Origin of the sequence: Parabacteroides sp. ZJ-118, assembly GCF_011038785.1 — a bacterium.
Classification (GTDB): Bacteria; Bacteroidota; Bacteroidia; order Bacteroidales; family Tannerellaceae; genus Parabacteroides.
The window spans coordinates 1-98,626 of record NZ_JAAKDT010000004.1 but is presented as its reverse complement, the minus strand read 5'-3'; the positions used below and the strand labels follow the sequence as shown (position 1 = coordinate 98,626).

At 47.8% G+C, this 98,626-nt stretch carries 94 protein-coding genes, 8 tRNA genes and 3 pseudogenes; 64 read left to right on the top strand and 41 right to left on the bottom strand.

Annotation, left to right across the window (positions count from 1 at the left end; translation table 11 throughout):
* The 6 genes and pseudogenes from G7Y39_RS13490 to gltA all read left to right on the top strand — a co-directional run.
* Positions 1 to 183, top strand: a pseudogene (locus G7Y39_RS13490) (IS4 family transposase); the annotation flags it as partial.
* Complete coding sequence (locus G7Y39_RS02855) at positions 164 to 1,543, top strand: MATE family efflux transporter (RefSeq protein WP_165154880.1); 1,380 nt, start codon at positions 164 to 166, stop codon at positions 1,541 to 1,543. The pseudogene G7Y39_RS13490 and the gene G7Y39_RS02855, both read left to right, overlap by 20 nt.
* An 84-nt stretch (positions 1,544 to 1,627) precedes the next feature.
* Positions 1,628 to 2,221, top strand: a complete 594-nt coding sequence (locus G7Y39_RS02850; protein ID WP_165154870.1) for a DUF4251 domain-containing protein — start codon at positions 1,628 to 1,630, stop codon at positions 2,219 to 2,221.
* A 113-nt stretch (positions 2,222 to 2,334) separates the two neighbouring features.
* Positions 2,335 to 2,721 (top strand): co-chaperone GroES family protein, encoded by a 387-nt coding sequence (locus G7Y39_RS02845; RefSeq protein ID WP_165154868.1) that lies wholly within the window; start codon positions 2,335 to 2,337, stop codon positions 2,719 to 2,721.
* 91 nt (positions 2,722 to 2,812) lie between these two features.
* Positions 2,813 to 3,610: a sulfide/dihydroorotate dehydrogenase-like FAD/NAD-binding protein gene (locus G7Y39_RS02840; RefSeq protein ID WP_165154866.1), complete on the top strand. Its 798-nt coding sequence runs from the start codon at positions 2,813 to 2,815 to the stop codon at positions 3,608 to 3,610.
* A 20-nt stretch (positions 3,611 to 3,630) separates the two neighbouring features.
* Positions 3,631 to 5,106 carry an NADPH-dependent glutamate synthase gene (gene gltA, locus G7Y39_RS02835; protein WP_165154864.1) on the top strand — a complete coding sequence of 492 codons (1,476 nt, stop codon included), beginning with the start codon at positions 3,631 to 3,633 and terminating at the stop codon, positions 5,104 to 5,106.
* Positions 5,107 to 5,309: 203 nt separating this feature from the next.
* Here the strand turns inward: gltA and G7Y39_RS02825 are convergent.
* From G7Y39_RS02825 to prmC, 10 genes are all read right to left on the bottom strand, one after another.
* Positions 5,310 to 5,382 (bottom strand) — tRNA-Gly (locus tag G7Y39_RS02825).
* Between the two features lie 15 nt (positions 5,383 to 5,397).
* Positions 5,398 to 5,482, bottom strand: a tRNA-Leu gene (locus tag G7Y39_RS02820).
* 23 nt (positions 5,483 to 5,505) lie between these two features.
* Positions 5,506 to 5,578, bottom strand: a tRNA-Gly gene (locus G7Y39_RS02815).
* A gap of 72 nt (positions 5,579 to 5,650) precedes the next feature.
* Positions 5,651 to 6,124 (bottom strand): (2Fe-2S)-binding protein, encoded by a 474-nt coding sequence (locus G7Y39_RS02810; protein ID WP_165154862.1) that lies wholly within the window; start codon positions 6,122 to 6,124, stop codon positions 5,651 to 5,653.
* Positions 6,117 to 7,457 (bottom strand): argininosuccinate lyase, encoded by a 1,341-nt coding sequence (gene argH / locus G7Y39_RS02805; protein ID WP_165154860.1) that lies wholly within the window; start codon positions 7,455 to 7,457, stop codon positions 6,117 to 6,119. The genes G7Y39_RS02810 and argH overlap by 8 nt, the downstream gene beginning before the upstream one ends.
* A gap of 15 nt (positions 7,458 to 7,472) precedes the next feature.
* Positions 7,473 to 7,886, bottom strand: a complete 414-nt coding sequence (locus tag G7Y39_RS02800) for an SRPBCC family protein (protein ID WP_165154857.1) — start codon at positions 7,884 to 7,886, stop codon at positions 7,473 to 7,475.
* A 24-nt stretch (positions 7,887 to 7,910) separates the two neighbouring features.
* Entirely contained in the window at positions 7,911 to 8,546 is a 636-nt protein-coding gene (gene pyrE / locus G7Y39_RS02795) for an orotate phosphoribosyltransferase (RefSeq protein WP_165154855.1), read from the bottom strand.
* An 85-nt stretch (positions 8,547 to 8,631) separates the two neighbouring features.
* Positions 8,632 to 9,321 (bottom strand): ComF family protein, encoded by a 690-nt coding sequence (locus G7Y39_RS02790; RefSeq protein ID WP_165154853.1) that lies wholly within the window; start codon positions 9,319 to 9,321, stop codon positions 8,632 to 8,634.
* Positions 9,302 to 9,802 (bottom strand): regulatory protein RecX, encoded by a 501-nt coding sequence (locus G7Y39_RS02785; RefSeq protein ID WP_165154851.1) that lies wholly within the window; start codon positions 9,800 to 9,802, stop codon positions 9,302 to 9,304. The genes G7Y39_RS02790 and G7Y39_RS02785 overlap by 20 nt, the downstream gene beginning before the upstream one ends.
* A complete protein-coding gene (prmC, locus tag G7Y39_RS02780) occupies positions 9,799 to 10,689 on the bottom strand; it encodes a peptide chain release factor N(5)-glutamine methyltransferase (protein ID WP_165154849.1) in 891 nt (296 codons plus the stop codon). Before prmC ends, G7Y39_RS02785 begins: the two co-directional genes overlap by 4 nt.
* Before the next feature lie 54 nt (positions 10,690 to 10,743).
* Here prmC and ribD point away from each other — a divergent pair, with 54 nt between their 5' ends.
* The 8 genes from ribD to murI all read left to right on the top strand — a co-directional run bounded on the left by ribD (position 10,744) and on the right by murI (position 19,598).
* Positions 10,744 to 11,811: a bifunctional diaminohydroxyphosphoribosylaminopyrimidine deaminase/5-amino-6-(5-phosphoribosylamino)uracil reductase RibD gene (gene ribD, locus G7Y39_RS02775; protein WP_165154847.1), complete on the top strand. Its 1,068-nt coding sequence runs from the start codon at positions 10,744 to 10,746 to the stop codon at positions 11,809 to 11,811.
* Between the two features lie 78 nt (positions 11,812 to 11,889).
* Positions 11,890 to 13,275 (top strand): DUF6242 domain-containing protein, encoded by a 1,386-nt coding sequence (locus G7Y39_RS02770; protein WP_206225140.1) that lies wholly within the window; start codon positions 11,890 to 11,892, stop codon positions 13,273 to 13,275.
* Between the two features lie 16 nt (positions 13,276 to 13,291).
* Complete coding sequence (locus G7Y39_RS02765) at positions 13,292 to 13,984, top strand: DUF6089 family protein (protein WP_165154843.1); 693 nt, start codon at positions 13,292 to 13,294, stop codon at positions 13,982 to 13,984.
* Between the two features lie 11 nt (positions 13,985 to 13,995).
* Positions 13,996 to 14,739, top strand: a complete 744-nt coding sequence (locus G7Y39_RS02760) for an isoprenyl transferase (protein WP_165154841.1) — start codon at positions 13,996 to 13,998, stop codon at positions 14,737 to 14,739.
* 14 nt (positions 14,740 to 14,753) lie between these two features.
* Positions 14,754 to 17,444 carry an outer membrane protein assembly factor BamA gene (gene bamA / locus G7Y39_RS02755; protein ID WP_165154839.1) on the top strand — a complete coding sequence of 897 codons (2,691 nt, stop codon included), beginning with the start codon at positions 14,754 to 14,756 and terminating at the stop codon, positions 17,442 to 17,444.
* Between the two features lie 149 nt (positions 17,445 to 17,593).
* Positions 17,594 to 18,109, top strand: coding sequence for an OmpH family outer membrane protein (locus tag G7Y39_RS02750; RefSeq protein WP_165154837.1), 516 nt, complete (start codon positions 17,594 to 17,596; stop codon positions 18,107 to 18,109).
* Positions 18,110 to 18,183: 74 nt separating this feature from the next.
* The gene (locus G7Y39_RS02745; RefSeq protein WP_165154835.1) at positions 18,184 to 18,678 is read left to right on the top strand and encodes an OmpH family outer membrane protein; all 495 of its coding nucleotides are present in this window, start codon (positions 18,184 to 18,186) and stop codon (positions 18,676 to 18,678) included.
* 89 nt (positions 18,679 to 18,767) lie between these two features.
* A complete protein-coding gene (gene murI / locus G7Y39_RS02740; protein ID WP_165154833.1) occupies positions 18,768 to 19,598 on the top strand; it encodes a glutamate racemase in 831 nt (276 codons plus the stop codon).
* 98 nt (positions 19,599 to 19,696) lie between these two features.
* On the opposite strand, the gene G7Y39_RS02735 is transcribed toward murI, so the two are convergent.
* A complete protein-coding gene (locus tag G7Y39_RS02735) occupies positions 19,697 to 20,065 on the bottom strand; it encodes a YccF domain-containing protein (protein WP_165154831.1) in 369 nt (122 codons plus the stop codon).
* Positions 20,066 to 20,068: 3 nt separating this feature from the next.
* On the bottom strand, positions 20,069 to 21,385 hold the full coding sequence (locus G7Y39_RS02730; RefSeq protein WP_370520348.1) for a M23 family metallopeptidase: 1,317 nt from the start codon (positions 21,383 to 21,385) through the stop codon (positions 20,069 to 20,071).
* Between the two features lie 809 nt (positions 21,386 to 22,194).
* Between G7Y39_RS02730 and G7Y39_RS02725 the strand changes: the two genes are divergently transcribed.
* Positions 22,195 to 22,620 carry an META domain-containing protein gene (locus tag G7Y39_RS02725; protein ID WP_165154878.1) on the top strand — a complete coding sequence of 142 codons (426 nt, stop codon included), beginning with the start codon at positions 22,195 to 22,197 and terminating at the stop codon, positions 22,618 to 22,620.
* Between the two features lie 155 nt (positions 22,621 to 22,775).
* On the opposite strand, the gene G7Y39_RS02720 is transcribed toward G7Y39_RS02725, so the two are convergent.
* Positions 22,776 to 23,963, bottom strand: coding sequence for an exo-beta-N-acetylmuramidase NamZ domain-containing protein (locus G7Y39_RS02720; RefSeq protein WP_165154827.1), 1,188 nt, complete (start codon positions 23,961 to 23,963; stop codon positions 22,776 to 22,778).
* Positions 23,964 to 24,104: 141 nt separating this feature from the next.
* Between G7Y39_RS02720 and G7Y39_RS02715 the strand changes: the two genes are divergently transcribed.
* The 3 genes from G7Y39_RS02715 (at position 24,105) to G7Y39_RS02705 (ending at position 29,911) form a co-directional block, all read left to right on the top strand.
* Positions 24,105 to 26,519 carry a DPP IV N-terminal domain-containing protein gene (locus tag G7Y39_RS02715; RefSeq protein WP_165154825.1) on the top strand — a complete coding sequence of 805 codons (2,415 nt, stop codon included), beginning with the start codon at positions 24,105 to 24,107 and terminating at the stop codon, positions 26,517 to 26,519.
* Between the two features lie 39 nt (positions 26,520 to 26,558).
* Positions 26,559 to 27,101 carry an HDIG domain-containing metalloprotein gene (locus tag G7Y39_RS02710; protein ID WP_165154823.1) on the top strand — a complete coding sequence of 181 codons (543 nt, stop codon included), beginning with the start codon at positions 26,559 to 26,561 and terminating at the stop codon, positions 27,099 to 27,101.
* Positions 27,102 to 27,166: 65 nt separating this feature from the next.
* On the top strand, positions 27,167 to 29,911 hold the full coding sequence (locus G7Y39_RS02705) for a putative LPS assembly protein LptD (protein ID WP_165154821.1): 2,745 nt from the start codon (positions 27,167 to 27,169) through the stop codon (positions 29,909 to 29,911).
* Between the two features lie 47 nt (positions 29,912 to 29,958).
* Here G7Y39_RS02705 and ung read toward each other — a convergent pair whose 3' ends face one another.
* Together ung and asnA are read right to left on the bottom strand one after the other, a co-directional pair.
* Entirely contained in the window at positions 29,959 to 30,621 is a 663-nt protein-coding gene (ung, locus tag G7Y39_RS02700; protein WP_165154819.1) for a uracil-DNA glycosylase, read from the bottom strand.
* A gap of 21 nt (positions 30,622 to 30,642) precedes the next feature.
* Positions 30,643 to 31,680, bottom strand: coding sequence for an aspartate--ammonia ligase (asnA, locus tag G7Y39_RS02695; protein WP_165154817.1), 1,038 nt, complete (start codon positions 31,678 to 31,680; stop codon positions 30,643 to 30,645).
* 195 nt (positions 31,681 to 31,875) lie between these two features.
* Between asnA and G7Y39_RS02690 the strand changes: the two genes are divergently transcribed.
* A tRNA-Arg gene (locus tag G7Y39_RS02690) sits at positions 31,876 to 31,949 on the top strand.
* A 136-nt stretch (positions 31,950 to 32,085) separates the two neighbouring features.
* Here the strand turns inward: G7Y39_RS02690 and G7Y39_RS02685 are convergent.
* The 3 genes from G7Y39_RS02685 to G7Y39_RS02675 form a co-directional block, all read right to left on the bottom strand.
* Positions 32,086 to 32,160 (bottom strand) — tRNA-Val (locus tag G7Y39_RS02685).
* 34 nt (positions 32,161 to 32,194) lie between these two features.
* Positions 32,195 to 32,269 (bottom strand) — tRNA-Val (locus G7Y39_RS02680).
* 34 nt (positions 32,270 to 32,303) lie between these two features.
* Positions 32,304 to 32,378 (bottom strand) — tRNA-Val (locus G7Y39_RS02675).
* A gap of 273 nt (positions 32,379 to 32,651) precedes the next feature.
* On the opposite strand from G7Y39_RS02675, the gene purB reads away from it, so the two are divergent.
* The 3 genes from purB to asnS are packed head-to-tail and all read left to right on the top strand — an operon-like array spanning position 32,652 to position 36,942.
* On the top strand, positions 32,652 to 33,995 hold the full coding sequence (gene purB / locus G7Y39_RS02670) for an adenylosuccinate lyase (protein ID WP_165154815.1): 1,344 nt from the start codon (positions 32,652 to 32,654) through the stop codon (positions 33,993 to 33,995).
* Positions 33,996 to 34,054: 59 nt separating this feature from the next.
* Positions 34,055 to 35,521, top strand: coding sequence for a pseudouridine synthase (locus G7Y39_RS02665; RefSeq protein ID WP_165154813.1), 1,467 nt, complete (start codon positions 34,055 to 34,057; stop codon positions 35,519 to 35,521).
* 14 nt (positions 35,522 to 35,535) lie between these two features.
* A complete protein-coding gene (asnS, locus tag G7Y39_RS02660; RefSeq protein ID WP_165154811.1) occupies positions 35,536 to 36,942 on the top strand; it encodes an asparagine--tRNA ligase in 1,407 nt (468 codons plus the stop codon).
* A 90-nt stretch (positions 36,943 to 37,032) separates the two neighbouring features.
* On the opposite strand, the gene G7Y39_RS02655 is transcribed toward asnS, so the two are convergent.
* Positions 37,033 to 37,503 carry an Lrp/AsnC family transcriptional regulator gene (locus tag G7Y39_RS02655; protein WP_121734891.1) on the bottom strand — a complete coding sequence of 157 codons (471 nt, stop codon included), beginning with the start codon at positions 37,501 to 37,503 and terminating at the stop codon, positions 37,033 to 37,035.
* 144 nt (positions 37,504 to 37,647) lie between these two features.
* Between G7Y39_RS02655 and G7Y39_RS02650 the strand changes: the two genes are divergently transcribed.
* Entirely contained in the window at positions 37,648 to 38,196 is a 549-nt protein-coding gene (locus G7Y39_RS02650; protein WP_165154809.1) for a GNAT family N-acetyltransferase, read from the top strand.
* Between the two features lie 45 nt (positions 38,197 to 38,241).
* Here G7Y39_RS02650 and G7Y39_RS02645 read toward each other — a convergent pair whose 3' ends face one another.
* The 8 genes from G7Y39_RS02645 to G7Y39_RS02610 all read right to left on the bottom strand — a co-directional run bounded on the left by G7Y39_RS02645 (position 38,242) and on the right by G7Y39_RS02610 (position 43,401).
* Positions 38,242 to 38,709 (bottom strand): biopolymer transporter ExbD, encoded by a 468-nt coding sequence (locus tag G7Y39_RS02645; RefSeq protein WP_165154807.1) that lies wholly within the window; start codon positions 38,707 to 38,709, stop codon positions 38,242 to 38,244.
* Positions 38,709 to 39,299 (bottom strand): biopolymer transporter ExbD, encoded by a 591-nt coding sequence (locus G7Y39_RS02640; protein ID WP_165154805.1) that lies wholly within the window; start codon positions 39,297 to 39,299, stop codon positions 38,709 to 38,711. The genes G7Y39_RS02645 and G7Y39_RS02640 overlap by 1 nt, the downstream gene beginning before the upstream one ends.
* A gap of 32 nt (positions 39,300 to 39,331) precedes the next feature.
* Positions 39,332 to 39,805 carry a hypothetical protein gene (locus G7Y39_RS02635; protein ID WP_165154803.1) on the bottom strand — a complete coding sequence of 158 codons (474 nt, stop codon included), beginning with the start codon at positions 39,803 to 39,805 and terminating at the stop codon, positions 39,332 to 39,334.
* 9 nt (positions 39,806 to 39,814) lie between these two features.
* Complete coding sequence (locus G7Y39_RS02630; protein ID WP_165154801.1) at positions 39,815 to 40,549, bottom strand: MotA/TolQ/ExbB proton channel family protein; 735 nt, start codon at positions 40,547 to 40,549, stop codon at positions 39,815 to 39,817.
* An 80-nt stretch (positions 40,550 to 40,629) separates the two neighbouring features.
* Positions 40,630 to 40,717 (bottom strand) — tRNA-Ser (locus tag G7Y39_RS02625).
* A gap of 146 nt (positions 40,718 to 40,863) precedes the next feature.
* Positions 40,864 to 41,649, bottom strand: coding sequence for a TatD family hydrolase (locus G7Y39_RS02620; RefSeq protein ID WP_165154799.1), 786 nt, complete (start codon positions 41,647 to 41,649; stop codon positions 40,864 to 40,866).
* Positions 41,650 to 41,652: 3 nt separating this feature from the next.
* The gene (locus tag G7Y39_RS02615) at positions 41,653 to 42,627 is read right to left on the bottom strand and encodes a polyprenyl synthetase family protein (RefSeq protein WP_165154797.1); all 975 of its coding nucleotides are present in this window, start codon (positions 42,625 to 42,627) and stop codon (positions 41,653 to 41,655) included.
* A gap of 81 nt (positions 42,628 to 42,708) precedes the next feature.
* Positions 42,709 to 43,401, bottom strand: coding sequence for an energy transducer TonB (locus G7Y39_RS02610; RefSeq protein WP_165154795.1), 693 nt, complete (start codon positions 43,399 to 43,401; stop codon positions 42,709 to 42,711).
* Between the two features lie 207 nt (positions 43,402 to 43,608).
* Between G7Y39_RS02610 and porQ the strand changes: the two genes are divergently transcribed.
* The 4 genes from porQ (at position 43,609) to pfkA (ending at position 47,378) form a co-directional block, all read left to right on the top strand.
* The gene (porQ, locus tag G7Y39_RS02605) at positions 43,609 to 44,619 is read left to right on the top strand and encodes a type IX secretion system protein PorQ (RefSeq protein WP_165154793.1); all 1,011 of its coding nucleotides are present in this window, start codon (positions 43,609 to 43,611) and stop codon (positions 44,617 to 44,619) included.
* A gap of 31 nt (positions 44,620 to 44,650) precedes the next feature.
* Complete coding sequence (gene cmk, locus G7Y39_RS02600; protein WP_165154791.1) at positions 44,651 to 45,340, top strand: (d)CMP kinase; 690 nt, start codon at positions 44,651 to 44,653, stop codon at positions 45,338 to 45,340.
* 87 nt (positions 45,341 to 45,427) lie between these two features.
* A complete protein-coding gene (locus G7Y39_RS02595; protein WP_165154789.1) occupies positions 45,428 to 46,300 on the top strand; it encodes a 4-hydroxy-3-methylbut-2-enyl diphosphate reductase in 873 nt (290 codons plus the stop codon).
* Positions 46,301 to 46,397: 97 nt separating this feature from the next.
* The gene (gene pfkA / locus G7Y39_RS02590; protein WP_165154787.1) at positions 46,398 to 47,378 is read left to right on the top strand and encodes a 6-phosphofructokinase; all 981 of its coding nucleotides are present in this window, start codon (positions 46,398 to 46,400) and stop codon (positions 47,376 to 47,378) included.
* A gap of 99 nt (positions 47,379 to 47,477) precedes the next feature.
* Here the strand turns inward: pfkA and meaB are convergent, their stop codons facing one another.
* The 6 genes from meaB to G7Y39_RS02560 form a co-directional block, all read right to left on the bottom strand.
* A complete protein-coding gene (meaB, locus tag G7Y39_RS02585) occupies positions 47,478 to 48,575 on the bottom strand; it encodes a methylmalonyl Co-A mutase-associated GTPase MeaB (RefSeq protein ID WP_165154785.1) in 1,098 nt (365 codons plus the stop codon).
* A 9-nt stretch (positions 48,576 to 48,584) separates the two neighbouring features.
* A complete protein-coding gene (locus tag G7Y39_RS02580) occupies positions 48,585 to 49,694 on the bottom strand; it encodes a DUF1573 domain-containing protein (protein WP_165154783.1) in 1,110 nt (369 codons plus the stop codon).
* 28 nt (positions 49,695 to 49,722) lie between these two features.
* The gene (locus G7Y39_RS02575) at positions 49,723 to 50,100 is read right to left on the bottom strand and encodes a DUF1573 domain-containing protein (protein WP_165154781.1); all 378 of its coding nucleotides are present in this window, start codon (positions 50,098 to 50,100) and stop codon (positions 49,723 to 49,725) included.
* A gap of 238 nt (positions 50,101 to 50,338) precedes the next feature.
* Positions 50,339 to 56,020: an alpha-2-macroglobulin gene (locus G7Y39_RS02570; RefSeq protein ID WP_165154779.1), complete on the bottom strand. Its 5,682-nt coding sequence runs from the start codon at positions 56,018 to 56,020 to the stop codon at positions 50,339 to 50,341.
* A gap of 90 nt (positions 56,021 to 56,110) precedes the next feature.
* Positions 56,111 to 56,608 (bottom strand): dihydrofolate reductase, encoded by a 498-nt coding sequence (locus G7Y39_RS02565; RefSeq protein ID WP_165154777.1) that lies wholly within the window; start codon positions 56,606 to 56,608, stop codon positions 56,111 to 56,113.
* 28 nt (positions 56,609 to 56,636) lie between these two features.
* Complete coding sequence (locus G7Y39_RS02560) at positions 56,637 to 57,431, bottom strand: thymidylate synthase (protein WP_165154775.1); 795 nt, start codon at positions 57,429 to 57,431, stop codon at positions 56,637 to 56,639.
* Between the two features lie 130 nt (positions 57,432 to 57,561).
* Here G7Y39_RS02560 and G7Y39_RS02555 point away from each other — a divergent pair, with 130 nt between their 5' ends.
* Positions 57,562 to 58,713, top strand: a complete 1,152-nt coding sequence (locus G7Y39_RS02555) for an aldose epimerase family protein (RefSeq protein ID WP_165154773.1) — start codon at positions 57,562 to 57,564, stop codon at positions 58,711 to 58,713.
* A 37-nt stretch (positions 58,714 to 58,750) separates the two neighbouring features.
* Here the strand turns inward: G7Y39_RS02555 and G7Y39_RS02550 are convergent, their stop codons facing one another.
* Together G7Y39_RS02550 and G7Y39_RS02545 are read right to left on the bottom strand one after the other, a co-directional pair.
* On the bottom strand, positions 58,751 to 60,727 hold the full coding sequence (locus G7Y39_RS02550) for an OmpA family protein (protein ID WP_165154771.1): 1,977 nt from the start codon (positions 60,725 to 60,727) through the stop codon (positions 58,751 to 58,753).
* Between the two features lie 60 nt (positions 60,728 to 60,787).
* A complete protein-coding gene (locus tag G7Y39_RS02545) occupies positions 60,788 to 62,002 on the bottom strand; it encodes an S-adenosylmethionine:tRNA ribosyltransferase-isomerase (protein WP_165154769.1) in 1,215 nt (404 codons plus the stop codon).
* Between the two features lie 200 nt (positions 62,003 to 62,202).
* Here G7Y39_RS02545 and G7Y39_RS02540 point away from each other — a divergent pair, with 200 nt between their 5' ends.
* From G7Y39_RS02540 to G7Y39_RS02510, 7 genes are all read left to right on the top strand, one after another.
* Positions 62,203 to 63,279: a DUF2027 domain-containing protein gene (locus G7Y39_RS02540; RefSeq protein ID WP_165154767.1), complete on the top strand. Its 1,077-nt coding sequence runs from the start codon at positions 62,203 to 62,205 to the stop codon at positions 63,277 to 63,279.
* The gene (locus tag G7Y39_RS02535; RefSeq protein WP_165154765.1) at positions 63,269 to 63,742 is read left to right on the top strand and encodes a CYTH domain-containing protein; all 474 of its coding nucleotides are present in this window, start codon (positions 63,269 to 63,271) and stop codon (positions 63,740 to 63,742) included. Before G7Y39_RS02540 ends, G7Y39_RS02535 begins: the two co-directional genes overlap by 11 nt.
* A complete protein-coding gene (locus G7Y39_RS02530) occupies positions 63,739 to 65,898 on the top strand; it encodes a S46 family peptidase (RefSeq protein WP_165154763.1) in 2,160 nt (719 codons plus the stop codon). Before G7Y39_RS02535 ends, G7Y39_RS02530 begins: the two co-directional genes overlap by 4 nt.
* Before the next feature lie 142 nt (positions 65,899 to 66,040).
* A complete protein-coding gene (locus G7Y39_RS02525) occupies positions 66,041 to 66,973 on the top strand; it encodes a site-specific integrase (RefSeq protein ID WP_165154761.1) in 933 nt (310 codons plus the stop codon).
* 499 nt (positions 66,974 to 67,472) lie between these two features.
* Positions 67,473 to 68,582, top strand: a complete 1,110-nt coding sequence (locus G7Y39_RS02520) for a transcription termination/antitermination protein NusG (protein WP_165154759.1) — start codon at positions 67,473 to 67,475, stop codon at positions 68,580 to 68,582.
* A 43-nt stretch (positions 68,583 to 68,625) separates the two neighbouring features.
* Positions 68,626 to 69,006 carry a hypothetical protein gene (locus G7Y39_RS02515; RefSeq protein WP_165154876.1) on the top strand — a complete coding sequence of 127 codons (381 nt, stop codon included), beginning with the start codon at positions 68,626 to 68,628 and terminating at the stop codon, positions 69,004 to 69,006.
* A 20-nt stretch (positions 69,007 to 69,026) separates the two neighbouring features.
* Complete coding sequence (locus G7Y39_RS02510) at positions 69,027 to 70,943, top strand: nucleoside-diphosphate sugar epimerase/dehydratase (RefSeq protein ID WP_165154757.1); 1,917 nt, start codon at positions 69,027 to 69,029, stop codon at positions 70,941 to 70,943.
* 1 nt (position 70,944) lies between these two features.
* Here the strand turns inward: G7Y39_RS02510 and G7Y39_RS02505 are convergent, their stop codons facing one another.
* The 6 genes from G7Y39_RS02505 to G7Y39_RS02480 form a co-directional block, all read right to left on the bottom strand.
* Positions 70,945 to 71,391, bottom strand: a complete 447-nt coding sequence (locus G7Y39_RS02505) for an N-acetylmuramoyl-L-alanine amidase (protein ID WP_165154755.1) — start codon at positions 71,389 to 71,391, stop codon at positions 70,945 to 70,947.
* Complete coding sequence (locus tag G7Y39_RS02500; protein ID WP_165154753.1) at positions 71,388 to 71,483, bottom strand: smalltalk protein; 96 nt, start codon at positions 71,481 to 71,483, stop codon at positions 71,388 to 71,390. Before G7Y39_RS02500 ends, G7Y39_RS02505 begins: the two co-directional genes overlap by 4 nt.
* A 46-nt stretch (positions 71,484 to 71,529) precedes the next feature.
* Positions 71,530 to 71,997 carry an HU family DNA-binding protein gene (locus G7Y39_RS02495; protein ID WP_165154751.1) on the bottom strand — a complete coding sequence of 156 codons (468 nt, stop codon included), beginning with the start codon at positions 71,995 to 71,997 and terminating at the stop codon, positions 71,530 to 71,532.
* 242 nt (positions 71,998 to 72,239) lie between these two features.
* A complete protein-coding gene (locus tag G7Y39_RS02490; RefSeq protein ID WP_165154749.1) occupies positions 72,240 to 72,446 on the bottom strand; it encodes a DUF4248 domain-containing protein in 207 nt (68 codons plus the stop codon).
* Positions 72,447 to 72,515: 69 nt separating this feature from the next.
* On the bottom strand, positions 72,516 to 74,339 hold the full coding sequence (locus tag G7Y39_RS02485; protein WP_165154747.1) for a DUF3987 domain-containing protein: 1,824 nt from the start codon (positions 74,337 to 74,339) through the stop codon (positions 72,516 to 72,518).
* Positions 74,340 to 74,396: 57 nt separating this feature from the next.
* Positions 74,397 to 74,966, bottom strand: coding sequence for a BT4734/BF3469 family protein (locus tag G7Y39_RS02480; protein ID WP_165154745.1), 570 nt, complete (start codon positions 74,964 to 74,966; stop codon positions 74,397 to 74,399).
* Between the two features lie 19 nt (positions 74,967 to 74,985).
* Here G7Y39_RS02480 and G7Y39_RS02475 point away from each other — a divergent pair, with 19 nt between their 5' ends.
* The 29 genes and pseudogenes from G7Y39_RS02475 to G7Y39_RS02340 form a co-directional block, all read left to right on the top strand.
* A complete protein-coding gene (locus G7Y39_RS02475) occupies positions 74,986 to 75,159 on the top strand; it encodes a hypothetical protein (protein WP_165154743.1) in 174 nt (57 codons plus the stop codon).
* Between the two features lie 127 nt (positions 75,160 to 75,286).
* On the top strand, positions 75,287 to 76,867 hold the full coding sequence (locus G7Y39_RS02470) for an ATP-binding protein (protein ID WP_165154874.1): 1,581 nt from the start codon (positions 75,287 to 75,289) through the stop codon (positions 76,865 to 76,867).
* A gap of 273 nt (positions 76,868 to 77,140) precedes the next feature.
* Positions 77,141 to 77,632 carry a hypothetical protein gene (locus G7Y39_RS02465; RefSeq protein WP_165154741.1) on the top strand — a complete coding sequence of 164 codons (492 nt, stop codon included), beginning with the start codon at positions 77,141 to 77,143 and terminating at the stop codon, positions 77,630 to 77,632.
* 18 nt (positions 77,633 to 77,650) lie between these two features.
* A complete protein-coding gene (locus G7Y39_RS02460) occupies positions 77,651 to 77,809 on the top strand; it encodes a hypothetical protein (RefSeq protein ID WP_165154739.1) in 159 nt (52 codons plus the stop codon).
* Between the two features lie 53 nt (positions 77,810 to 77,862).
* Positions 77,863 to 78,606 carry a hypothetical protein gene (locus tag G7Y39_RS02455; RefSeq protein WP_206225138.1) on the top strand — a complete coding sequence of 248 codons (744 nt, stop codon included), beginning with the start codon at positions 77,863 to 77,865 and terminating at the stop codon, positions 78,604 to 78,606.
* Complete coding sequence (locus G7Y39_RS02450) at positions 78,603 to 79,184, top strand: hypothetical protein (RefSeq protein ID WP_165154735.1); 582 nt, start codon at positions 78,603 to 78,605, stop codon at positions 79,182 to 79,184. Before G7Y39_RS02455 ends, G7Y39_RS02450 begins: the two co-directional genes overlap by 4 nt.
* Entirely contained in the window at positions 79,177 to 79,638 is a 462-nt protein-coding gene (locus G7Y39_RS02445) for a hypothetical protein (protein WP_165154733.1), read from the top strand. Before G7Y39_RS02450 ends, G7Y39_RS02445 begins: the two co-directional genes overlap by 8 nt.
* A gap of 121 nt (positions 79,639 to 79,759) precedes the next feature.
* On the top strand, positions 79,760 to 79,939 hold the full coding sequence (locus tag G7Y39_RS02440) for a hypothetical protein (RefSeq protein ID WP_165154732.1): 180 nt from the start codon (positions 79,760 to 79,762) through the stop codon (positions 79,937 to 79,939).
* Entirely contained in the window at positions 79,926 to 80,270 is a 345-nt protein-coding gene (locus G7Y39_RS02435) for a hypothetical protein (RefSeq protein ID WP_165154872.1), read from the top strand. The genes G7Y39_RS02440 and G7Y39_RS02435 overlap by 14 nt, the downstream gene beginning before the upstream one ends.
* Positions 80,271 to 80,276: 6 nt before the next feature.
* Complete coding sequence (locus tag G7Y39_RS13795; RefSeq protein ID WP_255453002.1) at positions 80,277 to 80,405, top strand: hypothetical protein; 129 nt, start codon at positions 80,277 to 80,279, stop codon at positions 80,403 to 80,405.
* 323 nt (positions 80,406 to 80,728) lie between these two features.
* The gene (locus tag G7Y39_RS02430; protein WP_165154731.1) at positions 80,729 to 81,655 is read left to right on the top strand and encodes a hypothetical protein; all 927 of its coding nucleotides are present in this window, start codon (positions 80,729 to 80,731) and stop codon (positions 81,653 to 81,655) included.
* Complete coding sequence (locus G7Y39_RS02425; RefSeq protein WP_165154730.1) at positions 81,652 to 82,677, top strand: polysaccharide pyruvyl transferase family protein; 1,026 nt, start codon at positions 81,652 to 81,654, stop codon at positions 82,675 to 82,677. The genes G7Y39_RS02430 and G7Y39_RS02425 overlap by 4 nt, the downstream gene beginning before the upstream one ends.
* 58 nt (positions 82,678 to 82,735) lie before the next feature.
* Positions 82,736 to 83,995 (top strand): lipopolysaccharide biosynthesis protein, encoded by a 1,260-nt coding sequence (locus tag G7Y39_RS02420; protein ID WP_165154729.1) that lies wholly within the window; start codon positions 82,736 to 82,738, stop codon positions 83,993 to 83,995.
* The gene (locus G7Y39_RS02415; RefSeq protein WP_165154728.1) at positions 83,992 to 85,230 is read left to right on the top strand and encodes a glycosyltransferase family 4 protein; all 1,239 of its coding nucleotides are present in this window, start codon (positions 83,992 to 83,994) and stop codon (positions 85,228 to 85,230) included. The genes G7Y39_RS02420 and G7Y39_RS02415 overlap by 4 nt, the downstream gene beginning before the upstream one ends.
* The gene (locus G7Y39_RS02410; RefSeq protein WP_165154727.1) at positions 85,230 to 86,330 is read left to right on the top strand and encodes an EpsG family protein; all 1,101 of its coding nucleotides are present in this window, start codon (positions 85,230 to 85,232) and stop codon (positions 86,328 to 86,330) included. Before G7Y39_RS02415 ends, G7Y39_RS02410 begins: the two co-directional genes overlap by 1 nt.
* A gap of 18 nt (positions 86,331 to 86,348) precedes the next feature.
* The gene (locus G7Y39_RS02405) at positions 86,349 to 87,590 is read left to right on the top strand and encodes a glycosyltransferase (protein ID WP_165154726.1); all 1,242 of its coding nucleotides are present in this window, start codon (positions 86,349 to 86,351) and stop codon (positions 87,588 to 87,590) included.
* 103 nt (positions 87,591 to 87,693) lie between these two features.
* Positions 87,694 to 88,932, top strand: coding sequence for a glycosyltransferase (locus G7Y39_RS02400; protein ID WP_165154725.1), 1,239 nt, complete (start codon positions 87,694 to 87,696; stop codon positions 88,930 to 88,932).
* A gap of 66 nt (positions 88,933 to 88,998) precedes the next feature.
* Positions 88,999 to 90,165, top strand: coding sequence for a glycosyltransferase (locus tag G7Y39_RS02395; protein WP_165154723.1), 1,167 nt, complete (start codon positions 88,999 to 89,001; stop codon positions 90,163 to 90,165).
* Positions 90,166 to 90,179: 14 nt separating this feature from the next.
* Positions 90,180 to 91,253, top strand: coding sequence for a polysaccharide biosynthesis protein (locus tag G7Y39_RS02390; protein ID WP_165154721.1), 1,074 nt, complete (start codon positions 90,180 to 90,182; stop codon positions 91,251 to 91,253).
* 253 nt (positions 91,254 to 91,506) lie between these two features.
* Positions 91,507 to 92,460 (top strand): hypothetical protein, encoded by a 954-nt coding sequence (locus G7Y39_RS02385; RefSeq protein WP_165154719.1) that lies wholly within the window; start codon positions 91,507 to 91,509, stop codon positions 92,458 to 92,460.
* 76 nt (positions 92,461 to 92,536) lie between these two features.
* A pseudogene (locus tag G7Y39_RS02380) lies at positions 92,537 to 92,698 on the top strand (UDP-glucose 4-epimerase); the annotation flags it as partial.
* Positions 92,699 to 92,746: 48 nt separating this feature from the next.
* Complete coding sequence (locus G7Y39_RS02375) at positions 92,747 to 93,007, top strand: DUF6364 family protein (RefSeq protein WP_165154713.1); 261 nt, start codon at positions 92,747 to 92,749, stop codon at positions 93,005 to 93,007.
* Complete coding sequence (locus G7Y39_RS02370; protein WP_165154710.1) at positions 93,008 to 93,418, top strand: PIN domain-containing protein; 411 nt, start codon at positions 93,008 to 93,010, stop codon at positions 93,416 to 93,418.
* A 172-nt stretch (positions 93,419 to 93,590) separates the two neighbouring features.
* A complete protein-coding gene (locus G7Y39_RS02365; RefSeq protein WP_165154702.1) occupies positions 93,591 to 93,779 on the top strand; it encodes a hypothetical protein in 189 nt (62 codons plus the stop codon).
* Between the two features lie 229 nt (positions 93,780 to 94,008).
* The gene (locus tag G7Y39_RS13595) at positions 94,009 to 94,326 is read left to right on the top strand and encodes a hypothetical protein (protein ID WP_241159947.1); all 318 of its coding nucleotides are present in this window, start codon (positions 94,009 to 94,011) and stop codon (positions 94,324 to 94,326) included.
* A gap of 33 nt (positions 94,327 to 94,359) precedes the next feature.
* Positions 94,360 to 95,604, top strand: coding sequence for a capsular polysaccharide biosynthesis protein CapF (locus G7Y39_RS02355; protein WP_165154708.1), 1,245 nt, complete (start codon positions 94,360 to 94,362; stop codon positions 95,602 to 95,604).
* Positions 95,597 to 96,757 carry a non-hydrolyzing UDP-N-acetylglucosamine 2-epimerase gene (gene wecB / locus G7Y39_RS02350; protein WP_165154706.1) on the top strand — a complete coding sequence of 387 codons (1,161 nt, stop codon included), beginning with the start codon at positions 95,597 to 95,599 and terminating at the stop codon, positions 96,755 to 96,757. The genes G7Y39_RS02355 and wecB overlap by 8 nt, the downstream gene beginning before the upstream one ends.
* A 3-nt stretch (positions 96,758 to 96,760) precedes the next feature.
* Positions 96,761 to 97,978: a glycosyltransferase family 4 protein gene (locus G7Y39_RS02345; protein WP_165154704.1), complete on the top strand. Its 1,218-nt coding sequence runs from the start codon at positions 96,761 to 96,763 to the stop codon at positions 97,976 to 97,978.
* An 87-nt stretch (positions 97,979 to 98,065) separates the two neighbouring features.
* Positions 98,066 to 98,626, top strand: a pseudogene (locus G7Y39_RS02340) (hypothetical protein); the annotation flags it as partial.

Sequence of the window (98,626 nt, the reverse complement as noted above, 5' to 3'; positions counted from 1 at the left end):
ATCTCCAAAGAGACAGTCCAACTCTCCGTAGCCCAACAGATATGGGGCCTTCTTCAGGAACTGGTCACGGCAATAGCGAGAGCCTTCGGATTGCTGGACGAAGAAGTCTATGATGCGGTGATTAATCATTCTGATGAGATAGCTCATATCGCTAAATTCTACAATATGGAATCAGCAAGTTGAACTTGCGAAACTTGAATCAAATGAAATTACAGAACGGCTGGAAAATGAGAATATAGGCCGTTTGTTGGTACATTACGCGATTCCCGCCGTGATCGGGACTATGGTTAATGCTCTTTATAACATTGTAGACCGTATATTTATCGGACAAGGCGTCGGTGCGCTAGCTATCTCTGGATTGACATTGACTTTCCCGATACTTCTTTTTATGCAGGCATTTGGAATGTTGATCGGTGCGGGAGCCGCTACAAGGGTCTCCATTCATCTAGGCCGTAAGGCGAATGATCTGGCAGATAACGTACTAGGGAACGCTTTCACTTTGACATTCATTATCGGAGCCTTGACAATTATCCCCAGTATGACTTTCTTGGATGATTTATTAAGGTGGTTTGGAGGAAGCGAGCAGACGATACCTTATGCGAAAGACTATTTATATATTGCTATCCCGGGAAATTTGCTGGCGACGTTAAGCTTTAGTTTTAATGCCGTGATGCGTGCTTCCGGTTATCCTAAAAAGGCGATGTTCACGATGATGATAGGTGCCGTGTTGAACGTGATCCTTGATCCGATCTTTATCTTTTGGCTGGATATGGGAATACAGGGTGCCGCTATCGCGACGGTAATCTCCATGGCGGCCGGAACTGCTTTCGTGATGAGCCATTTTATCAGTAGGGATAGTATCGTACGTTTCCATACAAAATATTTCCGGTTGAAAGGTCCCATTATTTGGAATATATTTACGATCGGTATGTCTCCATTTTCCATGCAGTTAGCGGGCAGTGTGGTCGTGGTGATCATGAACCATGCGTTGAAGGAGAATGGAGGCGATTTGGCGATAGGTGCCAGCGGTATTATCTCCAGTATCGCCATGCTGCTGGTTATGTTGATTATCGGTATCGCCCAAGGGATGCAACCGATTGTCGGGTTTAACCATGGCGCCGGGCATCATGACCGGGTATTGGCTACCTTGCGGTTGTCTATTATAGTATCGACTTTGATTACAGGGGGAGGATGTATCGTCAGTTTATTATTCCCGAGATGTATCGTTAGCGTATTCTCAACGGATGCCGAATTGGTGTCGATTACGGACAACGGATTACGTCTGACGATGCTAGTCTTTTTCGTTGTCGGTTCCCAGATTATGATCAGCCAGTTTTTTCAAAGTATCGGTGTCGCATGGAAAGCGATGTTCCTGAGCCTAAGTCGGCAGGTCTTATTCTTGATACCGGCTATCTTGCTATTCCCTCCGATTTGGGGATTGGATGGCGTTTGGCTAGCGCAACCTTTCTCCGATTTCATCGCGGCGGTAACCGCATGGGGCTTTTTATGGTATCATGTTAAAAACGTAAAAAATAAGAGTTAAAGATGAACTTATATCGATGTTAATTGTACTTTTGTTGTATGTATAGAGATATTTTTATGGACAAACCTTTAAAAATGAGTTAATATGAAGAAGATTGTATTATTGCTCGCCGTTTTATTATTTGGTGCAGGGTCGATGATGGCACAGCAGGACAAGTCCGCTGAGAAAGCTGCGAAGCAGGCCGAGAAAGAAGCAAAGAAAGCTGCGAAGGCAGCCAAAAAAGCAGCGGAGGAAGCTGAGGCTAACGCATTGTTTGAACGAGCGCTGCAAGCTTTGAACAACAAGGATTTCGTGTTGGAAGCGGATCGTATAGAGTTTAAGCGCGGTAGTTTTGTTTATGTTACTCCGAACACGAACTTCGTTTCGGTGAAAGGTGAGAAAGCTTCCATTCAGTTAGCGTTTAATACTCCGGTGGCCGGTCCTAACGGAATAGGAGGTATAACGGTTGATGGAACAACTTCCGGTGTACAGATGAAGACGGACAAAAAAGGGAACGTTATGTACGAGATGAATGTGCAGGGTGTGGCGGTATCCGCCAGGGTTACGTTCCGTATGGCGAAAGGTACGAATAAATGTACAGCCACGGTATCGCCAAACTTTAATAGCAACCGTATATCCTTTACGGGAAGTCTCTATCCTTCGAACGAGTCGAATGTGTTCAAGGGACGTTCTATTTGATGTAGATAAATGTTCACCTATAGATAAGAGCGGGCTTTCATCAAGAAGGCTCGCTTTTATTTTCGGTAAACTTTCCGTAAGTTCGCGGAGTAAAAATGTAACATTTTATAATCATGCAACTATCCATAGATCAAAAAGACATCGATAAATTTCTGATGATAGGCGATAAAGTATTGATTAAGCCTAAGAATCCACAGAGTCAAACTAAGACCGGATTGTATCTGCCTCCCTCGGTCCAACAAGGGGAGAAGATACAAGCGGGTTATATCATAAAGACTGGACCCGGATATCCGTTGCCTTCTCAGTCCGAGGAGCATGAGGTCTGGGAGAAAAAGAAAGGGGAGGAGGTGCAATACTTGCCGCTTCAAGCCCGTGAAGGTGATTTGGCAGTCTATTTGCAGGACGCCGCTTATGAGATCAAATTTAATGACGAGAAGTTCTTGATTGTCTCTCATTCCGCTATTTTGATGTTGGTGCGTGATGAGGGTTTATTTGAGTGAAACCTTTTGTTAAGTGAAATAGGGTTATATTCACTTTTTTATTTTATTTTTGCCGGCAAAACAAGACAAACTATCTACAATATCGATTATAATGAATAAGATTGTAAGTAAAGAACATTTCTCAGCCAATGTGGTGAAGCTGGAGGTCGAGGCTCCTTTGATCGCTCGTTCCCGTAAGGCCGGTCACTTTGTGATCGTGAAAGTTGGCGAAAAAGGCGAACGTATACCTCTTACTATCGCCGGAGCGGATACCGGGAAGGGTACCATCACTTTGGTGATCCAAGCGGTAGGCGGTTCATCTCGTAAGATCTGTGAACTGAATGAGGGTGACTATATTACGGACGTAGTAGGCCCGTTAGGACAGGCTACCCATATCGAGAAGGTTGGAACGGTTGTTTGTGCCGGTGGTGGCGTAGGTGTCGCTCCGTTGTTGCCGATCGTGGAGGCTTTCCATAAGGCGGGAAACCGTGTGATCGTCGTATTGGCGGCTCGTACCAAGGATTTGGTTATCTTAGAGGAGCAAATGCGCCAAAATTCGGATGAGGTAATTATCATGACCGATGATGGTTCTTTGGGGACAAAAGGCTTGGTGACGAATGGCGTGGAGAGCGTAATCAACCGGGAGAAAGTGGATTTATGCGTTACGATCGGTCCGGCCATTATGATGAAATTTGTTTCCGCTCTTACAAAGAAATACGAGATTCCTACCGTAGCTTCCTTGAATACGATCATGGTGGATGGAACGGGTATGTGTGGCGCTTGTCGTATCACCGTAGGCGGGAAGACCAAGTTCGTTTGTGTGGATGGACCAGAGTTCGATGCTCATCAAGTGGATTTTGATGAGATGATCATGCGCCTCGGCGCTTATAAGGATATAGAGAAGAAATAACGAAACCGCGTAATTGAATCATGACAACAGACAAATTAATTACTGCTCGTCGTGCCGAACCTTGGCGGGAGGCACTTCGCAAAAGCAGGAAAAATAAAGAACGTGCGGATATCCCCCGCGTGAAGATGAACGAGTTGGATCCGGAATACCGGAGTCATACCCGCTTGGAGGAGGTTAATTTAGGCTTGACAAAAGAACAGGCCATGCAAGAGGCCCAGCGCTGTCTGGATTGCCCGAACCCTACTTGTATGCAGGGATGTCCGGTAAATATCAATATACCTACTTTTATTAAGAATATCGAGCGTGGGGACTTTTTGGAGGCCGCTAAGACCTTGAAGGAGACGAGTGCCCTACCCGCTGTTTGCGGTCGTGTATGTCCGCAGGAGAAACAATGCGAGAGTAAGTGTATCCATTTGAAAATGGGTAAGGAAGCGGTTGCTATTGGCTACTTGGAGCGTTTCGCCGCTGATTACGAACGTGAGAGCGGAAATATCTCGGTTCCGGAGATCGCTGAGAAGAATGGTATCAAGATTGCCGTGGTAGGCTCCGGTCCTGCCGGATTATCTTTTGCAGGAGATATGGCGAAGCGTGGATATGACGTGACTGTGTTCGAGGCATTACATGAGATCGGTGGTGTTTTGAAATATGGTATCCCGGAGTTCCGCTTACCGAATAAAATCGTCGACGTGGAGATTGATGGCCTTCGTAAGATGGGTGTACAGTTTGAGAAAGATTGTATCGTGGGGAAGACGATCAGTTATGATGATTTGCATGCGGATGGCTTTAAGGGCGTATTCGTGGCAAGTGGTGCCGGTCTGCCTAACTTTATGAACATTCCGGGTGAGAACTTCGTGGGCGTTATGTCGTCCAACGAGTACTTGACCCGTGTAAACTTGATGGATGCGGCGAATCCGGAAAGTGATACGCCGGTGCTACAAGGAAGGACGGTGGCCGTGATCGGTGGAGGCAATACCGCTATGGATTCTGTCCGTACCGCTCGTCGTCTGGGAGCTGAGCGTGCCATGATCGTCTACCGTCGTAGCGAGGAGGAGATGCCCGCTCGTTTGGAAGAGGTGAAACATGCGAAGGAAGAAGGTGTGGAGTTTCTGACACTTCATAATCCGATCGAATATATAGGAGATGAAAGAGGGCGTGTTAAGCAGATGCGTTTGCAGAAGATGGAGTTAGGTGAGCCGGATGCCTCAGGTCGCCGTCGTCCGGTACCTATCGAGGGGGCTATCGAAACAATCGATGTGGATGAGGTGATTGTTAGTGTCGGTGTATCTCCGAATCCATTAATACCCCGTGCCTTTGGTGGCTTGGAGGTGAGCAAGAAGGGCACGATCGTAGTGGAGGAAGACAACATGCGTTCCGCTTTAGACGATGTGTACGCCGGAGGGGACATCGTTCGAGGCGGAGCTACCGTGATTCTGGCGATGGGAGACGGTCGTAAGGCCGCCGCCGCTATGGATGCGGACTTAAGAGGAAAAGTATAACATTCATTAGCTCAATAGGAGAAGACGGGTTGTCTTGATGATTCGTCTTTTCCTATTAATCGTAAAATATGGAATTTATGTCGAAGTATCTATAAGACCAATTCTTGAAATAATCTCTCAAATGTCTGTTCTAGATCATTGGAAAAACCGGGATGTGGACGTGGAGTTGCACCTCTTTTGAACAGCGAGACCTTTTGGAAGCGAGCGGAAGACGGGACTCGAACCCGCGACCCTAACCTTGGCAAGGTTATGCTCTACCAACTGAGCTACTTCCGCAATTAAATCGGATCGTACTCGAAGCGGGACTTGAACCCGCACAGCCGCAATGGCCAAAGGATTTTAAGTCCTTCGTGTCTACCGATTCCACCATTCGAGCATCCACCTCTTCTTTAAGAGCCGAGCGGAAGACGGGACTCGAACCCGCGACCCTAACCTTGGCAAGGTTATGCTCTACCAACTGAGCTACTTCCGCATAGTTTGTCTCTCTTTTGCGAGTGCAAAGGTACTATAAATATTTATACCGCCAAACTTTCGGGTAGAAATTTTAATTATGGATATAAATTTTATTGCCGTTTGTATCGACGACATATTGCTTGAGGATTTGTTTTTCCTCAGCGCAAGGCCCTTCCACGGGATTGCCGATACCATTTAATAGTTCAAATTTACTACCACATTTTGGGCAAATGGCGTATACTGCGGATTCATCCACTTCTACGATGACATTAGCGGATGCCTCATGAGGACAAGCTGCATCGAACGCAAAGAATGCTCCGGTTCCGTTACTAGACAATCCATGATAAACCAATACGCCTCCAAATCCTGTTTGCTCGCCGGCTTGGTCTACATCTTTAGAGGTGTAGATCTTATAGGCCTGAATCGCGTTCAACGCTTTGTCTTGATAACTCAAATCTAGTTCCAGATAGACCGCACGATAGGGTATGCGAGTCTCTATCGTATCTGCACAAGATAATAGCGTAAACAAGATCAAAAGTGGAAATATCCGTCTTATCTTATCCATGGATCAATTTCTTTTCAGCTTCATTCATCCGTTCGAAAGAGAAAGAACCTATCACGCTGCGCATCATGGCGGCGATTGATTCATTACATAGATTACCGATACTGCCTTCGTGCGTATGGTTAACACTCTTCGAAGGAACGAATTTACCGGCCTCGATATCCAAACCTACTTGCTTATAAGCATCACGGAAAGGCATTCCGGCCAAGACACGGCGGTTCACTTCTTCCACGCTAAATAGCAGGGAATATTTGTCATCGTCCAATATATGCTCGTTCACTTTTACCTCACGCATCATATGAGTTACCATGCGTAAACAATCCTTCAGCTCATCGAAAGCCGGGAGGAAGACTTCTTTGATGATCTGGAGATCCCGGAAGTAGCCGGAAGGAAGGTTGTTGCTGATCAAGATGATTTGTTGAGGTAGGCCTTGAAGCTTATTACATTTGGCGCGTGTCAACTCGAATACATCCGGATTTTTCTTATGTGGCATGATGCTGGAACCGGTCGTGAACTGATCCGGCAGTTTGATGAAGCCAAAGTTTTGGCTATTGAACATACAAGCGTCGAACGCCAATTTGGAGAGCGTAGCGGCGATACTTGCCATGGCGAAGGCCACGACGCGCTCCACCTTGCCACGTCCCATCTGGGCATATACCACGTTGTAGTCCAGCGAGTCGAAACCTAATAAATCCGTAGTCATCTGGCGGTTTAGCGGGAAGGATGAACCATATCCGGCGGCGGAGCCCAGCGGGTTGCGGTTGCAAATACGGTATGCGGCTTGCATAAGCTGCAAATCATCTACTAAGCTCTCTGCGTAAGCGCCGAACCAAAGTCCGAATGAAGAGGGCATGGCTACCTGCAGATGGGTATATCCGGGAAGCAGTACATCCTTGTACCGGTCACTTTGGGAGATCAAAACGTCGAACAAGCCGGAAACCAGATCAACCAATTCCTGTATTCGCGAACGGGTGAAGAGCTTCAGGTCCAATAGAACCTGATCATTGCGGGAACGCCCGCTATGGATCTTCTTCCCCATATCGCCTAAACGGCGTGTGAGCATTAGTTCCACCTGTGAGTGCACATCCTCTATGCCCTCCTCGATGGTGAATTCACCACGATCCGCTACGGCGTATATATTCCGTAATTCAGCCAATAAGACGTTTAGTTCCTTCTTGGTCAGCAAACCGACACTTTCCAGCATCGTGATATGTGCCATGGAGCCTAATACGTCATATTTAGCGAGGTAAAGATCCATCTCGCGGTCCTTACCTACCGTGAAGATATCTACTTCATGATCTACCTGTACATTTTTTTCCCAAAGTTTCTGAGCCATAATGAAAAAAAAGAATTAATAAGGCAAAGAGGCGATAAAGGCTGAGACTTTATCGACAACCTCTTGCAAAGGTTTCGATACCATTAGTTTCAAGAACGGATTCATATCGGCGCGAACCGTGATTTTTAACCGTGTGTCGTCCTCGGCTACCTGTTTCAGCTGTATCCACAAGAAAAGGGGAAGAAGGGCGTTGGTCACCGTGAACTTGATTAAGTTATTCGGCTCTCTCTCTACGATCTGGAAGGTAATCTCACCAACGGGATCGACAGCGAAACTACAGGTATCGCTATCGAACTTAAAATTTCTTATTTTATCTTGCGGGATGAGATCCTTGATACGTCCTAAATTGGAAAAATCGGACAACATCGAGAAGATACGTTCATCATTGTGTGGGATCTGCTTGACCTCACTCACAAATTCTTCAGTCATTGAGTGTTCTTTTTTGTTTATTACTTATTTCGGGTTCCAGTTAGCCGGATCTTTACGCCATTCCTGAAGAATCGCGATCTCAGACTCATCGATGTAATGCGTACGGACAGCTTCTTCCAAGACAGCGTCGTAATTGCTTAATGTAGTCAATGTTACTTTAGCGTCCTTGAAAGCGGCTTTCGCCACAGGGAATCCATAGGTAAAGATAGCTACCATACCCGCTACATCGCAACCAAAGTTGCGTACGGCCTGTACGGCTTTCAAGCTGCTACCCCCGGTAGACACCAAATCCTCGATGATCACTACTTTAGAACCCGGTTTCAATTCTCCCTCGATAAGGTTTTCTAATCCATGATCTTTTGGCGTAGAGCGGATGTATACGAATGGCAATCCCAGTAAATCGGCGACTAAGGCACCTTGAGCGATTGCACCTGTAGCAACACCGGCAATGGCATCTACGTTCTCGAATTTTTCACTAATCACACGAGCCAGCTCCAATTTAATGAAGCTACGAACGACCGGATAAGAAAGAGTCTTTCGGTTGTCATTGTAGATCGGAGATTTCCAGCCGGATGCCCAAGTAAACGGATTGGCCGGTTGCAATTTTACGGCTTTAATCTTTAATAATTTTTCTGCTACTAAACTTTCCAGTGTTTTCATACAATCCTATTTTATATCAATCTGCAAAAGTAGATAAACGGAATGACATTACCTTGAATATCGTGCGTTAATTTTTTATTAATATTTATGCGATAGACAGGGCTAAGATACTGACGCGTATGCCCGGAATTCCGGATAAAGCTTTTGCGCAAGCGGAAATCGTGGCTCCGGTGGTGATCACGTCGTCTATGAGCAGGATGTGTTTGTCTTTTAAGTTTTCCGGATAGATGACATTAAAAATGGAACATACATTTAACCAGCGGTCATAAATGGCCTTACGGGTTTGGGTGCTTGTGTGGGTGATGCGGATCAGACTTTGCGTATCGATAGGGGTATCCCAGATGGAACGGATGCCGAAGGCGATCCATTCGGATTGGTTGTAGCCTCTTTGTCGTTTTTTGCGAGGATGCAGGGGGACGGGGAGGATGAGGTCTACGGTGCATATCGGGCTATGATCGGCTTTGAGCTCTCTAGCTATCTGCCTTCCCAGCAGATAACCCAGCTCTTTATTGTCATGGTATTTGAGTGAGTGGATCAGGCTTTGTACTTTCCCGCCTTTCTCGTATCGTAAATAAGCGGTGGCATGTTCGATCTGGTTCTTGCCGATGAAAAGTTGCTCTACGGGATTGTTCGCCTGTTGATGATATCCCGTGTGCGGTAAGTCGCATAGGCATTTCAGGCAAATTTGTTCTTCTCCCTCGACGAGTGGTCGTTTACACAGTTTACATAAGTTTGGGAAAAACAGGTTGAGCAGATTATTCCATACCGTCGGCATACTCCTCGCATTCAGTTCCTTTGAATAATTGACTTAAGCAATCCAACGTGATTCGGCTTTCGAAACCTCGTCCGGCGGCGAAACGGAGTAGCTTGTTGAACAGGTCTCGCTCGTCTTTCCCTTTTGTCGATTTCTTTTTACTTTTTAACAAATCGAGTAAGATGGAGCGGTATTCTCCCTCGTCGATAGCGGCGAGCGATTCTTCCCGGATTGGGGAGGGGATGTTTTTCTTATAAAGCTCGTAGCCTATTTTTACCCGTCCCCATTTGTTGAACCGCAGTTTATCGTTCACGAAGAAACGGGTGTAGCGGGATTCATCGATAAACCGCTCTTTCAGCAATCGGGCGATGATACGCTCGGCTGCGTCGGGTGGGAGTCTGGCGGCGTCAATCTTTTTCTGCACGTCTTGTATGCAGCGTTCGGCGGAGGAACAATAGGCGGCTGCCCGGTGCAACATTTCGGATTCGGTTATCTCTTTCATATTCTCGCTTTTATGATACGATCTTTCCCATATAGATCTTGTACTAATTCGACTTCGGAGTAATCCTCTTGACGCAGCATCGCTACGGCCTCTTTCCCGCAAAGGGCATTGATCTCGAAGTAAAGATGCCCGCCTTCCGCCAAATGCCTTTGTCCGAAGCGGGCGATGGCCCGGTAGAAAAGAAGTGGATCGTCATCGGGGACGAACAAGGCTAGATGAGGCTCGTTCTCCAAAACATTCGCATCCATGGTCGCTTTCTCCTTATTCATTATGTAAGGAGGATTACTGACGATACAGTTTAAGTTTCCTATAGGGGAAACGAAGGTCCCCTCCGTATGGGATTCCGGTTTCCTGCAAGAGAAACCGGAATAACCTTCGGAAAGGATATCCAATTCGAGGAACGATACGGCAACTTGATTCATACGGGCGTTCTCCTCGGCTACGGCAAGAGCCTCGGGCGATATATCCACTGCCGCTACCTCAGCCTTCGGAAGATGTTTCGCCAAGGAAATAGCGATACAGCCGCTTCCCGTACCGATATCCAATATACGAGGGGCTTGGCCTCGGTAGTCCGTGATGATCCGCTCGACTAACTCGGCAGTCTCCGGGCGGGGAATCAGTACGTCCGGTGTCACCTTAAACTCCATCCCGTAAAAATCCGCTATGCCTAATAAGTACTGTATGGGTTTGTATAAACGCAGCCCTTCTACAATCTCTTTGATTTTAAAGTTCTCCGTATCCGATAATTCTTTACCTTTGCCAAACAGGAGTTGATGGGTAGAAAGACCGCAAACATGTTCCATGATCAGTCGGACAAGCGCTTGGACCTCACCGGGCGGATAAATGTCTTTGAGGGAATTTCGAATGTAGGCGACGGTCTTAGTCATACTTTTCTTGTTTTATCGCGAAAATAGTGTAAAAACCGTTTATATGCAAAGATTATGGTAGAGGTTGAAGAGAAATACATGGCTCGTTGCATCGAGTTGGCTAAAGGAGGGAAAGGAAACACCAGCCCGAATCCGATGGTCGGCGCGGTCATCGTGCACAAGGGCCGTATCATTGGTGAGGGATTTCATAGGAAATGCGGGGGGGCGCACGCCGAGGTGAACGCTATCGCTTCCGTGAAAGACGAGTCTTTGTTGAAAGACAGTACGATTTATGTGAGTCTGGAGCCTTGCTCCCATTATGGCAAGACGCCTCCTTGCGCCGAGTTGATTATCCGGAAAGGGATTCCACGGGTGGTGGTTGGTTGCTTGGATCCTTTCCCTGAAGTGTCAGGGCGAGGCGTGCGGATGTTGCGTGAAGCTGGCATCGAGGTTGTCACAGGCGTGATGGAAGAAGAAGCCCGAGCGTTGAACAAGGCGTTTATGACGCTCCAAATGAAGGGCCGTCCTTATATTATCCTGAAATGGGCGCAGAGCGAGGATGGTTTTATCGACCGTTTGCGTACGGACGTGTCGGAGCCGCCTACGGTTTTGTCTTCTCCGGAGACTTCCCGCTTGGCGCATAAACTTCGCTCGGAGGTGGCGGCTATTATGGTCGGTACACGAACCGCTTTATTGGACAATCCTTCGTTGAACGTGCGCCATTGGTCCGGTAATGCTCCGGTCAGGGTCGTATTGGATCGCCGGCTCGTCCTTCCTGATTCTTATCGATTACTGGATGGTTCCTTGCGCACATTAATATTTACGGAGAGAGAGCTGGAAAGCCGGGAGAACGTGGAGTATATCCGGATTGATTTCGATGCCCCGGTGATCCGGCAAGTACTGGATCATCTTGCTGTCCGGAAGTTGGATTCCTTATTGGTGGAAGGTGGAACCCAGTTGATTAATTCTTTCGTGGAAGCGGATTTATGGGACGAGGCGAGGGTGGAAACAGCCCCGGTCTCCTTGTATCAAGGGGTACATGCGCCGATGCTTGGGAAGGAGGTTGTTAGCGGTATCTCCGGACGTTCTGTCATGCGCATAAGAAATCATAACCATGAATTTAAGGCGCATATAATCAACTAAAATATTATAAATATTAGCAGGTATTAGGGTGAAAGCGAAAAATGTTTCTACTTTTGTGCCTTTGTATGCGACAAACTTATGTTTTTGATGAAAAATAAATTAGTACTATTTATAACAGGTTGTTTTGCATTAGTGTTGTCTTCTTGTTTGAAATCAGAAGATGTCACTGATATAGAAATGGTTAAAAATTGCCAAATATCCTCCTTTAAACTAAGTAGTGATTCTATCTCGGGATTGGATGCCGTGAAGTTTACGATCGACCAGCTGACGGGACGGATTTTTAACATCGACTCGCTACCTTTTGGCACGAAGATCGAGAAGGTTGTCTGTACGATTACGGCAGCCAGCAGCTATGCGCTTAGTGGTATAGAGGTAAGCCCGTATGCTTATCCGGACTCTACTTATTACTTAGACGATTTATCGGACTCCATTAATTTCTCCGCTCCGGTAAAGTTCGTGGTTCATGCGTATGACCAAGTCACGACCAAGGTCTATATGGCACAGGTGAATATCCATCAAGTGGTTCCCGATTCTATGGTTTGGAGTATGTACGTGAATCCTATGATTGGCATTGCCGTGAAGGAACAGAAGGTAGTAACCTGCGATTATAATGGATCGGAGAATTACTTCATGTATGTGAAACCCGCTGAGTCTGGTAAATCTTACCAATTGTATCACGCTCCGGTAAGCGCGCCTAAGGGCTGGCAGTCATTATCTTTGACCGGCCTGCCTTCCGATGGGCTTTTGATCTCCCAAATTACCGAGTATGACAATGCTTTATATGTGCCGGCTACAAATGGTACTTTGTATAGATCCGGGGATGGTTTAACTTGGAGCGCCGTAGAGAATGCCCCTCCCGTGAAATACGTTTTGGGTAGCGTGAAGCAGGGTACGAAACAGCCCTCCGCTTTAGCGACAATCGTGGATCAGGAAGGAAAGCCCGTGTTCTATGCGATGAACGAATCCATGGAATGGATCGCCGGAGATGCGGTGCCCGGCGGATTCCCTGTTACCGGATTTGGCAATCTCCAATATGCTGCTATGTATCATGAGTATTTGATGACCGCCGGCGGACGTACCGCGGACAACCAAGTGGTTAATACGACTTGGGCGACCATGGATGGTATCTCTTGGGCGTTGATGGCTTCCGGCGACGCTAACTTCACGAAACGTGAGGGAGCGATGATCGCTAAGTATGACGATAAATTTTTCTTGATCGGAGGTATCGACGCTTCGAACAAGGCTTTGAAAGATATGTATCAATCGATAGATTGCGGTATATCATGGTCGTTGATCAACTCGATGGTGGTGCTACCGACTGACTATGCGGCGAGAGGCTTCTCCTCGATCTTTGTGGATAAAGAGAATTTCGTGAACATTTTCGGAGGAAAGACCGGTGCCGGCTCCAACGACTTGAATCAACTTTGGAGGGGCCGTATCAATCGTTTGATTCCGAAGGAATAGAAAAGTTGAATGGGAGATGTATAAGCGGCTTCTCATAATTATCCTATTGGTGGGTACGGTCTCTACGCTTTGGGCGCAGGAATATAAGTACGAGATCGGTGGTATGGCCGGTGGCGCCTTTTATATGGGCGATGCCAATAAAAATATGATATTTAAAGGAATGAATCCTGCGGCGGGAGCGGTGTTCCGGTATAACATCAACTTTCGTTGGGCCTTAAAAGCCAATTTGATGTGGGGACAGGTTTCCGGTAAAACCGAAGGTATGGAGAACGTTTTTCCGAACAGTGCCCAAACCTCTTTCAACCGTAGTATCATGGAGTTGGGAGGACAGGCAGAATTCAACTTTTTCCCGTATAGCGATAAGTTCGACTATGCGGGGGCGAAGCGTTTCTCTCCTTATGTCTTGGTGGGCATAGGGCTGACGGTGGCTCCGGGTGGCGGGAAGACTTTCGCCGGTCCGAATATTCCACTAGGCGCGGGATTGAAATATAAGATCAAGAACCGTCTCAATGTAGGGTGCGAGTTCTCGTTTCGTAAGTTATTTGGCGATGGCCTGGAGGGAAAGGATCTGCTGGATGATCCGTATGGTGTTAAGAGTAGCGCTCTTAAGAACAAAGATTGGTACTCTTTCTTGTTGTTGTCTGTTACATGGGATTTTGGCCCGAGGTGCCGCACCTGTAACAATGCGAAAAATATAAGTGAATATTAGTAAGATAAAAAATGTCGTTGATCGAGAAAATAGACAAGAATCGCTTGCCGCGGCACGTGGCAATTATTATGGACGGGAACGGACGCTGGGCCAAGGCGAAGGGGAAAGACCGTAGCTTCGGACATCAGGAAGGCGTCGTTTCGGTTCGTAAGATTATGGATGCGGTCACTCAACTCGGATTGAAATATCTGACGTTGTACACTTTCTCTACCGAGAACTGGAATCGCCCGGAAGAAGAGGTTCAAGCGTTGATGAGCTTGCTGGTCTCCGCCATTCACCGAGAGACTCCGGACATGATGGAGAAAAACGTTCGCCTTACCGCCATCGGCGATCTTTCTCGCTTGCCAGAGGATGCTTATGATACATTGCAAGAATGTATCGATACGACTTCGGCGAACACGGGAACCACACTTGTCCTGGCGCTAAGTTATTCTTCCCGATGGGAGATTACCACAGCGGCCAGGTCGCTCGCCCAAGAGGTATTGGAGCAGAAAATAAACCCCAATGATATAACCGAGGCCATGTTCTCGGATCACTTGACGACCAAGGGTATCCCCGATCCCGATCTTTTGATACGGACCGGAGGAGAGAAACGCATCAGTAACTTCTTGCTATGGCAGTTGTCATATGCTGAATTCTTCTTTACGGATGTGTTTTGGCCCGATTTCAGAGAAGAAGAGTTGTATGAGGCTATAGTGTATTACCAGCGACGCGAGCGCCGTTTCGGTAAGACAAGTGAGCAATTAATCTTATAAACAATAGCTGTTATATGTACAAAAGAATAGTGCTGTTTTTTATTTACTTGGGTTTCGCTTGCGGTGCGTTTGCCCAAGAAATAGACACTACCCAAGTTGAGGAGCCGGCAGAAGTGCCGGTCATTTCGTACTCGTTGGCCGCGAAGAAATACAAGATCGCGGATATAAAGATTACGGGTATCAAGAATTATGATGATTTTGTGCTGATCGGCTTCTCCGGTTTGTCGGTAGGTGATGCGATTACCGTACCGGGGGAAGAGATCACTACAGCAGTGAAACGTTTTTGGAAACATGGTTTGTTCTCGGACGTGAAGATCTTGGCGACGAAAATCGAGGGCGACCAGATTTGGCTGGAGATCCAGTTGAAGCAGCGTCCGCGTATCTCGCAAGTCAATTACCACGGTATCAAGAAAGGCGAGCGTGAGGACTTGGAGGCGAAGCTGGGCTTGAAGAAAGGTTTTCAAGTGACGCCGAACGTTATGGACCGTGCCAAGATCGTGATCCAGAAGTTCTTCGATGGCAAGGGCTTTAAGAACGTGGATGTCGAGATTGAGCAAAAGGACGATCCCGCGAATGAGGGCGAGGTGATCGTGGATATCAATATCGATAAGAATGAAAAGACCAAGATCCATCGCATCTATTTTGAGGGTAACGATAAATTGACCGCCCGGGAGTTGAAGAAGGCGATGAAGAAGACGAACGAGAAGTTCAGCTTGCCGAACGACTGGAAAACCAGTATCCTGGAGATGTTCAGCACGAAGAAGTTTACCACCGAGGAATATGAGAACGATAAGAAAAATATAATCGCCAAATACAACGAGCATGGTTATCGCGACGCCGTGTTGTTGTCCGATAGCGTAGCGAACTTTGACGAGAAGAAGGTGGATATCTTCTTGAAAGTGGATGAGGGTGAGAAATACTACTTGAAAGATATTCGCTTCGTGGGTAATACGCAATATTCTACGGACTATTTGATGGCCGTGCTGGGTATGAAACCGGGCGAGGTGTATAATCAAAAGAAGTTGAACGAACGTTTGAGTACGGATGAGGATGCCGTTTCGAATGTCTATTTTAATAACGGTTATTTGTTCTTCAACGCCGATCCGGTGGAGGTGGATGTGGCGAATGACTCTATCGCGTTAGAGATCCGTATCCAGGAGGGTCCGCAGGCGACGATCAACCGTATTATCATCAATGGTAATGACCGTCTGTATGAGGACATCGTTCGCCGTGAGTTGCGTACGAAGCCGGGTATGTTGTTCAGCCGTGACGACTTGATGCGTTCCGTCCGCGAGTTGGCCCAGATGGGACACTTCGACCCGGAGAATATGAACCCGGTGCCGCTGCCCGATCCTGAGAATGGAACCGTGGATATCGAGTATAACCTGGTTTCCAAGGCGAATGACCAGATCGAGTTCTCCGCGGGTTGGGGGCAGACGGGTGTGATCGGTAAATTAAGTTTGAAGTTTACGAACTTCTCTATGAAGAACTTCTTGAACCCGAAAACCTATAAGGGCATTATCCCGCAAGGTGAGGGACAGACATTGACCTTGAGCGGCCAGACAAACGGACGTTACTATCAGGCTTACAGCATTTCCTTTATGGATCCTTGGTTCGGCGGCAAACGACCGAACACATTGTCTGTCAGCGCTTATTTCTCAAAGCAAACCGATATCAACAGCAATTACTTCAGTTCCGGCTATGGCTATCCGGGCTACGGTTATCCGGGCTACGGTTATCCCGGTTATGGTTATCCCGGTTATGGCTATGGCAGCAATTATTATGGCAACTATGGTTACAGTAATAGTTATGAGTACGCTTACGACCCGGATAAGTCTATCATGATGTTCGGTTTGGCGGCCGGTTATGGTAAACGTTTGAATTGGCCGGACGACTACTTCCAGTTTATGGCGACGTTGAACTATCAGTTGTATATGATGCACGATTGGGACTATTTCTTGGTTAATAACGGGAATTGCCATAATATCAACCTGGAGTTGATGTTGCAACGTAACTCGATCGATAACCCGTTGTATACTCGTAGGGGGTCACAATTTATGTTGTCCGTGGCGGCTACGCCTCCTTACTCTTTATTCGATGGTAAGGATTATGCGTCGATGTCAAGCTCAGACCCGGATAAGTATAAATTCATCGAGTATCATAAATGGAAGTTCAAGGCGAAGATCTTCTCTCCGTTGGCTCCGTTGACGGTGAAACGTACGCCGGTGTTGATGACCCGTGTTGAGTATGGTTTCTTGGGTACGTACGACAAAAACAAGAAATCTCCGTTCGAGACCTTCTATATGGGAGGGGACGGTATGAGCGGTTACTCCAGTACCTACGCGCAGGAAACGATCGGATTGAGAGGCTATGAGAATGGCAGTATCGCCGGTAATGGCGGTTACAGCTCGTATGGATACGCCTATTCTCGCTTGGCGATGGAATTGAGGTATCCGTTCTTGCTGGAGCCTTCGTCTACGATCTACGGATTGGTATTTGTCGAGGCTGGTAACGCTTGGACCGATTTGAAGGATTTCAATCCGTTTAACTTGAAACGATCCGCCGGTGTCGGTGTCCGTATATTCTTGCCGATGATCGGTTTGATGGGACTTGACTGGGCTTATGGTTTCGACGAACCGAATTATGGTAATAATGGTAAACGTAGCGGTAGTAACCTGCACTTTATCATCGGACAGGAATTCTAAAAATACAGATCGGGTACAGCTTCGTATGCAGAGATGGGGGGCGTCCCGTCTCTGCATTTAAATAAATACTTTTAACGAATATTGATAGGCTGTAAGTAAACCCTCTGTTATATTTGCAGTCATAAAGTAGAACTATAAATAAAGAGAGTATGAAAAAGATTATCACATTGAGCTGTCTGATGCTGCTTTGTTCTTATGCCGGCATGGCACAGAAGTTCGCTTTAATCGACATGGAATATATATTGAAGAATATTCCGGCTTACGAAATGACCAATGAGCAGTTGAGCCAAGTTTCCAAGAAATGGCAAAATGAGGTGGAAGCGATTCAACAAGAAGCTCAGAATATGTATAAGAATTATCAGAGCGACCTGGTATTCCTCTCCGCCGAGATGAAAACGAAACGCGAGGAAGAGATCGTGAAGAAGGAGCAAGAGGCACAAGATCTGAAACGTAAATATTTCGGTCCTGAGGGTGAGTTATATAAGAAACGCGAGAGTTTGATGAAGCCGATTCAAGACGAGGTCTATAACGCGGTGAAAGAAATCTCGGAAGACAAGGGATATCAAGTAGTCTGGGATCGAGCCTCAGCCATGAGCATTATTTTCGCTTCTCCGAAGATCGATATCAGCAATGAAGTGCTGATTAAGTTAGGATATTCAAAATAAATGCTTACATTTGTGCGCTTTATGCATGAGAGGTGTGAAAGCTTGATTAATAACATAGTAATTAGATAGTAAAAATGAAGAAACTTATTGTTTTATTGTTGATGATTCTCCCGTTGGGAGCTTTCGCTCAGGAAGTTAAAATTGCGTTTGTAAAAACGCAAGAGGTGTTCATGGCTATGCCGGAGGTGTCTGGTATGGAAAAGCAAATGGCGGACTTGAATGAGAAATATAGAGTTGAGTTGAAGCAAATGCAAGATGAATACCAAAAGAAATATGCCGACTTCGTAGCGCAGCAAGATTCATTGACAGAAAATATCAAGTTGAGAAGAATGCAAGAGATTCAAGATATCCAAGGACGTATGGATAACTTTGTTCAGGTAGCTCAGCAAGACGTACAAAAGAAACAGCAGGAACTGCTGCAACCGATCCAGCAGAAGTTGCACGACGCGATCCAGAAGGTAGGCGAGGAGAAGGGATATACGTATATCATTGATCCGGCGGCGTTGCTTTATACGGGTACCAACGCTGTAGACGCTACTCCGTTTGTTCGTACGAAACTCGGTTTGTAATTGGCGGGAAAGTTTTTCTGTAGAATAAAAAGAGGGTGTTTTCCGAAAGGATTGCACCCTTTGTACGTTATAAAAGAAAGGTTTCTGATATGTTCCCGCAAACTCCCGGTCCGATCGGCCTTTTTGACTCCGGCTATGGCGGACTGACGATTTTCGATAAGATCCATCAGCTGATGCCCGGTTATGATTATATTTATCTGGGCGATAACGCACGTTCACCTTATGGTACTCGTTCGTTCGAGGTCGTTTATCAATTTACTCGTCAGGCGGTATCGCGCTTGTTTGAGTCGGGTTGTCAATTGGTGATCTTGGCTTGTAACACGGCATCCGCGAAAGCGCTGCGTACGATCCAACAAAAAGATTTGCCTGCATGGGATCCCAATCGCCGTGTGTTGGGAGTCATCCGTCCTACGGTTGAGCTGGTGGATACAATCAGCCGTACCAAACATATCGGCATCGTAGGTACGAGCGGTACGATTGCGTCCAATTCGTATACGATCGAGATCGGCAGGATGTACCCACATATCCAAGTGACAGGCGAGGCTTGCCCCATGTGGGTCCCTTTGGTGGAGAATAATGAGTTTAATTCCCCGGGGGCGGATTATTTCGTGAAAAAGCACATCGACCATCTATTATCCGCGGACCCGCAAATCGATACGCTTATCTTGGGATGCACTCATTATCCTCTTCTGATCGATAAGATCCGCGCTTTTCTTCCTCCCGGCATCACTCTATTCTCGCAAGGCGAGCATGTGGCGGAGAGTTTGCGGGATTATTTACGGCGTCACCCGGAAATGGATCGTAAACTCACGAAGAGAGGAAGTTGCCGTTTTCTCACCACGGAGTCGGCAGAGAAGTTTTCCGAGGCGGCCTCTCTCTTCATGAATACTCCGGTCTCGGTTTCCCGGATCGAGCTATAACACGCCTAAGCCCCATGGGGGGAGGTGTGGACGAATACCTTATCTTAGCCTAAATTCTTGCCGGATGTCTGTCTTCTACGGAAAAGTCGGGCGTTCTCTTATTGGATGTTCTTCCCGAAAGGAGCCAAGGCTAAGGCTGCCATCTTAAAATGTTGCATGCCGAAAGGGATGCCGACGACCGTGATACATAGCAAAAGGCCGAATCCCAGGTGCGTAAGGCAAATCCAAAAGCCCCCGATGAATATCCAGATCACATTCATGATAAGCGATAAGCAGCCGCCCGAGTTCCCCGCGTCTACGACATGGCTGCCGAAAGGCCATAAAGCCAGTAGCGCTAATTTTAAGGTCTGGAGGCCAAAGGGTATACCAATGATCGTTACCATTAGTATCAGGCTGGATACCAGATATTCTACACTTGTTATAATCCCTCCGAAGAGTAACCATGCTAGATTCCCCAAGAATTTCATACGCTAGTTATTTAAATGGTTGATACTATCTTTCTCATAGGTAACAGATGCTTTGCGGACCGTGGCTACATGAAAGCTGTCTATTTCCGCCAAGATTTGCCGCTTGACCCAAGCGAAGCTGTCTCTGTAGGCCGGTTTCACCGGTTCAGAGGGGGGAGCTTCCATCTTTAGCGGATCGATAGGCTGCCCGTTTTTGTGGACACGGAAGTCCAGATGCGGCCCGGTGGAGAGTCCGGTGGAACCCACATAAGCGATCTCTTGGCCTTGTTGCACGTGGCTGCCTACTTGGATTCCTTTGGCGAAGCGGCTTAGGTGCATATAAGTCGTGGTGTATACGGAGTTATGTTTCACCTTCAGGAAATTACCCCCGCCGTTTTGATATCCCTTGGCGATGACCGTGCCCGCCCCGATGCTGCGTACCGGTGTGCCGACGGGTGCCGCGTAATCAACCCCATGATGCGCTCGGTATCGTTTGAGGATCGGGTGGAAACGGGCGTTCGTAAAACGGGATGTGATCCGGAAAAAGTCTAATGGCGCTTTCAGGAACGCTTTGCGAAGGCTGTTTCCTTCCTCATCGAAGTATTCGAAGATGCGGTCTTGGGTGAAAGGAATCGCTACAAACGCTTTGCCTTGGTGCGTAAAGATCGCCCCCTCGATAGAGGCGATGCCCAAGGCGGTGGTGTCGTCGATGTAGGCCTCATTGTATAGAACCTTGAAAGAGTCTCCATCCTTGATGTCAAAGAAGTCGATTTGCCAAGCGTACACATCCGATAGCTTGATCGCCAGATACGGATCTCCTCCGTTGGCCTTGATCGCGTTCCATAGGGAAGAGTTCAATACGCCTTCCGTATATTTTTTCTTGAGGGTGATCGGCTTATTAAACGCATAAGCGTTGATCGTATCACCGGTCAAGTCGATTACGGCATAATCGGTCAGCGACTTGGCGAAGGCGATATATTGGATCGTCTCTAAGGTGTCTACTGTGGAAAATGTGTAATAATGCATGCCGGCCCGTAGTTTCGTGGGATCGAGGACAGGGGTGGATGCCTTGCAGATACTGTCTGCCCGCAAGGCCGTGAAGCCCAGCGCGGAGAAGATGGAGGCGGGATTGTCCCCGTTTTTTATCAAATACGCTCTTACGTCCAAGGAATCGATACAGATGCCGTATTGATACAGATGTCGTGAGCTATCCACCCACTGCGTATCCATGTCCGCGTCTTCCGCGGGCTGTTGGGGCTGTCCGCAGGAGAGACAACTCATCAACATGACGAATACGATACATATAGGTAGTTTCTTGTCCATTTGCCTTTGTTTGTTCATCAACAATTATTCAACCCGATTGCAAATGTATGGAAACTCTATGTAAAAACCGCAACCCTTTTCATACAATTCCCACAAATCCCTTACCCATTCCCGCGCCTTGTCGTTGATTCTTGCCGGTATGTTCCGTACGCGATTTGACATTTTGACATTTTGACATTTTGTCAACGGAAGTCCCGGAGAATCGATTCTTTCGGGCTAAGGGACAAGTCGCCTTCAATTCTGCGTTAAAATATATTTAATCGATTCATCTTTAGATGGATGCCGAAAAGTGCCCTTTCATTCTAGCGAAAATCATTCATCCGAAAGCGTATCCATTGACCTCTTTGGGCGATTTCATAGGCTTACGACTGGGTTCTAACGGGGTTACAATGCCTATTCATGGCGGTTTACAACCCTATTCTTGATGGTTTATAATGCCCAGCGGCAGTATTTGTGTCGCCCAACATGACTATACCTGTAGGCTTTCGTCCCCTTTCGTGCCTGAAAACAGGGATATGCTCACCTAAAAGCGCGTTTTGTGACTCCTCTTGGCTTCTGGTTTGACCGATCCCGGGAACGTAGCTGTCACGATTTGCCCATAAAAATAATCATAAAGAAATAAACAGGATGATTTTGGCATCTAAATGAAAGAACCGTGTGTTTAACGTAAAGCGCTGTACCTCCGCCGGCTCGTAAAAAAGCTGTTTGGGCAGAAAACCGGTTCTATTCTGTTAATAGAAGCTAAAACAGGGCGTTCCTGGGAACATTTTGCCCTCTATTTGCGTCTTACTACTACAATAGATATTTTATAAAAGCATATGATGAAGATGAAAAAGGTATTGTTTAACGCGTTTTTGTTTCCCGCTTTCGTTGGGATGATGTTTTCTTGTTCAGACATCAAGACAGATGTGAAGAAGTTGGAAGGTGAATGGAATGTGGTAGAAGTGAAAGGCGAGAAAGTTCCGGACGAAGCTCTGCCACAGATGGACTTCAATATGGCAGAGAAGAAATTACATGGAAATGCAGGCTGTAACATATTCAATACGACGATCACGCTGGATCCGGAAGATGTATCTTCTATTACGATCGCTCCGGGCGCTACGACTATGATGGCGTGTCCGAATATGGATTTGGAGACGAGCGTGCTTCAATCGATGGAGCAAGTCCGTTCCGTGAAGGCCGGAAAAAATGAGAATGAGATGCTGTTGGTAGACCAAGAGGGTAATGTATTATTCGTATTGGAGAGAAGTTAACGCGAGAAGGCCTTTCTCACATTTGCCTGCCTTGGGTAGGTGTCGGTTTGTTCGCACGGCGTGAATCCAAGGAAGCGGTGGTGGCTTCTTTCTCGGATCTGGCAGGGGTGAATGGGGTGTCGCGCGGAGATGAACGGCAAGAGGTTGAGCCGGTCTTATTTTTGAGTGGGATAGTCCGGATAAAGTAAATACTTTTTACGCATAGCCTTGTATTGATCCAACTCGGGTTTCCAACTTTCCCGGATCTCTTTCTCGGATAAGCCCCTTACGATCTGGTAGCGGAGTTGCTTCGTGCCTGCCAATAAATCGAACCAGTTCGGACGGGAGAAGAAAAAGGCCTGATCCTTCCCCGCCTTATTGTAGAAGTCGAGGAAGAACCGCAAGGTTAATCCTCCCTCGAATGGATATTCCCGCAGATCGATGCCGTAACATACGTTATCCTTCTGCAAGGGATTGGTATCGAATCCGGGCAGGGAGACCGGAGTGAAAGTGAAATCCCCGTATTTAGGATCCGGGAAGCCCAGTACTTGAAACGGATAATAGGTCCCTCTTCCTACGCTAACGTTTGTAGCCTCAAAAAAGCAAAGCGACGGATACAGGCGGATAGCCTGGTCGTTCGGGAGGTTCGGAGAGGGCTTGACCGGCAGCCAATAGGGATCTCCGTGTTTCCAATTCTCCATCTTCACGATCTTTAACCGACAGGTATCGGGCGTACTTTTCAGCCAGCCTTCCTCATTGATCATCCAAGCCAATTCCCCTACGGTCAAGCCGTGCAAGATCGGGAGCGGGTCAACGCCTACGAAAGACTCGAATCCCTTTTGGCGGATCGGCCCGTCTATGAAGTCATTCGGGTTCGGGCGGTCTAGCACGATAAACTCTTTGCCGTTTTCGGCGCAGGCTTCCATCACGTAATGCATCGTGCTGATATAGGTGTAGAAACGGGCGCCCACATCTTGTATGTCGAAAACGATCACGTCGAGGTCGTCCAGTCGCTCGGCGGACGGTTTCTTGTTTTTTCCATAAATAGAGATGATGGGGATGCCTGTTTTCAAGTCCCGGCTATCTTTGATCTCCTCCCCGGCGTCACCGGTTCCCCGGAATCCATGTTCCGGAGCGAACACTTTCCTGACGTCTACGCCTTCCGCTACTAGCGCATCTAACAAATGGACTTGCTGTTTCTCCAGAATGGAAGTCTGGTTGACCACTAATCCGACCCGCTTATCCTTCAGCAAACGAGTGACGACATCCATCCGCTCGGCACCTAGCTTTAACGGGGCGTTTTGTGCACCGGCCGTTGGTGTCAGGCTAAAAAGAATGACTAGAAATAGAAAGATCTGTTTCATACGCATTATGTAATATATCGCTGTATACCGATCGCGAAAGTACGAAATGTTCGTGAGAAATTTGAAGATTATGGAGGATAGGGCGATCTCTTTTACGGAAAGTTTATACTTTTGAGGCGAATAACAGACAATACTACGAATATGAATGTGAAAATACTTTTTGGAGCGGCGGTACTTTGGGGCTTATCCTTAGTTCCAGTCTCTTATGCGCAAGATGTCCTGCCGGAATATACGCGAGCACGCCGTTTCGCCCCGTCGAACGCGGAACAGTTACTTTTCTCTTATACCCTTACCCCCAATTATTTCAATAATAGCGACAAATTCTGGTACGCGTATAAGACAAGTGAGGGGACAAACTGGTATCTGGTGGACCCCGACGCGAGGAACAAGCGATTGTTATTCGATCGGGATGAGTTGGCGGCACAGATAAGCGAGATCGTGAGAGAACCTTTTACCGGACAACAACTTCCTATCGAAGATTTACGCTTAAAGGAAGATGATCGCACGTTTACCTTCTCGATAAAGGGTACGGGCGGAGACTATTTTTTCTCGTATGATTATCCATCCTCCCGGTTGACCCGGATTACGAAAGACAAGATTCCGGCTAAAATCCGTTGGGCGAATATATCGCCGGATAAAAAGCGGGTAGTCTTCGCGAAAGATTTGAACTTGTATGTCATGAGTTATGCGGATTATGAGAAAGCCGCGAAGAACCCGGAGGATAAGACGATATCCGAGATTGCCTTGACTACGGATGGCGAAAAAGATTTTGGCTTTGGCATGCCCCAGACCTTCTTGAATACCGATACTTTATGTGACCATAAGCGGAAATATGTAATGGGAAACTGGTCTCCCGACGGTCGTTATTTCGCCGCGACCTTGTCGGATCAACGTGCGGTGCAAGATTTATGGGTGATTAACTCGATCGCCAAACCTCGCCCCACACTTGAGACCTATAAATACCAGATGCCGGGAGAGGCGGGTTCTCCAATCGTTCATTTATATCTCTTTGATTTGGAGAATGCCGGAAAGCGGAAAGAGATCCGGGTAGATTGTTTTAAAGATCAAACCATCAATCTCGCCTCCAGGCCGGATAAAGAACGTACGGGACTCATCCGGAACTCGATCTGGTTGGGAGATAACCGGACCTTCTACCTGACCCGTGTCAGCCGGGATATGAAACGGGTGGATATCTGTTCGTATACGATTGGGGAGGATTCGGTAAAAGCAATCATTGAGGAACGTTTAAATACCTCGATGGAAACCCGCCCGCTAGCGATGACCGATAAGGGTAAGGAATTGATCCATTGGAGCGAGCGGGATGGTTGGGCGCATCTGTATCTATACGATGCGCAAGGGAACTTGAAAAACCGTATCACCAAAGGGCCTTGGCATGTGGACGCCATCGTGGATGTGGATAGCAAGAACCGTGTCGTTTACTTCAAGGCGAATGCCCGGGAAAAGGGAGATACGACTCCTTATTACGAGCACTTGTACCGGGTGAATCTGGATGGTTCGGGCTTAAGGCTGATTACTCCGGGCGATTATTTCCACCTGGTCTCCATGGATAAATCCATGCGATATATCGTGGATAACTATTCTCGTGTCAATACGATCCCGGCTACGGCATTGTATGATAACCAAGGCAACCGATTGATGACCCTGGAGGAGAGTGACTTCTCCCAATTACTCATGGCAGGTTATAAATTCCCCGAGCCTTTTTCGGTAAAGGCGGCCGACGGGGTGACCGATTTGTATGGCATCATGTATAAGCCTTTTGATTTTGATTCCGCGAAAGTCTATCCGGTCGTTAACTATGTATATCCCGGACCGCAACAGGAGGGGACTTTCTTTCGCTACATCCCGATGAATCCTCGTACGGATCGTTTGGCGCAAGCTGGATTTATCGTGGTTTGCATGGGACATAGAGGCGGGCACCCCAGTCGCTCTAAGTGGTATCACAATTATGGATATGGAAATTTGCGCGATTATCCGATGGCGGATCATAAAGTGGCTATCGAGCAGTTGTGCGCTCGATATAAATTCATGGATATCAACCGGGTCGGCATACACGGACACTCCGGTGGCGGTTTCATGTCTACAGCGGCTATGCTGCTTTATCCGGATTTCTTTAAGGTGGCGGTATCTTGTGCCGGTAATCATGACAATAACATTTATAACCGGTGGTGGGGAGAGAAACACCATGGGGTAAAGGAGATCACGGATGATATGGGAAATATCTCGTTCGATATTCGCATCCCGACCAATCAGGAATTGGCGAAGAACTTGAAAGGCCATCTGTTATTGATCCATGGAGATATCGATAATAACGTGCATCCGGCGAATACCATTGTTGTCGTGAACGAGTTGATCAAGGCAGGCAAGCGCTTTGATATGTTGATCGTACCGGGGAAACGTCATCATTTTGATGACTATAATGAGTATTATTACTGGCGGATGGTCGATTACTTCTCTGAGTATCTGAGAGGCGAACGGGAAACAGGCGCGGATATAAAAGATCTGGAACTGGGAAATTGGTTCCAAGGGTATCAATGAGGATTGTTTACTTTTGTCTCGCAAAAAAAAATAAATAGGATGAAACCCCTTGATATAATAAAGAAATATTATCCGGAAAGTTCGGATGCCTACCGGATCTTGGTGACTCATAGCCGCAGCGTGGCGGATAAGGCGTTGGCGTTGGCTCGTCTGCATCCGGAGATGAATCTGGATCTGACTTTTATTGAGGAAGCGGCGATGCTGCATGACATAGGGATCTTTTTGTGTAACGCTCCGGATATCGATTGTCATGGGAAGGCCGATTATATCTGCCATGGTTATCTGGGAGCCGATTTAATGCGGAAAGAGGGATATCCTCGCCACGCCTTAGTTTGCGAGAGGCATACGGGAACAGGTCTTTCGCTTGCCATGATCGAAGAACGGAACCTGCCTGTTCCGCGTCGGGATATGCGTCCCGTGTCATGGGAAGAACAATTGATCTGTTTCGCCGATAAGTTCTTTAGCAAGACTAAATTGACAAAAGAGAAACCGGCTGATAAAATAAAACAGGGCTTATCCAAGTATGGGAATGAGACCGTTGAGCGGTTCGAACATTGGTGTAAACTCTTTTTAGGGGAATAAAAGCATAGGGGCTCGTTTATTTATTATACATTTGCACGCTATAACACACTGCAAAGAACGAAGTAATGTTTTTGATATATAAAGTCCTAATCATTCTATTCGTTTTCCTCTTGGGAGGCTTGGGCGTGCAGGCGCAGGAGATTGTCGCTCCCGCCGATAGCGTGGCGCAGGCTGATTCTCTCTGGGTGGCTCCTACGGATAGTACAACGTTAGCGGGAGATTCGATTCCAGAAAAGCAGACCGGGCTAGATGCTCCGGTCAATTATCAAGCGGCCGATTCTATCGTGATGACAGCTGGCAACTGGGCATATCTTTACGGGGAAGGCGATGTCAAATACCAGAATATCGAGCTGCAATCCGAATTGATCGAGATGAATATGGATAGTAGCATCGTGTTCGCTAAGTTTGGGCTTGACTCTATCGGGCAGGAGTTTGGCTATCCCTTGTTTAAGGAGGGCGATCAGCAGTATGAGTCGAAGACGATGCGGTATAATTTCGGTACCAAGAAAGGATATATCACAGATGTGATTACCCAGCAGGGCGAAGGATATGTTACCGCTGGGCGAACGAAAAAGATGGAAGGGGATATCTTGAACATGGTGGGTGGTAAGTACACGACTTGCGACGAGCATGGGCATCCTCACTTTTACATCCAGATGACCAAGGCGAAGGTGCGCCCGAAAAAGAATATCGTAACGGGGCCGGTCTATCTGGTCTTGGAGGACGTGCCGTTGTATCCGATCGGATTACCTTTCTGCTTCTTCCCGTTCTCGAGTACATATTCATCCGGTATCATTATGCCGACTTTCGGAGACGAGTCTACTAGAGGTTTCTTCTTGCGTGATGGTGGATATTATTTCGCCTTGAGCGATTATATGGACTTGGCTTTATTGGGAGAGATTTACACGAAAGGATCTTGGGGATTGTCGGCCAAGTCCGCCTACCGCAAACGCTATAAATTCTCGGGCAGTTTTAATGCTTCTTATTTGGTGACGAAATTGGGAGATAAGGGCTTGCCGGACTATAGTTTATCCAAGGACTTCAAGGTGAACTGGACGCATACGCAAGACCCTAAAGCGAATCCTTATCTGTCTTTCTCAGCGAGCGTAAACTTTTCGACCTCCTCGTATGACCGCAATAATCAAAACAGTTTATATCCGAACGCAAACGGGTATGCCGATGTGAACCAGAATACGAAGAGTTCATCCATCAACGTAACGAAACGTTTCCCGAACAACCCGTTCACGATCTCCGGTACGATGAGTATAAACCAGACGACCCGTGATTCTTCTATCGCCGTGACCTTGCCTAGCATGACGGTTACGATGAGCCGTATCTTCCCTTTCAAGCGGAAACATCCAGTAGGGAAGGAACGCTGGTATGAGAAGATCTCCATGAGTTATTCCGGTACGTTTAGTAATAGTATCACGACAAAAGAGAACTTATTATTCAAATCGAATTTGATCAAAGATTGGCAGAATGCGATGCAGCACTCGATTCCGATAAGCGCTACATTCTCCGTGCTCAAGTATTTGAACATTTCTCCCTCTTTCAATTATAGGGAACGTTGGTACACCAGTAAGATCGAACAGGAATATGATGCGCAGAAACAGGCTTTGGTAGCCCGTGACACTACGTATGGTTTTTATCGTATTTACGATTTTAACGCTTCTATCTCTGCTTCTACTACCTTGTATGGTTTTTACAAACCGTTGCCATTCTTGGGTAATAAGGTTGAGATGATCCGTCACCGTTTCGAACCGTCTATTACGGTAAGCGCCCAGCCAGACTTCGCTTCTTCTCGTTTTGGCTTTTATCAGACCTATGTATATCAAGACGCGAATGGCGAGGATCGTGAATATACGTATTCCCCGTTTGCTCATAATATGTACGGCGTCCCGGGAACGGGAAAACAAGGAAATATCAGTTTTGACGTAAATAACAATATCGAGATGAAGGTGCGTTCGGATAAGGACTCTACCGGATTCAAGAAAATTAGTCTGATTGATAAGTTATCGTTAGGTATGAGTTATAATATGGCGGCGGATTCATTTAAATGGAGCGACTTGAGTGTCGGTTTACGTTTGAAATTATCCAAGAGCTATACATTGAACTTAAATGGTCAGTTCGATACCTATACTTACGATGAGAATGGGCGGCGTGTCGATATTCCCCGTTGGAAAGCAGGAAAGGGTATTGGTCGTTTGCGAGGGACTAGTACTAGTTTTTCCTATACGTTTAACAATGATACGTTTAAGAAGTTGTTTGGAGAAGGTGATAGTTCATCGGATAAATCCGGAAATCAATCGGCTTCTACGGATCCGAGTGCGGATCCGGATGTCCTGAACCCGGATGGAGAAGGAGATGGCGAGAATAAGGAAAGTGATGGCCGTCTGTTAGGCAAAAAGAAAGAGACCGGTGAGACAGATGCCGATGGCTATTTAATTTCCAAGATTCCTTGGAGCCTCTCGTTTAGTTATGGTTTGAGCTTACGGTATGGTGATTTTAATCGTTCTAAACGGGAGTATGATTACGCCTTGACTCACTCTTTGAGCTTTAACGGGAATATCCAGCCGACAAAGAACTGGCGTTTTAACTTTAACGCTACTTATGATTTCGACGCAAAGAAGATCTCTTATATGACTTGTAACGTAACTCGTAACTTGCACTGTTGGCAAATGACGGCTAGTTTCGTTCCGGTCGGCCCTTATAAATCCTATACGTTCAGTATCGCTGTAAGCTCTGCTTTATTGAAAGACTTGAAGTATGATAAGAGAAGTAATTATAGGGATGGGCAGCAATGGTATTAATAGTTGACAGTTGACAACTGTCACTTGTCAACTGTTAACTCGTTTTATTACCATTCGATGGGAGTTTGCCCGGTCGCGATTAAATAATCATTGGCTTTGCTGAAATGCTTGTTTCCGAAGAATCCTCGGTAAGCGGAAAGTGGAGACGGATGGGCTGATTTAAGAACCAGATTACGGGATGGGTCGATGAAAGCACCTTTCTTTTGTGCGTAGGAACCCCATAATAGGTAAACGATATGGCTTCTTTCAGCGGTCAGACAATGAATAACAGCATCGGTAAAGGTCTCCCAGCCTCTATTTTGATGGGAACCGGCTTGATGCGCTCGTACCGTGAGCGTGGCGTTCAGCAATAATACGCCTTGATCTGCCCAACGAGTCAAGTTGCCGGTTGTCGGGATCGGATGCCCTAAGTCATCTTGTATTTCTTTGAATATATTGATGAGGGAAGGGGGGAACGGTACCCCATCCTGCACGGAGAAACAGAGTCCGTGCGCCTGTCCCGGCTCGTGATAAGGATCTTGGCCGAGGATAACGACCTTCACTTTATCGAACGGGCAGTGCTCAAAAGCGTTGAACATATAAGGACCGGGAGGATAAACAGTACCTTGGTGGTATTCTTGTTTAACGAAATCGGTCAATTGTTTGAAATAATCTTTTTCAAACTCGTCGGCTAACCGTTTTTTCCAGCTTTCTTCAATCTTTACATCCATAATATAATAGTTGGCTGTTAACTAAATAAGCATCATTCCTGCCGCACGTGCTTCCTTGCGCATCTCCTCCGGCCAGATACTTGCCTGTATCTCTCCGATATGGGCCTTGCGAAGATAGAACATACACAACCGGCTCTGTCCGATACCTCCGCCGATACTTTGCGGAAGTTCACCGTTCAAGAGGCGTTTGTGGAAATAGAGTTCCTTTTTCTCCTCGGCCTTGCGAATACTCAACTGGCGTAGCAAGGCTTCCTTATTGACGCGGATGCCCATAGAGGATAGTTCCATAGAACGGTTTAGTACATCATCCCAAACCAATAAATCCCCGTTCAACCCGATTTGTCCGTTCTCAGCGATCGTAGACCAATCATCGTAGTCCGGAGCACGTCCGTCATGCTTCTCTCCATTGCTTAGCGAGCATCCGATACCGATAATGAATACGGCCCCGTATTCCTTGGTAATAGCATCTTCCCGCTCTTTCGGCATAAAGGTAGGATATTTTTGTAACAAATCCTCGGAATGGATGAAATGAATCTTCTGGGGGAGCGTCGGGCGGATTTGAGGAAACATCTCGTAAACTAAGTATTCGGTACGAACCATAGCGGCATATATGCGGCGAACGATTTCCTTGAGGAAATCGATATTGCGTTCGCTTTCGCTCATCACAAGCTCCCAGTCCCATTGATCCACGTATAAAGAGTGTAAATTACCTAGCTCCTCGTCTGAGCGGATGGCGTTCATATCGGTATAAATGCCGTAACCTTCTTCAATGTGGTAATCGGCGAGAGTCAGTCTTTTCCATTTGGCGAGTGAGTGTACGATCTCCGCTTTAGAGTCGTTTAAATCCTTGATAGGGAAAGTGACGGCTCGCTCGATCCCGTTAAGATCATCATTGATACCCATGCCCTTAAGTACGAATAAAGGCGCGGTTATGCGTCTTAGGCGCAGCTCGGATGAGAGGTTTTGTTGGAAAAAGTCCTTGATCTTCTTGATTCCCATTTCAGTCTGGGATAAGTTAAGTAAGGCTTTATACCCTGCGGGTTTAATAAGATAGCTCATATACTTGTTGTGCTTTGAGTTTGTAAAATGTGTGCGGCAAAGATAATGATTAATGGAAAAATAACAAGAATATGATCATTTTTATTTGCAAAATGGCAGAATATGCCGAATATTTATATGCAAAATATCAAAAATAAAATATTCTCTCCTGTATTTGCTGAATTAAGATATTATGTGTACTTTTGCGCAGTATTTGGCTCGGTAGCTTAGTTGAATAGAGCGTCAGATTCCGGTTCTGAAGGTCGTGGGTTTGAGTCCCACCCGGGTCACAGAAAAATCCTTGGCAATCGTTAGATTACCAAGGATCTTTTGTTTATGCGATTTAAATGCGGATAATCCGTAACTTTAATCTTTCCAATCATGATTGTATATCGCAGAAAAGTCTTCAGGAGGAGTTAAGTTTCGTGGGCGTTGACGGATTCGAACCGCCGACCCTCTGCTTGTAAGGCAGATGCTCTGAACCAGCTGAGCTAAACGCCCGAAGTCCTTTCAGTAAAAATAATAAATTTAGAGGTGGGCGTTGACGGATTCGAACCGCCGACCCTCTGCTTGTAAGGCAGATGCTCTGAACCAGCTGAGCTAAACGCCCGAAGTTCTTTCGGTAAAAATAATAAATTTAGAGGTGGGCGTTGACGGATTCGAACCGCCGACCCTCTGCTTGTAAGGCAGATGCTCTGAACCAGCTGAGCTAAACGCCCTTAAATTTACATCTTCTCTATTCGCTTTATCTCTCTAAAGCGCTGCAAAGATACGGCTTTTTTCATTACCTCCAAACATTTCGGCAATAAAATGCGAAAAAATAAGAGACCGGTTTGCCAACCGGTTTGCCAAAATTCAAAGAAAGTCTCTCTGGTGAAATTGAGAAGGAGGGGGATTGTCCTAAAAAGGGGTATTTAGTTAAAAATAACGCTTGTCTACCTTATTATTCAATGGAAAAGGTTTAACTTTGCGACTCTATATTAATAATGTATATGGTATTATCGACACTGACTGCTATTTCGCCCGTGGATGGGCGATACAGGAATAAGGCTGAGAATCTGGCCGCTTATTTTTCAGAGTACGCACTTATTAAGTATAGAGTGCGAGTTGAGATCGAGTATTTTATTGCTCTGTCTGAGTTCCTTCCGCAATTGGGCGAGTTAAATACAGTGGAAGTGAAAGAGGAACTCCGTAAGATTTATCAGGAGTTCACGGAAGAAGACGCTCTGCGAGTAAAGGAGATCGAGAGCGTGACGAACCACGATGTGAAAGCGGTGGAGTATTTTATAAAGGAAAAAACAAATCATTTTCTTGCTGAGAAATACCACGAGTTTATTCATTTCGGATTGACTTCGCAGGATATCAACAACACGTCCGTTCCCTTGTCTATCAAAGACGCTTTGCAGGGAGTATATTTCCCCGGCTTGGAGGAGGTGATCGGCTCGTTGAAGAAATACGCCGAGGAATGGATGGATATCCCGATGTTAGCTAAAACACATGGGCAGCCGGCTTCTCCAACTCGTCTTGGTAAGGAGGTGATGGTATTTGTTTATCGTCTGGAGCAACAACTGTCATTGTTAAAGACTACTCCGGTTTCCGCTAAGTTTGGCGGAGCTACGGGTAATTTCAATGCGCATCATGTGGCTTATCCGGAATATGACTGGCGGGCTTTCGGTAATAAGTTTGTCAGCGAGGTCTTAGGGCTGAAGCGCGAGGAGTGGACCACACAGATATCAAACTATGATAATTTGGCCGCTATCTTTGATGGTTTGAGGCGTATCAATACAATCTTGATCGACTTGAACCGTGATTTTTGGCAGTATATCTCTATGGAGTATTTCAAGCAGAAGATCAAGGCTGGAGAGATTGGTTCGTCGGCAATGCCGCATAAGGTGAACCCGATCGACTTCGAGAACGCAGAGGGTAATCTAGGTATTGCGAACGCTATATTGGAGCATTTGGCGACTAAGTTGCCGGTATCCCGTTTGCAAAGAGATTTGACGGATTCTACCGTGTTGAGAAACGTAGGTGTGCCTTTGTCGCATATAGAAATCGCATTCAAAAGCTTAACAAAAGGCTTGGGTAAGTTGTTGTTGAACGAGAGCGCCTTATCCCGGGATTTGGATAATTGTTGGGCTGTGGTTGCCGAAGGTATTCAGACGGTATTGCGTCGTGAGGGATATCCCAAGCCTTACGAGGCTCTGAAAGCCCTGACCCGTACGAACCAGACGGTTACGGAGCAGTCTATCAAGGAATTTATCGAGACCTTGGATGTGAACGACCAGATTAAAGAGGAATTAAGGGCGATAACGCCTCATAATTATACAGGAATTTAGTGATAATATGGGTAGCCGTGAGGCTGCCAAGTTTTTAACCATTGTTTAATTTATAACAAATGAGTACAGAAGAAAGAGATGAATCTCAACCACGTCCAAAAAGAGTGATACCAAGTATCAGACGGGAAAACACGGACCAAGAAGGTGAAAGAAGACCTTACAATCAGGGTTATAATAAACCTGAGGGTAGCTACGAACGTAGACCGTACCGGTCTTACGGAGATAATAATCGCCCTTCCTACGGGGATCGTCCGAGTCGTCCGCGTTCTTACGATAACAATCGTGAAGGTGGTTATAGTAGCCGTGAAGGTGGATATGGCAACAGTCGCCCGTCTTATGGTAACAACAATCGTGGTGGTTATGGTAACAATCGTGTGGGTGGCTATAATAGCGGCCGTCCGTCTTATGGAAATAATCACCCGTCATACGGGAATGGCGGAGGGTCGTACAATCGCCCGTCTCGCCCGAATTATGATGGATCGTCAAAGGCTCATTCCGCTTCTCCTTCCGGAGAGGGAATGTCAGGTGATGGCATAAAGAAAAGGAGACCACGTGTAGGTGACACTCGTTTGGATTACAATGATTTGCGTTCGGGCGCTGGGAACGGTTACGCACCCAGACGTTCATATGGAAACGACAACTCCTATGGCGGTAATCGTCAAGGGGGAGGGGGTGGATATGGAAATAATCGCCGTCCTTCTTTCAATAGTAATCGCCGTCTGGGTGGAGGTGGTGGTTCCCAAAGGTCGCAGGGGTACAACGTACGTCAGAAACAGATCAAGTATAAGGAAGTCTTGGCGGACCCGAACGAACCGATTCGTTTGAACAAATTCTTATCTAACGCTGGTGTTTGCTCTCGTCGTGAGGCGGATGAATTTATCCAGAAAGGGGTTGTTAAGGTAAACGATGTAGTGGTAACGGAATTGGGTACTAAGATTACTCGCCAAGATGTTGTTACATTTAACGAGAAGCCGGTTCAGATCGAGAGTAAGGTGTATATCGTGTTAAACAAGCCGAAGAATTGCGTAACGACTTCTGATGATCCTCAAGAACGCCTGACGGTAATGGATTTGGTGAAGAACGCTTGCCAAGAGCGTATCTATCCGGTAGGCCGTTTGGATCGTAATACGACAGGTGTCTTGTTACTGACGAACGATGGTGATCTAGCCTCTAAATTGACTCATCCGTCTTTCAAGAAGAAAAAGATCTACCATGTGTGGTTGGATAAGAGTGTGGCTATCGAGGATATGGAGAAAATCGCTAATGGCCTTGATCTGGAGGATGGAGAAATCCATGCGGACGCTATCAGCTATGCTAGCGAGGACGATAAGAGCCAAGTGGGTATAGAGATCCATTCTGGCCGTAACCGTATCGTGCGCCGTATTTTCGAATCGTTGGGATATCATGTGACGAAATTGGACCGTGTTTATTTCGCCGGTTTGACTAAGAAGAACTTAGGCCGCGGTAAATGGCGTTACTTAAATGAAAGGGAAGTGAACGCTCTTAGGATGGGAGCTTTCGAATAACAAAAAACGTACAGATGGAAACAATTAAACGAACAAAGATTGTAGATGTGCTGAAAAGCGACGCTTTCGGTACTACCGTGAATGTGAAAGGATGGGTCCGTACCCGCCGTGGTAGCAAACAGGTGAGTTTTATCGCCTTGAATGACGGTTCTACAATCAATAATGTTCAGATCGTTGTGGATGTGGATAAATTGGGAGATGAGTTCTTGAAACCGATTACCACGGGAGCTAGTATCAGCGTAAATGGTATCTTGACACAATCTCAAGGTAAGGGACAGAATGTGGAGATACAGGCTACCGAGATTGAGATTCTTGGTACGGCTGATCCAGCTACTTATCCATTGCAGAAAAAAGGACACTCCATGGAGTTTTTACGTGAGATCGCTCATTTGCGTCCTCGTACGAATACATTTGGTGCGGTATTCCGTATTCGTCACAATGTGGCTTACGCTATCCATAAGTTTTTCCATGATAGAGGCTTTTTCTATTTTCATACGCCGATCATCACGGCTTCCGACTGTGAGGGTGCCGGACAGATGTTCCAAGTTACTACCAAGAATTTGTACGACTTGAAAAAGGATGAGAACGGCTCTATTATTTATGAGGACGATTTCTTCGGCAAGCAGGCTAGCTTGACGGTTTCCGGGCAGTTGGAGGGTGAGTTGGCCGCTACAGCGTTGGGACAGATTTATACGTTTGGCCCCACGTTCCGTGCGGAGAACTCAAATACGCCTCGTCATTTGGCGGAATTTTGGATGATTGAGCCGGAAGTCGCTTTCAATGATATCACGGATAATATGGAATTGGCCGAGGAGTTCATTAAATATTGCGTACAATGGGCGTTGGATAACTGTATGGAAGATATCAAGTTCTTGAACGATAGATTCGATAAGGAATTGATCGCTCGTCTGGAAGGGGTCTTGAAAGACTCATTCGTTCGCTTGTCGTACACTGAAGGTATCAAGATATTGGAAGAGGCAGTCGCTAAAGGACATAAATTTGAGTTCCCTGTTTATTGGGGTGTAGACTTAGCTTCCGAGCATGAACGTTTCTTGGTGGAGGATCACTTCAAGCGTCCGGTAATTTTAACGGATTACCCGAAAGAGATCAAGGCTTTCTATATGAAGCAAAACGAGGATGGAAAGACCGTACGTGCCATGGACGTATTATTCCCGAAGATTGGAGAGATCATCGGTGGTTCCGAGCGTGAGGCTGACTATGATAAGCTAATGACTCGTATTGAAGAATTGGGCATCCCGATGAAGGATATGTGGTGGTATCTAGATACTCGCCGTTTTGGTACGGTGCCTCACGCAGGTTTCGGTTTGGGCTTTGAGCGTCTTTTGTTGTTCGTTACGGGCATGGCAAATATACGTGACGTGATACCTTTCCCGCGTACACCGAATAACGCTGAGTTCTAATAGCGCCGTGCGCTTAGTGATCATGATAAAAAGGGTTCGTAACGGGTTGAAACCGGATTACGGACCCTTTTCCCTATATAGCTTCCTTGCTTAATCGTTGTCCAGATCAATAGGAATCTGTCTTTTGAATGCCTCCTTAAAGGATATAAGCGATTCAGTGCGAGCCAAGCCCAATGGTTGAAGCTTGTTGTGGATGATGCTTAGCAGGTGCTGGTTGTTCTTTGCGTATATTTTTATAAACAGGTCGTATTGCCCTGTTGTATAATGGCATTCCACGACTTCCGGTATCTGCAACAGCGCTTCGGTAACGCTTGGGAATTGTCCGGGAGACTTTAGGAATAGCCCCATATATGCGCAAGTCTCATACCCAACCTTTGTGTTATCCACGATGAATTCTGAGCCTTTGATAACCCCTAAATTAGTCAGCTTTTGTATGCGTTGATGGATAGCCGCTCCGGATACGTTACATTCCCTCGCTACCTCCAAAAATGGCATACGCGCATTGCCGATGATTAGTTTGAGTATCTTCTCGTCCAGTTCATCTAGTTGATGATGTGCCATATATTTATTATATTTGTATTACTGTTAGATTACATTCTTCATATTTAATACAAATGTAATGAAAAGCTTATAATAACCTAGAGATTATGGTCGATTATTTTGATTTTGTAAGCGGTCTTTATTCAATTATTAAGTATTTATTTTATGAGCGCAGATCTTGGAATAATTAGTAAACCTGTCCGGGAGATAGCCGATCCTTTTTTGGATCTGGTAGAGAAAACATATACTGCTTCTTTCCCTGAGGAAGAACGTCGTGATTTCTCTTTGGTGCGTAGGCTTTTGGAGGAAGATAACCGTTTCGAGATGTATGCCTTGCTGCGTGATGGTATTTACGTGGGTTTCATTACGGGATGGCAATTTGAGGATTTTGTTTATGTAGAGCATTTTGCGATTGAAGAGTCCGTTCGCGACAGTGGGATCGGAGCGAAAGCGATGACCGGGTTTTTAGCTCTTCGCAAAGATCCGGTTGTCTTAGAGGTAGAAATGCCAACAGAGGAGATGAGTAAACGTAGAATTCGTTTTTATGAGCGTCTTGGGTTTGTCTTGGATCACCATGTGTATTTCCAACCTCCCTATCGTGAGGGAGAGGCTTTTTTAGAAATGCGTTTAATGATGTATGGAGAGCTTGACTTGGGACAATCTTTTGAGCGGATTAAGACCGCCATACATCAAAATGTTTATAAAGTAACATAAAAAAGGCGGGAAATAAATCCCGCCTTTTTTATGTTATCGGAATAATTAATCTACCCGTTGTGCGGCGGAATAACTAATCTTCAATGCGTAAGCTTCACGGAGAGCCTGTTTTACATCGGTGATAACACCCATTCTAGTCTCTTTGTCAGCTTTGATAGAAACAGTCATAAACGGCTGATCCTCTTCTTTCATACTAGACTTTTCCTGTGCGATGTAATCCTGGATTTCAGAAACCTCGGCGAAAGCATCGTTTAATTGGATACGAGTTTCAGAACCCATCTTCGCCCTTAAATCCCGGGTCGGTTTACCTACATAGATAAATGTAACCAAAGATTTCTTCTCCAATTTTTGAAGCTCTGTAGCCTGTGGAGCATGGAACTCTACTTTTAGTGTTACCTCACGCATGGATGTTACCATCATGATGAAGAACAAAAAAGCGAACACCAAGTCGGGTAATGATGATGTATTCAATTCGGGCATTTCACGACCGCCCGCTTTACTAAACTTTCCCATTACTTTTTACCTCCATAATTTTTAGGTTCAGCTTCCGATATCTTTTGCGGATAAATCTGCTGTACGGCTTTTTGTTGCTCTTCGTCCAAGTCCGCGAAAACCTTGCCAAACTTCTTTTTGGAAACATCGTTTCTCAATTCGTTGTATGCGGCTGCGATCTCATTTTGAACGTTGATATAAGCTTGGTATTCAGTACCGCGGTCATTCTGCAATGAAATCACGTGGTTCTTTGTTACCATTTGCTTCCCAAAGAATGGAACATCAACCTCAACTCGTTCAGGCTTATGCTCATCGTTAAAAGGATTATCAATGAAGTCCTTAATCTTGTCTTTCAATTGCTTGATATCGACAAATTGATCACCACAAAGAATTTGGTTGTTACTGTTGATCAATACAACCAGCAAGTTTCTCTTTTTGATATCAACATCGGTATCGTTCTTCTGATCTTTAGGAACAGGGGGCGGCAAACGTCTTGCCAAACCTTTATCTGTATCCATTGATGTAGTAATAAGGAAGAAGATAAGCAACATGAAAGCGATGTCGGCCGAAGAAGAACCATTGATTCCCGGTGTCTTTCTTTTCTTACCCATTTCTTTCTTGTTTTATCAGTTCGTTATTACTTTTATTTTCCCAAGATTCTCTTGATAGATCCCCAAAAGATACAAGCGACAATCATTACAATCAATGCGATTGTTGACATAATCCACATGTCGGATATCTTCAACCAACCGGCAGTATTGTACTCTTGAGAGTCTGCGTTCAAACCTTCCAACGGAGTGGCATCACCCATTGTGTAAGTGATGAACAAAAGAGCAGCGAAACATACTAATGTAACCAGAGATGTGATCGCCGACTTCGTGTCTGTTTTCAACAAGCCGATAAATTGCCAAACAGCAAACAATACCGTACTGATGATTGTCACGAAGAACAATATTGAGGTCCAATCAATCAGGAGTCCTGTGTAAACAGGCTCTTTCATTTCAGCGGCGGGATCTACGACTCCACCTGCGAAAAACATACCCAAAACGACAATACTGACAACTGCGCTTATCAATAATGTCCAACTGGATATCTTTCTTATTTTAGTAACTGCCATAATTCGTACTTATTTTTTGAATTTGACGTTGTATTTGATAACCAAGTCGAGCAATGTGATAGAAGCATCCTCCATCTGGTTCAAGATAGCCTCCAATTTGCTTAACAAATAGTTATAGAATACCTGAAGGATCAAAGCAACGATCAAACCACCTACGGTAGTAATCAAGGCCACTTTCATACCACCTGCTACAACCGTCGGGCTGATATCACCAACTTGCTCGATTTTATCGAACGCCATGATCATACCTACTACAGTTCCCAAGAATCCCAAAGACGGAGCCATTGCGATGAACAATGTGATCCAAGACATGTTCTTTTCCAAAAGACCACCTTGAACACCACCGTAAGAAACAATAGATTTCTCTACTACATCGATACCTTGGTCTATTCTCATCAAGCCTTGGTAAGCGATGGAAGCGATAGGACCTCTTGTGTCGCGAGCGATTGCTTTAGCACCTTCTACATCACCCTTGTCTAAAGCATCCTCTATACCTTTCAATAATTTGCTGGAATTTGTCTCAGCTAAGTTTAAGTAGATAATTCTCTCCAAGCAGAATGCCAAACCGAAAATCAAAGCGATCGCAACCAAACTCATGAAGTCGGCACCACCTTCGATAAACTTTGTCTTTAATGCTTGATACATACCTCCTTCAACTGCAGGAGCCGCATCCTGCGCGAATGCTACGGTAGAAGTTCCAAGGGCACATACACCCAAGAGTGCTTTTGCAAATAACTTTTTCATTGTGTGTTTAATTTTTAAGATTAATAATTCTCTTATTTGTTTTTATTTTATTGTTAATTAATTCATGGTATCCTCCACCGCGGAGAGAGCGGGATTCGAACCCGCGAAACCCTTTAGGAGTTTACACGCTTTCCAGGCGTGCCTCTTCAACCACTCGAGCATCTCTCCAATATTCGCCCTGCTTCTTCTAAAACGACCGCAAAATACGAAAAAATTCCCATATGCAATCTTTTCAGTGCACAAATCTATAGTTTTTGCTTGACATATACACAATATCCGCGGGATAAATTTTAACTTCATTCGAAAAAAAGTGTCTATAGGGGTTTATTTACGCTATTAAATAATCCCAATGTGTTTTTTCGAGTAGCGTTTACGGTCCCCTCTAGTGTGAGGCCGAAAGTTTCTGCCACTTTCTCGGCCGTCTTCCATATATAAGTAGGCTCATTCCGTCTGCCTCTGTAGGGGACCGGTGAAAGATAGGGGGCGTCTGTTTCCAAGAGTATCTTTTCAATATCTGTTTGCCGGATGACTTCGGCCAGTTTTGAGTTCTTGAAGGTAACAACTCCGTTTATCCCAATCTTGAAGGTGGGCAGTTTCTTTATTTCTTCCAGTTCTTCCGTCGTGCCGGTAAAACTATGAAATACGCCCTTAAGTCTTTCCGCTCCGACTTTATGTATGCATTCCAGAACTTCCGGATATGCGTCGCGGGTATGGATGGCTACGGGCAGGTTCAGATCGACGCTCCAACGCAGTTGTTCCTCGAAAACGATACGTTGCTCCCTCAAATAGGTCTTATCCCAATATAGATCGATCCCGATTTCACCGATACCGCAATAGGTACGTTTAGACAGGTAGGATTCTGTTCGTTTCAGGATATCGATGTAATGGCTATTTACGCTGGTCGGGTGCAATCCCATCATGGGGAAAACAAACTCCGGGTATCGATCGCATAAATCGTGCATTCTGTCAATCGTCGTCAGGTCTACGTTTGGCAGAAGCAGGGCGTCGATACCCGATTCTTTCGCTCTTTGAGCCAGTTCGTCTTGTTCCGGATCGAAATCCTCCAGATATAAATGGCAATGTGTGTCTATTAACCTCATGGATTAAGATTGTCTATGCATTAAATGATCACAAACCTCTTTTAGGATCGTTAATTTCTCGGGGGCGACCCGTAGAGCGTTTAAGTTCTCCACGGATGCGTCGTAATAGGCTTGGATTTTATTTTCTGTCAATTGTTTTAGCTGTAATTCGTTGTAGATAGAGGTGAATGCCTGTATCTTTTGAGCCGGGTCGAATTGGTTTTTGCCCATCCAGCCACGGAGCGTTCCCGCTTGCTCTTTATTGGCCAGTCTGAGAGCGTTGATCAATAAGAATGTTTTCTTGTCGCAAAGGATATCGCCGCCAATGTTTTTCCCGAAAGTGGCGGTGTCACCATATACATCCAGTAAATCATCTTGCAGTTGAAACGCCAGACCGATATTGATTCCAAACGCGTATAAATTGTCCGCGTCTTCCTGTGAGGCACCTCCAAGTAAGGCTCCTGTCTTAAGGGCGCAGGCCAATAATACGGCTGTCTTTAGCCGGATCATCTCGATGTATTCTTCCTCACTCACATCCACGCGCGACTCGAATTCCATGTCGAATTGCTGGCCTCCACATATTTCCGCCGCCGTTTGTGTAAATAAATCCAACACTTGTTTGAGGTGGATGGGATCCGTTGATCCGATTAATTGGTAAGCCGCTATTAGCATCGCGTCTCCGGAAAGAATCGCCGTATTGGCATTCCATACCTTGTGTACGGTAGGTTTGTTCCTCCTTTTATCCGCTTCATCCATCAGGTCGTCGTGCAGCAAGGTAAAGTTATGGAAAACTTCCAGACCTAAAGCAGGCTTGATTGCGTTCTCTATACGATCATTGTATATATTACATGCCATCAACGTTAACGCCGGACGTATTCTTTTTCCTCCGAGAGACAAGATGTACTCTATCGGCTCGTATAAGCTTTTGGGCGGATTTGTGAATTGTAGTTGAGAGATCTCGCTTTCTATTCGTTGAAGTATATTCTCGAATGCTAACATAGCAGTATCAATTAATGGAGTTATGAAATAAAAAAAGGCTGCGAAAACGAAGCAGCCTTTTTGATAGGTTTAATGTCAATACTATTGCAATCTGAACGTGATAGGCACGGTATACTTGACACGTACCGGTTTGCCTCTCTGCTTACCCGGCGACCATTTCGGCATGGTCCCGATCACGCGAAGAGCCTCTTTGTCCAATGAGGGGTCTACACCGCGTAATACCTCGGCGTCCACTACGGACCCGTCTCGGTTAACCACGAACGCGCAAATTACACGACCTTGGATACCGTTTTCCTGCGCGATTACCGGATACCGGATTGATTTAGAGATAAACTTCAGCAATTCCGCGTCTCCACCGGGGAACTTCGGCATCTCCTCTACAACCGTAAAGATCTGCTGCGCGGACTCCTCTTCCTCCTCTACAACTGCGGGGGGCGTATAAACAGCCTCTTGCGCTGAGGTTTGGTCATCCTCCGATGATAAGATATCTTGCTGCTCCAATTCAACGTCATCTTCAACAACGTTCAAAACCTCGGTTACAACGGGCGCTGGAGGTGGGGGAGGTGGCGGAGGCGTGTTCTCCGGTCTCGTGATTTCCACTTCTTCCTCGGCGATGATGTCTGCTACACCCTCGCTGGCCTGAACGACCATTACATCGCGGGTGCTCCATTCGAAGCCCACGAACAAGACAGCTAAGCCCACTACGAATCCCATCAGGACGCTCAGAGTCTTACCTTTCTCAAGGTCCGCTTTCGGTGATTTTTTAATTTCCATACGTTTATAATAATTTATAAGTGTTTTTCACTTCTGCAAAAATACAAATTATTTCATATATCAAGCAAAAACGAGAGCGATAATATACCTTTTAGGCATTTTTCCCGTTTCTGTTTATGTGAAATCCGTATTCCCGAGATTTACGGGTGTAAAGTAAAAACATTTTTCCGAATTAATGTATCTTTGAACGATTTTTTACATGAAAATATGAGAAATAAACTATTTATACTGATTTTATTCGTTATTACAAGGTCTGTCTCAGCGCAAAACGGGAGCGAGGCGTACACTTTCTTGCGTCTTCCGACCTCGACCCGGGCTAACGCCTTGGGTGGGCATACCGTGGCGTTGGTAGAAAGAGACCCTTCGCTTATTTTCCATAATCCGGCGTTGTTGGGTGTGGAGATGGATGGGATGGTCAATTTGAATTATATGAATTACATCTCGGATATCAACGTAGGAAGTGCCTTGTTCGCGAAAGCGCATGGGGAAAAAGGAGCTTGGGGTGTAGGCGCTACGTTTATAAGCTATGGGGATATCAAGGAGGTGTTGCCGGATAATGGAGTGACCGGAGCGAGTCTTTCGGCGAAAGATATCAGTGTGAATGGTTTCTACGCTCGTGACTTGAGCGAGCGTTGGCGGGGTGGATTATCTTTGAAGTTCTTGTATTCGGGGCTGGCGGATTATACCTCGATCGGCTTATGCGTAGATGCGGGATTGAGTTATTATAATTCGGAGAAGGGTTTTTCTTTTGGCTTCGCCTTGAAGAATATCGGCGCGCAACTGAAAGCGTATGAGGATGAGCGACAAAAGATGCCTTGGGATATCCAGATGGGGATCACCCAGAAGATGGCGCATGCCCCGATTCGTTTCTCTTTGACGGCCCAATACTTGAACCGTTGGAAGTTTGATTATATCGATCATACGGATAAAGCGTATGACGGGGATTCTTTCATTAAGACGCTGGCGAAGCATTTTATCATGGGCGTGGATTTTATCCCGTCCGATAACTTTTGGGTGGGAGTAGGATTCAATCCGAAGGTCAATATGGATATGAAGTTGAAAGGCGGGGGGAGTTTCTCCGGCTTCTCGGCTGGCGCAGGCGTAAGGATCAAGATGTTTGACGTGGGCTTCTCGCTGGCGAAATATCATCCGTCTGCCCTGTCGATGATGATTAGCGTATCTACGACCTTGGCCGATTTTAAGAAAGTGGCAGAATAAACCTATACATTAATAATATATACATGCATATATGAAGAAAATAGTTATCGCTATAGACGGCCACTCTTCCAGTGGCAAAAGTACCATGGCAAAAGATCTTGCCAAGGAGATCGGATATACGTATCTCGATACGGGTGCCATGTATCGGGCCGTGACTTTGTATTGCATTCAGCATGGATTTTTTGAGGGAGAGAAGATCAAGGAAGACGCATTGAAAGCTGCGATTGACCATATCGATCTCTCATTTCGTTTGAACGCGGAGACCGGCCGACCGGATACCTACTTAAACGGCGTGAATGTAGAGAAAGAGATCCGTGGTATGGAAGTGGCGGATAAGGTGAGTCCGGTAGCTACGCTGGGTTTTGTACGCCGTGCGTTGGTCGCTAAGCAACAAGAGATGGGGAAGGCGAAAGGCATCGTGATGGATGGGCGTGATATCGGTACGGTCGTATTCCCGGACGCGGAGTTGAAGCTTTTCGTGACGGCTTCGCCGGAAGTACGAGCCAAGCGCCGGGTGGATGAGCTGGAGGCGAAGGGGATTCCTGCTTCTTACGAGGAGGTGCTGGAGAATGTGAAGAAACGGGATTATATAGATTCAACCCGGGAAGAAGGCCCTTTGAGACAGGCGGATGATGCCTTGGTGCTGGATAATTCCCACATGACTTTGGAAGAGCAAAAGGCGTGGTTGCTGGAACAATATCATAAAACGATCGGTTCATAAACAAGTACGTGGAGTATCCTATAAAGGGAACTTTTGATAGAAAATGAAGAAAACTGTAAGTATTTGTCTAGTAATGATAGTATAGATATGATAGAAGTCGAGATAGATAAAGATTCCGGGTTCTGTTTTGGAGTTGTCACCGCCATAGAAAGCGCGGAGCGGGAGCTGGGTAATACGGATACGCTGTATTGCCTGGGCGATATCGTTCATAACAGTTTGGAGGTAGAGCGGTTGGAGCATATGGGGCTGCATACGATCGACCATGAGGGCCTTTCAAGGCTGAGAGGCCGGAAGGTGTTGCTCCGGGCGCATGGCGAGCCGCCTTCTACCTATGCGTTGGCGAAGCGAAACAATATCACGATTATAGACGCTACTTGTCCGGTCGTCTTGCGTTTGCAGCGTAAGATCCATAAATGTTATCAAGAGACCCGGGCGGATAACACCCAATTGGTTATCTATGGCAAGAAAGGCCATGCGGAGGTGAATGGCTTGGTGGGCCAGACGGAAGGTACGGCGATTGTCATCGAGAAAATAGAAGACCTCGATCGTCTGGACTTTACCCGTGCGATCAGCCTGTTTTCCCAGACCACGAAATCCTTGGATGGGTTCAAGGCGGTAGTGGCGGAGATCAAGCGGCGGATGGCGGAAGGGGTAGAGTTCAACTATTACGATACGATTTGTCGTCAGGTGGCGAATCGTCTTCCGAATATAAAAGCTTTCGCCTCCAGCCACGATTGGGTCTATTTTGTGGCCGGTCGTAAAAGTTCCAACGGGAAGATGCTGTTCGAGGAGTGCCGGAAAGCGAATCCGAATACGCTTTTTATTTCCGAGGTATCGGAGATTACCGCACCTTTGCCCGAGGGCGTGCGCCGGGTCGGGGTTTGCGGCGCTACATCCACTCCCAAGTGGTTGATGGAGGAAGTGGCGATCCGGATCCGGGAACTGAATGCCTCGGAATGATGTTTTGATTAAGATTACGTGAACTTTCCGGGAGAAAGACAGAGGAATAACTAAATATTTACTACTTTTGCCGGAGAACATTAAAATCAATGACGCTATGTCTACAGTAAAGTGTGTTGGTATTTTAACGTCCGGAGGTGATGCCCCGGGAATGAACGCCGCTATTCGTGCGGTAACACGTTCCGCTATTTATAACGGAATGAGAGTGAAAGGTATTTACCGCGGTTACAAAGGGTTGATCCTAGATGAGATTGAAGAGTTCAAGACACAAAATGTCAGTAATATAATTCAACGCGGTGGAACAATCCTTAAGACCGCCCGTTGCGTGGAGTTCAAGACTTCCGAGGGACGTAAACAGGCCTATGATAAGTTGCAAGAGCATGGGATCGATGCTTTGATCGCTATCGGTGGAGACGGAACGTTGACGGGAGCGCGTATTTTCGCGCAGGAGTTTAATTTCCCGATCGTAGGATTGCCGGGTACGATTGATAACGACTTGTATGGCACGGATACGACGATCGGTTATGATACGGCCTTGAACACGATCATGGAATGCGTGGACAAGATCCGTGATACGGCTACCTCGCATGATCGTTTGTTCTTTGTGGAGGTTATGGGGCGCGACGCCGGTTTCCTGGCGTTGAACGGGGCGATCGCTTCCGGTGCCGAAGCCGCTATTATCCCGGAAATCTCCCTGGAGAAAGATCAATTGGCCGAGATGATCGAGACTGGATTCCGTAAGTCCAAGAACAGTAGTATCGTATTAGTTGCCGAGAGTGAGGTGACCGGTGGTGCTATGGGTGTCGCCGAGCGTGTGAAGAAGGAATATCCGCAGTTCGATGTACGTGTCTCTATTTTAGGTCACTTGCAGCGTGGTGGTTCTCCTACGGCACAAGATCGAATCTTGGCGACGCGTATGGGGGTAGCCGCTATCGATGCCTTGTTGGATGATCAGCGCAACGTGATGATGGGTATCCAGAACGACCAGATCGTCTATGTGCCATTCTCCAAAGCGATCAAGAATGATAAGCCTATTAACCGAGATTTGTTGAACACGCTCCGTGTTTCTTCCATCTAAATAAGGCCTCCCTTTATATGGACAGGAACCCGGATGTAGCCGATCGTATATACATCCGGGTGTCTGCTTAGGGTTGGATCATGCGGCGCTCTCATGCGTTTATTTCGCGGCGATCTGATCCAAGAACAGATCGATCATCCGTTTGGCAGCCACGAAAGAGCTGATCTGGTTGTTCAAGACCTGCTTCTCCGTTTGTTCCAGCATACCTTCTACCGCCGGGTTGTGGTAGAACTTATCCCGCAGCGTGTCGTTGATACTTTCGTACATCCAGTATTTCGCCTGCTCGTTACGTTTGTAGTTGAAGTAGCCATTTTTTTGGGTGAACTCCATATACTTTCCGATCATATCCCATATTTCCTGGATGCCTAGGTTATAATAACCGGAATAAGTCAACACTTTCGGGAACCAGCCCGATTCCGAAGGCGGGAAAAGATGTAAGGCATTCCTGAACTGAGCGGCGGCGAGATTCGCCTTATCGATATTGTCTCCATCCGCTTTATTGATAATAATGCCGTCCGCCATTTCCATGATGCCTCGCTTGATACCCTGCAATTCATCGCCGGTACCGGCAAGTTGGATCAACAAGAAGAAGTCTACCATAGAATGTACGGCTGTCTCGCTCTGCCCGACACCCACGGTCTCCACGAACACGGTGTCGAAACCGGCGGCCTCGCATAATACGATGGTCTCACGGGTCTTACGGGCGACACCTCCCAAGGAGCCGGCAGATGGAGAGGGGCGGATAAAGGCGTTTTTCTCTCTCGACAAAGCCTCCATACGGGTCTTATCTCCCAGGATACTGCCTTTCGAGCGTTCGCTACTCGGGTCGATCGCCAATACCGCAAGCTTACGTCCTTGGTTGATCAAGTGCATGCCGAAAGAGTCGATAGAGGTACTCTTTCCCGCTCCGGGAACGCCCGTAATACCGATACGGACCGATTCCCCGGCGAAAGGCAAACATTTCTCGATAATCTCCTGCGCTACCTGTTGGTGCTCATGCTTAGAGCTTTCCACCAAGGTAACCGCCTGACTGAGTATCGTGATATTCCCTTTTAAGATACCTTCCACGAATTCAGAAGGCGTATATACCTTGCGCTGGGCGCGTTTTTTAATATAAGGATTCACGATAGGGACATCCGCGATGCCCTTATTCACTTTCAATCCCTTGTACTGATCATCGTTTTCTGGATGTTCCATATCAATCTATTATTTGTATGCCGTCACCTTGATCAAGCGAATAGGCCCGTTCGGATCGTTGCATACGACATTAATAAGTGCTTCAAGTTTTGTCTTTATCTCTTTCGGTCGCAAGGTTACCTTGAAGGTAGCGGTCGCTCCCGGCTTAAGATCTTTCTTGCCGCCGGATAAATCGACACGCTCATCATCACAAGTGACGCTATAGATCGTGAGCGGAGTCTTTCCGGCATTCGTAATCTCAAACGTACTCGATACCTTGCCACCGATCAACGGAACGATATTTCTCTTGTCCGGTAGCTTGCCGAATTCCAGTAAAGTGCCGGATAATTCCGCTATCGGGGCTTGGGCTTTATCCGCCGCGGATAGTTTGCTGAAATTATCGATCACGTTGGCGGAGATCCGGATCTCACCGGACACTTCCTTCTTTCCGGCGCTCTGTATCACGACCGGCAAAAGCGTAGAGACTCGTCCCTTCCGCTTCAGGACCTTGGCGTCCATAAGGATCGTAATGGCACCGACCTCGTCCGGTTGAAGGGTCGCCGGGTTCACCTGTACGTTGAGGTAGTGAGGTGCTTTACCCAGATGAATCGTAGCCGAGGCCTTTCCCTCGTTCTTGATGTTGATCTTCTCGCCCAACGTTTCCTCCGGACGGATACTGCTGAACAGAACCGTCTTCGTATGCAGCTTCAGATCACCGATCGAATAGGGATACGTAAAGATGGGCTGCGAAGGTTTCGGAGTGACATTCCCCTTAATGGCTAGGCTGTAACTCCCTTTCTTCCCATTGCTGAATATCGATACGGTTTTATAAAACGGGCCGGGGCGTCCTTTCGGATTATACGTTACCTTAACCTCGCCCGTCTTACCGGGAGCGATCGGCGACTTGGTCCATTCCGGCCGTGTACAACCACAAGAGGCGGTAACACGGGTGATGACCAAAGGGGCGTCTCCCGTATTCTGTATCGTGAAAGTATGGCTGGCGAATCCATCGGCCTCGGCTATCGTCCCGAAATTATAAGTCAACTCATCCGACAAGATTTGGGCACCTTGTTGTGCCCAGACTGTCGTTATAGATAGAGTCGCTATAAGCGGAAGGATCAACTTTTTGATATTCAGCATTCCAATTGGGGATTTTCTTACGTGTTTCCTATTCAATCTCTCCCCGGATGTTCAGGATGAAGCTTCCGGTTTTCCCGTTACTGTATATGGAAATGGTCTTCGTGAAAGGACCCGGGCGTCCTGCCGGATCGAAAGTAACCTTGATCTGGGCTTTCTTGCCCGGTGCTATCGGCTCTTTCGGCCATTCCGAGGTCGTGCATCCGCAAGACGCGATTACACGTGTAATGACCAGTGGCATATCGCCCGTATTGGATAGTTCAAACGTATGGGATACTTTTCCGTCCGCTTCCTTGATGGTACCAAAGTCAAAACTGGTTGTTTCCGCGGAAATAACTGCTTTTTTCTGAGCCGAGGCCATTCCTGTCGCTAACAGGATCGCCATGAAAATAAAAACTATTTGTTTCATCTTATCGTTTAGTTTTAATGGATAACACAAAAGTAGTGATTTTGGTTGAAAAAAATGCGCAATGTTGGAAATTCAGAACTTTTTTGCTTATATTCACAAAGTGATAATGCAAGGTGTTTAACAACTCAGTCTCTGGTCGTTTCTCTACCGATAACCAATTCCTTGTTAGGGAAAAAGCGAGAAGCTTACGATGGGCATTGAAAGAAGCTTAGAATGCCCATCGTAAGAAAAGGCAGATTTAAGGCTCTACCTGTAGGCTTTCTCCGGCGGTGTGCGACACGAATTCCGGGGCGTACATGCATTGAATCGTACTGATACCTCCGGCGTATTCGCCACTACGGGATACGTAGACCGGATATTCCAAGACAAACGTACCTTCCGGCAGACGGTTGATGAAGAAATTCTCGGACACGTCTTTCGGGGATCTGTAATACCAGATACCGTCTCTTGATTCCGTACCGGAAAGTTGATCGGCCGGCTCGAAGCAGCCCGCGCGTAGATCTTTCAAGAATACGTAATCCATTTCACGGTCTGTCCGGATTGTTAGCCGAACGATTACCTTGTCTCCGATGCGGAGCGGCTGCTCCGGTGTCACCGGACGGATTTGGCGGTTGGTACCGTTATGGGTCTCGACGAATAATTTCTTCTCGACATTCAACACCCCTTTTTGTCCTTTTACCTTATGGATGTCTTGGAAGTATTGCTCGTAGACGGCTCCCCATGCCGGCGTGTTTCCTTCCTTGCGGATCGAGAGCACGGGGTTAGCGGAGCGATGAGCCGGCTCGTCCGGCAGTATCGTTTTGAGATAACCGGTAGCGATTTCCCCTTCCGCGGTGCTATAGGTCTTGCCGTCCCATGTCGCTACACAGGTATTCCGCGTGTTCAGCCAATCGCTACCCGTGAGTAGCAAGGCATAAATGGCGTTTACCGTGGCGGGTACGGATTCCCAGTCTTGTGTGCGTTTCCGGTTTAGCAACCATTGTTTCATCCGGTTTGTGTTCCGGGTATCCGGCGCGATCTCGTTGAAGACGGACATCAATAAGCAATGCGTGTCGACCGGTGAGGTGAAATAATCGTTCCCCCTGCGGTTGTTTGCCCAATACATCCCTTTCTCCTCGGAGATCGTAGCGGTCTTCTTTAGCCATGTAAGGATCGCTGTCGATACCTCCTTTTTACCGTTCCGATGCATCAACAAGGCGATTTCTCCCTTATTGATTAAAGCATATTGATTCCAGTGCTTCTCCGCTTGGTTCGTATAGAAACGGATCGCTTCCCGGGCATCTCCCAGTTCCGGGATATCCCGGTAGGAACTACGCACGAATAAGAACTCTACCTGCTCCGGCGAGGGGCCTCTGTTTTGCCATTTTTTATCGTGTTTCCGCAAGCTCTCGTAATCCGCTTGCATGCACTTGTCCAAGAACTTGATGGCTTTCAGTTGCATCTCTTTCTCCGTTTGCCCGTATTGGATCGCGTTCAGTTGTACAAGCTGTGACATACCTTTCAGGATGGAAAGCGTGATCGCACGGCTTGCGGGGAAACCTTTGAACCAGCTCCATCCCCCCTCTTCGTTTTGTTGTTGGATCAACTGTCGCAGGGCCGCTTCCCGTAATCCGTCCGCACGGCTCAGGTCGAACAACAAAGACAAGCGTTGCTTTTGCTCCGTCTCGTTATCGGCGGCCAGTACCCAAGGCGTCTCTTCCAAGAGTATGTTCTTAAGCGCTTGGTTCTTTTCCAGGTTTGAATAGAGCGTAGAGGCATTCCCTCCTTGAGCGGTCCATTGGCTGATCACCTCCCGTATGCGGGGATGGGCTTGGGCGATATAGGAAGCCAACGTATTGCTGTAATAAGCGGCAAACCAAGACAAGATATTATCATTGTTCGGCTGTGTGATCGTCGGTAATGCCTGTACCGCGTACCAAATCGGATTTCCGGTCATCTCCAGTGTGAGACGGAACGGTGTTTTACCCTCTGAGTTCCCGGAGATACGGAATGATTTCTCTCCCTCTTGGATCAGATAGAACGGGGTGCTTTCCGTGATAAGCAATTGATTGGAAAGGACCGGTACGATCTGTTGCTCCCCGTCGCTTCCCTTTTCAGAGTCGGCCAGGATACGTACGCCCAGCAGACTGATCTGTTGGGGAACCGGGATCAACCAGCTCACGGCGGCGATGCTATCCGGTTGCAACTCAAACGGGCGTTGTGACTTGCTCAAGCAGATAATCGGCTGGTCAGTATCCGGATCAAATAGCTCGATACGTATACGGCCGGATACCGCTTCCTTGGAATTGTTGATGACTTGCGTGCTGATGCTGACCGCATCCCCTTGACGGACGAAGCGAGGCAGATTCGGTAGAACCATCAAGGGTTTGCTACTAATAATCTCTTTCGTAAGCAGGCCGTATTTCAGGTCTTGGGTGTTGGCCAACAGCTGTAGTTTCCATGTCGTATTACTTTCCGGCAGGGTGAAATTTACGAACAGGTCTCCTGCCTCGTTCGTTTGTAAGGTCGGGTAGAAGAAGGCGGTTTCCGCGAAGTTCTGCCGGATTTGCTCCGGACTTATCGGCAGGCTGCTCCCCTTGGCGAAAAGATCGGATCGGCTGAATAAAGTCTCTGTAGACTCTACAGTCTCCTCCTCCAAAGTACTGCCCTCTGCGATTGCGCGATCTTCCGCTACCTCCACAGCCATGTTCGCCTGTGTAGCCATCGCCGATTTCATCAGGATACCTCCTGCCATGGATGACTGGCCGTATCTCCGCCCGCGCATCGTATTGAATAGACCGAACCAGTTCAAACGGTCATATTGATATTGAGGTACCTTTATATACCTAGCCTCCGTCTGGTCATATTGATAACTACGCTGGAATCCGGTTCCGGTTGAGAAACGGGGCGCTTGTAGCAGGATCGTTCTCCGCGGGGAGAAATACCAATTGAATGGTATGATTTTATCTAGCGAGGCGTCGTACATGCCGGCCAGAACCTCGGCGGATACGATCGCGGAGTCCGCGTCGGTGATACGGAATTTCCAATTCTCCTTACTTCCCGGAAGTAAACGATCCCGGAAGGTTATCGGCTTGATGGTCAATTGCCGGTCGGGTAGCTGAAGCGCTACGGGTACTTGGGTAATGTATAGTTCACCCGCCTTTACGAACGTGAAGGATACGGTGATTCCGTCTCCATATTCCGGCTTGAACGGGATCTTAAACCGACGGTTCGCGTCGCTTAGCCTGATCACCTCATGATGGATACGGTTGTTCCCGGCAAACCATTCATAGAGCACGTAGGCATCCTTGTCGGAAGTGCCGAACACGATCTCCGCGTCCTCTCCGGGCAAACAAGTTGTCTTCTCTTTCAGCAGCCAAGTATGGGTAAATACGGGAGGGCGCTTGTCGCTCTTTCCGTACAGGATGAAATCGGACTGGTTCTTACTCTGCCGTCCTTGGCTATCTTTGGCGTCTACCAAAATGCGGTAACGTCCGGAGGACAATGCGTTGAAAATAGCCGGACTGATCTCCTTGCCACTGGTAAAATTACCGGAAGCGACTTGCTTGCCCTCCCGATAGCCCTCCCCGCTATTTTTATCGGATCGGTTTGCGATCTGTTCTACGATCTTGAAAGTACCGGAGGTGGAAATCATCTCCCCATTGATCGTCCGGGCTTCGACCACGGCTTTTACCGAGTCTTTCTCGACTTGTGTCGGTAGGTTGGTGAATAATACGATACTGGATTCTCCGACCGAGAAGGTGTAATTCGCCTCTTGGCTCTCTCCCTTGCTATCGGTCACGGTAGCCGATACCTCATAGGTCTGGTATGCGGAAGCGTATGGATCCGTATTCTCCTCTTTTTGGGGACGGAAAGATACGCTGAATGTCCCATCGCCGGAAAGGGTGGTACTCCCTTCCGCGACTTGTGTCGGAGCGCTCGATCGGAAATACCTCCACGACAGGAAGGGCCTGCGTGTAATACGCCAAGCGACATCGCCACCGGGCAGTGACACGCCGGAGAATGTCGCCGCCTCGCCTTGTATGGTAACGGAATCGCCAAAAGCGATATCGCCTTTAATCGGAAGGAAGTGCGCTTGGAAAGTCGGACGTTTGTATTCCTCCACATTGACATATACGCTCATCTGTCCGGTACTTAACCGGAAGACACCGCTCAAGGTCTGTTTGGGGAGGGAGAACTCGCCGTTAAAAGAACCGAAGTCATTGGTCGTGACCTTTTTCCGGGCTATCTCTTTCCCGTTAGCGTCGTGTAAAGTCACCGTGAAAGGCTGTCCGGCCACGGCATGCGGGTCGTTCGAGTCTTTAACATAGGCGAGACCTTTGAAGAAAAGGGTTTGTCCCGGACGGTAAAGCCCGCGATCCGTAAAGACAGAGACTTCCACCGGGCTCTTTTCGGGTCTGTGACCGGAACCCGTCGGGTAGATGGTTGTCAACAGCGCGTTGGTATCTCCCGGTCTGCTGGCTTGGAACGCTAAAACCTGGCGGTCCGCCGGGAGCGTGGCCAAGCCTTCCCGGTCTGTCTTGACGCTACCTCGTTCCTGCAGGCTGCGACGCTGACCGCCGTAATAGGTAACGACCGCGCCATCAATAGGCTTCCCGCTGAGATAGTCGGTAACCATGACCTCCTGTTTATTACCGGGAAGATTGCGATGGATCGCGGCCAAGCGGGTTACGCTAACCGTATGGGTCGTCTTTAGCTGTTGTCCGGGTACGGTTACGACACATTCATACAATCCCGGTTGGTCCATGGCTATATGTAGGGTCGTATCTTGCCGCGAATAGGTGTCGGGCAGTAGTAAAGAGAAGGTCTTCTCATGTACGAGTTGCCCCAAGGTGTTGCTACTCGGTTTCCGGGCGGAAGTGTGGGCTGCCGCTTGTAAAGGTGTTTTCGAGCTTCGATAGATTTGCACGAGGGCTTTCCGTACATTCTTATATTCCAGCTTGATCGCCAATTGTTGTCCCGGATAAACCGTGTTGTCCGTAGATACGGATAAAGTCGGTTGTTCCAATTGCGCCAAGCGATTCTTTAGGATAGCCGTGCGAGGGTAACCGGAATACCGTTTGATACCCTCCTCGCATAGTTTTACCTCCTCCGCTTTGATAGAATCCCATTGGGTAGAGACCTGGCGAAACATACTGCCGCTAATCAAATCCAATTGGGCGATTAAGATCTCGGCGGCATAGTCTTGGGAAGCTAAGCTCCTGTAAAGCTCATCCAACGCGTTCCTGTAGGCCTCGAAAGAGGCTTTATCCCTTTTATCCCCGTAAAGAAACCGTAGGTAGTCCAATTCCGTAAGGAGAACCGCTTTCATATTCGGTTCCTTATTTTGGAAGGCGATCAAGTCTTTATAGATCTGTACGGTCGGTTGGATGTCCAGTGCCCGGAAGGCGAGGAACTCATAGAGCGTCGGACGCAGGGTTTGCGAGTCCTTTCCGGTCTCCAGGATATCCTTGAACCTGCTGACAGGCGTATTTTGCAACAAGGCCGCAGGTCGCAAGGATAAATCGATCTCTTCCTTGATCTTATCCGTGAATAAGTTGGAAGTCCATTCCCGCATATCCTCCGGAATATAACCGCTTAATTGGGTTCTTCGGTCGATGGTCCACTGGTTCCGTTGGTAGTAGTGCTGATACATCTCCGCCAGCATGGAATGCAATACCGCCACGGAAGCCGAGTCGGCGCGGCTGTTGGTGTAATTCTCCACGTCCCGTATCAGTTCCGGAAACCGATCGTCGTTTATCTCCATCTGTTCTTTCATCTTGAGGATAAGATTCTTGATCACCATCGGGGTATTCTTTTCGTTTATCGCTTGCGTGATAACAGAACTTCTTTGTTGAGGCCGGGCGGCCCGGCTATACATAATAACCGCCGAAATGCCGCAAAGTATCAGGGCAGATAAAACAATTGCTCTCATCTTCATATCGCTTGGTTTTTTTAAAGTTTTACAATAAACCTTTCCCAATTATAGATACAAAGAAAGAGCAAAAAGTTGTAAAACGCACGTTAATGTTTATTTTTTACGCACGTAAGTGATGTAGGTATAAGGATAAGGATTCTTCTCGTCCGCGGGATACTCCTCACGTTCAGTCTCTTCCCAAAGGTCCCAGTTTACGACGGGGAAGAACGAGGTCGCGTCGGGAAACTCATGATGGATGCGGGTAATGTACATTTTGTCGGCTATTCTCAAGGCTTGTCTGTAGACCAACGCGCCACCAATAATGAATATCTCGTCCTCTTTCTCACATAAATCCAGAGCGGCACCCATCGACTCGCAAGCGAAACAATTTACGAAACCGGCTTCGGGCATAGTCGTCAATACAACATTCTTCCGATGGGGCAGTGGCGCTACAGGGAGAGACTCGAATGTCTTACGTCCCATGATTACCGCATGTCCCGTGGTTAACTCCTTGAAACGCTTCATGTCTGAAGGCATGTGACATAATAATCGCTGATTCTTTCCGATCGCGCGTTTATCCGCGATTGCCGCGATGATAGAAATTGTACTCATAGACTGATTGATTTATGGTTTGTAATTCTCAGACGGCCACTTCTCCCTTGATGTGGGGATGCGGGTCGTATCCGGTCAAATTGAAATCCTCGAACTTAAAATCGAAGATGCTCTTCACGTCCGGGTTGATCTCCATACGGGGCAACGCACGCGGCTCACGTGTCAGTTGTAACTTGACTTGCTCCAAATGGTTGCTGTAGATATGGGCGTCTCCCAGCGTATGAACGAAATCGCCCGCTTTAAGTCCGGTAACTTGTGCCATCATTTGTAATAACAAGGCATAGGAGGCAATGTTGAACGGAACGCCGAGGAAAATATCCGCGCTGCGTTGATACAACTGCAGGCTCAACCGTCCGTTCGCCACGTAAAACTGGAAGAAAGCGTGGCAAGGAGGCAGGTTCATGTTGTCTAAGTCCGCCACGTTCCATGCGCTCACGATGATCCGTCGCGAATCCGGGTTATGCTTGATCGTCTCCACGGCCTCGGTGATCTGGTCGATAGATCCTCCTTTATAATCCGGCCACGACCGCCATTGGTAACCGTATATATGTCCAAGGCTGCCATCCGCGTCCGCCCATTCGTTCCAGATACGTACACCGTGATCTTGTAAATAGTTTACGTTGGTATCTCCATGCAAGAACCATAGCAACTCATAGATGATAGACTTCAGATGCAGCTTCTTGGTAGTGAGCAGCGGGAATCCCTCTTCCAGGTTGAATCGCATCTGATGGCCGAATATGCTGATCGTTCCCGTACCCGTCCGGTCTTCTTTCCATACTCCTCCGGTAAGCACTCTGTCGAGCAGATCTAAATATTGTTTCATTTCTCACGTATTACAATAGTACGCGAATGTACGAAAGTTCTGCGAAAATGCGTAAGGATGTTGGATCTCTTGTGGATAGAATGCGTATCTTTGTCCGAAGAATAACAGACATTAATTTTAAAGAGAAGCGATGAAAAAACTTTGTTTGGCGGTCATGGCAATGTGTATGTTGTTGTCATGCGTAGGTAAGAATGAGAAGGGAGCGGCTACGGAAGAGGCCACTCTCTCCGGTTTGATGAAGTCGGATTTTGTATCTGAGGTAGATGGTAAGCCGACTGCTTTGTATGTGTTGAAGAATCAGAAAGGGGCTGAGGCCTGCGTAACGAATTGGGGCGGACGTCTGGTTTCCGTGATGGTGCCCGATAAGAACGGCAAGATGACGGACGTGGTGCTGGGTTACGATAATATCGCGCGATACGTGGCGAACCCGGACATGAATTATGGCGCCTTGATCGGACGTTACGGCAACCGTATCGCGAATGGTAAGTTTACGCTGGAGGGGACGGAGTATCAACTTCCGCGGAATAATAATGGCCATTGCTTGCATGGCGGTCCGAAAGGATATCATGCGGTAGTTTGGGACGCGAAACAGATCGATGACCAGACCTTGGAGCTGACGTACCTGTCGAAAGACGGTGAGGCCGGTTTCCCCGGTAATTTGGATATCAAGGTGGTCTATAAGCTGACGGACGACAATGCCGTCGACATCCGGTACGAGGCGACAACCGACAAGACCACTGTCGTGAACCTGACAAACCATAGTTATTTCAATCTGTCCGGTGTCCCCGGCTCGCAAATCACGGATCATAGGATCATGATCGACGCAGATGCCTATAACCCGGTGGACGAGACCTTGATCCCGACCGGTATCGAACCCGTTGAAGGCACCCCGATGGATCTCCGCGAACCGGTAGTGGTAGGCGCTGATATCGACAATCCGTTTACGCAATTGGTTTACGGTGGTGGTTACGATCATAACTGGATCTTGAACGCCGCCGGCGATATCCATAAAGTAGCCGCGAGGGTGGTATCTCCGGTGAGCGGTATCGTTATGGAAGTTTACACCAACGAGCCGGGTCTTCAATTCTATGCCGGCAACGCGATGACGAAAGCCGGTGATAAAGGCAAGTCGGGGGTTGTTTACCCGCATCGCGGCGCTCTTTGCTTAGAGACCCAGCACTATCCCGACAGCCCGAATCAACCCGCTTTCCCGAGCGTAGTGCTTCGACCGGGTGAGAAATATTCGAGCGAGTGCATCTATAAGTTCTCTTTGATGGAGTAACCCGGGATTTATCCGAACTTCCGGACCTCCTCTCTCGTTAGAACAGGTTATAATTCGTCCGCAATACCTTGAATTCCGTTCTGCGGTTGATCTGGTCGGCGATCTCTTGCTGTTCCGGCGGCAGGGCGAGGATGAACTCCTCGGTAAGCAGATCGCCTTCCTTCAAGAAATCGAATTGTTTAGCCATCTTCTTGTTGATCGTCTTGGGAACGCTTTCTCCATATCCTTTCGCTTCCAGGCGAGCCGCCTCGATACCTCCCGCTATCAGGTAATCCACGACCGATTGCGCGCGGCGTTGAGCCAATCGCTCGTTATACGGGTCCGTACCCTTCCGGTCCGTGTGGGCACCCAGTTCGATCGTTACGTTCGGGTTATCATTCAGCATCCTGATCATCTCGTCCAAAGCCTTCTTGGATTCCGGGCGGAGGGTCGCTTTATCGAAATCATAGAAGATGTTATCGATAACAACCGGCTTGCTGATCGGAGAGAGGAAGAAATCCACGATATACGTCTCGTTTTTCTCCTCGGGGCCGGTATGCAATTCGTAATTCTGGTTGAGGTAACCGCGGGCGCTGGCCATCATGACATAACGGATGTCCCGTTCCAGCTCGACACGATAGGTGCCGTCTTTCTTGACCGGTACTTTCACGTTCAGCCCATCTTTCCCGACGATGCGTACGGTAGCCTCCTCGATCGGATATTCGTCAACATCGTTTACGATCCCTTCGATGAAAATGGTGATCGCGGGCAGTTCAAAGGAATATAGATGGTCATAGCCCCGCGCGTCGTTGCGGTTGGAGCAGAAGAAGCCCCGTTCTTCTTTCCCGGCGAAGGTGATACCGAAATCGTCTCCCATGGAATTGATGGGAGCTCCCAGGTTCTCGACATTCCACTTCCCCGTGCTGTCTTGCGTGGCCTTGAACAGGTCGAGGCCGCCCATTCCCGGATGTCCGTTGGACGCGAAATAGAGGGTGACGGAATCCCGGACATACGGGAACATCTCGTCTCCCGGGGTGTTGATCGTTTCTCCCAGGTTCTCCATCGGGCCGAAATCGTTCCCCGCTACCCGGGCCCGGAAAATATCCTTGCCACCGAAACCGCCTACAGCGTCGGATACGAAATACAAGTATTTGCCGTCCGGCGAGATGGAGGGATGGCCAAGGGCGGTAACCGAGTCTTTTACGATCGTCGCGCGGGTTCCCTTTCCCCATTTGGCGCTGCTTCGGGTAGACCGGTAAATCTCGGCGGTACGAGGGCCTTCCGGGTCTTGGGCGCAATAGGTGTAATACATCGTGTTTCCATCGGGTGAGAAAGAGGGAGTCCCCTCGTCGTATTCCGTATTCACCTCGTCCTCGAGCTCCGCGGGAGCCAGCCAAGCCCCTTTCTCGTCTTGCTTGACCAGGAAGAGGTTATTGTTGTTTTGGCCGGTGATGGCGCTGACTTTCGCGTCCTTATCTTTCGAGCGGGAAGAGGCGAAGTAGAGTTGGTCGTATTTATCTCCGGCCAGCATCGGACTGAATTCTCCCCGGCGGGAGTTGAATTTATCCATGCGTCTCACCTCGTAGCGGGTAGGGTTCTTTTTCCATCCGGGAGCCAACTCGCATCCTTGTATGCCGTTGATGGCTAATAAATTGCCGGGATCATTCTGTCTATAGATATCGTAGTTCTTGATCGCCTCCGGATAACGTCCGGTTTTCTGTAGCATCTGTCCCACGCGTAGGTAGACGGTGCTATCGGGGTAATCATAGCGGATGGCGTTCATGTAGGCGCTGGTCGCTTTCGCCGTATTATTGATCAACCGGTTACATTCGGCCATACGGTAGGCGATATAGCCGCGCAAATCCCTTTTCTTCGGGGATGTTTTCGTGTAAACCTTACGATAAATGGCGGCTGCCTCATAGTATTCCCCGATACGCTGCTTCTCCTCGGCATCGCTCAACTTCGCCGATTTGCAGGAATACAAGGAGGATACGATAAGCGAAAATAAAATAGATATAGTAAAACGCGCTTTCATTCAATCTGGAATATATTCGTGCAAATATAACGAATCGTATGGAATCTTATTGTATGTCTGTTACAATAACAATGAGCTGTCTCCATAACTCAAGAACCTGAAATCATGTGCCAAGGCATATGCGTAGATGGATTTCCAGTCTCCTTTTACGAAAGCGGAGATCAGCAAGAGCAAGGTGCTTTTGGGCTGGTGGAAGTTGGTGACGATTCCTCTCACGATCTTGAACGCATAGCCCGGGGCGATGATGATTTGCGTAGCCGTTACCAGCGTATCCGCGTGATGCTTGTCCAGATAGTCGAGGATGTTTTGAAGGGATCGCTCCGCTGTCAGCCGGTTGTTATTCGTGTCGTAAGGCATCCATTGTCCTACGACGAGATCTTCGGAGGTCGCTTCCGGGTTACGATCCAGGATCACGCCCATGTAATAGAGACTTTCCAAGGTCCGTACGGAAGTCGTTCCTACGGCGATGACATTTCCCAGGTTGTTTTTCACGCGTTCGATGGAGCTGCGGCGGACGGAGATAAATTCCGTGTGCATCTCGTGTCCTTCGATCGTTTCGCTTTTGACCGGTTTAAAGGTACCCGCTCCGACATGCAAGGTGACCTCTTCCCGTCCGATGCCCCGGGCATCTATATCGGCAAGTACCTCCGGCGTGAAATGAAGCCCGGCGGTCGGCGCGGCGACAGAGCCCTTTACCTTGGAATAAACGGTTTGATAGGTCTGTAGGTCGCTCTTCTCTGTCTCCCTGCGCAAATAGGGAGGAATCGGCAAGACTCCGGCGGCATCCAGGATATCGGCGAATGTATAAGCCTCATTATCCCAGGTGAACTCGATCCAATGGGTGTCACCCTGAGATTTTTTCTTATCCGCGGTCAGCACGACCGGTCGATCCTTGATGAAGATCGTTCTGGATAAAGTGCCCTCTTTCCATTTCCTAAGGTTGCCAACCAAGCACGTCCAGCTACAGCGTCGGGTCTCCTGAAAGATCAAGGCGTAATCGTGAGGCGCGAAAGGTTCCAGGCAGAAAATCTCGATACGTGCGCCGGTCTCTTTCCGGAAGAGCAGGCGGGCTTGTATGACCCGGGTATTATTGAATACCATCAAGGTGTTTGGGGGGAGATAATCCGTGATATGCTTGAAGATACTTTCGCTGATTTCTCCGTTACGGTAGAGCAAGAGTTTGGACTCATCCCGTTTCGGTAAGGGGAATTTGGCGATCCGCTCATCGGAGAGCGAATAGTCATATTGGTCAATACGTATGTCTCGTGGGTTCATTTGTTACTTGTTTGCGACTAATTCGCGGGCAAATATAGGTAACGGGGCAGGATTCCTCGCCGGATTGGATCGCTTTAACTTTTATTAGAGTTGATGGCATGGCTCCATTTGCCTGTTCATGATTTTTATTCAGCTCGCGTAAAAAAGCGGAGGTTTTTATATACCTTTGCCTTCTAAATGAATAAATAAAGGTGTATACGATGAATGTAGGTGATAAAGTTCGTTTCCTGAACAGTGTGGGAGGTGGAGTCGTACGTGGATTCTGCGGAAAGGATCAAGTGTTGGTTGAGGATGAGGATGGGTTTGAGGTTCCTGCCTTGATCAAGGAGTGTGTCGTGGTTGGGGGGAATGATATGCAAGTGCGTAGCTCGAACCGCCCGAAAGTACAGGCCCCGGTAGAGACTCCCTCCCCGAAAAAGCCCGAGCCGGAAGAGGAAGCGATCGAGGAGACACCGGAGGGAGAGCGTCTGAATGTGTATCTGGCTTATCTTCCGGTCGATCCGAAGGCGTTCCAGCGATGCGGCTATGAGACCTATTTCGTGAATGATAGCAATTACTATTTGTTCTTCAATTATATGAACCGGACGAATAGTAGCTGGACGAGCCGTTACAACGGGATGATCGAGCCGAACACGAAAATATTCCTGGAGGAGTTCGGTAAGCCGGAGTTGAATGAGCTGGAAAGGATCTGTGTGCAACTGATCGCTTTCAAGAAGGATAAACCCTATTCGTTGAAAAACGCCGTATCGGTGGAGTTGCGCTTGGATACGGTTAAGTTCTATAAGCTTCACTGCTTTATGGCGAATGATTTCTTTGAGGAGGATGCCCTGGTTTATCCGATTATCCGCGATGACTTGCCCGAGAGAGAATTACTGGTCTCCGCCACGGAGTTGCAAGAGGCCATGCAGCGGAAGGCGAGCGAGGAACGTAAGAATTCCCGGCAAACCGTGAAAAAGAAGCCGGCCAATAGCGCGATCCTCGAGGTGGACTTGCATATAACCGAGTTGTTGGATAATACGAATGGATTGAGCCCCGCGGATATGCTGGCATACCAGTTGGGAAAATTCCGCGAGGTGATGGATCAGTACGCTCTGGATAACGGACAGAAGATAGTCTTCATCCATGGAAAGGGTGAAGGTGTGTTGCGTAAGGCGATCGAGAAGGATTTGAAGACCCGTTACAAGCAACACTATTTTCAAGACGCTTCTTTCCGCGAATATGGTTTTGGCGCGACGATGGTAACGATTAAAGCGGATACCTCGAGACATGGCCATTGAGATTGAACGGAAATTCTTGGTCTCCGGCGATTTCTTGCCGGAGGCTGTCAGCTCCACCCGTATCGTGCAGGGATATATCTGCTCGCGGCCCGGGCGTACGGTTCGTATTCGTATCCGGGGAGGGGAGGGGTTCCTTACGATCAAAGGCGCTTCGGATGAGAAAGGCTTGAGCCGTTATGAGTTCGAGCAGAAGATTCCTCCGGAGGATGCCGAGCGGTTGCTGGAGCTTTGCGAGCCGGGCGCGATCGAAAAGGTTCGTTATCTGGTCCCCAAAGGCCGCCATACGTGGGAAGTCGATGTTTTCCACGGAGCGAATGAAGGGTTGATTCTCGCGGAGATCGAGCTATCGTCTGAGGACGAGCCTTTCGAGAAACCGGCTTGGCTGGGTAAGGAGGTAAGCGGAGATCGCCGTTATTACAATTCGATGTTGACAAAATATCCTTTTAATAGTTCAAATACATGAAGAAACTGTTTTTATCTGTGGCGGCCGCTATATTGGCGTTTCCGGCCTTGGCCGACGAGGGCATGTGGCTGCTCCCATTATTGAAGCAACAGAAGTTTGCGGAGATGCAGGCTCTGGGCCTGCGATTAAGCGATCAAGAAGTGTATAGTGCCGAGGCTCCTTCCCTGAAAGATGCCGTGGTTCGTTTTGGCGGAGGTTGTACGGGCGAGATGATCTCCCCGGACGGGTTGGTGCTGACGAATCATCACTGTGGTTATAGTAGCATCCAACGGCATAGTACCTTGGAACATGATTATCTGACGGACGGCTTTTGGGCGATGTCTCGGGATAAGGAGCTTCCGAATCCGGGATTGACGGTTGCCTTTATCGATAAGATCGACGACGTGACGGATTATGTGATGGCGGAACTGAAAAAGATCACGGATCCGAACAGCATGGAATTCATGTCCGCCAAGTACCTGAATGAGCTCGCTAAAGCGAAAGTAGGTGAGAAGTTCTTACAGGATCACCCCGGTACGGAAGTTGAGATCAAGGCCTTTTATGGAGGTAATAAATACTATATGTTTACCAAGAAGATCTATTCGGATGTCCGTTTAGTCGGCGCTCCCCCCTCTTCCATCGGTAAGTTCGGCGCGGATACGGATAACTGGATGTGGCCTCGCCACACCGGCGACTTCTCCCTTTTCCGTGTATATGCCGACGCGAACGGGAATCCGGCGCCTTATTCGGAGACCAATGTCCCCCTTCGCCCGAAACGTTGGTTGAAGCTTTCTTTGAAAGGTGTGGAGGAGAACGATTATGCCATGATCATGGGCTTCCCCGGTCGTACCAACAAATACTATACCTCATGGGAGGTAGCCGAGCGCCGGGATATCGATAACGCGGTACGTATCAATATCCGTAATCTCCGTCAAGAGGCGATGCTGGAAGAAATGCTGAAAGACCCGCGCGTCCGGATTCAATACGCCAGTAAGTACGCGGGTTCTACGAACGCTTATAAGAACGCGATCGGCAGTAACTGGGCGATCAACAAACGTAATTTTGAGCAGGTGAAAAACAAAGAGCAGGATCGTTTGATCGCTTGGTCGAAGGAGCGGTGTGAGCCGGCTTATCCGGAAGCGCTCCTGACCTTGGAGCAAATCGTTCGCGATCGAAAGGATTTGCGTTTCCGCAGTTGGATGTTGAATGAGGCATTGAGCCGCGGTATCGAGTTCTCAAAAGTGCCGACCGATATCGAGCCTGTTTGTGAGGCTTTGGAGGGGACAGATCGTTCCGAGCAACAAAAACAGCTCACCCAGTTGGAGCAGGCTTTCCATCGTTTCGCGGATAAGGATTACGCGCCGATGGTTGATAAGAAGATCGCGAAAGTCATGCTAAAGGAATATAGGCGTTTGGTCGCTCCGAAGTCACAGCCGGCCTATTTCTCTGTAATCGATAGTACGTTTAAGGGGGATGTGGATAAATTCGTGGAGTATCTGTTTGATAAATCGATCTATGGCAGCGAGAAGAACTTTAACGCGTTCAAGGAGCATCCGTCTGTCAAAGCGTTGAGAGAAGACCCGATGATCCGGTTCGCGCGATCTGTAAAGGATGAGAAAGATGCGTTAGATAAGGCCTTGGCCGATTTTGATGCCGGCTACGCGATCGCTCATCGTACGTATGTGAAAGGGCTTTTAGCGATGTATGGAGACTTGGCCAGCTTCCCGGACGCGAACGCTACGCTTCGCCTGACTTACGGGCAGGTGAAAGGTTACAGCCCTCGCGATTGCGATTATTACGGCCATCAAACCACTTTGGACGGCGTCATGGAGAAGGAGGATTCCACGAATTGGGAATTTGTGGTTCCCGCTCGTTTGAAGGAATTGTATCAAGCCGGAGACTTTGGCCCGTATAAGATGCCGAACGGTAAAATGCCGGTTGCCTTCTGTGCCACGACCCATACAACGGGAGGAAACTCCGGAAGTCCGGTATTGAATGGACAAGGAGAGTTAATCGGCATCAATTTCGACCGCAACTGGGAAGGCGTAGGAGGGGATATCCAATATCTGCCCGACTATCAACGCAGTATTATCGTAGATATCCGTTATGTCCTGTTCGTAATCGATAAATATGCCGGAGCCGGTTATCTATTGGACGAGATGGAATTGAGGAGATAGGAAGGAGCGCATTCTTTAGCACATACGGCTCAGTAATAGCCCATTTCTCCGGTATGCTTAGCGGAAGGATTTTTCCGAAAAGCGTACCGGAGATTTTTTTTTCTTTTGTATCCGAATTGTACTTAATTTAGAAAAACGAGATATGAAAGAAAAGAATTTTGTAGCGGGCACGTTGGCGTACATGTCCAAGTCGCGTGCGTGTGGGCGTCATTCCACGGCGAAGAGTTATCAAGACGCCCTGAACTCATTCAAGCGTTTCCGCGGATCGGATGAGATACCCTATACCAGTATCGATAACGCGACACTCAGGCTCTATCAGTCGTGGTTGCAGGGCAATGGATGCACCCCAAACACGGTGTCCACCTATATGCGTCGGATTCGTCACATCTACAACTTGGCGGTGGAGGCGGGCGAGGCTCCCTATATTCCTCTTTTGTTCAAGGGGATATTCACGGGCGTGGAGAGCAAGCGGAAGAGAGCGTTGCCGGCGGGAAGCTTGCGCTCGTTGATGGGAGCGCCGGAAGTCGGGCCGAAGATGCGGAGAACCCGGCTGGCCTTTAGCCTGATGTTCTCGTTCAGCGGTATGGCGTTCGCGGATTTCGCCCACCTGAAAAGGGAGAATATCAAGGACGGGGTCTTGTCATACCATCGGCGGAAGAGCGGGTCTTTCATCCAAGTGGAGATTCCCGCCGGGGTGCGGCTTTTGCTGGACGAATTAGCGGCCTGCACGGACAAAGAGTCGCCTTATTTATTCCCGTTTTTGAGCGGGAAGAAAACGGATGAGGCGGCCTACAAGGAATACAACGCGGCCTTGTTTCGCTTCAATCGAGACCTGAGGCGGTTGGCAAAGGCCTGCGGCGTGACCTGCCCGTTAACCTCGTACACGATCCGCCACTCGTTCGCCTCGCTCTTGAAGGAGCAGGACGTGCCGGTCGAGGTGATCAGCGAGTTATTGGGGCATAAGTCGATCAACACGACGCAGATCTATTTGAAGAACTTCTCGTTGGAACGTTTGTCGGCGGTGAACCAAGCTTGTTTCGAGAGCGTGTACAAACCGGTATCCGGGGCTGGGTAAGGGATTAAGCTACTCGGGAAGTAGCGTATTCTTTCACGGCGCAAATGTAGCAAAAAAAGATAATAGGCAAGCCTTCCAAGGAGAAAACTTTCTTTTTCGTAGGGGCGATCTGCCTAATTTCATAAAACACATGTGTGGTTCTGCCTTTTTTGTTGTCTTATGGACATGACAACCCGGGCAGAAGGGATTCCCCTTTTGCCTTTATTCATCCAAGAGCTTGAAGTGGCACGCAGATGATGCGTATGGACGTGGATTTTATAGATAAAAAAATAAATATCCGGTCCATCTGCCCGGTCTGCGCCATCTGTTCCCCCTAATACGAGCTTTTACGCTACTTCCCGAGTAGCTTAATATTCTCGGGCGATGGTAATTTTCAGAGATGCCATAATTGAATACGTAAAATGTTGTGTGTCAAGGATAAACAGGATTGCCTTGGCAGGGCTTTGAATTGCCGTTCGCCTTGGGAGGTCCTGGCATAATCAGGGAGGAAAAGAGAATCATGTCGATAAATGCTTTGAGGAACGATTGCCCGGACAGGGGCATGGCGCAGGTTCGTAAGCGTCAAGACCTGAGAACCGTTCGCTGGTACGTACTGACGCTCCCTACCGCAGCGGGTGGCAGGCGCGACAGGATCAGCCCCTCGAGGGGGCTGGACGTGGAGCTTTCCCGGCGCGAGCGTCGCGGGGAGACGTTGTTCGAGTATTTCGCCCCCTCGTACGTGGAGGTGAGGAAGGTGGGCGGCAAGCTGGTCAACACGAGGCGTCCCCTGCTGTTCAACTACGTGTTTATCCGCTCCTCCGTGGAGGAGATCTTCCGGATGAAGCGCACGCTTCCCCTGTACAATTTCCTGCCCCGGATCTCTTCCGGAGACGCGACCCGTTTCCCTTACCTGTCGGATAGCGAGATGGAGAATCTGCGTTGGGTGGCGAGATCGTATTCCAACGAGCTTCCGGTGTACGTCCCGGACAGCGGCCGCCTGCTGAAGGGGGACCGCGTACGCATCACGTCCGGCTATTTCGCCGGGATGGAGGCGGAGGTGGTGATCCAGCCGGGCGGCGGTCATAAGGATGTCATGGCGCGTATCCTCGATTGCATGTGGGTTCCCCTGTTCGAGGTGAAGCCGGGCGAGTATGAGCTGATCGAGCTGAACACCAAGGGCAAGCACGCCTATACCCACCTGGACAACGACCGCCTGCGGGAGGGCTTGCACGACGCCTTGGGGCGTTACCACGCCTCCGGCAGCGTAGCGGAGGGGGATACGCGCTTGGCGCGTGAGGTGTTGAGATCCTACGGTTCGCTCCGCGCGGAGACGGACGTGATGCGTTGCAAGATCTACTCGTCGCTCCTTTCCGCCTACAAGCTGTTGGGCGAGGAGGATGAGTTCGTGCGCTTGCTCGCCACGATGCGCGGCATGCTCCCTGCGGTGAAAGCGCCGCAATCCCGCGCCCTGTTGCTGGTGACGCTCTACGGCTGCACGGACAGCAGCATCTACCGGCAGATGGCGCACGATTTGGTGGACCCGTGGAGCCGGGAATCCTCCCCGAAGAAGAGTAAATCAGCCTTGATCCGTCGGTTGGCCGATTACGACCGGTGGCTGAGGCACGAATAACATTGACCGTTTAAATCCTAGATCGACAATCATGGTCCGAGACATCTCTTCCCTTCCTTCCGGCGTCCGTTTGGTGAGGTTGCTGAACGAGCGTTTGGCAGAGATCATGGATCGCGAGCGCGCGAACCGAAACGCGATACATCTGTATTGCACGGGACCCTATTGGGTGGCTTTCGAGCGTTCGGCCTACCAGTTACGCCGCATGTTCCCGGACAGCGAGATCACGCCGATGCGCCTGCTCGGCTACCCCTTCCCGGTGGTGATGGTCTCCGTGACGGATCGCTCGCTCCAAGTATATACCCGTGCGCACATCCTTAAAAAGGACGATAAGGATTACAAGCTATTGACCGTCCCCGGGCTTCCCATAGCGGCCTACCAAGAGTGGCACGCCGGTGAGGTGAAGGGCTTGCCCCGGCTTACATGAACCCCCCGAGTTTACTCAAGATGAACCTTTTTTCCAAGCTCTCAAGGTGGTATTTCTCAAGGAAAGCGCTGCCGTATTGGAGCATTATCCTGCTGGATTGCTGGGTGATCCTGTTCTCCGGCTTGCTGGTCTACGCGTTGAATAACGGCATCTCCGCCACGACGGGTATCCTCTGGCACCTGTCGCTCACGTGGGGGGTCTGCCTGTTGCCCTATCTGGCGGGCTTCCGGCTGTTCCGGACCTACTCGGGCATCCTTCGTTACTCCTCCTTCGTGGATTTGCAGCGGGTGGGGCTCGCCGTGCTGTTCGGCGCGGTCTGCGTGGTGGCCTTCCAGGAGCTCACGGACTTCTCGCCCTACCTGGTGTATATCCGAAAACGGGACCTCGTGCTATCCTCCCTGCTGGCGATGAGCCTGATGTGGGCGACGCGCGTGTCCGTGAAGTACCTCTACGTGACGACCTTCCGCCTCGCGAAAGCGGAGCGTGCCTTTATCCTCGGCGTGAAGCGGGGCGGTATCAGCCTGGCGAAGAGCATCCAGAACCAGGATCCCGCGCAGTACGTGCTGGCGGGTTTTGTCTCGGAGGCGGGGGACATGCAGAACCGCGTCCTGATGGGAGTACGGGTGTACCCTTTCGACGGGGACCTGATCGCCGCCATGCGCCGGGAACGGGCGACGATCCTTTTCGTCTCACCCCTGAAGGGCGACTCCATCCGGGAGCAGCCGGATATGGTGGCCCGCCTGGCGGAGGCGGGGATCAAGATCTACGTGACGCCGGCGGCGCGCGAGTGGGACGGGAAGAGCGACCTGACGCATACGCAACTCCGGAAGGTCGAGATCGAGGACCTGCTCCCGCGGGAAAAGATAGAGATAGACATGGAGGCGGTAGGCCGCCTGCTTCGCGGCCAACGCATCTTGATAACGGGGGCCGCCGGCAGCATCGGGGGCGAGATGGTGCGTCAGATCGCCCCGTTCGCCCCGGAGCGCTTGATCCTGGTGGACCAGGCGGAGACCCCCTTGCACGACATCCGCCTGATGATGGCGAGGGATTGGCGGGGCATCAACGCCTATACGTTGGTGGCGGACATCGCCAACAAGCCCCGCATGGAGGAGATCTTCTCGGAGCATCGCCCCGCCTACGTGTTCCACGCGGCGGCCTACAAGCACGTCCCGATGATGGAGGACAACCCTCGCGAGAGCGTGGGGAACAACGTGGGGGGGACCCGCGTGATCGCCGACCTGGCCGTGAGGTACGGCACGAGGAAGTTCGTGATGATCTCCACGGACAAGGCGGTGAATCCCACGAACGTGATGGGCTGCTCGAAACGGATCTGCGAGATCTACGTGCAGAGCCTCGACAAGGCGGTCAAGGAGGGCCGTGTGGGGGGCGTGACGCAGTTCGTCACGACCCGCTTCGGCAACGTGCTGGGCTCTAACGGCTCCGTGATCCCGTTGTTCCGCGACCAGATCGCCAGGGGCGGTCCCGTGACGGTGACGCACCCGGATATCATCCGTTACTTCATGCTGATCCCGGAGGCCTGCCGGCTGGTGCTGGAGGCGGGCACGATGGGGCACGGCGGGGAGATCTTCGTCTTCGACATGGGCAAGCCCGTGCGTATCCTCGACCTGGCGAAGCGCATGATCCAGCTGTCGGGCGCCAAGGGCGTGGAGATCCGGTTCACGGGTCTTCGTGCCGGCGAGAAGCTGTACGAGGAGGTACTGAACGACAAGGAGGTCACGCTGCCCACCTTCCATCCGAAGATCAAGATCGCCAAGGTGCGGGAGTACGACTACGACACGGTCCGCCGGGAGATATATGGGCTCATCGGCCTGGGCCGCTCGGGAGACGACATGGCCATCGTGGGCAAGATGAAGGCGATCGTGCCCGAGTTCAAGAGCCGGCACTCCAAGTACGAGGCGCTGGATAAACAGGCATGATTTATAAGGTTTCATACTCCTTCCTCGCGTCAAAGCAAGGGCAAGCCTTACGGATATAGGAGCTAAGCTGATAGTGTCCCAAGATACGTGCCTCGGGGTAATCCCTCCGCAGTTGCCGTAGCAGATCCATCAAGGTACAGCGCTGGGCGTAAGTCCGGGTATCGGCAGGACGACCCCGTTCATCGAGGCCACCCTCGTAGCAAATACCGATGCTCCGGTCGTTCCATCCGGCGGCGTGCGCCCCGATCCGGTTGACCGGTCGGCAGCGATGCAGAACCCCGTCTCGTGTGATGTAGAAATGATAGCCGATATCGGCGAACCCCCGGGCCCTGTGCGATGAACGGAGCGCCTCCACGGGAAAATCCCTGTCATATCGCGTCGCCGAGCAATGAATCACAAGGAGGCGAACCTCCCTGTAATTCTGGTAGAAGCAATAAGCCTTGCTCATAATCCGCAAGCCGTTATGCCGAGAGCCCCCGCGATAGCGGTAGCAACAGCGATGATCACTTTGAGAACAGTACTCCAAACAGACTTTTTCATGATAAATCTAATTTAATGAACAGTGAATAATGAATAGCAAGTAACACTAGACCTCGTTGGGCGAATCCAGGTCAGGACTCCCACCTTCCTCCACCGGCGTCCCGAGTATCGAGACCTTGAGCAGCGAAGTCTTCTCGCCCAGCAGCGAGTAGCGTCGTGCCCCGTTCAGTAGGGTATAGGAAGGCGAGAATCCCGGTACGATCGTCCGGATATGCGTAGCCTTGACCTCCTCGGCGGTCGGCACCCCCTTCTCCGTGACGAATCGGTTATAGACAGTTCCGAACCCCAGCAGCTCTACCTTGTAGCCCTTCTGCAAGTTCTTGATAACATAGCGCTGGTAGCGATCCAACACATTCAATACGTCACCCTTCGTGAGCGAAGACTCCTCAGCGATCTGGTCCGCCACGTCTTGAGTGGATAGGGTACCGAAATAGTAAGGCACCGGTTTGTACACCTCCTGCTTGGGATCCGTTTTTGGAACAAAAAACTTTCGTGCTTGAAATGCTTGTGGCATAATTTGATAATTAAAGATTGATACTCGAAGATTAATGATTGGTTGATCAACGTCACAAAGATAAGTGCCGCCGTAAGGAGCCGTGATGCCGGTTGATGCCCGGGGTAAGGAATAAGGATTCATTAACATAGGGCACGCTGATAACCGGCGTTTCCTTACGCTGCCCATCGTAAGCTCCTTTGAATAGGCATTGTAAGAGGCTTACGATGGGCATTCAAAGAAGCTTAGAATGGGCATTCGCCTCACGGTTCTCCCAGGTAACGGGCGATCAACCCCACCTGCCGAGGCGTGAGGATACGTTGCTCGGGGCGGTATCCCGTCTCCCGCAGCCTGTCGTGCAGCTCGGCGCATCGGACGATCCAGCGGCGCAGGCGGTTGCAGGCCTGGTGGGAGGCCAGCTCCGGGAAATAGCGTGCCGCCAGCTCGGACTTTCTTAATGGCAAAGACATTTTCAGTTATGATTTATGAGTTATGAATCCGGAATGACAGGATCGTGAAACTTTCATTCTTTCTTTCTTTCAAACCTCCTTTTCTCTCACACACGTGCGCACGCGCGAGGCGAACGCGTATTCGCCCCTCCCGTTCCTGACGAGCGTCCCTTTCTCCACCATCCTTCGCAGGCAGGAATCGAGGGTATTCGGCGAGATCCCGTTCTTCTCCGCCTCCTGGGCGGCCTGTTTCCTGCAGAACTCCAGGGGGAGGGCCTTGAACAGGGACTCCAAGGGGGTAGCCTGTTGCGGGACAAGCTCCACGGATGGGAGATACCCCAGGATATGGCAGGAATGGCGGTAAAGAGGCTCGACGAGCGACATCACGGACTCGAAGTCCTCGTCGGTGACCCGCAGGTCGAGCTTCGGGACAATGCCGTCGCGGACATTCTCCTCCGGGATCTCCTCCGAGGGGGAGAGACCGGGGATCTTGAGGATGGAGAATTGCGCGTTGGGAAGGGTTTGTTGGGGAGGGAGGAGCCTCTCCACCGCCCGCAGCAGGGCCACCACGCTCAGGATCCGGCAGGCGTTGATCGCTATGCGCACCACGGTGCTCCGCATGGATCCTCCGCTCAAGCATCCGGCGTGGCTGAATATTTGGGCGAAATGCCGGTCGAAGCGTTGTTCCTGCTCCTCCGAGAGTCTCAGCTGGATGAGGTTCACCTCCTTCGCGATCCGGTCTACGACCTGTTTCCACTGGCGGCCCCATTCGATGAAACGCTGGTCGTAATCCACCTCGTCCGCATGGAACTGGCTCGTCCACTCATTGATGGAAGGCATGAAATAGAACAGCTGGCGAGAGAACAAGCCGTTCTCGGCCGAAGGAATGAGAGGCTTGACCTGCGCGGGCGTTCCGCTCAGCAATACGCTCAGGTAGGCGGCGGCGCATTCCCGGTACTCCTTGTTCGTGCGTCGGTTGAACGACAGGCGCTCATGGTCGTGGCATTTGCGCAAGGTATCGCTCCAATGGCCGTGCTCGGTGTCGATCGCCGCGCTCACGGTATCGGCCTCGGTCTCGCAGATCAGCCCGATCCCCTCGGCCTCGATCAAGTTCTCCAGGATACCCGTCCCGGAGTTGTTTCCCGCGATGAGGAACATCCTCAAGGGGGGTTGTTTCGGTTCCGGTACCTTGGAGCGTTGCTTGCCCAGCGCGTCCCATTCCGCCTTTTCCGTGCGAAAGCGATCGTATTTCTCCCGGTAATCGGCCATCAACGCGTCATGGAAGGGTTCGGCCAGCCGGCGTACCCAGGTGAGCGCCCCCTTTCCGGAGGCGGGTGGCGCCACGATGAAAGTTTGCAGGCAGGGATACTGGAACTTCCTTCCGTAGAGGATCCTCAGTCGCTTGTTGAGCGTCGCTCCCAGCACGGTGACGGCTCCCAGCAGCAGGATGTCTCGTTGCGCGGGCGAGTTCCCGCAATCCAGCAGTCGCCTCAGGAAGGCGGGCCAGGGCCTCTCGGGGAAGCAAGCGGGGAGAGTTTCCGGGCTCTCTATGGTGTGCGCGTCATGCGCACGCTCAGGAGTGAGGGAATCGCATCCGGCGGTATAGGCTCGTGCGGTCTCGGCGAGCTGTTTGTCCGGCTTTACACCGGCGATCTCGGCCCAGTGGAATACGGATCCCAGCCCGTTCCGTCCGTTGCCCTCCTTGAGGGCGTGGTCGAAGAGCTTGTCCGCCTCGTCGGACACGTACTTTTCCGACAAGCGGCAGATGCGGTGGAAGAACGGCCGTCCCGCCTCTCCGCAATCGTTGGCGATGGCGAAGGCGATCGGCATATACGCTTGATAGGTGGGAGCGATGTTCGCCCCCTGTTTCTCGATGGCGGCCACGAGCCGCTCCAGATCAGATAAAGGATTCATAATGAATAATAAATGGTGAATATGGATTTATAAACGATAACTGTCACTTGTTCGCTATCAGCGATTCCGGTCTCGTAGCCTCGCCGAGGGATCGTGGCAAAGGAAGCAAGCCCGTGAGAGGTCGGCGTTCGAGGCATCGGCTTCCAAGCCGTATCTCCACTTGAGGTATTCCCATGCCGATCGTCGAGCCTCGTCGAAAGCCCACTCGATCGTGGCGGTAACGGACAGGCGGTAAGGCACGATGAGTTTTACGCCCGTGGTGCTGGGGCTGACGAAGGCGAGGTCGGGGCGCAGCCGCTCGTCGGCGAACAGCGTGTCTCGCCAACGGATCGCCTCCTCGGGCGAGGGGAGATGGTCGATGTCGATGACGAACTCGCCCGAGGGCACGAGCAGGAAGTCTTCCTTGCGGTAGGAGAAGACCCCGGCGGGGGTGACATAAGGTAGCAAACTTTGTTTCAGTCGCCTGAATCGCTTCTCGTCGCTTGATGCGGCACGTACCCGGTCGGTACGCTCGCGCAGCCACTCGTTGGCGGTGATATAGGCGTGCAATTGGCTGACACAGACAACCCCGTTCGGCACCTGATTGGTGACGGGGGCATTGAAAAAGGAAAAGATAGACTCTTTCATGATCGGATAAAATTAATTGATGATTTGGTTATCGCCGGTAAAGGAATGCGTTTCCGCCCGGTCCCGGAATAGCGATGGACGAGACGGGTACGAAAACGGACGTACGGTGGATGAGAAGAGGATAAAAATAAATATAAACCACCCCTGGGGCGTATGGCGGGCGGAGATGAAGTATGCGTTATTGCGTAAATAATTTCCGTTTTCGATATTTCTTCCTATCTTTGTGAAAAAAGTGGGATTATGCGCTTACAGTCAAAAGAAATACAGGCCATTCTTCGGGTCGATAAGATAAGTAAACAATGCGCGAGGGAGGGACATATATGACGCAGCAACGGCAACTTTACCCGATAGGAATACAAACTTTCTCGGAAATCCGCAGGAAGAACTATTTATATATTGACAAGACGGAATATGTGTATCGTATGACGCATTCCGATGCCAAATATCTGTTCCTGAGCCGTCCGCGACGTTTTGGCAAAAGTTTGCTCACCAGCACGTTACACGCTTATTTCGAGGGCTGCCGGGAACTGTTTGAAGGGCTTGCCATGGAGAAGCTGGAGACGGAATGGAACAAGTATCCGGTGCTTCACTTTGACATGAGCCTGGCGAAACATGTGGATGAGGAACGGCTGGAACAGATGCTGCGTGTCCAATTGTCCAGATATGAAGAGGTGTATGGGCATAAAGAGGAGGAGGTGACTCTGAATGACCGCTTTTCCGGACTTATCTTGCGTGCCTTTGGGCAGACCGGCAAGCAGGTGGTAGTCCTCATTGACGAATACGACGCCCCGCTCCTCGATGTGGTGCACGAAGAGAAGGACTTGCCTGCATTGCGCAATATGATGCGTAATTTTTACAGTCCACTGAAGGCTTGCGACCCTTATCTGCGTTACGTTTTCCTGACCGGCATCACGAAGTTCTCCCAGCTAAGCATCTTCAGCGAACTGAACAATATCAAGAATATCAGCATGGACGAACCTTATGCCGCTATCTGCGGTATAAGCGAAGAGGAAATGCAGACGCAGATGGACCGTGATTTGAATCTGCTGGCCATGCGCATGGGGTTGACCCGCGAGGAGGTGCTTGCCGAATTGAAAAAAAATTATGACGGTTATCATTTCACTTGGCCGTCGCCCGATATTTACAATCCTTTCAGCCTGCTGAACGCTTTTGCCGACGGCAAGATGAATTCTTACTGGTTTGGTAGCGGAACTCCCGTCTATCTGATAGAGATGCTGAACAAGTTCCATGTAAAACCGCAGCAGGTAGGCGAACGGAAAGCGCTTGCCGAATCGTTCGACGCCCCTACGGAACGGATGACCAATATCGCCCCGTTGCTTTATCAAAGCGGGTATGTGACGATAAAGGATTATTCTCCGCTTACACAGCTCTATACGTTGGATATCCCCAATAAAGAAGTGCGCATGGGGTTGATGAAGAGCTTGTTGCCCGGATATCTGCATCAATACACCATGGACGGGCTTACGACCGTGGCACTTTTGTTTGAAGCCATTTCCGAGGAACGGTTGGACGATGGCTTGCGCTTGCTGCAGACATTTCTTGCCACCGTGCCGCAGTGCGACAATACCGATTACGAGGGGCATTACCAATCGTTGCTCTACACCATCTTCAGTTTGCTGGGCATGTATGTGGATGTGGAGGTGCGCACTCCGCGCGGGCGTGTGGATATGGTGATGCGCACGCAGGCCACGCTCTATGTGATAGAGCTGAAACTGGATAAAACGGCGGATGCCGCCATGCGGCAGATTGACTTGAAAAACTATCCCGATCGCTTCGCGTTGTGCGGACTGCCGGTGGTGAAGGTAGGCATAAACTTTGACAGTGAGCGAAGAACCTTGGGAGATTGGAGGATAGAAGAATATCATCCGTCAACCACATGAAAGAAGGGAGTCTTTCACAGCCCCCTGTGCTATGTCAGCATATCTGATGTTTAAATCAAACTGCTTACGGACCCTTTATAATGTACGCGTCATGCGCGCTCGTGTGTGTGAGGAAATTGTCGCCTGCAAGATTTGCAAGATTGCAAGATTTGAAAGATTCCCCGTCCTTTTGTCGGTTTTGCGATCGTATCCGGGCGGTACAGGCTTGTGTGAGATAAATAGGCTCCCGTGAAAGGGGCGATTATTGTTAATACTTAATATTTTGAAACAGATATGACAGAAAATCAAGAGCGGGCGGAAAAGGCACGTTCTGGCTATACTATCAATGGAGGTAACGTGCAGATCCTGCCCAATGCCACCATCGCCATCCAGAACATCCATTGTGGTGACGGGACGGTGACGCGGACGGAACGCTGGATTACGCCCGCGGAGTCGGGACTTCATGAGTCACCCTCTCCTCCGGTAAAATCTCCCGCCCCTTCGGCGACGGCTGAACCCTCCTCGTTGGCCTTGTTCATCCCGGACGAGGCGGTCCGTCTTGCCTACGAGGCTCGCCTATGCGCCTGCCCGGACACGGTCGTCCTTTGCCAGACGGTATTGACGGACCTTTACAACGATATCCTGGCCGACTACTCGTCTCCCCGTAAGCTGGTCAAGAGCCGGGCCTTCATCAACGCCATCCTGCCCCACCTCACGTTCGTGAACGGGGCGAATGTACCGAGCATCCGGTATGGGATCAGGAAGTATGTGCTAGGGGAAGGATGAGACAAACCACCCCTAGAAATGGAAAGCAAAGATTACTTTGAGAAGGTCATGCAGGATTATTTGGCTCTATCCGTAAGCAGCCCCGCGCCATCATCGCCAACCGCTATGGCAGTCGCCTTAAAGGGCAGGTCTATGAGAGGGATATTTTTAGGAGGGGCTAAAGGACGAATCAAATAATGGGTTTCCTGTTGTTATGTGCCAAAAAAAATCTATCTTTGTGCCATAAAACGATGGTTTCGATACATAATCCATATCAAAATAGTGAGCATAAAGTCTACAATAGAACCTTTATGCGAAGTGCGTCTGCTGATGTAGAGTATGCGGATATATCGTTGTCATCCCAAACAGAAGCCCTTACAACGTTTTTCAAGGATAATTTTGGTGTCGATTTTAACCCGCATGATAATCCTGAACTTGCATCGATTAAATTAACAGCTGAGGGAAAGCCGTTGTCATTTGATTTTCACAACACTAATTCATCCGTTTTAGTTGGAGCAGAGGATTACAAGTCTTTTGCCGACACTATGCAGCCGAACATTGGCAAACTGGTCTCTTTCCTGCAAATAATGCGGATTAGCAACGTCAGTTCTCTCTCAATCAAGAAAAATAATCAATGGGATTTGAGTGCTGAAGATATTATGAATGCGTACAAATCGGCAATTCCGTATACTTTCGCTGATGAAAACATCCGAGAGGTCGCTAAACTCAATGTGCCGGATGACAGCCCAAAGCCTATAAAATTGAGCCGAGAGGCAAATGTCGATTTGGGTGATGGCCGTCTTGTTGTATATTTCTTCGTAGAGATTATCGATGAGCATAATCTGCGTTTGGTTTTGGAACTGAAGGCAACAGCTGCAAATGTAAAAACTTCGGACGTTCTCAGTGTTTCTTCAATGCTGAATGATGTTATATATGGGGCGTTCCATGATTTAATAACACCCGATATCATCGGACTAATGGATAGGTCAAAATGAACGAGATGAATTTCAAATTGGCGGATCCGATTTCGCATTCTCATAGTTTACACAGTACTTTCGTACTGACCGTTATGTCTGCGCTGTCCATTAGCATGGGGACCTATGAGGCTACGGCTGCATCTTCTGCTCCGGAATGTGTTGTGGAACAGAGTGGCTCTTCCTTTCATGATTATTCGTTAAAGGTAGGATTAGCAGCTGAATTATCAGATGATTTTGTTTCAAAAACACGGATGTTACAACGTCTTGAGTCACTATATTCAAACCTCCAATATGATAATTGGGATGGTTATGGGGCTTCACCGTTGGAAAAACAGGCATACGAGAACACGAAGAGGGTAATTGATTCTCTTTCCGGATTGGAACTTAAATGTTGGAATTTATTCCCCAGTCCTAATGGAACCCTGCTTCTGTCCATCAAAAATGGCGATGTCGCCTCTTTAAGCATTGGCAATAATGACTTTTCTTATGCCGCACTGAAAGGTGAGAGCAAAATGATGGGGCAAGAGTCATTTGAGGCAAATCGAGTAGTGAAAGTGATTGAGAATATACATTTGCTGCTCGATTACAATGGGTAATTCGCCGGAACTTCAAACATTGGTTGATGAGGAAATGATAGCTCGTATTCTCTTCTCACCGTCGATGATTCTGGACGGAGCGATTTCTCCATCCGCTTTTTTTCTTGCGATATTAAAGAGTGGTGATCCTGAAAGCTACCTTTCTGTTTGGAGAATTGCACTCAAGGTTCCGTCAAGGGAAAACGTAAAATTCAAGCCACGCAAAGAGGGAGATACGCTATATGGCTATGCTGAATTATCAGTTGGTTCATGTCATAGAGTGAAAACGCAAGGGTATCATTGCAAGGTCATGGTGAATCCACATTCCCCTAATCAGTATCATGCGGGGATATATTATTATCGTGACGAGAAGCCGATGATTGGTGCTTCGTACGCTCCGGAGTTTGTCATGATGGCATCCTATTTGGCATCTCAATCTCGTTTAATTACCATAGAGAGTAAGGCTGGGTCTTGACAATTGAAAGGTCTCAGAAATGCAAGGGTGAAAGTACGGACGAATCAAATAATGGGCTCCCTGTTGTTATGTGCCAAAAAAATCTATCTTTGTCTCAGAATCATTATAGAAATGAACGATTATGACTCAATTAAACGAACGTCACCTTTTGGATATAGAGGCAAAGAAGCGTTCCATAGCGTCTTGGCAGAGGCAGCCTCTATCTCTTACCGAACGTTTGAGTCAATTCAAGCGCTTGCGGGAACAACGTATTGCAAGGGAGTCCAAATTGAAGCCCTCCGGAAAGAATCAACGTTCATAATTACTATTTTCCTGATTGTGCATACGATCTAATTGGATTTTCATTGAATACCTCAGAAAATGTCTGTGCCGTATTGACGCAGCCTTTTGTTCGATCAGAGCGAGAGGCTACAGAGGAAGAGATTCGTACTTCACTATTGTCTTACGGTTTTACTGCCGAGTTGGATGGAGAATATTATACGAATGGGGTCTATGATATATTTGATGCGGTACCTAATAATGTCCTTTATGGCATAGATGGGAAATGCTATTTCATAGATACTATTATTTATCCGACCAATAAAGGGGGACTGAATGTCTATAAAAGTCTTTCTCCTCGTTGCTCTAAGTAATACGTGGTGCGATTAGGGATGAAGTATGCTACGCTCTGCGGTCTTCCGGTGGTGAAGGTGGAGATCAATTTCAGTACGGAGAAGCGTACGATCGAAGAGTGGAAGATAGAAGACAATGCAGCAAGGATTGGATAGAGTTGGTAAATCATTTTTACCTTATCGGGGAATAGTGTCTTCCCTTATCAGGGAAAGGTGGTTTCCCTGGTAAGGAAAACCATCTTTCCCAACCTGGCTCTGTCAAGCCTGTGAACAATAAATACGTTCCCCGTCCAAAACAGGGACAGGAGAAAGCTGCCTGACAGGGCAAAACATGAAATCAAAAAGTTTTTTACTTTATCATGGACGTAACTTGTTGATTGACAAGAGTACGCTGTAGTGGTGGTTTACGTATCGCTGACACCGAGGCTTATCAATGGCTGAATTTTGTGCTTGGACACTTACTAATATGAGAAAATAGAATGGATACTCCTGTATTGCTAATAACATTCAATCGTCCGGATTATACGGTACGTATGCTTGATGCTTTGAAAAGATGTAAAGTATCAAATTTGTATGTCTTTAAGGATGGACCTCGCCCCAACTCTCAATCAGACAAGGACGCATCTAAAGAAATTGAAAACTTGGTTAATGCAATTGATTGGGATTGTAATGTCAATAAACTGTTTCTTAATAATAATCTTGGCTGTGGATATGGACCATACACTGCAATCTCTTGGGCTTTTGGGCTGGTTGATGAGTTAATAATTCTTGAGGATGATTGCATCCCTACAGAAGCTTTTTTCCTATTCTGTGCGGAAATGCTACATAAGTATCGTGAAAATAAGAATGTTAGACATATAAGTGGACGTTCTCATTTGACCGGTCATAAGTGTTTTGAAAAAGCAGACTATATATTTACTCAATACGCACCGACTTGGGGTTGGGCTACTTGGAAACGAACATGGGATGGTTTTGATATGCAGATGAGGGAACTTAAAAACTTTTTTGAAACTGGAGGCTATTCAAATCAGTTTGCATCAGAAGAAGAGGTCAAGTTCTTCAACAAACGCTATAAAAACACCATCGCCGATACTTCTATGGTTTTCCATGTTTGGGATTTTCAATATGGACTACATTCACGGGCAAATAATTCATTGGCGATTGTACCTGCAAAAAATCTTATTCAGTATATCGGCGTAGAAGGCACACATCCAGCTACTGAAGAATCCTCGTATGTAACGCTAACTGTTGATGAAGGATTTAAGGCAAATAGACATCCGTCCAAAATAGAAATAGATCTGAGATACGAACGAGACCACTTTAAATCTTTTGTTTCTCCAAATGTGAATTTTTTGCAAAAGATAAAATTGATAGTTCTTCAAAGACTTCAAAGATACAAAAAATGAGATACGGGTTATTAGTCTATCCACACAACAAAAGTGGAATCTTCAATATCGGAGATTATATCCAAAGTATTGCGGCAGCACAGTTCCTACCGCAAGTTAATGCATATCTAAATAGAGAGCACCTTAATGATAATCCTGGCGATGACATCGCATTGATAGCAAATGGATGGTATATGCACAATCCGGAAAACTGGCCGCCACATAATAGAATTCATCCATTGTTTGTCGCCTTGCACATCAATAAGTTGGCAGAAAAGAGTATGCTTTCGCTTGAAAGTATTAATTACCTTAAATCTCATGAACCTATAGGTTGTCGAGACTATTATACAGTTGAGAATTTAAAAAAGCATGGCGTAAATGCATATTTCAGTGGATGTTTAACATTGACTTTAGGCGAAACCTACAAACGTGAATATGTGGATAAAGAAAAAATAATATTTACGGATGTAAATTCTCATCTTGCACGTACCCCAAGATTCATGGTAAAATGTATCATGAATCTTTTATTCAAAAGAAGAATTTTGAAGCAGATAGCCAATAGTATGCTTGAATTTGGTATTCAGCTACAAAGCAGTAGGCTTGCCGCTTTCTACACGACGTATTCTAAAATATTTAAGGATGAAGTACTAGTTCAGGCGCACTACAAACAGCATGAAATTTATGACAAATTCAAGTCGGATAAAGAGAAATTTGATTACGCAGATAGCTTGCTCAAAGAATATGCTACGGCAAAATATGTCGTGACCAGTAGAATCCATTGCGCCTTGCCATGCTTAGCCTTAAACACTCCGGTTCTTTTTGTCCACAACCAAAATTTAGGACTTGTTCACAATTGTCGCATGAACGGACTTGTTGAGTTGTTTCATGTAATTAGAATCGACGGCGATTCGATAAAGTGCGACATCACTAATGCAAAAATTGGATTAGATTTTAATTTCTGTAATAAATATGATTACAAGCCAATTGCAAAAAAAATGATTAAACGTTGTACGGACTTTATCGCTAAAGTCTCAAAACAGTAATCAATTCATTAAATATACCGCACTTCGATTTATGCTTATGGGATATAAGAGTAAGGTATTGGCATACGGACGTAATCTGACCACCTATTTTGGTGCATCGATAGTTCCGATGCTGTTGGGTTTGGTCTCAAATCCGTGGGTTGCTAAGAACATGAGTCCCGAAGACTACGCAACTTCGGGGTATTATGTATCCTTTTCATCGCTCATAAGTCCGGTCATTATCTTTTATATGATTCACTATTATATAAAAGAGTACTTCAGGCGCAATGAAGAAGAGCGCCGCCGGTTGTATGCCGTCATTGCAAAGGCTACCATCTGGTTTTCAGGTACAGTTTCGATAGTATGTTTCGTATTGCTGTATATCTATCTGGCTTATTTCGCAATCGACCTGTCATTTCCCATAATGCCATATCTGGCGCTTATGGTATTCGCTTTGCCCCTTACAGGACTTCTTAACCTTCAGCTGGCTCAATACCGCATGGAGAAAAAAGCCAAGGCTTATTTTTGGTTGTCCTCGGCCAATGGATTGCTGAACATTCTATGTACGCTCCTCTTTGTAGTTTGGCTGAAATGGGGAGCCTTTGGCAAATTACTTGGACCATTGGTGTGCAATGCCTCAGTTTTCTGCACAATGCTGTATTTCTTCCGGGATTCATGGCATGTACGGACAAATTTTTCAGATGTCCGCAAAGTTTTAATATTTTGTTTCCCTTTGGCTCTTAGTGCAATGCTTGGATATTTTACCAGCGGATTCACAACGACATACCTCGAATCGGTGGGAGAAACCTCTGAATATGGTTATTATATAGTCGGGGCATCTATAGCAGCGTACCTCACCACATTCTCTACCGCTGTCGGCAACACATTCCAGCCCGATTTATACGAAACTGTCATCAAAGGCCAATACCGCCGCTATGCCGGCATATGCGCTTTGGAAATATGTTGCTTTATCCTTATTGCAACGGCGTTTATAGCTTTGGCCCCCTATATAATCTCATTGCTCACCGCCGGACGATACCTCGCTTCGACGCCCTATGCGCGTATCATAGCACTGAGTACGGTGACGAGCGGCATCTATTATCTTATAAACAATTATTCGATAGTTACCGACCGGCCTCGGCTGTATCTTTACACTTCGATTATCGGCAGTCTCTTCATAGTGGCATGTCTGCCGATGCTTGTCGACAAATGGAGCTTTTACGGTGGTGCTTGGATGACGGTAATATCTTATATAGTGTTCGGTATAGTCAACATCATATTGCTCTTATTTACCCATCGGCCTCCAAAGGAACGACAGAAAATTGCCAAAATGTCATGAAAATATTGTGGATTACCAATATCATGTTGCCCCCGATTTGCAAAGCCATGCAGATGCCGGTTCCTGCGGTAGGAGGGTGGATGTATTCTTCTTTGAAGCGATTAGCGGCCGGTTCGAAGCACGAATTTGCAGTCGCTACCGTCTATAGTGGCAATGATTTTATTCGGCAGGAAGTCAATGGAATAACATGGTACAATCTTCCTCTCAGAGGTAAATCTTACATTAGCTACAATACCCATCTTGAAAGTTATTGGAAAACTGTCAAAGAAGAATTTAAACCTGATGTGGTGCATATACATGGTTCTGAATATCCGCATGGATTGGCTTATGTCAATGCTTGTGGATCATCCGGTGTTGTAGTATCAATACAGGGCATAATATCGCGCTATGCGCGATATTATGCCGCAGGTATTGATTCTACGAGCGTAAAGAAGTGTTTAACATTTCGGGATATTGTCAAATGCGACAATTTGCTGAAAGGACAGAAAAGCTTTGAAAAGCGGGGACAAGACGAAATCAGGCTTTTGCAAAGTGTCGGGCACATAATCGGACGTACTGATTGGGACAAGGCGCATGCATGGGCTATTAATCCGGATGCGCAATACCATTACTGTGGCGAAACGCTTCGCGATTCATTCTACAATCATAAATGGTCATACGATAAATGTGAACCGCATACGATATTTGTTTCGCAGGCGAGCTATCCGATAAAGGGACTGCATAAATTGCTTGAGGCAATGCCTTTGGTATTACGAGAGTATCCTGACACAAAAATATATGTAGCAGGAGACGACCCTACGGCGAAGCCATGGTGGCGCATAACCGGATATGGGAAGTATCTGCTTCATCTAATCAACAAGCTCGGTCTTAGACCTCATATAACTTTCACCGGGATGCTTTCGGAGGAGGATATGTGCAGCGCATACTTACGGGCTAACCTGTTTGTCTGCCCGTCAGCCATTGAGAATAGTCCAAATTCACTCGGCGAGGCTCAGATAATGGGAGTGCCTTGCATAGCTTCGTATGTAGGAGGAATACCGGGCATGATGAATGGATATGAACGAGGAGGAATGTATCGGTTTGAGGAAGTGGAAATGTTGGCTAAATTGATATGTGATTTTTTTAGTCGCAGTGAATATACGGGTAGTGGTGGAGGTGAAATAGCGCATAGAAGACATGAACCCATTGAGAATGCAGTACGGACAATCGAAATTTATAGAAAGATCGTAGGCTGATGACTTATACAATCTTTTTTGGTTTAATAGCTGTCCTTTTGGCATATTTGGCTCGTTATAAGTTCTTTAAAATTGGATTGGAGCTGTCTTTTTTTGTGTTGACTATTTTTATGGGTATCAGGTATGATTGGGGCAATGACTATCCGGCTTATTTAAAGATGTTTTATAAGAACACATTGACAAATGATTTTTCTAAAGATTATTTTGTAGATATATTTACTGATGAAAATTCTGAATTTGGTTGGAAAATTCTAAATATGTTATTTAAAGATTTTGGTTTTTTTGCAATGGTTTTTGTTCTGACCAGTTTGGAATATTATATACTTTATAAGGCGATAAAGAGATATGTCAGTCCCAAGTGGTATTGGTTGGCGGTATTTTTGTTTACATTTAATAGTGGATTTATGCTGACAGGCTGTTCTATGATGCGACAATATTTATCAATGAGCATTGTCGTGATGGCTATAAAGTATATTATTAATGGTAATGGATGGAAGTACTCAGCTTGTATTTTTCTTGCTTCTACTATCCATACATCAGCATTAATAATGTTACCTATTTATTTTATCAGATTACTTCCAAGTTTGTATTCACAAAAAGCAATATTCGGAGCTGTTTTGGGAAGCCTGTTCTATTTCATGTTAGCTTCTTTAATTGCTGCTGAATTTTTACCTGTGTTTTTGGAATTTGGTAATTTTGAACGCTATGAAACTTATTTGGAAACAGAATCAGTTACCGCTTCTATCGGATTAGGAGTTATGTATTATTGTGGTATATTCTTTGTAGCATTACGCTCTGGTAAATATGTGGAACATAGTATGTATGTAATAGCAGTACTTAGTTCTCTTTATATCTTGTTTGTCCCTTTTGTAACCGTTGCTCCCCTCGTAGGTCGTGTGGGGTATTATTTTAGTTATTTAAGTGTTTTGTCATTTCCTGTTATGTTTGAAAAAATGTATGGAAAATGGTGGATAAATGTATTCCTTGTTGTTACAATAGTTTTTACTCTTTATTTGTTTTTTACTTTTTTTTATTCAGAAATATGGTATGATTCAATGTTTGAATATAAGTCCATATTTAGCGCGCCAATGTGGATGTAATCTGTTTTTCCTGTTTTTATGAGAATTTTATTTATTTCGTCATTATATTCATCTGTTTCTAAGGCGTATTTTGCTGATAATTGTGCTCATGGTGCATCGTTGTTGAACCAAGTGGATGCTTTTCAATGGGCTATTTTAGAGGGGCTAATTAAAAATGATACGGATTTTAGCGTGGTATCTTTTCCTGCTTTGGGGACATTTCCTTTTCATTTTAAGAAATGTATTGTGCCGGAGTCAGATGTTGTATATGAAGATAAATCTTATGGTTTATCTTTGAAATACTCAGCACTGCCTGTTTATAAGGAATGGAATATACAAAAACGGTTGAAGAAATATGTAAAGAAATGGATTGCAGGAGTGAATTGTACTACCAATGAACCTTTAGTCGCTTTGGTCTATACGTCTGCTGCCATGTTTGTTGAGCCTTTGGTTCAATTGAAATGTGTGTATCCTAATTTGCATATCTGTTGTGTCATTACAGATTTGATTGATGATGCGATGAATTTTAATTCAAACAGATTCTTTTTAAAACACATTCAAATAGTAATAGAAAAAAGAAGGCAAAAGAAATTATATAAGAATATTGATTATTTTGTGTTGCTTTCAAAGGCGATGGAAGAAAAGATTCCGGAGGCAATAGGAAATAATATTGTAATTGAAGGTATTTATGGTCAACATGAATTATCTTTTGTAGAGAATAGACAGAAGGAAGAAAAATTGAAGCAGATTCTTTATGGCGGTACATTAGAGGAATTTTCAGGTATTAAGGACCTTGTTGATGCTTTCATGCTACTAAAGAATGTAAATTATCGATTGGTTATATGTGGTTCTGGTTTTTGCGAGACTTATATAAAAGAGTGTGCCCAAAAGGATAATCGGATAGATTATAGAGGAATGATTTTGCGAAGTGATTTTTTGCTTTTACAGAAGGAGGCTACGCTGTTGGTTAATCCACGTAAGCCGACAGAGGCTATCACCCGTTTTTCTTTTCCTTCAAAAACAATAGAATATCTTTCTTCGGGTACTCCTATGCTTGGGTATAAGTTAGAAGGGATTCCGTGTGAATATTATGATTATTTCTATACAGTTAATGATCTTACAATATGTGGCTTGGCTGATAGATTGCAGGAAGTACTTTCATTACCTGATGAAGATAGATCCTTGATGGCGGAACATGCTCGAACTTTTATCTACCAGCATAAAACTGCCGAACACCAGATTGGCAGGTTACTGAATTTTCTAAATTCAAGATTAGCTTAGTAAATGGATAGATATATCGTGTTTTTCTTCACGCAAATTTTTTTCTTTTCTTTATTATGACATTGATGCTATTCTCAAATACATCAAAGAAATATGTACTGCAATGAAGTTCTTGCAACTAAACGTAACCGCCAACTGGGGATCAACAGGAAAGATTGCCGAAGGTATCGGTCAGGCGGCTATGGCTCGCGGATGGGAGTCGACGATTGCTTACGGTCGGAATATGAATCCTTCGCAGTCGCAGCTTGTTAAGGTCGGTAATAAATACGATGTTTATGCGCATTATGCTCAACATCGCCTTTTTGACCGTGAGGGATTGGGTAGCAAAAGACCGACCAAGCGCTTGATAAAGTGGATTGATAGCTACTGTCCGGATATTATTCATCTACATAATATTCATGACCATTGGCTCAACTATCCAATACTATTTCAATATCTGTCGACGATCGACACGCCGATAGTTTGGACTTTTCATGATTGTTGGGCATTTACCGGCGGATGTGCTCACTTTAATGATGTGAATTGCAGTAAATGGCAAACCGAATGTGGTAGGGAGTGCAAGATTCCACGAGCTTTAATCGACAACACACATAATAACTTCCAGCTAAAAAAAAGACTGCTTCGAGACCTATCGCAGAATCTTACAATAGTTTCGGTATCGCATTGGCTTGATTCGCTTGTCGCCAAATCGATATTTAAAGATTTGGATCATCGGGTAATATACAACGGTATCGACACTTCAGTATTCTATCCACGAGCAGTTGACGAGATAAATCAAAAGTTTACACTTGAGGGAAAGTGCGTTTTGATAGGGGTTTCAAATGTCTGGACGGAAAGGAAAGGATTAAACGATTACGTGGCTCTTTGTCAAAGATTGCCTGAAAAATTTGTAATTATACTTGTGGGACTTTCTCCAAGACAGATAAAATCACTTCCTCCGAGAATAATTGGTATACCTCGCACCAATAGTGTTGGCGAACTTGCCACATTGTATAGTCGGGCTGATGCTGTTTTATGCCTGTCAAAAGCAGAAACATTTGGGTTGACTTTAGTTGAAGGTTTGGCTTGTGGCACTCCATCAATTGGCTATGCTGACACAGCTATTAAAGAATTGCTTTCTCCAAAAGTTGGGATACCCGTAAGACCAGGAGACATTGACGAATTGTCTAAAGCATTGTTTTCATTGGCTGAAAGTAAAATTTGTTTTGATTCGGGAGTCTGTCGCAAGCGTGCTGAACAGTTTTTCAATAAGGATATTCAATACGATAAATACGTTGATCTGTATTCTGAATTGTTAAGCGTTGACAATCAAATAATTACCCCCCCCCCATTGCGGCACTAGTCTAAGTTATTATAACTTAAAGTGTTACTCGCATCTCTTCTTCGCAAAAGAAAGGAGGTGTGCGTAATGCCAAGATTACTTCAACTGAATGTGACAGCGAACTGGGGATCGACAGGTCGGATTGCCGAGGGAATAGGTCAGGCGGCGATGGCTCGTGGTTGGGAATCGGCGATTGCTTACGGTCGAGAAATGAATCCTTCGCAGTCGCAACTTGTTAAGGTCGGTAATCGTTTCGATGTATATGCGCATTATGCGCAACATCGGCTTTTTGACCGTGAAGGATTGGGTAGCAAAAGACCGACCAAGCGTCTGATTAAGTGGATTGACAGTTACAAGCCGGATATTATTCATCTACATAACATTCATGACCATTGGCTCAACTATCCATTGTTGTTTCAATATCTCGCAACGATTGAAACATCTGTTGTATGGACTTTTCACGATTGTTGGGCGTTTACCGGTGGTTGCGCTTACTTTGATGATGTGAATTGTAATCAATGGCAAACCAAGTGTAATAGATGCCCACAAAAAACATTCGCAGATAGAAGCAGAGCTAATTTCATTCTCAGAAAGGATTTGTTTTCACGGATTCATGAAAGACTTACTATTGTGCCAGTATCTAATTGGCTTGGAAACTTCGTAAAACAGTCTATGAAGAACTGCTCGATACGGATGATACACAACGGTATAGATACCACGAAGTTCGAGCCTAAATACAAGAAAAAGAAAGTCGTTTTGGGAGTGGCGCTTCCATGGTCTCCTCGCAAGGGCTTGCCTGATATGGTTAAGTTAAGACAATTGCTTCCGCAAGACATTGAAATTAAGCTAATAGGTTTGAATGATGGACAATTGGAGAAATTACCCAAAGGCATTGTCGGAATAAAGCGTACCCAAAATATTGATGAGTTGGTTAAGCACTACAGTGAAGCAGCAGTGTTTGTAAATCCGACGTATGCTGACAACTTTCCCACGACTAATCTTGAAGCCCTTGCTTGCGGAACGCCTGTGGCTACTTATCGTACCGGAGGTAGCCCCGAGGCGGTTGATGAACATACCGGAATTGTCGTTGAGAAAGGGAATGTGAAGGCTCTTGCTAAAGCGATAATGAAGATATTGAATAATCCCGGCAACTTTAGCTCGGACACTTGTCGTAAGCGAGCAGAACAGTGCTTTAATAAAGATATCCAATTCGGTAAATATGTCGATTTGTATGAATCCTTACTTTCGAAATAATATAACAACATAATATGTCAGTATTCAAAGATAAAACTCTTTTGATAACCGGCGGAACCGGATCGTTCGGCAATGCCGTGTTGCGGCGGTTTCTTGACAGCGATATCCGTGAGATCCGCATTTTCAGTCGCGATGAAAAGAAGCAGGACGATATGCGGCACAAGCTGCAAAATCCGAAGGTGAAGTATTATATCGGCAACGTGCGCAACAAGGAGTCGGTCGACATCGCCATGCGCGGCGTGGATTATGTCTTCTCGGCTGCGGCATTGAAGCAGGTGCCGTCGTGCGAGTTTTTTCCGATGGAGGCCACTCGCACCAATGTGGAGGGAACTAACAATGTGCTGCTTTCAGCCATTGAGCATGGTGTGAAGAATGTTGTTGTGCTCTCGACCGACAAGGCCGCCTATCCTATTAATGCTATGGGTATTTCCAAGGCGTTGATGGAGAAGATTGCCATTGCCAAAGGGCGTGAGTTGGGCGAGGGGGCAACTACCACCATCTGCTGTACCCGCTACGGCAATGTGATGGCAAGTCGCGGTTCGGTGATTCCCTTGTGGGTCGACCAGATGATGAACGGCCAGCCGATTACGATCACCGACCCGGAGATGACGCGCTTTATGATGACGCTCGACGATGCTGTCGACCTCGTTGTCTACGCATTTACGCATGGTCATAACGGCGATCTGTTTGTGCAGAAAGCTCCGGCAGCGACGCTTGCCACTCTTGCGCAGGCACTGAAAGAAATCTATGCCAAGGTGGACCCGAAGTATGGCGAAACCGAGGTCAAGGTGATCGGCACACGCCATGGTGAGAAGCTGTACGAAACGCTCGTGACACGCGAGGAGATGGCGAAGGCTATCGACATGGGTAACTACTTCCGTATCCCTTGCGATACTCGCGACCTGAACTATGACAAGTTCTTCACGCAGGGCAACGAAGCGGTCAGCCGGATTGAGGATTACCACAGCCACAATACGCATCGCCTCGATGTGGAGGGAATGAAAGAGCAACTGATGCGCCTTCGCTTTATCCGCGAAGACCTCGGACTGATTGAAGCGGACACCAAGAGGGAGATACGTTCGGAATGAAAATTATAGTAACAGGAGCTAAAGGTTTTGTCGGCAAGAACCTTTGCGCTCAATTCAACGCCATTAAGGACGGCACGTGTCTTGTCCCTCCCCCTTGTGGGGGGAGCCGGAGGGGGGCTTTGAACTCTTCGAATACGGAGATCAGGAGCGAATAAGAAATAAGAATAATCATGTGGCCGAGAAAAAGGAAGAAAGATTAGGAAAAGCGGAAAGATATTCGTTTCTTTGTTCGGTAATCCCTAAAAATAAAGCCATGCTACTGATAGCAAATCCCATATATGACTCGGTGTTCAAGTTTCTGATGGAAGACAACCGTGTGGCGAAGATACTCCTTTCCGCCTTGTTGAAGCAGGAGATCACGGAGCTGGAGATGCGCCGCAACGAATACACCAACATGCAGCAGACGCGCATCTCGCTGTTCCGCATCGACTTCTCCGCCAAGGTGCGCGACGCCTCGGGCGCGGAGCGGTTGGTGCTCATCGAGATACAGAAGACGTGGCTCATCACGGAGACCTTGCGCTTCCGGCAATACTTAGGTGTGCAGTACCTGGACAAGGAGAACCTGCGTGAAGACGACTCTTCCAAAGGTTTCGGCCTTCCCATTATTTCCATTTACCTGCTGGGGCACAAGGTGGGTGACCTGCGTGAGCCGGTGGTGTATGTCCGCCGCCACTACTTTGACTATGACGACTGCCGGATAGAGGAGGGCGTTCCCGACCCATTCATCGAGAGCCTGACCCATGACAGCATCATCGTGCAGATACCCTACCTGAAAGGCCAAGCCCGCAACCACTTGGAGCGTATTCTCAGCGCGTTCGACCAAGAGTACCGCATCCCCACGGACGATCACCTGTTAGGAGTCAGCGATACTCACCTGCAAGGCGACGAACATCTGGTGTTCAACCGTTTGGCACAGGCGGCTGCCACCCCGGAAATACGTCGAGACATGGAGGTGGAAGATGAAATCCTTTCGGAGATAGAGAGGCGTGACACCGTCATCATGGCAAAAGACCATGAGATTGAGCAGAGAGATAAGGTAATAGAGCAAAAAGACAAGGAGCTTGAACGGCAGGCTCGTGAAATAGAGCAACAGAACAAGGCCTTGTCTGCCACGATACGTAGCCTGCACGAACGTGGAATGTCCGTCCGGGAAATAGCCGACCTCCTTTCCATGGAGGAGGGGAATGTCCGTCCGTTTCTGGAATAGGAGTGCCAAGACAAGGGCTCTTCCCCTTACAGGAAGCTTTTGAAGATTCACATTGGCAACCCCATAACAACGATTACAGGGCAACGAGGCGGTGAGCAGGATCGAAGACTATCACAGCCACAACACGCGCCGCCTCGATGTGGAGGGAATGAAAGAGCAACTGATGCGCTTGCGCTTTATCCGCGAAGACCTCGGATTGGACAAGCGGGTGAAAGCGATGGACATCAAGTCGGAGTGAGTTGCGATTCTTGTTTTTATTTCGTACGTTTGCAGAAAATGAATTTGTATGAAAGGAAACTCTGTTTTAAATATTGACGAACACACGTTGCGTGAGGCTTTTGACTATGCAAGGATAAAAGGGATCGATTTATCTGACATGGTCGAGAAATTCCTTTTGAAATTTATTTCGGGCAAAGAGGACAGAACGAGAAAAATACAGGTTTCTGACGAGGTGAGAGCGTTAGCGGGAATTTTGTCATCGGACAAAAATGACAAGAGCTGGAGGGAGCGTAAAAGTGATTGCTTGGAATCAAAATATAGAGAATAAATGAAACTTTTTCTTGACACGAACGTGATTGTCGATTTGCTTGAAGATCGGGAGCCTTGGGTTCAAGACGTGATGATTTTATTTCAGCTCGCTGTTGAGAAAAAAGTGGAATTGTTGGTTTCTGATTTGACAATTGTCAACCTTGCATATATTACACGTAAATCGTATTCTAAAGAGCGATTGTATGATGCGTTGGTCCGTTTGCGAAAATTTGTAACGATCGTGGAAATCGGATGTAACGCTATTGATAACGCGATAGATTGTCGGTATAATGATTTTGAAGATGCCGTGCAGTATTTCGCGGCTGCAAGGAAAAACGTGAATTATATTATCACTCGTAACGCGAGGGATTTTAGTTTTTCCAGTATCCAAGTGTTGACTCCCGGTGAATTTTTGAATTTAATTTTGTAGGTTGTTAATAATCTATTCCCCCTCCTTGTGGGGGGAGGGGGGCTGAACTCTTCGAACGCTGAGATCAAGAGCAAATAAGGAATAAAATAGTAATAATGAACGGAAAAAGGGAAAATCGTTTGCTTCTGTAGGAAAAGTGATTACTTTTGTGGCATCATCATATTATGAGATTATGGGAAAGAATAAAGTTGCAAGGCGTAAGTTCAAAACTCCTGAAGAATGGCAAACCATATTGGAGGAGCGTTTCTCTTATCTTCCTAAAAGCGAAAGAGATAAATTGATTTATGGGAATGAATTCGTAAAGGTGCCCTCCGAAGAGCTGGAACGTTTGCGTATTGATGTTTACCCTTACCTAATGTAGGCTTTGGGGGTTGGAATGAAAGTTTCGCATTATAACTATCGGTTTGTACAACGGTTTGATGAGGCTCGTGACGAAAATACCTTTTTTAAGGTACAAGTTGCTTTATGCATTTAGATCGCCAAAGTCACATCAATGGTATTGGGTGTGGGTGGAGGCGTATGAGCATGATATGTATGCGATAAAATTTCACTTGAAAGCCCATCGGGACAGTAAAGATAAATATAGTCTGATGACTGGATTGAATGAGGTGCGTCCGGTCATTAATACTTGTATAGCTATCATGCAGGAAATTGCCAATCAGAATCCTCGTGCTTCGTTTGGTTTTATAAGTGCGAACATGAGGGGCGAAAGCGAATATCTTACAAAACGTTTCAGAGTCTATTGTAGAATAATGGCTACCCGTTTCACTGAAGATGTATTTGAGCACTATCAAATTGTACAGAAGAGTGCTTATATTATGGTGAGAAAATCAGAATTAGAGAAGCAACCTCAGTTATTGCAACTTTTTACAGATAAGTTTATCCGACTTTACAATTACTTCGATTAGTTTCTTTCTGCTTAAAAGATAAGTACGAATATCATGAAAATCTTAGTGACCGGCGCCCGGGGGTTCGTCGGTCGAAACCTTGTGTCCCAATTGCACACTATCCGGGACGGCAAAGACCGCCGTGTCTTGACCCTCCCCCTTGTGGGGGAAGCCGGAGGGGGGCTTGAAGTCTTTGAGTACGACATCGACTCCACACCGGAAGAGCTTGACCGCTACTGTGCAGAGGCCGACTTCGTCTTCAATCTTGCCGGAGTCAATCGCCCGGAGAATCCCGAAGACTTCCGTAAGGGAAACTTCGGCTTCGCCTCGACATTGCTCGACACGCTGAAGAAGCACGGCAATCGCTGCCCGGTGATGCTGTCAAGTTCCATTCAAGCGACACTGATAGGCCGCTATGCCGGACATCCCTACGGCGAGAGCAAGAAGGCCGGCGAGGAGCTATTCTTCGAGTATGCCAAAGAGACCGGCACGAAGGTGCTGGTCTACCGCTTCCCGAACCTGTTCGGCAAGTGGTGCCGCCCGAACTACAATTCCGCTGTCGCCACCTTCTGCCACAACATCGCCAACGACCTGCCGATACAGGTCAACGACCCGGCGGTGGAGTTGGAGCTGCTCTATATCGACGACCTCGTTGATGAGATGATCGCCGCCCTGCAGGGTAAGGAGCACCATTGTGACTATGACGGCATAAATCCCTCTCCCTGTGGGGAGGGCAAGGGTGGGGCTGATGGACGTTACTGTTATGTGCCGCACACCCATAAGGTGACGCTCGGACAGATTGTCGACTTGCTGAACCAATTCAAGGCACAACCGCAGACGCTTGTTATCCCTGAGATACCCGACGGCTCGTTCGCCAAGGCGCTTTATTCCACCTATCTGAGCTATCTGCCAAAGGAGAAAGTGGCATTTCCGCTGAAGATGAATGTGGATCCTCGCGGTTCGTTTACCGAACTCGTTAAAAGTACCAATGTCGGGCAGGTCAGCATCAACATCTCCAAGCCGGGTATCACCAAAGGCGAACACTGGCACAACACCAAGTGGGAACAGTTCATCGTCGTGAAAGGCCATGGACTTATCCAACAGCGCAAACTCGGCACAGACGAGGTAATCGAGTTTGAGGTCAACGGCGACAAAATCGAGGCCGTCCACATGCTCCCCGGCTATACGCACAATATTATTAACCTGTCGGACACCGAAGAGCTCGTGACTGTCATGTACTGTAACGAGTGCTTCGACCCCAATCGTCCCGACACATTCTTCGAAAAAGTAAATGGCTGAATTTAAGAATAACGGCAAACTCAAACTGCTGATTATCGTCGGCACACGCCCCGAGATTATCCGCCTTGCGGCGGTAATCAACCGTTGCCGCGCGTATTTTGATGTGATCCTTGCCCATACGGGGCAGAATTACGACTACAACCTCAACGGCGTTTTCTTCAAGGACTTGAAGCTGAAAGACCCCGAAGTGTATATGGATGCCGTCGGCAAAGATCTTGGCGAGACAATGGGTAATATCATCGCCGCCTCTTATCGGCTGATGGTCGAGACCCAGCCCGATGCAGTGCTTGTCCTCGGTGATACCAACTCCTGCCTGAGCGTTATCGGTGCCAAGCGTCTCCACATTCCCATCTTCCACATGGAGGCCGGCAACCGCTGTTTCGACGAATGTCTGCCGGAGGAGACCAACCGCCGTATTGTCGATATCATCTCTGATGTGAACATCTGCTACTCCGAACACGCCCGCCGCTATCTGAACGCCTCGAACGTTGCGCCGCAGCGCACCTACGTTTGCGGTTCGCCTATGGCCGAGGTGTTGCACAACAACCTCACCGACATCGAAGCCTCCGATATCCTCACTCGTCTCGGTCTTGAAAAGGGCAAATACATTCTTTTGTCTGCCCACCGGGAAGAGAATATCGATACGGAGAAGAACTTCCTGTCGCTCTTCAACGCCATCAACGCCATGGCAGACAAGTACGATATGCCGATACTCTACAGTTGCCACCCGCGCAGCCGCAAACGCCTTGAAGCAAGCGGTTTCAAACTTGACCGCCGCGTGATTGCCCACGAGCCGCTCGGCTTCCATGACTACAACAATTTGCAGATGAACTCCTTCGCCGTAGTCAGCGATTCCGGTACATTGCCTGAAGAATCGAGCTTCTTCCTGAGTATCGGCAAACCTATTGCCGCCGTCTGCATCCGCACCTCAACCGAGCGCCCCGAGGCCCTCGACAAAGGCGACTTTATTCTTGCCGGCATTGATGAGCACTCGTTGCTGCAAGCCGTCGATGTAGCTGTGGAGATGAACCGCAATGGTCACCTCGGCCTCACGGTTCCCAACTACACCGACACCAACGTCTCCACCAAAATCGTCAAACTCATCCAGTCCTACACCGGCGTGGTCAACAAGATGGTCTGGCGCAAGTTTTAATCTATGAATATCCTGTTCCTGTCTCTTTCGCGCATCGAAAACATGAACAGTCGCGGTATCTACTCCGACCTCATGCGCGAGTTTATAAATCGCGGCAATGATGTTTATATCGCTTCGCCCACGGAGCGGCGATTTGGCAAGCCTACGCATCTTATCGAACAGTCGCATTGCCGTATTCTTAAGATAAGAACGCTCAATATTCAGAAAACCAATGTTGTAGAGAAAGGAATAGGCACACTGTTACTCGAACGGCAGTTTGACAAGGCGATCCGGAAATATTGGGGGGATGTCCGGTTTGACCTTGTCCTTTATTCCACTCCGCCGATTACTTTCAACAAAGTAATCGAACGGGTGAAGGGGCGGTGCGGCTGCCGGAGTTACCTTATGCTGAAGGATATATTCCCGCAGAATGCTGTCGACCTCGGCATGATGAAGCAGGGCGGTTTTCTACATAAGATGTTCCGTAAAAAAGAGGAACGACTGTATGAGATTTCCGACAAAATCGGATGTATGTCGCCGGCAAACTGCGCGTACGTCATCAAGCATAACCCGGCGGTTGATCCTGCCAAAGTCGAGCTTTGCCCTAACGCGATAGAGGTCACCGACATTCCCCAACCGACGCAGGCAGAACGCTCGGAGTTACTTGAAAAGTTCAATATTCCTGTCGACAAGACACTGTTCATCTACGGCGGCAACCTCGGCAAACCGCAAGGGATTGATTTCCTGCTCCGGGTGATAGAAGCCAATGAAGGGCGGGACAACAGCTATATGGTGGTGGTCGGCAGCGGCACGGAATATCCAAAGATAGCCCGTTGGTTTGAAGAGCATGCCCCGAAAAACGCCGGATTGCTTTCGGCTCTTCCCAAGCAGGAATATGACAGCCTGGTTCGGGCGTGCCATGTCGGCTTGATATTCCTCGACCCGCGCTTCTCCATACCGAACTTTCCCTCGCGCCTGCTCAGCTACCTCGAAAACCGTATGCCTGTGCTCCTCGCTACCGATGAAAACACCGATATGGGCCGCATTGCCGAACGCGAAGGCTTCGGCCTGTGGACAGAGAATGGAAAGATAGATGCCTTCATGGAGAGGGTCGAGTGTATGGTAGAGGACGACAAGCGGATGAGGGAGATGGGGGAAAAGGGGTACAGATTCTTGTGTGAAAATTATACGGTGAATAGGAGCTATCAGGCTATCATGAGACATTTTCGAGGAGATGAATAATCATGTGGCCGAGAAAAAGGAAGAAAGATTAGGAAAAGCGGAAAGATATTCGTTTCTTTGTTCGGTAATCCCTAAAAAAATAGAGCCATGTTACTGATAGCAAATCCCATATACGACTCGGTGTTCAAGTTTCTGATGGAAGACAACCGTGTGGCGAAGATACTCCTTTCCGCCCTGTTGAAGCAGGAGATCACGGAGCTGGAGATGCGCCGCAACGAGTACACCAACATGCAGCAGACTCGCATCTCGCTGTTCCGCATCGACTTCTCCGCCAAGGTGCGCGACGCCTCGGGCGCGGAGCGGCTGGTGCTCATCGAGATACAGAAGACGTGGCTCATCACGGAGACCTTGCGCTTCCGGCAATACTTAGGTGTGCAGTACCTGGACAAGGAGAACCTGCGCGAAGACGACTCTTCCAAAGGTTTCGGCCTTCCCATTATTTCCATTTACCTGCTGGGGCACAAGGTGGGTGACCTGCGTGAGCCGGTGGTGTATGTCCGCCGCCACTACTTTGACTATGACGACTGCCGGATAGAGGAGGGCGTTCCCGACCCATTCATCGAGAGCCTGACCCATGACAGCATCATCGTGCAGATACCCTACCTGAAAGGCCAAGCCCGCAACCACTTGGAGCGTATTCTCAGCGCG

Excerpts from the sequence above, each read along its gene's own strand:
- G7Y39_RS02850 (WP_165154870.1), top strand. The coding sequence starts at position 1,628 with ATGAAGAAGATTGTATTATTGCTCGCCGTTTTATTATTTGGTGCAGGG.
- G7Y39_RS02845 (WP_165154868.1), top strand. The coding sequence starts at position 2,335 with ATGCAACTATCCATAGATCAAAAAGACATCGATAAATTTCTGATGATA.
- G7Y39_RS02840 (WP_165154866.1), top strand. The coding sequence starts at position 2,813 with ATGAATAAGATTGTAAGTAAAGAACATTTCTCAGCCAATGTGGTGAAG.
- gltA (WP_165154864.1), top strand. The coding sequence starts at position 3,631 with ATGACAACAGACAAATTAATTACTGCTCGTCGTGCCGAACCTTGGCGG.
- G7Y39_RS02810 (WP_165154862.1), bottom strand. The coding sequence starts at position 6,124 with ATGGATAAGATAAGACGGATATTTCCACTTTTGATCTTGTTTACGCTA.
- argH (WP_165154860.1), bottom strand. The coding sequence starts at position 7,457 with ATGGCTCAGAAACTTTGGGAAAAAAATGTACAGGTAGATCATGAAGTA.
- G7Y39_RS02800 (WP_165154857.1), bottom strand. The coding sequence starts at position 7,886 with ATGACTGAAGAATTTGTGAGTGAGGTCAAGCAGATCCCACACAATGAT.
- pyrE (WP_165154855.1), bottom strand. The coding sequence starts at position 8,546 with ATGAAAACACTGGAAAGTTTAGTAGCAGAAAAATTATTAAAGATTAAA.
- G7Y39_RS02790 (WP_165154853.1), bottom strand. The coding sequence starts at position 9,321 with ATGCCGACGGTATGGAATAATCTGCTCAACCTGTTTTTCCCAAACTTA.
- G7Y39_RS02785 (WP_165154851.1), bottom strand. The coding sequence starts at position 9,802 with ATGAAAGAGATAACCGAATCCGAAATGTTGCACCGGGCAGCCGCCTAT.
- prmC (WP_165154849.1), bottom strand. The coding sequence starts at position 10,689 with ATGACTAAGACCGTCGCCTACATTCGAAATTCCCTCAAAGACATTTAT.
- ribD (WP_165154847.1), top strand. The coding sequence starts at position 10,744 with ATGGTAGAGGTTGAAGAGAAATACATGGCTCGTTGCATCGAGTTGGCT.
- G7Y39_RS02770 (WP_206225140.1), top strand. The coding sequence starts at position 11,890 with ATGTTTTTGATGAAAAATAAATTAGTACTATTTATAACAGGTTGTTTT.
- G7Y39_RS02765 (WP_165154843.1), top strand. The coding sequence starts at position 13,292 with ATGTATAAGCGGCTTCTCATAATTATCCTATTGGTGGGTACGGTCTCT.
- G7Y39_RS02760 (WP_165154841.1), top strand. The coding sequence starts at position 13,996 with ATGTCGTTGATCGAGAAAATAGACAAGAATCGCTTGCCGCGGCACGTG.
- bamA (WP_165154839.1), top strand. The coding sequence starts at position 14,754 with ATGTACAAAAGAATAGTGCTGTTTTTTATTTACTTGGGTTTCGCTTGC.
- G7Y39_RS02750 (WP_165154837.1), top strand. The coding sequence starts at position 17,594 with ATGAAAAAGATTATCACATTGAGCTGTCTGATGCTGCTTTGTTCTTAT.
- G7Y39_RS02745 (WP_165154835.1), top strand. The coding sequence starts at position 18,184 with ATGAAGAAACTTATTGTTTTATTGTTGATGATTCTCCCGTTGGGAGCT.
- murI (WP_165154833.1), top strand. The coding sequence starts at position 18,768 with ATGTTCCCGCAAACTCCCGGTCCGATCGGCCTTTTTGACTCCGGCTAT.
- G7Y39_RS02735 (WP_165154831.1), bottom strand. The coding sequence starts at position 20,065 with ATGAAATTCTTGGGGAATCTAGCATGGTTACTCTTCGGAGGGATTATA.
- G7Y39_RS02730 (WP_370520348.1), bottom strand. The coding sequence starts at position 21,385 with ATGAACAAACAAAGGCAAATGGACAAGAAACTACCTATATGTATCGTA.
- G7Y39_RS02725 (WP_165154878.1), top strand. The coding sequence starts at position 22,195 with ATGAAAAAGGTATTGTTTAACGCGTTTTTGTTTCCCGCTTTCGTTGGG.
- G7Y39_RS02720 (WP_165154827.1), bottom strand. The coding sequence starts at position 23,963 with ATGAAACAGATCTTTCTATTTCTAGTCATTCTTTTTAGCCTGACACCA.
- G7Y39_RS02715 (WP_165154825.1), top strand. The coding sequence starts at position 24,105 with ATGAATGTGAAAATACTTTTTGGAGCGGCGGTACTTTGGGGCTTATCC.
- G7Y39_RS02710 (WP_165154823.1), top strand. The coding sequence starts at position 26,559 with ATGAAACCCCTTGATATAATAAAGAAATATTATCCGGAAAGTTCGGAT.
- G7Y39_RS02705 (WP_165154821.1), top strand. The coding sequence starts at position 27,167 with ATGTTTTTGATATATAAAGTCCTAATCATTCTATTCGTTTTCCTCTTG.
- ung (WP_165154819.1), bottom strand. The coding sequence starts at position 30,621 with ATGGATGTAAAGATTGAAGAAAGCTGGAAAAAACGGTTAGCCGACGAG.
- asnA (WP_165154817.1), bottom strand. The coding sequence starts at position 31,680 with ATGAGCTATCTTATTAAACCCGCAGGGTATAAAGCCTTACTTAACTTA.
- purB (WP_165154815.1), top strand. The coding sequence starts at position 32,652 with ATGGTATTATCGACACTGACTGCTATTTCGCCCGTGGATGGGCGATAC.
- G7Y39_RS02665 (WP_165154813.1), top strand. The coding sequence starts at position 34,055 with ATGAGTACAGAAGAAAGAGATGAATCTCAACCACGTCCAAAAAGAGTG.
- asnS (WP_165154811.1), top strand. The coding sequence starts at position 35,536 with ATGGAAACAATTAAACGAACAAAGATTGTAGATGTGCTGAAAAGCGAC.
- G7Y39_RS02655 (WP_121734891.1), bottom strand. The coding sequence starts at position 37,503 with ATGGCACATCATCAACTAGATGAACTGGACGAGAAGATACTCAAACTA.
- G7Y39_RS02650 (WP_165154809.1), top strand. The coding sequence starts at position 37,648 with ATGAGCGCAGATCTTGGAATAATTAGTAAACCTGTCCGGGAGATAGCC.
- G7Y39_RS02645 (WP_165154807.1), bottom strand. The coding sequence starts at position 38,709 with ATGGGAAAGTTTAGTAAAGCGGGCGGTCGTGAAATGCCCGAATTGAAT.
- G7Y39_RS02640 (WP_165154805.1), bottom strand. The coding sequence starts at position 39,299 with ATGGGTAAGAAAAGAAAGACACCGGGAATCAATGGTTCTTCTTCGGCC.
- G7Y39_RS02635 (WP_165154803.1), bottom strand. The coding sequence starts at position 39,805 with ATGGCAGTTACTAAAATAAGAAAGATATCCAGTTGGACATTATTGATA.
- G7Y39_RS02630 (WP_165154801.1), bottom strand. The coding sequence starts at position 40,549 with ATGAAAAAGTTATTTGCAAAAGCACTCTTGGGTGTATGTGCCCTTGGA.
- G7Y39_RS02620 (WP_165154799.1), bottom strand. The coding sequence starts at position 41,649 with ATGAGGTTAATAGACACACATTGCCATTTATATCTGGAGGATTTCGAT.
- G7Y39_RS02615 (WP_165154797.1), bottom strand. The coding sequence starts at position 42,627 with ATGTTAGCATTCGAGAATATACTTCAACGAATAGAAAGCGAGATCTCT.
- G7Y39_RS02610 (WP_165154795.1), bottom strand. The coding sequence starts at position 43,401 with ATGGAAATTAAAAAATCACCGAAAGCGGACCTTGAGAAAGGTAAGACT.
- porQ (WP_165154793.1), top strand. The coding sequence starts at position 43,609 with ATGAGAAATAAACTATTTATACTGATTTTATTCGTTATTACAAGGTCT.
- cmk (WP_165154791.1), top strand. The coding sequence starts at position 44,651 with ATGAAGAAAATAGTTATCGCTATAGACGGCCACTCTTCCAGTGGCAAA.
- G7Y39_RS02595 (WP_165154789.1), top strand. The coding sequence starts at position 45,428 with ATGATAGAAGTCGAGATAGATAAAGATTCCGGGTTCTGTTTTGGAGTT.
- pfkA (WP_165154787.1), top strand. The coding sequence starts at position 46,398 with ATGTCTACAGTAAAGTGTGTTGGTATTTTAACGTCCGGAGGTGATGCC.
- meaB (WP_165154785.1), bottom strand. The coding sequence starts at position 48,575 with ATGGAACATCCAGAAAACGATGATCAGTACAAGGGATTGAAAGTGAAT.
- G7Y39_RS02580 (WP_165154783.1), bottom strand. The coding sequence starts at position 49,694 with ATGCTGAATATCAAAAAGTTGATCCTTCCGCTTATAGCGACTCTATCT.
- G7Y39_RS02575 (WP_165154781.1), bottom strand. The coding sequence starts at position 50,100 with ATGAAACAAATAGTTTTTATTTTCATGGCGATCCTGTTAGCGACAGGA.
- G7Y39_RS02570 (WP_165154779.1), bottom strand. The coding sequence starts at position 56,020 with ATGAAGATGAGAGCAATTGTTTTATCTGCCCTGATACTTTGCGGCATT.
- G7Y39_RS02565 (WP_165154777.1), bottom strand. The coding sequence starts at position 56,608 with ATGAGTACAATTTCTATCATCGCGGCAATCGCGGATAAACGCGCGATC.
- G7Y39_RS02560 (WP_165154775.1), bottom strand. The coding sequence starts at position 57,431 with ATGAAACAATATTTAGATCTGCTCGACAGAGTGCTTACCGGAGGAGTA.
- G7Y39_RS02555 (WP_165154773.1), top strand. The coding sequence starts at position 57,562 with ATGAAAAAACTTTGTTTGGCGGTCATGGCAATGTGTATGTTGTTGTCA.
- G7Y39_RS02550 (WP_165154771.1), bottom strand. The coding sequence starts at position 60,727 with ATGAAAGCGCGTTTTACTATATCTATTTTATTTTCGCTTATCGTATCC.
- G7Y39_RS02545 (WP_165154769.1), bottom strand. The coding sequence starts at position 62,002 with ATGAACCCACGAGACATACGTATTGACCAATATGACTATTCGCTCTCC.
- G7Y39_RS02540 (WP_165154767.1), top strand. The coding sequence starts at position 62,203 with ATGAATGTAGGTGATAAAGTTCGTTTCCTGAACAGTGTGGGAGGTGGA.
- G7Y39_RS02535 (WP_165154765.1), top strand. The coding sequence starts at position 63,269 with ATGGCCATTGAGATTGAACGGAAATTCTTGGTCTCCGGCGATTTCTTG.
- G7Y39_RS02530 (WP_165154763.1), top strand. The coding sequence starts at position 63,739 with ATGAAGAAACTGTTTTTATCTGTGGCGGCCGCTATATTGGCGTTTCCG.
- G7Y39_RS02525 (WP_165154761.1), top strand. The coding sequence starts at position 66,041 with ATGAAAGAAAAGAATTTTGTAGCGGGCACGTTGGCGTACATGTCCAAG.
- G7Y39_RS02520 (WP_165154759.1), top strand. The coding sequence starts at position 67,473 with ATGTCGATAAATGCTTTGAGGAACGATTGCCCGGACAGGGGCATGGCG.
- G7Y39_RS02510 (WP_165154757.1), top strand. The coding sequence starts at position 69,027 with ATGAACCTTTTTTCCAAGCTCTCAAGGTGGTATTTCTCAAGGAAAGCG.
- G7Y39_RS02505 (WP_165154755.1), bottom strand. The coding sequence starts at position 71,391 with ATGAGCAAGGCTTATTGCTTCTACCAGAATTACAGGGAGGTTCGCCTC.
- G7Y39_RS02500 (WP_165154753.1), bottom strand. The coding sequence starts at position 71,483 with ATGAAAAAGTCTGTTTGGAGTACTGTTCTCAAAGTGATCATCGCTGTT.
- G7Y39_RS02495 (WP_165154751.1), bottom strand. The coding sequence starts at position 71,997 with ATGCCACAAGCATTTCAAGCACGAAAGTTTTTTGTTCCAAAAACGGAT.
- G7Y39_RS02490 (WP_165154749.1), bottom strand. The coding sequence starts at position 72,446 with ATGTCTTTGCCATTAAGAAAGTCCGAGCTGGCGGCACGCTATTTCCCG.
- G7Y39_RS02485 (WP_165154747.1), bottom strand. The coding sequence starts at position 74,339 with ATGAATCCTTTATCTGATCTGGAGCGGCTCGTGGCCGCCATCGAGAAA.
- G7Y39_RS02480 (WP_165154745.1), bottom strand. The coding sequence starts at position 74,966 with ATGAAAGAGTCTATCTTTTCCTTTTTCAATGCCCCCGTCACCAATCAG.
- G7Y39_RS02475 (WP_165154743.1), top strand. The coding sequence starts at position 74,986 with ATGATTTGGTTATCGCCGGTAAAGGAATGCGTTTCCGCCCGGTCCCGG.
- G7Y39_RS02470 (WP_165154874.1), top strand. The coding sequence starts at position 75,287 with ATGACGCAGCAACGGCAACTTTACCCGATAGGAATACAAACTTTCTCG.
- G7Y39_RS02465 (WP_165154741.1), top strand. The coding sequence starts at position 77,141 with ATGACAGAAAATCAAGAGCGGGCGGAAAAGGCACGTTCTGGCTATACT.
- G7Y39_RS02460 (WP_165154739.1), top strand. The coding sequence starts at position 77,651 with ATGGAAAGCAAAGATTACTTTGAGAAGGTCATGCAGGATTATTTGGCT.
- G7Y39_RS02455 (WP_206225138.1), top strand. The coding sequence starts at position 77,863 with ATGGTTTCGATACATAATCCATATCAAAATAGTGAGCATAAAGTCTAC.
- G7Y39_RS02450 (WP_165154735.1), top strand. The coding sequence starts at position 78,603 with ATGAACGAGATGAATTTCAAATTGGCGGATCCGATTTCGCATTCTCAT.
- G7Y39_RS02445 (WP_165154733.1), top strand. The coding sequence starts at position 79,177 with ATGGGTAATTCGCCGGAACTTCAAACATTGGTTGATGAGGAAATGATA.
- G7Y39_RS02440 (WP_165154732.1), top strand. The coding sequence starts at position 79,760 with ATGACTCAATTAAACGAACGTCACCTTTTGGATATAGAGGCAAAGAAG.
- G7Y39_RS02430 (WP_165154731.1), top strand. The coding sequence starts at position 80,729 with ATGGATACTCCTGTATTGCTAATAACATTCAATCGTCCGGATTATACG.
- G7Y39_RS02425 (WP_165154730.1), top strand. The coding sequence starts at position 81,652 with ATGAGATACGGGTTATTAGTCTATCCACACAACAAAAGTGGAATCTTC.
- G7Y39_RS02415 (WP_165154728.1), top strand. The coding sequence starts at position 83,992 with ATGAAAATATTGTGGATTACCAATATCATGTTGCCCCCGATTTGCAAA.
- G7Y39_RS02410 (WP_165154727.1), top strand. The coding sequence starts at position 85,230 with ATGACTTATACAATCTTTTTTGGTTTAATAGCTGTCCTTTTGGCATAT.
- G7Y39_RS02405 (WP_165154726.1), top strand. The coding sequence starts at position 86,349 with ATGAGAATTTTATTTATTTCGTCATTATATTCATCTGTTTCTAAGGCG.
- G7Y39_RS02400 (WP_165154725.1), top strand. The coding sequence starts at position 87,694 with ATGAAGTTCTTGCAACTAAACGTAACCGCCAACTGGGGATCAACAGGA.
- G7Y39_RS02395 (WP_165154723.1), top strand. The coding sequence starts at position 88,999 with ATGCCAAGATTACTTCAACTGAATGTGACAGCGAACTGGGGATCGACA.
- G7Y39_RS02390 (WP_165154721.1), top strand. The coding sequence starts at position 90,180 with ATGTCAGTATTCAAAGATAAAACTCTTTTGATAACCGGCGGAACCGGA.
- G7Y39_RS02385 (WP_165154719.1), top strand. The coding sequence starts at position 91,507 with ATGCTACTGATAGCAAATCCCATATATGACTCGGTGTTCAAGTTTCTG.
- G7Y39_RS02375 (WP_165154713.1), top strand. The coding sequence starts at position 92,747 with ATGAAAGGAAACTCTGTTTTAAATATTGACGAACACACGTTGCGTGAG.
- G7Y39_RS02370 (WP_165154710.1), top strand. The coding sequence starts at position 93,008 with ATGAAACTTTTTCTTGACACGAACGTGATTGTCGATTTGCTTGAAGAT.
- G7Y39_RS02365 (WP_165154702.1), top strand. The coding sequence starts at position 93,591 with ATGGGAAAGAATAAAGTTGCAAGGCGTAAGTTCAAAACTCCTGAAGAA.
- G7Y39_RS13595 (WP_241159947.1), top strand. The coding sequence starts at position 94,009 with ATGACTGGATTGAATGAGGTGCGTCCGGTCATTAATACTTGTATAGCT.
- G7Y39_RS02355 (WP_165154708.1), top strand. The coding sequence starts at position 94,360 with ATGAAAATCTTAGTGACCGGCGCCCGGGGGTTCGTCGGTCGAAACCTT.
- wecB (WP_165154706.1), top strand. The coding sequence starts at position 95,597 with ATGGCTGAATTTAAGAATAACGGCAAACTCAAACTGCTGATTATCGTC.
- G7Y39_RS02345 (WP_165154704.1), top strand. The coding sequence starts at position 96,761 with ATGAATATCCTGTTCCTGTCTCTTTCGCGCATCGAAAACATGAACAGT.